Here is a 114,420-nt window from a genome sequence, read left to right on the forward strand (position 1 = left end):
AGCGGCCACCTCCAGGCCGATGAAGCCCCCGCCGACCACCACCAACCTGGCGCCTGGCTTTAATTCATTGCGCAAGGCCAACGCTTCATCATGGGTGCGCAGGTAGAACACGTTGGCCTGCTCCTGGGGCAAGCGTCGCGCCCGGCCTCCGGTGGCCAGCAGCAGGCCGGCATAGGTCAACCATTGGCCGTCAGCCAGTTGCAGCCGATGATGCTGCGGGTCCAAACGGCTGGCGGGGTTGCCGGCGATATGCTCAATGCCAAGCGCAGCCAACCGTGCACTGTCGCACAGGCTGCATTCCGCCAGGTCCGTCGAGCCTTGCAGCACGCCTTTGGACAACGGTGGGCGTTCGTAGGGCAAGTGCACTTCATCGCCGATCAGGATCAGGCGCCCGCTGTAACCTTCTTCACGCAAGGTCAGTGCCGCACGTCCACCGGCATGACCAGCGCCGACGATGATCAGGGTCTGGTTCATCATCCGGCCGTGACAGCGAGCAGTACCCGCCCCGCTTCGACCCGCACCGGGTAGGTCTTGAGGTTGACGCACACCGGCGCGCCCAGGGCTTGGCCGGAACGGTAATCGAAGCGCCCGTTGTGCTTTGGGCACTCGATCACATGGTCCATCACCAGGCCGTCCGCCAGGTGGATTTTCTCGTGGGTGCACAGGCCGGCGGTGGCGAAGAATTCATCCTCGGCCGAGCGGTACACCGCGTAGGTGTGAATACCGTGGTCGAAGCGCAGCACGTCTTCTGCTTCTATTTCGCCCACGGCGCAGACGTCGATCCATTGATCGTTCATGCATTTATCTCCAATGACTGGCTTTTACTGTGGGGCGAGCAAGCTCCCTCGCCACGGGTCGGGCGTTGGACGAAATAGCTGGGGTCGCTGCGCTGGCGCCAAATAGTGGGAATGATTTCCTGGTAGGCCTCCCACAGGTTGGCATACGGCGGTGGGCAGTCGCTGCGGATCTCTTCGTGCAGTTGACCGAGCGCGTGGTAAGGCACCATCGGGTACATGTGGTGTTCGAGGTGGTAGTTCATGTTCATGTAGATAAAGCGCAGCACCCGGTTCATGTAGATGGTGCGGCAGTTGCTGCGGTGGTCGAGCACATCTTCGGCCAGGCCCACATGCTGGCTGAGGCCGAACAGGTAGCCGAGCCAGGCACCATAAAGACTGGGCAAGCCCACCAGCATCAGCGGTAGCCAGCTGTGCAGGTACAACGCGGCGCCGATGATCAGCGCATAAATCCCAATCCATATACGTGCGGCACGGAATACCTTGGGCCATTCGGATTCAGGGATGAAGTCTTGCTCCTGGGCACTCATGCGCCCGAGCGCATGGCGGGCTACGCCGCTGAAGGTCTTCCAGGCCAGGGGCAGGTTGAACAGGCTGAGGGCCATCATCCACAGGCTCGGCGGGCGCGGCTCGACGATCTCCGGGTCGCGGCCGACGACGATGGTGTCGGTGTGATGACGGGCATGGCTCCAGCGCCACACGTGAGGTTCGAACAGGCACATGAAGCTTGCCACCTGGTACAACGCATCGTTCATCCAGCGGGTCTTGAACGCAGTGCCGTGGCCGGTTTCGTGCCAGCGCGGGTTGGACGCCGTTCCGTAGAGCACACCATAGGCGAGAAAAAACGGTACGCAGGCCCAGGAGCCCCAGAACCAATAGCCGCCAAAGCCTGTGGCCAACAGCGTCGCAGCCCAGATGGCCGTGTCGAGCAAGGCCGGGCCATCGCGGCGTTGCATCAGTTCTTTCATGCGTTTGCGCGAGATGGGTGACTGGTACCAGTTGGCCGAGACCAGACCCTTTTCGGCGGCACGGGCCGCTTCGGGCCCGGTGAGGCTGTAGTCGCGTCGGGCGCGGTGAGCGGTGGGTTCAGGCATTGTTATTGTGCTCCGCTAGCGTGGGGTTTCAGGTGCTTTGCGGAACCAACCATAGAGCGCAGCCAAATCACCCTCAAGGCCTTGAATCCATTCCCTATCAAGCTATCATCCAGGCCCAGCGGAGCTTGATAGTTTTCTATCAAGACGCTCAAGGGGCCTGCCAATGCACAACCATAAACGCCCAACCATCGCCACCGTTGCCGCCCATGCGGGGCTCAGCGTAGCCACCGTCGACCGCGTGTTGAACGCCCGCGCTCCGGTCAACCCCGGCACGGCCGAACAGGTGTTCCAGGCTGCCGAAGCGGTGGGCTATTTTGCTGCGCGCCTGATCGGCCAGCGCATCCGCGAACGGCGGCCCACCTACCGTTTCGGCGTGCTGTTGCTGGGCACCGCCCAGGCCTTCTATGCCAACCTCGCCCAGTCAATAAGCGATGCAGCGCAGCATCACGCCACCGCCAACCTGAGCTGCCAGTTCGACTACATCAACGACCGTTCACCGAATGCCATCGTCGCGCAGATCGAGCAACTGGCGGTGCAGTGCGACGCCCTGGCGGTGGTCAGCTTCGCCCATCCGCTGATCAACGCCTGCCTGGCGCAGATTCGTGAAGCCGGCGTACCAGTGGTTGCGCTGCTGTCGGATATCCATGAGCAGGCCCTCGAACCCTATGTGGGCCAGGACAACCACGTGGTCGGGCGCACCATGGGCTGGCTGCTGGCGCACACCTGCGGCGCACGCAAAGGCAGCGTGGGCATCCTGTTGGGCGGCCATCGTTTTCTCGGGCATCAAGCACGGGTCGAAGGCTTGCACAGCTACCTGGCCGAACACGCGCCGGGGCTCAAGCCATTGGAGCCGCTGATCAACCTGGACAACTGCGACATCACCGAGGAAGCCACCCTCGACCTGCTTGCCCGCCACACCGACCTGCGCGGCCTGTGCGTGGTGGGCGGCGGCGGTGACGGCGTGATCAACGCCCTGGCGCAACTGCCCAAGCGCCCGGCGCTGTGTTGCATTCTGCAGGAGTCGACCGAACTGTCACGCCAGGCGTTGAGCCGCGGCTTGATCGATGTGGTAATGGACTCGCAGCCGCGGCAGACGGCGGCGGCGCTGGTGCAACTGCTGGTGCAGTTGCTGAATGACGAAGGCTTCGATCCTGTGCGGCATCGGGTGCATATACCACCGCAGATAGTGACCCCGGAAAACATGGGCACCTGATACACAAAGAACACAATGTGGGAGGGGCGGTGCAACGATTCGACCTCGATGGCAATGAACCCGTCAAAAATTCAGAGGCTGAAACACCGCTATCGCGGCATGGGTATCTACGCAACTTTGTAGCTGCCGACCGTAACCACGATGCGAAGCGAGCCGCTCTTGATCTTGATCTGCTTTTGATCTTGATCTGAGGCGCCCCGTCAAACCACGCTGGCCGGAATTCGACAGGGATTTGGGGGGTAAACCGGCAGGGATGCCGGTTTAGCCGCCCCGCGCCATGGATGGCGCGTGGCGGCGGCCCCCCAAATCCATGGCGGATTACGGGCACACCGAGCCTAAGCGAGGTGCCGAGTGGTGGGGCGAGGACCTTTTGCTTACTTTTGGCTGGGCCGGCATTCCGGTCCTTCCAAAAGTGAGCCGCTGTAAGAGCGGAACCCTAAGTAGCCGTTACCGCAGGAATGGATATGTACTCGGTCTGATCCAACATCCTGGTCGGCTGTCAGGCCGCCATCGGGGGCAAGTCGAATCGTCGCACCGCCCCTCCCACATTTGGATCGCGGGGCATCCCTTAGTTAGCGGTCGACTGTCAGGTCGCCATCGGGAGCAAGCCCCCTCCCACATTTAATCTGCACACGGGCAATCATTCACCGCCCGCGAAAATCCCCTGCACTCAAACCAAACCGCCCCATCTTGTTGTACAGCCCACCCCGCGACACGTTGAGTTGCCGGGCGGCCAGGCGAATATTGCCGCCCGTGTTGTTCAATGCAGCGACGATGGCATGCAGTTCATGGCTGCTCAGATCCTGCGCGGGCTGGGGCTGGTAAAGAGGCGGCATCGCCCGCTGCTGGGTTTCCAGCGGCAAGTCAGCCGGTTGGATCAACTCCCCCATCGCCAGGTTGGTCGCCCGCTCGATGGCGTTTTCCAATTCACGCACATTGCCCGGCCAGCCATGGGCTGACAGCAGCGCCAGCGCCTCCGGCGAGAAACCCTGCACTGGCTTACGCAACGAACGCGCACAGCGCTGCAGGAAATGCCGTGCCAACAGCGGGATATCCTCGCGGCGCATACGCAACGGCGGCACGGTGAGGTTCAACACATTGAGGCGGTAGTAAAGATCCTCACGAAACGCACCTTCGGCCACTGCCTGGCTCAAGTTGCGATGGGTGGCGGCGATGATGCGCACGTCCACTGGCCGCGAATTTTTCGCGCCCACGCGGGTCACTTCCCCCTCCTGCAACACCCGCAACAGGCTGACCTGGGCATCGAAGGACATGTCGCCAATTTCATCCAGGAAGATGGTGCCGCCATCGGCTAATTCAAACTTGCCCGCCGACCCACCTCGCGCCGAGCCGGTGAACGCGCCTTCGACATGCCCAAACAGTTCGCTCTGCACCAGGTCCCGGGGGATGGCGCCGCAGTTGACCGCCACGAACGGGCCGTTGCAACGCTCGCTGGCGTTATGAATGGCCTGGGCAAACAGCTCCTTGCCGGTGCCGCTTTCGCCGAGGACCAAGGTGGTGGCGTCGCCGCGACTGGCGATGCGCCCCAGGTGCAGCGCGTCCTGGATCGCCCGTGAGGTGCCCTGGATGGTGTCGAAGGTATAGCGCGCCTGAGTACCGATAAGGCGCCGGGTGATTTCGCGGATGCGGCGGTTTTCGCGCACCGACACGATCACCCCGCCCTGCTCCAGCGGGCATACCGAGACCAGGCAGGCGAGTTGACTGCGGTCGTGCAACTCGAAGGTGCAGTCGAGGTCGCGCACCGGCTCACCCAGCACGTCGCTCAACTCACTGCGCCCCAGGCGCTGGAACGAACTGCCGATCAGCTCCAGCCCCACCCCGAACAACTGCCGCGCATAACGGTTGAGTGCCTTGATGCAGCCGCGCTCATCCAGCACCACCAAGCCTTCGTTCAGCACTTCGAGCACCGCTTGTTGTTCTTCCAGCAACACCTGCAGCGCCATCTGCCGCGACACCGCTTCGGCTGCCGCCTGGACAGTGCCCAGGGTATGGAAATGAAACCAGCCGGGCTCGGCGGTCAGCGTGAGCATCGCCAGTGTCTGGCCCTGAGCATCCTTGATCGGCGCGGCGGCGCAGTGCATGCGGCGCTGGCGCAGGGCGCCGGCAAAATTCTCCTCGGCCAATACGTACACCAGGCGATCTTCGGCCAGGGCCAGCCCGGTGCAGTTGGTGCCCTGTACCGATTCCAGCAGGCGACTGCCGACGGGGGTGATGTCCAGCCCGCAGAAATACAGGGTGGTGCCCTCGGCATCGGTAACGTTGATATGGCCGCGTGGGTTATAGGCCAGCAAGCCGTGCATGACCTGCGCGGCAGCGGCGATCAGTACGCGGTGATTGGCCAGGGTTGCCGCCAGCGCTTGGGCGGCCACGAAACGGTAGTGGCTGTCATCGGGATCGATACCCGCCTCGATACTGCGCCGCCAGGAATCCCAGATGACCTGGCGCACTCCGGCCGGGCGCTCGACCTGGCCAGACCGACACGCTCGCCAGCCCTGCTCCAATGCAGCGACGGGGCCGTCATTCAACGCAGCAGGCCCCAGAGCCGTGAGGTATTCGAGGTCTTGCATGCTGAACGTCAGGGTCATCGAGGTATCCATGTTCATGTTTTTTACATGTCAGTATAGGCATGTCATTTAAATGAGCACATTTTGTTTAGTCTATTTTATAAACCATTAAAAATCAGTGCGTTATGACTTGGCATAACCCTTGCTCCTGCCCCTATGCCAGCCAGGACTGTCCTGCGGCCAACAATAAAAAGGGGTCACTTCATGAGTACACAAAACATCCGCCTGGGTCTGATCGGTGCCGGTCGCATGGGCAGCTTCCACGGCCTTACGGCGGCCCGCCACATCCCCGGCGCCTGCCTTGCCGCCATCGCCGACCCCACTCCAGGCCAGGCCGCACGCCTGGCAGCAGAGCTGGGGGTGGACAAGGTCTACACCGACCCACAACAGCTGTTGAACGACCCCGATATCGACGCAGTGCTTATCGCTTCCCCCGCCCGTAGCCACGCCGACCTGGTGATCAGCGCCGCCCGTGCCGGCAAGGGCATCTTCTGCGAAAAACCCATGGCGATCACCCTGGATGAAGCCGATCGCGCCATCGCCGCTGCCGCCGACGCCCGCGTGCCGTTGCAGGTCGGTTTCAATCGGCGTTTCGCCAAGAGCTTCCGTACCGCCCACCTCGATGTCGCCGCCGGCCGCATCGGCACGCCGCAGTTACTGCGCTCGTTGACCCGCGACCCGGCGCTGAACAACCCTGGCGCTTCACCACAATGGGTGATCTTCCTGGAGACCCTGATCCACGACTTCGACACGCTGCGCTACCTCAACCCCGGCGCCGAAGCGGTGCAGGTATATGTGATGGCCGACGCGCTGATCGCCCCAGCGTACAAAAGCCAAGGCTTGCTCGATACCGCCGTGGTCACGATCCGCTTCGACAACGGCGCCATCGCCACCGCCGAGGCCAACTTCCAGGCGGTGTATGGCTACGATGTGCGCGGTGAAGTGTTCGGCAGCCAAGGCATGCTGAGCATGGGCAGCCTCAATGACTGCGACCTGGTGCGCTACCTGGCCGAGGGCATCCAGGCCGACACCCAACGAATGGACACTGACCTGCTGCGCGACGCCTACATTGCCGAACTCAACCACTTTGTCGACTGCCTGCGCAGCGGCGCCAAGCCCCTGGCCAGCGGTGAGGATGCGCGCGCAGCCCTGGCAATTGCCCGCGCCTGCATTGAGTCGTACGAGACCGGCAAGGCCGTGGCCGTGCAAGGGGCGCGCCCATGATGCCGTTCACATTGGCCGTCAGCGCCGAGATGGTGTTTCTCGACCTGCCCTTCATCGAACGGGTCAAACGTATCCACGCCCTGGGGTTCAGCGCCGAAATCTGGAGCTGGACCGACAAGGACATCGACGCCCTGGCCGCGACCGGCGCGGACTTCACCTCGATGACCGGCTACATCAGCGGCACCCTCACCGACCCCGAAGGCAGTCGCCAACTGCTCGACAGCGCCCGCGAATCCCTGGGCATCGCCGAGCGCCTCAATTGCCCCAGCCTCAACCTGCACGGCACCGGCCTGGGCGACGGCGGCTTGCCGGTGCAGCCGGTCAGCCAGACCACCGGACGCATGTGGCTGAGCGCCTGCAAGACCCTGGAAAAAATCGCGCGCCTGGGGGAAGACGCCAGCCGTGTGTTCCTGCTGGAAAACCTCAACACCGCCGTCGATCACCCCGGCACGCCGTTCGCCCGCGCCGACGAGACCCTGGCCCTGATCGAAGCCGTGGGCAGCCCGCATCTGAAGATGAACCTGGACCTGTACCACGCGCAGATCGGCGAAGGAAACCTGATCGAATTGATCCAGCGCGCCGGCGGCGCCATCGGTGAAATCCAGGTGGCCGACGTGCCCGGGCGCAAGGAGCCCGGCACTGGCGAAATCCACTACCCGGCGATTGCCCGCGCGTTGCACGCCATGGGCTACACCGGCGTGGTAGGCCTGGAGGGCTGGGCCAGCGGCACCAGCGAATTGGCCCTGGAGCGCTTCCGCCAGGCATTCACCCTATAACAATAAAAGGAACACCCTTATGCATCGTTATTCATTGCTAGTGGCCGCGCTGCTGGTGCTGTTCAGCCAATGGACTTTCGCCGCGTACCGCATTGGCGTGAGCATTGCCCGGGTCGACGATAACTTCATGACCTATGTACGTAGCGGCCTTGAGGCCGCGGCGAAACAGCAGGACGTGCAGATCCAGTTCGAAGACGCCCAGGGCGATGTCGTGCGCCAGCTCAACCAGGTCGAAGGTTTTCTCAACCAGAAAGTCGATGCGGTGATCGTGCTGCCGGTCGACACGGCTGCCACTGCCAACATCACCCGCGCCGCCGTGGCGGCCAAGACGCCACTGGTGTACGTCAACCGCCACCCGGATGAACGCACGCTGCCAAAGGGCGTGGTTACGGTGGCGTCCAACGACATCGAGGCTGGGCAATTGCAGATGCGCTACCTCGCGGAAAAACTCGGCGGCCAGGGCAACGTGGCGATCATCATGGGCGACCTTGCGCAGAACGCCACCCACGACCGCACCGAGGGCGCCAGGCAGGTGCTCAAGGACTTTCCCGGTATCAAGATCGTCGAGCAGCAAAGCGCCGAGTGGCAACGCAACAAAGGCATGGACCTGACCAGCAACTGGCTGCTGGCAGGCACGCAGTTTGATGCGATCGTGGCCAACAACGATGAAATGGCAATCGGTGCGGCCATGGCATTGCAGCAAGCGGGCAAGGCCAAGGGCCAGATTGCGATCGTCGGCATCGACGGTTTGCCCGATGGTTTGGCGGCGATCAAGCGTGGGCTGCTTGCTGCCTCAGTGTTCCAGGACCCCAAGGCCCAGGCGACCCAGGCGGTGCAAGCGGCGATCAAAATGATCAAGGGCGAACCGATTGAAGCCGAAGTGTGGGTGCCGTTTGAACTGATCAAACCTGAGCAGGTGGCGGTATTCGAACAGCGCTACAAGTAAACCGAAGCTAAGGAGATCCAAATGTGGGAGGGCAAGCCCCCTCCCACACTGGATCTGAATCAGTCCAGGTCACTCGCGTCATGCCGTTCGGGCAACTGCTCCTCACCCGACACCCTGTTCACCCGTCGCCCGCGCTGCACCGCCGGCCGGGCGTCAATTGCGTCGGCCCAGCGCAGCACGTGTTTGTATTCATGCACCGAGAGAAACTCCGCCGAGTCGCCGTACAAGCGGCCTTTGACCAGCCCGCCGTACCAGGGCCAGATGGCGATATCGGCAATGGTGTACTCATCGCCGGCGATGTACTCGCTCACCGCCAGGCGCTTGTCCAGCACATCCAGTTGGCGCTTGGCTTCCATGGCAAAACGGTTGATCGGGTACTCCATCTTGCTCGGCGCATAGGCATAGAAATGCCCGAAGCCACCCCCCAGGTAGGGCGCGCTGCCCATCTGCCAGAACAACCATGACAGGCATTCAGCCCGGGCCGCAGGCTCGCTGGGCAAGAACGCGCCGAATTTCTCGGCCAGGTACTGCAGGATCGCGCCGGACTCGAATACCCGAATCGGCGTGGCACCACTGCGGTCCATCAGGGCCGGAATCTTCGAGTTCGGGTTTACCCCCACAAAGCCACTGCCGAACTGGTCGCCGTCACCGATCTTGATCAGCCAGGCGTCGTATTCGGCACCGGTGTGCCCGAGGGCCAACAACTCTTCAAGCAGGATCGTGACCTTTTGGCCATTGGGCGTAGCCAGGGAGTACAGCTGCAATGGGTGCTTGCCTACTGGCAGCGCCTTTTCGTGGGTAGCACCGGCGATGGGCCGGTTGATACTGGCGAAGGTGCCGCCGCTCTCGGTGTCCCAGGTCCAGACCTTTGGGGGTAGATAGTCAGCCATGCCACTGCTCCTCAGGGATTGTGATCAACGAAGCGTTCCAGACTAAACCAAAGACGGGTGGTGCGTCACACCGGCATCCCGGTCTTGTCGAGGCACCTGTACGCGCAGGGCGATAAGCAAGGCCGCGAGCAACATCAATACACCCGCACCCACAAATACCCCACCAATGCCGCTGACGCTGAACATCAACCCGCCACCGGCAGCCCCTGCGGCAATCGCCGACTGCACCGAAGCGACCACCATGCCGCCGGCACTTTCGGCCTGGTCCGGCACGGCACGGGCGACCCAATTGGACCATGCCACCGGTACACCGCCGAACGCCATGCCCCACAGCGCCAGGAGCAACGCCTGGCCCGGCAATGACACCGGCAGCCAGACCAGGGCCAGCGCCGCAATGCCTACCAGCACCGGCATCAACACCAACGTCCCACGCGGGTGGCGCACCAGCAGCCAACCGGCGAGCAAGGTGCCGACGAAATTCGCCACGCCGAAGCCCAGCAGCATCAGGGCCAGCCCTTGGGTATCGACGCCGGTGGTGCTTTCCAGGAACGGGCGAATATAGGTGAACAATGCGAAATGCGCGGTATGTACCAGCACGCAACCGAACATGCCCATGGCGATACCCGGGCGCAGCAGCACTTCCAGCACGGTACGCAGGCGCGCGGTACCATTGGGCACCAGGCGCGGCAGGGTGAACGCCTGGAACGCCAGGGTCACCGCACCCACGGCAGCCGCCGCGATAAACGCACTGCGCCAACCATAGAGCCCACCCAGATAGCTGCCCAGCGGCACGGCGACCACGGTACCCAGCGCAATGCCACTGAAAATGATCGACAGCGCCCGGGGCAACGATGCCGGCGGCACCAGACGCATGGCAACCGCCGCCGCCATGCTCCAGAAACCGCCCAGGGCGATGCCCAGCAGGATGCGCATCAACAACAGCACGGCCAGGCTGGAAGACAACGCCACCAGCAGGTTGGAGGCGATCATCAGCGTGGAGAACCCCAGCAGCACCACGCGCCGGTCGATGCTTCGGGTCAGGCCGGGCACCAGCAAACCGGCAAACAACGCCACCACTGCCGTCACCGTCACGGCCTGGCCGGCGAGCGCCTCCGAGACACCCAGGTCCAAGGCCATGGGGGTCAACAAACTGGCCGGCAGGTACTCCGCCGTCAGCAAGCCGAACACCCCCATTGCCAAAGAAAATACCGCCAGCCAGGCCGGCTCCGTCACTACCCCGGCAGGGGCTTGAGCTGCATATTCACTCATCACAGGTCATCCTCAGATCATTAGCAAGGCGGCCAGTCTAGGTTTGCCTGCCAGGATGATCTATGATGCAAACCCTTGAGTTTTTGACCGAAACCCCGACCATGACTGCCGCGGATGCTTTTACCCTGTCTTCCGACCTGATCAATGAGCTGCTGCGCGGCATGCGCCTGCGGGGCGTGCAGTACCGCCGCATCCAGGCCGGGCCGAGCTTCGGCATGGGCTTTGACGCCAAGCCCGGCCACGCCTATTTCCACTTTCTCGCGGCCGGCCATGCGACCTTGCGCGGCGAGGACGGCAACCTTTTCGAGCTGTCGGCGGGCAATGCGGTATTCATTGCCCATGGTGGCGCGCATGCACTGTTATCCGATGCGAGCGCCGGTGTGCACGATATCGGCGATTTCGACAGTGCCCCGTTGGGGGATGCGGTCTGCGCCGTGGATGCCTCCCCTAATGCGACGCCCAGCACCTTGCTGTTCAGTGCCTGCATGGAGTTCGAACTTGGCAGTATCCAGGGGCTCGGCAACCTGATGCCGGCGCTGATGCTGATCGATGCAGGGGGCCAGCGTTACCCCGGCCTGATGCCGATCCTGGCGGTGATGGAACGGGAAGTCTCCACGGCCCGCATCGGCTTTGCCGGCATCCTGGCGCGCCTGGCCGATGTGGTGGCAGCGATGATCGTACGCGGCTGGGTCGAATGCGCCTGTGGCAACGCCTCGGGCCTGGTGGCGGCGCTACGCGACCCACGCCTGGCCCGCGCCCTCCTCGCCCTACACCAGCAACCGGGCCGCGACTGGAGCGTGGCGGAACTGGCCGCGCAGTGCCATACCTCGCGCTCGGTATTTGCCGATCGCTTCCAGGCCATCCTCGGCATACCGCCGTTGCGCTACGCTACGGAACTGCGCATGCGCCTGGCCACGCAGTGGCTGAGCCTGGAGCGCATGCCCATCGAAACCGTCGCGCAACGCCTCGGCTACACCTCCCAGGCGGCGTTCAGCCGTGCGTTCAAGCGCATCACCGGGCAACCGCCCGGGGCGGCCCGCAGTTCAATGTAGCGACCGCCCCTTCAAGCATTGCGCACCCTGATCATGAAGCCTTAATCTCGTCAGCCAATCACACCGCGAAAGCAATGGAGGCTGCATGAAACTGGTCGGAATGCTGGACTCGCCTTACGTACGCCGCGTGGCGATTTCCCTGGACTTGTATGGGGTGGAGTTTGTGCATGAACCGCTGTCGGTGTTCAGCACCTACGCGCAATTTGCCCAGATCAACCCCGTGGTCAAAGCCCCCTCCCTGGTGTTGGACGACGGGACGGTGCTGATGGATTCGAGCCTGATCCTCGATTACCTGGAAGCACTGGCGCCGGCTGACAAGAAGCTGCTGCCCCAACAACCGGCAGCACGCGCCCACGACCTGCAACTGCTCGGACTGGCTCTTGCCGCCTGTGAAAAGAGTGTGCAGATCGTCTATGAACACAACCTGCGCCCAGCCGAAAAGTTACATGCACCGTGGATCGAACGCGTCAGTGGGCAATTGCTGGCGGCCTATGCCCTGCTGGACAAGCAACTGGCAGACAGTGAAGCACTGACCCAGGCATCCATTACAGCAGCGGTCGCCTGGTCGTTCAGCCAGTTCACCGTGGCGTCGGTGGTGAAGGCGGATGCGTTCCCCAACCTGAAGCGCCATGCTGAACGCCTGGAACAGCACCCGCCGTTCAAACGCTACCCAATCGCCTAAGCATCGCAGTTCATATGTGGGAGGGGGCTTGCCCCCGTGACGGCCTGACAGCCGGCGCATCTCTACCTGACACCCCAGGATCTAAATGTGGGAGCTGGCTTGCCTGCGATGACGTCGGCCCAGCGAACATTGATGTGGGTTGACCCACCGCTATCGGGGGCAAGCCCCCTCCCACTCGCGATCTTCACAATTTTTTGGAACCGCGTTTCTACACCCAGCCGCCGTCAACGATAAAGTTTTGCGCCGAACACATCGCCGAGGCATCCGAGGCCAGAAACAGGGCCATATTGGCGATGTGTTCCGGCATCACACTGCCAGGCAGGCACTGGCTACGGGCGATCAACTCCCGAGCCGCATCATCCACCCACATGGCCAATTGTTTTTCCGTCATCACCCAGCCCGGCACCAGTGTGTTGACGCGGATATGGCTCGGCCCCAGCTCCCGCGCCAGGCCTCGGGTCATGCCGTGGGCGGCAGCCTTGCTGGCGGCGTACACCGGGTAGCCGGCAGACGCCATCATCCAGCCGACCGAGCCCAGGTTGATGATCGAGCCGCCACCCGCCTCTTTCATCATTGGCACCACCGCCTTTGCGGCAAAGAAGGCGTGCTTGAGGTTGACAGCGATCAACCGGTCAAACATTTGCGAGTCGATTTCTTCCAGGCTGTGGCGCACATCATTTGCCGCATTGTTGACCAGCACCGTGATCGGCCCGAGGGAATGCTCGAAGCGCCGGATTGCCGCACCGTAGCCAATCTCATCGGTGATATCGCAGCACTCGAACTCGACGGTGTGGCCCTTAGAGTTCAGCAGCGCCGCCAAGCGTTCACCCTGGCTTTGCGCGCGATCCACAAACGCCACTTTGGCACCCTGGGCGGCAAAGGCCCGCACCATGAATTCGCCAATCCCTGACGCCCCGCCGGAGATCAATACGCTCTTGCCCTTGAGGTCGGGATAAATGGCGTGTTCAGTACTCATAACGTAGTGCCTCGATCAATTAGTCTTATTTTATTTTACGAAATCGGCGTTAAAGGCTATAAATCTGCTGGATAACCGGTGAAATATCTCACATTAGTAGAACTATTCAACCCAAAAACAACAAAAGGAAGTTCGACATGAAGCACCCTCGATACCTGTTGTCCGGTCTGGCGCTGTCCATGCTGATCGCCAGCGGCGGCGCTCACGCCGCCGGCCTTACCAGCGAGCACAAGCCTTTCGGTAAAACCAATGACGGCACCGCCGTCGAACAGTACGTGTTGCGCAACAGCCATGGCATGCAAGCCACGGTAATTACCTACGGCGGTGTATTGCAGTCGCTGAAGGTGCCTGACAAAAACGGCAAGCTCGACGACGTAGTGCTGGGTTTCGATGACGTGCAAGGCTATCAAGGCGGTACTGCATTTTTCGGCGCAACCATCGGCCGCTTCGGCAACCGCCTGGCCGGCGGCGCCTTTGAACTCGACGGCAAACGCTACCAGGTGCCGCTCAACGACGGCCCCAACTCGCTGCATGGCGGCGCCCAGGGCTTCGACAAACAGGTGTGGCACGCCGAGCCCGTCAAGGACAAGGATTCGGTGGGCGTCACCCTCACCTACCTGTCCAAGGACGGTGAAATGGGTTTCCCCGGCAACCTGAAGACCGAAGTCACTTACCGCCTCAACGACAAGAACGAACTGCACATCGACTACAAGGCCACCACCGACAAACCGACGGTACTCAACCTCACCAATCACAGCTACTTCAACCTCGCCGGCGCGGGTAACGGCGACATTCTCAAGCAGGTCGCCACCTTGCACGCCAGCCACTACACGCCGGTGAATGCCACCTTGATCCCCACCGGTGAGCTGGCTCCGGTCAAGGGCACACCGATGGACTTCCTCAAGCCCACGCCTATTGGCCAGCACATCAAGGCGGACCATCCGCAGCTCAAATTTGCCGAGCCGAAACAAGGCGGGTTCGACTTTAACTGGGCCTTGGATACCAAAGGTGATGTGAAGCAGCTTGCTGCCCAGGTGCATGACCCTGAGTCGGGGCGGCGCTTGCAGCTTTACACCAGTGAGCCTGGGGTGCAGTTCTACACCAGCAACTTCCTGGATGGTTCGGTGAAGGGCAAAGGTGGCAAGACGTACCAGCACTGGAGCGGGTTTACCCTGGAGACCCAGCATTTTCCGGATGCGCCTAACCAACCCGGCTTTGCCTCAACTCGCTTGAATCCAGGGCAAACCTATATCCAGAACACCATTTTCAAGTTCACCGCCGATTAAAACTGTGGGAGGGCTACACCCCGATGAGCATAGGTATCTGCACAACTTGATAGCAACCGACGGTAACCACGATGCGAAGCGAGCCGCTCTTGATCTTGATCTGCTTTTGATCTCAGGCGCCCCGTTAAACCACGCTGGCCGGAATTCGACAGGGATTTGGGGGGTAAACCGGCAGGGATGCCGGTTTACCCCCCAAATCCATGGCGGATTACGGGCACACCGAGCCTGGGCGAGGTGCCGAGTGGTGGGGCAAGAGCGCTTTGGTTACTTTCGCCTGGGCCGGCATTCCGGCTTTTCGAAAGTGACCCGCCGTAAGGGCGGAACCAATATCAGCCGTTACCCAAACAACGGATATGTACTCGATCTGATCCAACATCCTGGTCGGCCCTAAGGCCGCCATCGGGAGCAAGCCCCCTCCCACACTTAGACCGCAGGGCGCCAGGTATATCAGTATTGGCTTTCAGGCCGTCACGGGAGCAAGCTCCCTCGCCACAGATCCGGCGTAACGCCAAAGTTGTGTAAATACCCATCCCCCAGTAAAAGCTCGCACATTCCTCCCCACCCACTAAGCTCAATCTCGAACAAAAACAGCGAGCAACCCGCCATGCCCCATCTCACCGAAACGTTCCGCAGCCGCTACCGCGCCAACGTGAGTCGCCATTACAACCCCTGGCTACACGCCGCGTTCGTCCTCGGCTACGGCATCACCTGTATCACCCTGGCCTGGTCCTCCACCGCACAGATCACCGCCCTGCAGTGGCTGACGGTGCCCTTGACGCTGGTGTTCTTCAACCTGTGCATCTACCTCGTGCACCGTCATCTCGGCCATCACAAACACTCATTCGCCCGGCTGTTCTACGCGCGCCACACCGGCGATCACCACAGTTTCTTCACGCCCGGCCACATGACCTACGACAGCCCGCGTGACTGGCGCGTCATCCTGTTCCCCGCCTGGCTGATCGTACTGCACAGCCTGGCCATCACCCTTCCCGGCTGGTGGCTGCTCAAGCAACTGAACCCCAACGTGGCGGGGTTGTTTGCCGGGTGCATGATCCTCGGCTACCTGCTCTACGAGGTGTTCCACGCCTGCGAACACTTGCCCGCTGAACACCCGGTGGCGCGCCTGCCGTGGATTCGCCAAATGCATCGCCTGCACGCCCTGCATCACCGTCGCGAGCTGATGCAGGGGCGCAATTTCAATATCGTGTTGCCGTTGATGGATTACCTGTTTGGCACGCTGCATTGGGAGCCGGCCACAAAAAAAGGGAGCAGCCCAGATGGACTGCCCCCTGCTTCACATTCCTAGATCAATCAGCGCACGATGGTCTGGCTGCAAATGTGGCCCAGGCTGACGTATTGGGTGATATTGCCGCCTACGCCCACACCCGGAAACTCCTTGAGCTCGATGCGCCAGCCACCTTCGTTGAACCAGGTTTCCCAGTTGTAGGTCTGGCCCGACGCGCTGTCCGGGTACCGCACTTTATAGTCGCCGGAGCAAGTGCCCAAGGCGACATTGCCCGAAGCTGCACCCGTGATGCCGGTCTTGGCCTCATAGTTGACCCAGTTGTAAGTTGCACCAAAGTGCTTGTCGACCCGCAGCACTGGGGTGACCCCGCGCAATGGCTCACCGGTGCTGTCCGACCATTGGGTGCTCCAGCTCAGATTGCGGGCTGCCTGGGTGGCCAGCTGGAAGATCGAGCTGGGAATGCGCACTACGTTATCGCCGTTCACGTTGTGCTGGTTCAAGCGAGGCGCCGAACCCAGGGTCAACTTGTACTGGGCCTGAGGGTTCAACGCCACCGCCGGGTTCGCCCGCACACGTACCTTGACCGTGTAGCCCGGCGTCAGGTTCGGATAGGTGGAGGTGGAATCCGGCTGAATCACTACCCAGTTATTACCGTCGAAACGCTCGAAGATCCACTGGTTGCGCGTACCCGCACCATCATCACCCAGGAACATGCCGACACCCTGGCCACGCAGCGACGTGAAGGAGAAGTAATCCACATCATTGACGCTGTCGAGGTTACCGGTCACCTGATTCAGCGCATCCGGCAGGGCAAATGCGGTTTGCTCGGTATCGTTGGGCTCGTAGGCATCAATGTTACTGTCTACCGCCACGCCGAAGCTGAACTGCGAGTTGCTTGCGGCATTGGCCACCATGAACCAGTAGTAGTCACCGGCCGGCAATACACCGTTGAGGTACTCATCGGCATTGCCGGCGTTATCAGACGTGCCCAACGGGGTCAGATTACCCTGCCCGTCATCGTGGAACAGGGTCAGCGACATGTCGGTGCCGACACTCTGGTTCAACAACTGCACCTGAATTCGCGCATTCTTCGGCAGGTTGAAGTGGTAGGCGATCTGCGCGCCGGTCTCCACCCCGGTCAGCGTGTAAAGGGTGTTGATATCCAGAGTTGGAAACAGCGGAGTGAAGGCAGCAACCGCCGCTTCCTTGAGTTTCGCCTGATCGGGCTTTACCAACTCGCCTACCTTGGCATCAACCACCGCATTACTGGCAATTGCCTTGCCGGCTGACACCTTGGGCTTGCCGGCCTTGGCTGCATCGAGCTTTTGCTTGAGTGCGTCCGAGACAATGGCCTTCTCTACTGTGCCACCTTGTTTCAACGCTTTGTCCACGGCCTGCTTGACCGTCTGCGCACTGAGCTTGGGAGGGGTTTGCTCGGCCAGGGCAAAGGCCGAAACAAAGCAGGAGGCCATCATGGCCGCGCCTAGCATAAGGGCTTTTTTCGATTTCATTTTTTATCCATCCATAGTTAAAAAATTGAAGCTCAGGTGACCGGTGACATCCGGTCACCTAGGATGGACTGTAGGACAATACTGTACGCATGAACAGTATTTTTTAAAAAATGTGAACTATGGTATTCAGGTCGTGGAAGCGAGCACCTCTAAAGCCAGGTGCACCAATAGCCCCAACTGATAGCCCAAATCATCGCAAGGCGATAAGGCCATACAGCCCAACGCCTGAGCGCTGACGGAATGGCGGCTGACTCTGCCTCAGTCATAAAGCCTTCTTTCACGGAGCTTTCTGGCGCGCGAAGGATATCAATCATCAGACACATACGATGAAACCTGATAAACCGCTGGTTTCGTCCCCAGCGTTGCCGATGTTTACGGACCTGCGGGTTTTCACTGAAGTAACCTTCCAACTCATCGAGTTTTGTTCGTTCGAAAAAAAGTATCAGTCCCAAAACCACAAACGTCCCGATAATCATCACAGCGGTATAGGCGAGAAAAAAATCCATGCTCAAGCCCCCCCTGGCTGGAATATCAAATCACCGTTGTCCTCTATAATTTTTCCACCCAGGAACGCCCCACCATCCCCGCCCTTCTTACCTCCTAGATACCCTGCCATCGCCCCCCCAATTATTGCGCAGGTCAGAGCACCGGTTCCTCTCGTCGCGACACCTAGAAAAATGTTGCATGCACGGCGTGTTAACTCAGCACCAAGCCCCCCTGCGCCAGCAGCCCCTACCACCCCACCCACCAACCTCCCCGTCTCCACATATTTCGCCCGCCGACACTGCACCTCCCTTCCCACCACACACGCCTCCCTGATTTCCAAACCCGCCACGCCTACATCCATAGCCAGCCCCACATAAGTCCCATTCCCCAGCCATTTCGAAGCCTGCGCAACTGCCCCGATCCGCTGTGCATACCCTGCTATTTCGCCTTTATGCAGGTAGCTCTTGGTTGAAACGCCAAGCACCTTTTTCAATGACTGATTCCCCCTCAGCCCTGTCCCAAACCGCGCTGCACCTTGCAGTTGCCTATCCAGGTTCCCGAACAGCATCTGCCGTTGTCGAACAAACTCAACCCGGTCCAAGCCACCCCCTTTCAACCGCTGATGTAACTGTTCAATCGACTCGAGCGTAAGCACCACCTCATCCAGATGTCGCCCCCACGCAGATGTCGCACCCCCCACGCCTATCGAGCCATACCCCAACAGGCTCTGCAGCAGGTCATAGTCATTGATCACTGCTGGCCCAGCCGACGCATCCAGTGCCAGTCCTCGGTGAATTTCCTCGGCATAGCGCATCAACCAGGCTTCTTCGGCACTGCAAGTTACGCTGTAATTATCAGGAATAATCACCAACTGTCCTGGCGTCACCAGCTTATGGCGCAGGTGCCGATTCAACACATCGAAATGATCAGAGCGCTGCCGATTCAACGCCCCACCCATTAGCCTGGACTTCAAACTGAGGTAGTCCGTGGTGCGGTCGTTGAGGTATGCCTGCGCCATGCCTTACATCTCGAATGCCATGAAGATGGCATCGAAATATAAGCAAGCGCCTACAGCCCGGACACAAGCAGGCGGGGGTCAAACAATACGTTTGGGAAGTTGCCTACACAGCAAAAGATAAGCGCCTACGGAAGACGCCCTAATACCCCGTCATCTCCAAATACCCCACCCCACCCTCGAACTTCACCGGCCCTTCCCAGTAGGGAATCCCCAGGTTCATCCACGCTTTCGGATTGACCGCCTCGGTGGTGATGTCCAGGTGTTTGCCGGGGATCTTCAGCGACCAGCGCGTGGGAATGCTGCGCCCGTCAATCTCGGTTCTGGTCAGCGGCGCCAGTTGAATATCTGCGTTGTGCAGGGTCTCGGTGCGGCCCTGGGCGTCGATCCAGGTTCCGGTGAGGTACCCGCCGCCGTCTTTGTCTCGCACGCGAAAGAGCATCAGTTGCGCGCCCCGGTCCAGGTGCAGGGAGAACCAGTCCCAGCCGGTCTGGCTGGCGGCCAGGGGTTGGCTGCTCCATTCGCGGTCGAGCCAGGCCGGGCCGCTGACTTCGTACGTCTGGCCGTCGATACTGATGCTGCCGGTGGCGGTGAAAAACGGCTGGCTGTAGTAGTACGACGCCTGGCCCTGGTCGGATTTGCGGCTGTAGCCGTTGTCGCCTTGCAGCACCAACGGGCGGCTGGAGGTCAGTTGCAGGTCGTAGGCGAATTGCCCGCCACTGGCCTTGAGTTGCATATCGGCCAGAGCGCTAGTGGCGCCTGGGCGGGTGGCGAAGTTCCAGTCGTCGATCCAGGCGTTGAACGGCAACGCTTGCGCTCCGGCCTGGCCGACACCACCACGGGCGAAGCGTTCGGCGGCGTAGTGGTGGGTGGCGCTGGTGACGGCGGCGTGGCCGAGCCAGATGGTGGAGTCGCGCCAGCCTTGCTGCATCGGCCCGGCATTCACGGCGTTGCGAAACAAGGTCCATTGCACGCCGAACACATTGCCCTGGGCATCCTTGAGGTTGGCGGTGACGTACCACCATTCGATGCGAAAGCCTGGGTGCGGGCCGTGATCTTCGGGGAAGCTGAAGACTTTACCAGGGGCCACTTGGGCAAACTCCGCCGCATCGCTGCCCAGCCCGGCGAAGCTTTCCTCGGGTGCAGGCGGCTTGTCACAGGCACTCAACAGCAGCAGCAACACCCCCCACCCCAACGCTTTAATCATCATTTGCAAAGGTCCTCAACAAATCCGCCGGGCGGCTGCGGTAGAGCTGCCATAGCGGCCAGGCCAAGGCCAGCAATGTCGCAAGCAACGCCAGCCCCATCAACTGTGCAAGCTGCCCGGGGAATACCTGCAACGGCAGGCGCCAGCCGAACGCCTGGACGTTGATCACCGCATCCAGGCACCACGCCAGCAACAGCCCCAACGGCAACGCAAGGACCAGCGTCAGTACCGCCAGCAGCCAGGTCTGGCCAAGGTTGAGCAGCATCAGTTGGCGGCGTGTCACCCCCAGCGCCCACAACGGCGCAAGTTGCCCGAGGCGACTCTGGCTCTGGGTCAGCAGGCTGATGAACAATGCCACGCCCGCCACACCCAGGGTCAGACTGTTCAACGCCGCAGTGGCGGCGAAGGTGCGTTCGAAGACCTGGTTGGACCATCCCTTGAGTTGTTGTTGATCGACAATACGACTGTCTTCCAGGGCGAACTCACGCTGCACTTCACCCACCAGCGGCTGCACATCCTGGGGCGCCACGCGCAGGTTGAATCGCACCGGTGACAGCGTCGGCCAATGAGCCAACAGGTGCTTGGCGTTGACCAGCAGATGGCCCTTGGGGTTGCCATAGTCGGCATAGATTCCGACGATTTCCGGTGCCCATGTGCCCTGCGGGGTGGGGACTTGAACCCTGTCGCCCAGGCGCACGTTCAAGCGCCGCGCCAACTGCTCGCTGAGCATCACGCTATCGTCTTGCAGCAAGCGGTCCCAGGGTGTGCTCGTCGCCTCCAGCAACGGCCAGTGCTGACGATAGGTGGGGTTGTCGACCACACCAAACAGCTCCGCCGGCCAGCCTTGCAACTGCACCGCGACCTGCCAGCTGGGCAGCACCGCCTGCACCAACGGCTGCTGTGCCAACCATGTGTGCAGTTGCTGCGCCTGAGCCGGATTTTGCGGGTTGAGGTAAAGCTCGGCGGTCAGGCGTTGTTCCAGCCAGTGGTTGAAGGTCTGGCGAAAACCCGAGGTCATGGAGCCTGCGCCAATATTGGCCGCCAGGGCCAGCAACAGCGCCATGAGTGCCAGGCTCAAGGCTGGCAGTTGCTGGCGACAGTCGGCGAGGAACCACTGGCCCAGTACCGAACGACTGCGCCCCAGCACGCCGTTCAACAGCGCATTGAGCAACACCGGCAAACCCAGTGCAGCGCCCAGCAGCAAGGCCGCCATCAGCACGAATCCGGCGGCCAGGCTGTTGCCCAACTCCAGGGCCAGCAGTGCAATGAGCAGCGCCGCAACCGCCACCCAACCCTGGCGCCGCAACCAGCGCCCGTGGGCCTCATGCCAGGCTTGTGCATTGGCCAGCGCCAGCAACGGCAAACGCGCCGCACGCCACAGGCTGCTGGCCCCTGCGAGCAAGGCGCCGAGCAGGCTCAAGCCCAGCCCTGCAAGCCACCACCCCGGGCTCAAGCTCAGTTGACCTGCCACTTCGGCCCCGTACAGGCCGCGCAAGCTGGCGGCGACGTCCGGCAGCAACAGGCTGGCCAGCAGGTAACCGCTGGCGACCCCGAGTACACCGCCCAGCAATGCCAGAAATCCCAGTTCGACCCCCAGGCTCAGGATCAGCATTCGCGCACTGACCCCGCAGGCACGCAAAGTGCGCAACAGACCCCGCCGTTGTTCCAGGGCCAGGCCGATGGCTGCGTGCACGATAAACAACCCGACCACGAAGGACAAAAAGCCCAAGGCGTCGAGGTTCAGATGAAAGCTTTCGGTGAGACGTGAGAGGTTGTTGTCCTCGCCCTGCTTGAGTTGCAACCCGGCGGGCGCTTGGGGATGGCGGGCGGCGAAGGCGTTGTCCAGCAGCAAGCGCGACAGCCGCCCCTGCATGTTCAGCACGGGTTGGGCAAAACCGATATCGGTAAGCAGCATACCGGGGGCCATGTCCGGCTGAACCTGCAACGGCGGCAAGCGCTGCCCGCTGGCCGTCAGCGGTTGTTCGCCCGCGTGCAAACCGAGCGCCTCCAAGGTTTGCGCGGCAACCCAGGTACGCCCCGGCGCCTGGAAAAACGCCAGCATCTGTGCCTGGCTCAAGCGCTGCCCGGCCACGCTGCCGCTGCCAGGTAACGATACCGGCTCAATGCCCATCAATTGCAGCCGCTGCTCCTCATGCCCCTTGAGTACCACCCGCCCCTGCACCACCGGTGACACCGGCCACCCGGCGCGGCGCAACTGCGCAAACAGCGCTTGGGGGAAGGCGGCGCCGTCCGGTGCGCTCAAGCTGGCCTGCGGTTCGCCGCCGATCAATTGGCTGGCGCGCGCATAGCCGTCTCGTGCCTGGCTGTTGAGCGCCTGCACGCCCGTCAATAATGCGGTAGCCAGCCACAGGCCGGTCAGTACGCTGAAAAACTGCACCGGATGGCGTCGCCAGTGGCTCAACAACGCACGCAAAGCCCAGCAGAACACCGCCATCTCAGCGCGCGTCCATCGGCACGACACGGCCATGGTGCAGCACCACCTGCTGGTCCAGGCGTGCGGCCAGGCGTGGGCTGTGGGTAACCATCAACAGGCTGGTAGTGCTGTCCTGCAGCAGATCCAACAGCAACTGCAGCACCTCATCGCTGGTGGTTTCGTCGAGGTTGCCGGTGGGCTCATCGGCCAACAGCAAACCCGGACGCGAGGCCAGCGCCCGCCCTACCGCCACCCGCTGCTGCTGACCGCCGGACAGTTGCTCCGGATAACGCTTGAGCAAATCGCCCAGCCCCAGACGTTCCACCAACTGCGCCTGCCAATGCGGATCGAAGCGCCCCGCCAGGCGCGCCTGGAATGCCAGGTTGTCCTCCACACGCAAGCTGCCGATCAGGTTGAACTGCTGGAACACCAGGCCGATTTCGGTACGGCGCCAATGGGCCAGTTGCCCTTCGTTGAGCTGGTCCAAGCGCTGCTCGCCAATGCGGATGCTGCCGCCGTCGACCCGATCCAGGCCGGCCACCAGGTGCAGCAAGGTGCTTTTGCCACTGCCCGACTCGCCCATCAGCGCCAGACTGCTGCGCGCCCCCAGGTACAGGTCGACACCGGCCAGCACGGCCAGCGGACCTTGGGGAGTGGCGTAGTGTTTGATAACCCCTTGTACCTGCAACATAGGAACGCTCATTTGAAGGACTGCCAACGAGAATAACGGCTGAGGGACATGCCCACGCAAATTTTTCACATGGATTTCACCGCCTGCCCATCCTCGACACTTTAAAGTGCGCTCCCAGCGGTGATAACTCGCAACTTGTTAGTTACTAATACTCACACTTTTTACGACGCGGATGTTCAGCAAAAAGACAGCAGCACTGTGACAGGCTGCTGCTCCACAACGGGCGATCGCCCATTAACTTCACTGGTTATAAGCACAACTAAAGGGCCGAGGGTGAATAGCGTGGCAGACATGATCCTGGCCAATCCAAAACCCAAATGGGCAAGGTTGAAGCGCCTGAAAAAATACCGCCTGCCTGTGCTGGGCATCAGCGTAATCGGCCTGCTGCTCACAGGTTTTCTGTTGTGGCCCTCTTCCCCGCTTGACCTGGGTGTCGGCAATCGCCTGGTCACCTCCGGGGTGCTCGCCAGTTGGCGCCAGGGCGACCTGGTGGTTCTGGTGCGTCATGAAGAACGCTGCGACCGCTCGAAAAATCCTTGTTTCGGCCCTGCCAGCGGCCTCACGATCCAGGGCACGCAACGCGCGACCGAACTGGGCAAAGCCTTTGATTCATTGGGCATGGAGGCCACCGACGTGCTGAGCAGCCCGACCACGCGCACTGCCCAAACCTCGCTGTTCATGTTCGGCAAGACCGAGCTGTCCCCGGGCCCGCTCGCCATTTGCGGGGATGCCATGGCGGAGGAAATCCTCAGCCATAAACAGCCGAGTCGCAACCTGATGTTGATCACCCACAGCGCCTGCATGAGCGACTTCCAGACGAGCCTGGGCTTTCCCCATGCCGCAGCGGCCGAATATGGCAGTGCACTGTTCGTCAAGGTATTGCCCAACGGCAAACTTGAGGCAATGGGCACTCTGAGAATCCAGCAATGGGCCGCAGTACTTAAACAACTTTAATTACACTTATTTACATATCCAGCAGCTATTACGTTCAGCAAAACGACAGCCCTGTTCTGGCATGTTCAGTTGCGCCTCTTAGTTAGGTTCCCCCCCTCATTGATTCAGTGAACATCACGATGCTCGGCCCGATTAATTCAATACTCTTCTTGCACCTGTTTGAACGTCATGGAGCGACGTGCTCATGACCCGCCTGAACCCTCTGCTCTGGTTAATCCTGGGCTTTGCCGTTTTTTTCTTGCTGCCCCTGGGCTTTCACGGCCTGTGGATTCCGGATGAAACCCGTTATGCCCAGGTCAGCCAGGAAATGCTGATGAGCGGCAACTGGGTAGCGCCGCACTTTATGGGCGTGCGTTATTTCGAAAAGCCCGCCGCGGGCTATTGGCTGATTGCCCTGGGCCAGGCGGTGTTTGGCGAAAACCTGTTCGGCGTGCGTATTGCCTCGGTCCTGGCCACGGCGTTGAGTGTGCTGCTGGCCTACCTGATCGCGCGGCGCCTGTGGAACGACCCACGTAAAAGCTTCGCCTGCGCCCTGCTCTACATGAGCTTTGGCTTGGTGGCCGGGCAAGCCGGGTATTCCAACCTTGATCCGCAATTTACCTTGTGGGTCAACCTGAGCCTGGTCGCCCTGTGGTTTGCTCTCGACAGCCCCACCTTAGGTGGGCGTCTGGGTTGCTGGGCCTTGTTGGGGCTGGCGTGCGGCATGGGGTTCATGACCAAGGGGTTTCTGGCATGGCTGCTGCCGGTATTGGTCGCGGTGCCTTACCTGATCTGGCAGCGCCGCGTCGGTGAGTTGCTGCGCTACGGGCCGGTGGCGATTATGGTCGCGGTACTGGTTTGCCTGCCGTGGGCATTGGCGATCCATGTGCGGGAACCGGATTACTGGCGCTTTTTCTTCTGGCACGAACACATTCGCCGCTTCGCCTCCGACAATGCGCAACATGCGCGGCCGTTCTGGTTCTTCCTGCCGATCATGGTCGTGGCGTGTCTGCCGTGGGCCGCATTGCTGCCGACAACCCTGTGCAAGGCCTGGAACGAAAAACGCCAGCCGGCGATTGCCTTTCTCGCCCTGTGGTGGCTGCTGCCCCTGGGCTTTTTCAGCCTGAGCAAAGGCAAGTTGCCGACCTACATCATGCCCTGCCTGCTGCCCCTGGCGCTGCTGATGGGCCACGGCTTGATCGACCTGATCAAGCAAGGCAAGGCACGTACGATTGTGATCAACGGCGCGGTCAATTTCGTTCTCGGCATGGCGGCCATGGTCGGGCTGATTTACCTGCAAATCACCGACCCGCTGTACGGCAACAGCCACGCCGAGATGTTCAGCCTGTCCCTGGCTTTTATCGTGCTGCTGGGCTGGATCCTCGCCAACCTGTTGCAAGCGGTGCGCCCGCTGACGTTGTGGGCGATGCCGGCGCTGGGCATTGGCTTGCTGGTAGCCCTGCTGCCGGCGGGAATGCCGCAGTTGATAGCGGATAACGAAATGCCCGACCAGTTCGTGCTTGAGCACCTGGACGAACTGCAACACACCCGTGCTTTGCTGAGCAACGAACTGGGCCTGGCATCGGCATTGTCATGGCGCCTGCGTGAGCCAGAGGTGGCGTTTTACGGCACCGAGGGCGAGCTGCGCTACGGCTTGCATTACGAAGAAGCGGCGCACCGCAAGGTCACGCTCGACAACGTGCAAGCCTGGTTGGCCCAAGCCCGCGAGCGAGGTTCGGTGGGCGTGCTGATGCGGGTCCGCAGCACCAGCGAGCACCGCGAAGAAGGGCAATTGCCGCCCGGCGGCAAGCGCTATCGCAAGGGCAACCTGGTACTGACGATTTACCCCCAACAACCTTGATCGCCTTTGCAGGACCAGCCCATGAGCCTATGGAAAACCGAACGCGGCGCCCTGGTTTTACTGCTGGGCGTCTCGGCCTTGCTTTTGCTGCTGGGCCTGGGCAGCCGCGACCTATGGGGGCCGGAGACGCGCTGGGCCAACATCGCCTTGCAGATGCTGCAAAGCGGTGATTACTTCGACCCGTATCTCAAAGGCACGCCGTATTACGACAAACCCCTGCCCTCCTACTGGCTGATCACCGGCTTCGCCAGCTTGATGGGCGGCCTTGGCCCGTGGTCGTTGCGTCTGTCATCGGTGATTGCAGCGTGGCTGAGTATCTGGCTGGTGTACCTGATCGGCGAACGGCTGTTTCGCAAAGGCACAGGCTTGATCGCCGGCTGGATGCTCGCCACCACCTTCTACTTCCTGTTCTGGGCCAGGGTCGCCACGGCCGACGTGCTGACCGTGTGCGGCGTGCTGGCAGCCGTGTGGTGGTATTGGCGCGGACCGGAAGACACCAGGCTTGGGCGCTACACGGTGTTTTTCCTGTTGCTGGCAGCGACGTCTCTGTTCAAGGGCTTGATCGGTTTTGTGCTGCCTGGGCTGGTGCTGCTGCCGCACCTGCTCAGCCAGCAGCGCTACAAACGCCACCTCAATCTGCGCCTGCTGTTGGCCATGCTGATCGCCGCGGCGTTTTACGCGATTCCTTTCGTACTGTCCCACCGCTACGGCGCGCCTTCTTATGGCGAGAGCGGTCTGGCGTTGGTATTCAGGGAAAACGTGGTGCGTTTCTTCGATCCCTTCGATCACATGGGCCCGATCTACACCTACCTGATCTACCTGCCGGTCTACACCCTGCCCTGGGCCCCCTGCTGGCTACTGGGCCTGTGGCTGGCGGTGCGGCACTGGCGCCACACCCCACCCAACGTGCGCTGGCTGGTGTGGGGCCTGGGCCTGTTGTTTGCATTCTTCACCGCCAGCGGCAGCCGCCGCAGCTACTACGTACTGCCGCTGGTGCCCTTTGCCCAACTGCTCGCCGCCTGGTGGCTGAGCGAACGCCTAAAGAAAAAACCGGCGAGCTGGCCGCGCTGGCAAAAAGGCTTCGGCATCAGCGCAGGTCTGCTCTTGCTGGTGCTGGGGGTGATCTACCCCTGGACTACCGGCAACGGCGGCGTGACCCGCTTCGCCGAGGATGTGCAAGCCCAAGCCGTGAAAAACGCACCATGGGACCAATGGCAAATGGTGCTGGTGGAGGTCGACAACAAGCTGCCCATGTACCTGCAAAACCACGGCAAGCCCTTCTACTACGTCAGCGAAACCCAGGACTACCCCCGCCAGGGCGACAGCGCCGCGTTCATGGCCTGGCTGGAAAAGACCAGCGGCCAAAGGTTCGATCCGCAACACACGATTATCATCGCGCAGTATTCCAGGGAAGACCCGATGCCGCTGGCGTTTCTGGGCGTGGATCATCGAGTGGTCACTACGCAATCGGATAATGGCGAGCGTTTGTTTCAGAAGCGTGAGGGAGGGAGCGTGGCGTTTGTTCCGATGCCACGCTGAGAATCGAAGAGGTGCTGTTTGCAAAGGCTTGGCGTGAGCCCCCTACGGGGTGCATTTAAACTTCGCACACAAACTCGTCAGCCTGCGCCTTGAGCCAATCAAACAACCGAGCGATATCCGGCTCCGACTGACGACCCTCTCGGCAAATGATGTAATAGGCAGCCGGCGACATCATCACAGGAGCTTCCAGCGCAACCAAGGCTCCCTCCTTCAACGCGTCATGTACCAGTGCAGTTCTGCCCAACGCAATTCCCCCGCCTTTTACCGCCAGGCTGATAGCCAAACTGGAATCAGGAAAGCGTGGGCCATGGTGATAGGGCGGTGCTTGCAGCCCCTGGAAGGCAAACCAGCTCTCCCACCCTGGACACACTTGATCATCCACCCGATGAATCAATGGGTACTGGGCGATATCCGCCAGGGCAATATCGCCGTGTATACGCGCAAACGCTGGCGAACATACAGGAAATACCGCATCGCGCATCAAAAGCTCGACATGGTGGTCCGGATAGTCGCCGTACCCCATCACCACGGCGACGTCATACTGATGCGCACTCAAGCTGCTGCTGCTCATGTCCGCGCTGGTCAACACCAAATCCAGATTGAACGACGCGTGAGCATGAGAACCATGCATCCTGGGAATCAGCCAGGTTGAGCACAGAGAGGACGTACAGGCGAGGTAAAGCGGTTGAGGTTTACCGGGACTGAGCGAATGCAGCACAGCATCCAGGTCTTTGAAAAAACCTTCGGCCACCGGCAACAGTGCCTGCGCCGCCGGCGTGAGTTTGACGCCCCGTGAGTGGCGCTCGAACAACTGCACCCCCCACCACTCTTCCAGACCTGCGATTTGATGACTGATAGCGCTGGCGGTGAGGTTCAACTCGGATGCGGCACGCGCAAAACTGCCGGTCCGCGCGGCACTCACGAAGGCTTGAAGCATAGGGGTCGGGGGCGGACGTTGGGCCATCAGTTGCTCACTTTGATCAGGATGATCCCGCCAACAATGACGAATGCCGACAGCATTCGCCGCCAGCCAAACCGTTCATGAAAAAACAGTGCGGCAATAATGGTGCCGATAATAACACTGGTTTCCCGCAACGCGGACACCTTGGCTACCGCATCCAGGGACAACGCAAACAACACCAGGCCGTAGGACGCCAGGTAAAACACCCCTCCCAACATTCCTACCCGCCAGTGGCAGCGGATGGCCTGGGTGAATGCCGGACGCGCCTTGATCAACGCCAATAACGGGATCGGGATGCTCTGGAATACCGTCAGATAAATGATGTATTGCAGGACCGTCTCACTGGCTCGCACGCCTTTGGCGTCCACCACCGTATAGGACGCAATGAACGCTCCAGCGCACACCGCCATCAGGATCGGCTTGAGCATGTGCGCCGTCATCCTGCGCACAAATGTCAGGCTGATGATCCCCACGCAAATCATCAGCACACCTGCCATCGCCTGAAACGACAGCTGCTCATGCAGTAAGAAGTAGGAAAAAAGCGCAACCAGTACCGGCGGCACACCACGCATGACCGGGTAAACCTGACCGAAATCGCCGGTCTCGTAAGCTTTGATCAGAAACAATCGATAGATCGTATTGAGCACTACGGAAACCAGCACATAGCCCCACACCTCAAGGCTTGGCACATGAACCAACGGCAGCGCTGCCAGACAGATCAGCAATGCGGTGCCATCGACCATTGCCAAAGTCATAAAGCGACTGCTTCCGGCGCGTACTACGGCATTCCAAGTGGCGTGCATGAAGGCGGAGATCAAGACCAGGGTGATCGCGATATCGGAGTTGTCCATGGGGCTCGGCTTTTGCTGAAAACAGGGAGGAATCAGTTATGCAGGGCAAGCCAGGCATCATGGCTTGCGTAACCACATCCGTAGCATGTAGCGATTGAGATCGCTCAGCCGCTCATCATCATTGATCTGCGCACAGGGAACATTCCTGTCTATGAAATGCGTGCGGGTATGCAGGAACTTGTTGTCGGCAGAAATCAATACCTGCCCTGGTTCAAGCAGTGTGCGATGTTGGACTGAAGACTGGTCGAGCACAGCATCCAGTATATTCAGCGCCTGAGTTTGTGCGAGGGTCAACGGGACACCAGCCTTCAGATGAGCCGACTCAATGTAGACACGAAAATACCTGATCAAAGGAATGCCTGAGTCTGAAAAACTCAAGATGGGCGCTTTAAACAGCGTCTCATCCTCGGCCATGCCTCGATTCTCAAAAAAGAAATCGCATTTCAGCTGTGTCAGTACATCTGGAAACGTCATCAGCTCTGCGTAGACCGCGCTCGCATCAATCAGAATGCTCTCACCACCCAGCAGTGCTTTCTGACCACACGCCAAGATCAAATAGTCGATAGGTAGCGGGTCACTCACACCATCGTTGTGTACGTAAGCACCCTGCCGGGTTTGGTGGTATCTGGCACCCTCTTCAATACTCTTACCGCCCCGATCGTATACTTCAATAACCTTATGACCGAGATGATTCTGCACCATTGGCTTTCCCAGCAAAGAGCCAAATGTCCAAATGAGTGATTTGAAGACTGCGAGGCTATCGACTTTAAAGCCATCCAAGATCAACACATGAGTTTCATGGTCAATCATGTTTCGAATATTGTTTAATTCCGCATGCAGGATGGGTGAGCGAAGCGGATTGATGCAGGCAGGTGTTGTATCGAAGCGATGATCTTGACCACTGGACTCGACTATATTCTTTGCGCACAACAACTCATCAAATGCGGCTTTTGAAAGTCTGACTTTGGCTGCCTCTTGACGAAAATGACTGACATCCATGTTCATCGCAATCCTTTACGGTGGTGAGTAGGAGCCTCCATTTAACTAAGCTCAACCTTGTCCGAAAAAGCGAAACCTCATCAGGGTAGCCATCAACGCTCGTCATGACAGATTTTTCCTACGCCAAAATATGAGCTGTCACTGCTGGCAGTTTTGTCATGGTTTGTAAAGGGCCAGCAAGCCATCTCTCTTTAAATTGCAGGACGAAGATTCTGGCCGCGTGGCATTTGCTGGAGATAGCCAGAACCACAGTGGATCGCTCCATCGAGTGCATGAAGCCCTTGACGGCAACACCGTAAAATGTGGGAGGGGGCTTGCTCCCGATGGTACCGGTTCAATTGATATATCTGCTGCTCACACCCCACTGTCGGGGGCAAGCCGCAATGTCTGTAGGAGCGAGCTTGCTCGCTCCTACAAGCATATAGCCTGCCGCCCCACACACATTGAAGGCATTCCAATCTTCAGATCCGCCGGCGGCGGTTGAGGGCGGGAATGGCGGTTTGCGGCACTTCAACGCGCTGGACCTGCGCCACGGTCCTGGCGGCGAGTTGCGCCAGGGTTGGCTGGCTAAACAAGGTGCGTGCGTCCACTTCCAGCCCGGCCTTGCGCAGGCGGGCCACCAGGTTGACTGCCAGCAGCGAGTGCCCGCCCAGTTCGAAGAAGTGGTCGTGGCGCCCTACCCGCTCCAGTTTCAGTACGTCGGCCCAGATGCCGGACATCAAGGTTTCCACTTCGCCCTGGGGCGCTTCGTAGGCACGGCTGAGCACCGCGTCCAGGCCCGGCTCCGGCAGGGCCTTGCGGTCGAGTTTGCCGGCAGGGTTCAGGGGCAGTGCGTCGAGTTGTACGAAGGCGGCCGGCACCATGACTTCCGGCAGTTGATCCAGTACATGGGCGCGCAAGTCTTCCAGGCTCGGCGCCTGGCCGCGCAGGGTGAAGTAGGCGACCAGGCGCTCATCGCGAATCAGTACCGCCACTTCACGCAACGCCGGGTGTGCACTCAGGCGTGCTTCGATTTCGCCCAACTCCAGGCGCACGCCGCGCAGTTTGACCTGGAAGTCATTACGCCCAAGGAACTCCAGATTGCCGTCCGGCAGGTAGCGCACCAGGTCGCCCGTGCGATACAGGCGGTCACCGACAACGAAGGGGTTGTCGATAAACCGCTCGGCAGTCATCTGCTCCAACCCCAGGTAGCCACGGGCTACTCCCACACCACCGATATGCAGTTGACCGCTGATGCCGATGGGTACCGGTGCGTCATGGGCATCCAACACGTACAAGCGGGTATTGTTGATCGGCCGGCCAATCGGCAGTTGCACCGCGGGTACTGGCGCGCCGGGTTCGAGGGTCCAGGCGCTGCTGTCGACCGTGGCTTCGGTAGGGCCGTAGACGTTGTGCAAGCGCACCTTGGGCAAGCGCGCCTGCACACCACGGGCCAGGGCTTCGGTCAGTTCGCCGCCGCCGCACAACACATCGGTGAGGCTGGTGCACAGGGCCGACTCGTCCAGCTCAAGAAACTGCTGCAACATCGCCGGCACAAACTTGATCACGCTGATCTGCTGCTCGCGAATCAACTGGGCCAGATACGCAGGTTCACGATGACCATCGGGCCGCGCCAGCACCAGGCGCATACCGTTGCTCAATGGCCAGAACAGTTCCCACACCGAACCGTCAAAGCTGAATGGCGCGCGCTGCAACAAGGCGCCGCCTGCGGCGTCGGGGCACAATTGCGAGCCCCAGTGCAGCAGGTTACCCAGGCCGCGATGTTCGATCATCACGCCCTTGGGGATGCCGGTGGAGCCCGAGGTGTACATCACGTAAGCCAGGTTGGCGACGCTCAAACCCGGTACCGACGGATTGTCGGTCGGCGCCTGGCTCCAGGTGCAGTGGTCGAAGTCGATCACGGGGATTGCAACCTCGCCCGGCACTTCGCGGGTAGCGCCGTGTACCAGCAGCGCCACCGGCTGGCTGTCGGCGAGCATGTAGGCCAGGCGTTCGCGTGGGTAGCCCGGGTCGAGGGGCACATAGGCACCGCCCGCCTTGAGAATGGCCAATAACCCCACCACCAGCTCCAACCCGCGCTCCACACACAGTGCCACCCGCGAGTCGGGCCGTACACCACGCTCGCGCAGATGAAAGGCCAGTTGGTTGGCGCGCTCGTTGAGTTCGCGATAGGTCAGTTGCTGTTCGCCGGCCTGTACCGCGATGGCATCGGGAATGTCCCGCGCATGGGCTTCGAACAACGCCTGGACGGTGAGGGTTTGCGGGTAGTCCGTGGCGGTGGCGTTGAAGCCTGACAACTGGGTGTGCAACTCGCTGGCGGGCAACACCTGTATGTCCCGAAGCGGCATTTTCGGCGCCTGCTCAAGCGCATCCACCAGGCCATTGAGCACCGTGTCAAAGTAGCTCAGGACCCGCTCGGCACCCACGGTGCACGGCGCCTTGGCTTTGAGCCGGAAACCGCTGGCCACGTCATCCACCGTCAACATCAGCGGGTAACTGAGGATATCTTCACTGTTGAGCAAGGCCATGCCCGGTACCAGTTTCAGTTCGGGATCGGCCGAGGTGTGGCGGTAATTGAGCAGGCTGTTGAACAGCGGTGACACGCCGCTGCAACGCTGGGCCAACGCCAGGGAGGCTTGTTCATGAGCGAGCAAGGCGCTCAGTTGTGTGTGGGTGTCGTGCAGTGCATCCACCACGTTTTGCCCGACCAGGCGCAGGCGCAGCGGCAAGGTGTTGATGAACATGCCCAACGCCCGCTCGGCACCCTCGCCGGCTTGCAAGCGGCCAAGCAGTACGGTGCCGAACACCACATCGTCGCGGCTCGCCACCCGGCTGAGCACCTGGGCCCAGGCCAGGTGGAACAGGCTCGCGGCGCTCACGCCAAGAGCGCGGGCCTGGCTGCGCAGGCGCAGGTTGAGCGCGTCATTGAGCAGGCGTTCGGCTTCTTCGGTCTCGGCACGCTTGGCCTGGCGCTCCTGCACGCCAAACGCCAGGGTCGGCTCATCCACCTCTGCCAACTGCTGGCGAAAGAACGCCTCGTGCGCAGCCTGGCGCACGGCTGATCGGGCTTGCGCCACCACATTGCGGTACGGCACCGGCACGGGCAGTTGCGCCTGTTGGCCGAGCAGATGGGCGCGGATCTCGTCCACCAACAGGGTGGTCGAAGTGGCATCGTTGACCAGGTGATGAAAGCGCAGCCTGGCGATCCAGCGCTGATGGTGAGGTTCATCGGCGTAGTCCAGGGCCATCAGCGGCGCCTGGCGCAAGTCCAGCGGTTGAGCCGGCTCGCGCAGCGGTTCGACCCGCAACCGCGCTTTTCGCCACACCACCTGCATCGGTTGTTCAAGGGCATCCCACACCAGGCTGGTGCGCAGGATGTCATGGCGGTCGATCACTTGCTGCAGGGCGTGGGCGAAGGCATCCAGTTGCTCGCGGCGCGCAAAGCTGAACAGAGCCTGTTGCTGATACGGGTCGTGCGCATCGGTGATGTGGTGATAAAGCAAGCCTTCCTGCAACGGCGCCAGCGGGTAGATTTCCTGCACATTCGCTGCGCCACCAGGGATGCTTGCGACGATGCGGTCGAGGCTGGCTTGATCCAGCTCGGCCAAGGCGAGCAGATCGGTACTGATATGCGTACAGCCTGGCGGGATTCGATTGTCTGGCACCGCTATTTCATTACCGCCACACGCTGCCGCCAGCGCCGCCAACGTTGGCTGGCCGAACAGCACCTGCACATCGGCACGCAGGCCGGCCTGGCGCATGCGCTGCACCAGTTGCACCGCCAACAGCGAATGCCCGCCCAACTCGAAGAAATGGTCGTGGCGCCCTACTTGCTGCACGTGCAGCAACTCGGCCCAGATCTGCGCAAGGGTAGCTTCCACACCGGCCTGCGCTGCTTCGAAGCGGCGAGTGACAAAGGCTTCCTGGCTGGGTGCGGGCAAGGCTTTGCGGTCGAGCTTGCCATTGGCGGTCAGGGGCAACGCCTCAAGGCGGACATAGGCCGCCGGCACCATATAGTCAGGTAACGAGGCCTGCAAATGGGCGCGCAGGGTTTGAATCTCGACTGGCTCACGCGGGATAAACCAGGCCAGCAATTGCCCTTGGCGAAACTGCACTACCGCGTCCTTGATCACCGGGTGGGCGGCCAGGGCCGATTCGATTTCCCCCAGTTCGATGCGTACACCGCGGATTTTTACCTGGTCGTCGTTGCGTCCCAGGTACTCAAGATTGCCGTCCGACAGCCAGCGCGCCAGATCGCCGGTGCGGTACATACGCGCGCCGTTGAAAGGGTCGTCCAGGAAGCGTTCGGCATTCAGTTCAGGTCGGTTCAGATACCCCCGCGCCACGCCCTTGCCGCCCACATACAACTCCCCCACTGCGCCAATCGGCACCGGGCGTTGTTGCGCATCCAGCAGATAGACCTGGGCGTTGGCGACCGGCGCGCCGATGTGCAGCGGCTGGCCCACCTCAACGGCTCCAGAGGTGGCAACCACGGTGGCTTCGGTAGGGCCGTAGTTGTTGATCAGTTCAAATGTCTGCGCCTGGGTGAACGTGCGCAGGCGATCGCCGCCAATCAGCAAGGTGCGCAAGGTGGGATGCCCAAGCTGCTGGCTGAAGGCGTATTCGGCCACAGGCGTGGGCAGGAAACACACGTCCAATGGCTGCGCGCGCCACCAGTCGAGCAGCGCATCGATATTTTCCGCACCGTCGTGGGCCGGTGGCAGGTGCAGCGTTGCACCCACGCATAACGCCGGCCAGACTTCCCAGGCCATGGCATCAAAACCAAAGCCGGCGACGCTGGCGGTATGGCTGCCCGCGTGCAGGTCGAACGCCCGGCAGTGCCAGTCCACCAGGTTCGATACGCTGTGGTGCTCCACCATCACACCCTTGGGCAAGCCGGTGGAGCCGGAGGTGTAAATCACATAGGCCAGGTTCGACGGCGAGACCGCAACCTCGGGGTTACTGTCGATGTGCGAGGTGACCTGCTCCAGCGCGATCACTGGCACCGTGGAGACAGGCAAGCGCTGGCGCAAATTCTGTTGGGTCAGGATTGCCACAGGCGCACTGTCTTGCAGCAGGTAGTCCAGGCGTTCAGCCGGATGGGCCGGATCCAGCGGCACGTAGCAGGCGCCGGATTTGAGCACTGCCAACAACCCCGCCAATGTGTCCAGCCCACGTCGGGCCAGCACGGCCACGCGATCATCCGGCTGTACGCCGTGTGCCAATAGTTGATGCGCCAGGGCATTGGCCTGACGGTTGAGGTGGGCGTAGGTCAGCTGATGGCCCTGATACACCGCGGCAATGGCGTCGGGCGTGTGTGCGGCTTGCGCTTCAATCCGCCGGTGCAAGGTTTGCGGCAGTGCGTTGGGCTGCGCGGTGGCGTTCCAGTGCCGCAGCCGAGCCTGAGCTTCAGGCGCCAGCATGGAAAACTCACCGACCGGCAACGAGGGGTCTTCCAGCCCTTGCTCCAATAGCCAGGTGAAGCCGCGCGCCATCGCCTGGACGTCGTCGTGCTGGAAGTACGCCTCGTTGTAGACGCAATGCAGCCACGCACTGTCCTGGTAGCGGTTGCTGCGCAGGTGAATGGCGATCGGCAATGCCTCATGGTGGTTGGACACCTTGATGGCACGCGCCTGCACCTGACCGAAGCGCAGGTCATGGTCGTCCTGCTCGAACGACACCGACAGGTCGAACAACTGCCCGCGATCGGTTCGTCGCAGGCCAAGCTCACGGTTCATCTCGCTTAATGGGAAGCGCTGATGGCGGAAATCCTGCTTGAGCTGATCGCGTATGCCGCGCACCAGCTCACCAAAAGGCAACCCCTCGCTGAACTGAAAACGCACCGCACTGACCTGGGCAAACATGCCGACGGTGGCGCGAAAACGCGCGTTGGAGCGGTTGAGAATCGGCAGCCCCACTACCCATTCCTGGCGTTGACTGGTGCGGCTGAAATACACATACATCGCCGCCAGCAACACATGAAAAGCCGACGCCTGGCAGCGGTTGGCGACCTGCTCCATACGGTTGAGCAGCGCCACCGCAAAGCCTTCCAGGAAGGTGTTGCTCGACGCCTTGGTGGTTTGCTTCGGCGTCAGCAGTGGCTCGGGCAGTACCTGGAACTTGTCCAGCCAATAGTCACGGTCACGGGCGTAACGGGCCGAGTGCAGGTAGTGCTGGTCGGTGTCGATAAAGTCGATATAGGACGGTGCGAACGGCTCCACGTGCCGGCCTTGCTCCAGGGCGGTATACAACTGCGCGAGGGACTGCACCAACTGGCCGAAGCCCCAGCCGTCGAGAATCAGGTGGTGAGCCTGGATACCGAGGTGGTAGTGGTCGTCGTCGAGTTTGACCAGCAGGACGCGCACCAGCGGCGCGCCGCTCATCATGAACGGTCGGGCCATTTGCGCCTGCATCAGGGCCCGGCTCGCGGCGCACGGGTCGGGTAACGCCGCGAAGTCATGCAAGGCCACGTCCACCGGCAGTGCCGAAGCGAAGGTTTGCCGCGCCAGCCCTTCGGCGTCGGTATGCAATTGAATGCGCAACGCATCGTGTCTGGACACCAGCTGCGCTACGGCCTGCTGGATGCGCTCAGGCATCACTGGGCCGGCAACATCCAGATAGCCGCCAATGTTATACAGCGGCGAATCGCCCACGCGCATCTGATCAAGCCAAATGTCCTGTTGGGCGGCAGTGAGGGGGAAGCTGGCCGGCTGGCGGGAGGAATACTGCATAAGATCCTTCTCATGGAGGTCAGGCACTGGCCGCGCAGGGTGGCCCATTACGCCGAATTTGCCGGATTTGAGCATGGGGGGGCCGCAGGCGTCTGTCACCCGAAACCCGGACATTCAAATGGATGGAACGGGCTTGGTGGGTCGTTCACTGCTGAAACGATTAAAGCGCTGTAGGAAATTGGCTATACATGGCCGATGCTGGCACTTTGAACCTCTGCAAGAATTTAGACTTTTACTTTAAATATCATCCAGTTACTTAAACCTAAAAATACCTTGCGAGCGTTCGTTGCCGGTTTTATTGACCAGAAACGTCGGAATAATGACGCAGATTTTATGGCAGCTTGTGTCCCTCGTTTCCGCTACATACGTAGGACAAATCCATATGGCTAAATAAAATCTCGAACGCCGAGTTACGTTCAAGCAGTACGGATCGCCCCGCCGCAGCCCGGAGCCTCCGCAGACGGTTTTCGACATCAAGGATGAAATGGCTATGAGTCTGACCCGCAGTATTGGCGACACACAGGGCCCGCATTTTTATGCCGAAATGGGCGAGTTGATTTCAAATAGCGGCCATGAACGCTTCGCCGCAGACATGTTGCACCTGGTAGACAAATGGGTGCCGATTCACCTGGTGGACCTCAGCGAATGGACGCTCGATGAGCTGCGCGACCGCGTGCTCGACATCAAGCTGCTGGGCAGCGCCGGGCTGAAAAAGGAGTTGTCTGTACCCCAGACACTGCACCCGTTGAACGACCACCCGCTGATGCGCGAAATGCTGCGCATGCAAGACCCGTTGTTGATCCAGATGAAAGCCAAGGCCAACAGCGCGCACCCATTGGGCAGTTCGCACCAGTGCAACCTGGTATCGCGCCAAGGGAACCGACGCTGTGTGATTTCGTTCTACCGGCCGCCAACTCAGCGTGGGTTTTCCCTGGCTGAGTTGTCGTTTCTCAAGTGCTTGTCGGACACCCTGTTGCCGTTGATGGAGCGGCACGCGCAACTGCTGCGCCAGGTGCCGCACGCCGAGATTGAGCCGGCCCACACCCTGCTGGAACAATCGCAATTGCAGCGCGAGTTCTACAAGCGCCTGGCTCTGAGCGATATCACCCTTTCGGCGCGTGAGCAGGAAGTGTGCCTCGGCCTGCTGACCGGCGGCACCGTGCCGCAGATCGCGGAAAAACTCAGTGTGAAAAACAGCTCGATCGAAACCTACCTCAAGCGCGCCGCCGCCAAGCTGGGCGTGAGCGGCCGGCATGGCCTGGCCAAATGGATGGTGGGTGCCTGATGAACAAACGGATGCTTTGCTGCGTCGGGGTGGCGTGGACGCTCAGTGGCTGTTCGCTGATCCCCGAGTATCAGCGGCCAGCAGCGCCGACGCCTGCGCAGTTTCCTCAAGGCGGCGTGTACAGCCTGGCGCAGGCCGGCGACCTGACGCAGAATCCGGATTGGCAGCAGCTGTTCCACGACCCGGCGCTGCAACGGTTGATTGCCGATGCCCTGGTCAACAACCGCGACCTGCGGGTAGCCGCCCTGAATGTAGAGGCGTTCCAGGCGCAGTATCGTATACAGCGCGCCGACCTGTTCCCGGCGATCTCCGCCAGCGGTGCCGGCAAGCGTCAGAAATTGCCGGGTAACGTGACAGGCACCGGCAAATCGGCGATCACCTCCAACTATTCCGCCACCTTGGGCCTGAGCGCTTATGAGCTGGACCTGTTCGGCCGCGTGCGCAGCCTCAGCGAACAGGCGCTGCTGACTTACCTGGGCACCGAAGAAGCCCGACGCAGTGCGCAATTGAGCCTGGTGGCAAACGTGGCCAACGCCTACCTGACCTGGCGCGCCGATCAGGAACTACTGGCCCTGGCCGAGCAAACCCTGGTGGCCAACGACCACAGCTGGCAACTGACCAGCCGCAGCAAAAACGCAGGCAAAGCTTCGGCGCTGGAGGTGGTGCAAGCCCGTACCGCAGTGGAAAGCACCCGCGCCAGCGTCGCACGCTATGAACGCCAGGTCGCCCAGGACCTTAACAACCTCGTGCTGCTGGTGGGCGGCCCGGTGGATGAGCATCTGCCCGCTCGCCCGCTGGCCGATGACCTGGTCGCCCGCGTCCCCGCCGGGTTGCCCTCCGACCTGCTGCAACGCCGCCCGGATATCCTCCAGGCCGAATACCAGTTGCAGGCGGCCAACGCCAATATCGGCGCCGCCCGTGCTGCGTTCTTTCCGTCCGTGACCCTCACGGCCAATGCCGGCAGCACCAGCAAGGAGCTGTCGGGTCTGTTCAAGGGCGGCTCGGGCACCTGGACCTTCCAGCCGCAAATCAACCTGCCGATCTTCAACGCCGGCAGCCTGCGTGCCAGCCTCGATTACGCCAAGTTGCAGAAGGACATCACGGTGGCCCAGTACGAAAAGTCCATCCAGAGCGCCTTCCAGGAAGTGGCCGACGGCCTTGCCGCTCGCCAGACCTTCAACGACCAACTGGATGCGCAACGGGATTTCGTTGCCGCCAACCAGAACTATTACGACCTGGCCCAGCACCGCTACCGCAGCGGCGTGGACAGCAACCTGACGTTCCTCGATGCGCAGCGGGCGTTGTTCAGCTCGCAACAGGCGTTGATCGTGGACAGGCTGGCGCAGCTGGTGGCGGAGGTGAACTTGTATACGGCGTTGGGTGGGGCGTGGCGCGTCAACGCAACGCCGACTGCCGCAACCGATACTCCCCCGGCGTCATCTGCGCATACCGCAGGAAAAACCGGCTGAAATACGCCGGGTCCTTGAACCCCAGCTGGTAACAGATTTCATTTGCGGAGCTGCCGGTAAACAACAGCAGGCGTTTGGCCTCTTGCATCAGGCGTTCAAGAATCAGGCGCTTGGAGGGCAGGTCGGCGATGCGTCGGCACACCTCATTGAGGCGTGCCTGGGTCACGCCGATGGCCTGGGCATAACGCGCCAGCGGCCAATGCTCCAGGTAATGGGCTTCGATCAGTTCGTTGAAGCGGTGAAAAATCCGCAGGTCTTCATGGGCCGTCGGCCGTGCCGGCAGGGCGTGGGCGCACAGGCGCAGCAGGCGGATCATGATCAAGCGCGTCAGGCTGTCGAGGGCGGCTGCGCGGCCTGCCCGTTCGGCGTTGATCTCGCCGCACAGTTCTTCGAAAAGCTGGTCCAGCCCTTCGGCGTCGGCACCCAGCGCGACACACGCAGCCCCGGAGGCGAGGCTGGGGTCGGCGTCGATCAAGCCCCACACCAGCTGCTGGCGCACCGTCAGCACATGCCCGTCGGCATCGGCTTCGGTGACGAAGGCGTGGGCCACCGTGGGCGGCGTGAGGAAAAACATCGGCCCTGCTTCGACGTACTGGCGGTCGTCCAGATACACCCGCACCGCGCCACTCTTGACGTAATGCACCTGGAAAAATCGGTCATGGCGATGCACGGCCATATTGCGCCCGAAAAAACCTGCCAGGTTGCCCAGCTTGTCGTAATGCACCTCGGCATCGCTGTAACGCTGGTCGTAGACCTGCCCGAGGTTGATGTTGGGAATCGGCTGCACGTCGCCCTCCTCTTGTTGTTGTGATGCCATCGGAGTGTGCCACGCTTGACGGTAGTTAACATATTAATTATAAAGTTAACAACTTAACGAACTGCCTATGCAGCCGTCGTCACCGCCAGGAGAAACGCATGAGCCGTACCCTGCATGATGTTGCCAGCGGCACCCTGTTCGGCGTTGCGCTGAACTACCAGGGCCTGCTGGACCAACATCTCGCCGCCTTCGAGCAGGCGCCCTACCAGAAGCCGCCAACCAAGCCAGTGTTGTTCATCAAGACGCCCAACACCCGTAATGCCCATGGCGGCGTGGTGTTGCAGCCTGCAGGCGAGCGCCTGCAACCGGGCCCGGCGCTGGGCGTGGTGATCGGCCAGCGCGCCAGCCGCGTCAGCCTGGACAATGCCATGGCCCATGTGGCCGGGTATGTGGTGGTCAACGAATTCAGCCTGCCGGAAGACAGCTATTACCGCCCTGCCGTCAAAGCCAAATGCCGCGATGGGTTTTGCGCCTTGGGCCCGCAAGTGATTGAGCGGGATCAAGTGGCCAACCCCAACGAGCTGGCCCTCAAGCTCTTCGTCAATGGCGAGCTGCGCCAGCAAAACTCCACCGCCCATTGGGTGCGCGACATCCCACAATTGATCGCCGAGATCAGCGAGTTCATGACCCTGCATCCCGGTGACGTGCTGATCACCGGTACACCGGAGGGCCGCGTGGATGTGCAGCCGGGTGATCGTGTTGAAGTTGAAATCACTGGCGTCGGCCGCCTGCTCAATATCGTTCAGGCGGAGGCACTGGCATGAAGCGCGCACGTATCCGTTTTGAAGGTCAGATCCATGCCGTGCAGGTAGACGACGATCACAGCGTGCGCCTCAGCGATGGCCGGCGGCTTGCCGAAGATCAGGTGCAATGGCTGCCGCCCGCCACCGGCAACATGTTCGCCCTGGGCTTGAACTACGCCGATCACGCCGCCGAACTGGCCTTCACACCGCCGACCGAACCGCTGGCCTTTATCAAGTCGGTCGGCACCTACACCGGTCACCGCCAAGTCACCTGGCGCCCGGACAACGTCGCCTACATGCACTACGAGTGCGAACTGGTGGCGGTGATCGGCAAGACCGCGCGCAACGTCAAGCGCGCCGACGCCCTGGACTACCTGGCCGGTTACACGGTGTGCAACGACTACGCGATCCGCGACTACCTGGAAAACTACTACCGCCCCAACCTGCGGGTTAAAAACCGCGACGCCACCACCCCGGTGGGCCCCTGGATCGTCGACGTGGCCGATGTGCCCGACCCAGGCAACCTGAAGTTGCGCACCTGGATCAACGGCGAGCTGCGCCAGGAAGGCAGCACCCAAGACATGATTTTCGATATCCCCTACCTCATCGAATACCTGTCCAGCTTCATGACCCTGCAACCCGGCGACATGATCGCCACCGGCACGCCCGAGGGCCTGGCCGATGTGGTGCCGGGCGATGAGGTGGTGGTGGAAGTCGAAGGCGTGGGCCGCCTGGTCAACCGTATTGTCAGTGAGACGGAGTTTTTCTCCGTGCGCAAAGAGGCTTGAGCACCATGATCAAACACTGGATCAACGGCCGTGAGGTCGAGAGCAAAGACGTATTCATCAACTACAACCCGGCCACCGGCGAGGCCATCGGCGAAGTCGCCAGCGGTGGTGCCGATGAAGTCGCACAAGCCGTGGCGGCAGCCAAGGAGGCGTTTCCCAAGTGGGCCAACACCCCGGCCAGGGAGCGCGCACGCTTGATGCGCAAGCTCGGCGAATTGATTGAGCAGAACGTGCCACGCCTGGCCGAGCTGGAAACCCTCGACACCGGTTTGCCGATCCACCAGACCAAAAACGTGCTGATCCCACGGGCCTCGCACAACTTCGACTTTTTCGCCGAAGTCTGCACCCGCATGGACGGCCACAGTTATCCGGTGGATGACCAGATGCTCAACTACACCCTGTACCAGCCGGTAGGCGTGTGCGGGTTGGTGTCGCCATGGAACGTGCCGTTCATGACCGCCACCTGGAAGACCGCGCCGTGCCTGGCGCTGGGCAATACCGCCGTATTGAAAATGTCGGAGCTGTCGCCACTGACCGCCAATGAACTGGGACGCCTGGCGGTGGAAGCCGGGATCCCCAACGGCGTGCTCAATGTGATCCAGGGCTACGGCGCGACCGCTGGTGATGCACTGGTACGCCATCCGGATGTACGGGCGATTTCCTTTACCGGCGGCACTGCCACTGGCAAGAAAATCATGCAGACCGCCGGCCTGAAAAAGTACTCCATGGAGCTGGGCGGCAAGTCGCCGGTGCTGATTTTTGAAGACGCCGACCTGGAGCGCGCCCTCGACGCCGCACTGTTCACGATCTTCTCCCTGAACGGCGAGCGGTGCACCGCCGGTAGCCGGATCTTTATTCAGGAAAGCGTCTACCCGCAATTTGTCGCCGAGTTCGCGGCGCGGGCCAAGCGCCTGATCGTAGGCGACCCGCAGGACCCCAAGACCCAGGTCGGTTCGATGATCACCCAGGCCCATTACGACAAGGTCACCGGCTACATCAAGATCGGTCTGGAGGAAGGCGCCACACTGCTGGCCGGCGGCCTGGAGCGCCCGGCCAACTTGCCGGCGCACCTGAGCCGCGGCCAGTTTATCCAGCCGACGGTGTTTGCCGATGTGAACAACCGGATGCGCATCGCCCAGGAAGAAATCTTTGGTCCGGTGGTGTGCCTGATCCCGTTCAAGGACGAAGCCGAAGCGCTGCAACTGGCCAACGACACCGAATACGGGCTGGCGTCCTATATCTGGACCCAGGACATCGGTAAGGCTCATCGGCTGGCGCGCGGTATTGAGGCGGGCATGGTATTTATCAACAGCCAGAACGTGCGCGATTTGCGTCAGCCCTTTGGCGGGGTGAAAGGCTCGGGCACCGGGCGCGAGGGTGGCCAGTACAGCTTTGAAGTGTTTGCCGAGATCAAGAACGTGTGTATTTCCATGGGCAGTCATCACATTCCGCGCTGGGGTGTGTAGCCCAGGATCAAACAAGCCTCCTGTGGGAGCCGGGCTTGCCCGCGATGCAGACACCGCGGTCCTTCAGCCGTACCGAGTCGATGCAATCGCAGGCAAGCCAGCTCCCACAGGGACCTCACAAGCCTTACAAGAATAATTATTCAGGAGAATCATCATGGGCGACGTGGTTCTGGCAGCGAAGATCTGCCACGTACCGTCGATGTACCTGTCGGAACTGCCCGGCAAGCATCACGGCTGTCGCGAAGCGGCGATTGCCGGGCACAAGGAAATCGGCCGGCGCGCCCGCGAACTGGGGGCCGACACCGCCGTGGTGTTCGACGTGCACTGGCTGGTCAACAGCGGTTATCACGTCAACTGTGGCGAGCAGTTCCAGGGCACCTACACCAGCAACGAGCTGCCGCACTTCATCAAGAACATGGATTACGCCTACCCCGGCTGCCCCGAGTTAGGCGAGCTGATCGCCGCCGAAGCCAACCTGGCCGGCGTGCGCAGCATGGCCCATAACATCCCGAGCCTGGAGCTGGAATATGGCACGCTGGTGCCCATGCGCTACATGCACATGGGCGTGCCCGAGGATCAAAAACTCAAGGTGATTTCCATCGCTGCCTGGTGCGCCTGGCATCGCCTGGAAGACAGCTTTGCCTTCGGCGCCGCTGTGCGCCGGGCCATCGAAAAGAGTGACCGCAAAGTGCTGGTGCTGGCGTCCGGCTCGTTGTCCCACCGTTTTTCCGACGACCGCCAGGCCGAAGCGAATATCCACAACTGGACCCGTGAGTTTGACAAGCAGGTAGACCTGCACGTGGTCGAGATGTGGCAGCAAGGCCGCTTCAAAGAGTTCTGCGCGATGCTGCCGGACTACGCCGAACACTGCTTTGGCGAAGGCAAGATGCACGACACCGCCATGCTCCTGGGCCTGCTGGGTGGGCCGGACTATGCCCAGCCGGCCGAGATCATCACGCCGCCGTTCGGCAGTTCGGGCACTGGCCAGATCAACGCGATTTTCCCGCTGTAGCTTTGGGAGAAACCTATGCCGCACTTTATCGCTGAGTACACCGACAACCTTGAACCTCAGGCCGATTTGCCTGGCCTGTTTGAAAAAATCCACCGCGTGCTGGGCGACAGTGGCGTGTTTCCGTTGGGCGGCATCCGTAGCCGTGGTGTGCCCCTGGACACCTGGCGCATGGCCGACGGCAAGCATGACTACGCCTTCGTGCACATGACCCTCAAGGTCGGCCACGGCCGCGACCTGGCCACGCGCCAGGCGGTGGCCGAAGCCGTGTTCGCGGTGATCACCGCGCACTTCGCCCAATTGCAGGCGCAGCGGTTGTTGGCGCTGTCGTTCGAGATGGTCGAGTTGCACCCACAGCTCAACTTCAAGCAGAACAATGTGCATGCGTTTCTGAATAACGCGGCGGGATAAAAACCTGCCCTCCCCTCACGGCCACTCAGACAAAAAGTACAACACCATGAGCACAGCCCACTCCACTGCAAGCCTGCGGCTTGCCGAGCACGACCGCACCCATCGTTTGGTGACCTGGCGCCTGATGCCCTTGTTGCTGGTGTGTTACCTGTTCGCCCACCTGGACCGTATCAACATCGGCTTCGCCAAGATGCAGATGAGCCACGACCTGCAGTTCAGCGACACGGTGTACGGCTTCGGCGCCGGGCTGTTCTTCATTGCCTATGCGCTGTTCGGCGTGCCCAGCAACATGGCCCTGGACCGGGTCGGACCACGGCGCTGGATCGCCTGCCTGATGGTGGTGTGGGGCCTGCTCTCCACCGGCATGTTGTGGGTGGAAAGTGCTAGGGGCTTCTACGTGCTGCGCTTTTTGCTGGGGGTGGCCGAAGCCGGGTTTTTCCCGGGGATCCTGGTGTTTCTGAACCGCTGGTACCCGGCGCGGCGACGTGCCCAGGTCACCGCCTTGTTTGCCATTGCCGTGCCCATGGCCGGGGTGTTGGGCGGGCCGATTTCCGGGGCGATCCTGGAGAACTTCCACGACGTGGGCAGCCTGCGCGGCTGGCAATGGATGTTCCTGATCGAAGGTGCGCCCGTGGTGCTGCTGGGGCTGGTGGTGCTCAAGTGCTTGCCGGACAGTTTCGAAGTGGTGCACTGGTTGAGCAGCGAACAAAAACAGCAACTGCGCACCCAGTTGAGCAACGAAGAACAGCGCAAGACCATCACCTCGTTCAGCGGCATCCTGCGAGATCCGCAAGTGTGGCTGCTGGTGGCCGTTTACTTTGCGGTGATGCTGGCGGTCAACACCCTGGCGTTCTGGATGCCGACCCTGATCCACGGCGCCGGCATCGGCCGCGACAGTCAGGTCGGCTTGCTCAGCGCCGTGCCCTACCTGGCCGGCTGCTTCTTCATGCTCGGCTGCGGGCGCTCCTCCGACCGTCACCGCGAACGCCGCTGGCACCTGTGCGTGCCGCTGCTGATGGCCGCAGCCGGCATCGCCGTGGCGGGCCTGGCGCCCGGCAATGCGCTGCTGGTGATGAGCGGCCTGGTGGTCGCCGGCATGGGCGCCAGCGCGGCGCTGCCGATGTTCTGGCAACTGCCGCCGGCGTTTCTTTCCAATACCACTCAGGCGGCGGGCATCGCCATGATCAGCTCGTTCGGCAGCATCGCCGCGTTCCTCGCGCCCTACCTGATCGGCTGGATGCGCGACGCCACCCAGAGCGCCAGCCTGGCCCTGTACGTACTCGCCCTGTTTATCGCCCTCGGTGGCCTGCTGGTGCTGCGCACTCAGGCCGCCATCGTCAACCCACACTAGAGACCGTTGCCATGCTCGACTCCCAGCAAATCCTCGCGGCCGCCGCCCACCTGGACCGCGCCGAACGCAGCCGCGAACAGGTGCGTCAGTTTTCCCTCGACTACCCCGGCATCACCCTCGAGGATGCGTACGCCATCCAACGCGAATGGGTTGCGCAAAAGATCAAGAACGGGCGCACGCTCAAGGGCCACAAGATAGGCCTCACTTCACGGGCCATGCAGGTTTCTTCGAACATCACCGAGCCCGACTACGGCGCCCTGCTCGATGACATGTTTTTCGACGAAGGCAGTGATATTCCCTTCGAACGCTTCATCGTGCCGCGTGTGGAAGTGGAACTGGCGTTCATCCTTGGCAAGCCGCTCAAGGGCCCCAACTGCACGGTGTTCGATGTGCTCGACGCGACCGAATGGGTGATCCCGGCGCTGGAAATCATCGACGCACGCATCCAACAGGTCGACCCACAGACCAACGCCACCCGCAAGGTGTTCGACACCATCTCCGACAACGCCGCCAATGCCGGCGTGGTACTCGGTGGCCGGGCTGTGCGCCCCACCGAGATCGACCTGCGCAAAGTGCCGGCGGTGCTGTATCGCAATGGCGTGATCGAAGAGTCCGGCGTTTCGGCGGCAGTGCTCAACCACCCGGCCAAGGGCGTGGCGTGGCTGGCCAACAAGCTGGCGGCGCATGACGTCACCTTACTGCCGGGCCAGGTGATTCTCGGCGGCTCGTTTACCCGCCCGGTGGCCGCCCGCCCCGGGGATACCTTCCACGTCGACTACGACCTGCTCGGTTCGATCGCCTGTCGCTTCGTCTGAACACTGGAGGATTGTCATGGACATGCCTGTCAACCGCTTCAAACAACGCCTGCACAACGGCGAGGTGCAGATCGGCCTGTGGCTTGGCCTCGCCAATGCCTATAGCGCCGAGTTGGCCGCCAATGCCGGTTTCGACTGGCTGTTGATCGACGGCGAACATGCGCCCAACCACCTGCCGGGGATGCTTGCGCAATTGCAGGCCATCGCGCCCTACCCCAGCCAGGCGCTGATTCGCCCGGTGGTCGGCGACACGGCATTGATCAAGCAACTGCTGGATATCGGCGCGCAGACGCTGCTGGTGCCCATGGTCGAAAGCGCTGCCCAGGCCCAAGAACTGGTGCGCGCCCTGCACTACCCACCCCAGGGTATTCGCGGCGTCGGCAGTGCCCTGGCCCGTGCTTCGCGCTGGAACAGCATCACCGACTACCTCGACCAGGCCGACGCGCAGATGTGCCTGCTGGTGCAGATTGAAAACCGCGAGGGCCTGGCCAATCTGGACGCTATCACCGCCGTCGAAGGCGTGGACGGTGTGTTCATCGGCCCGGCGGACTTGAGTGCGGCCATGGGGCATCGCGGTAACCCCGGGCATCCTGAAGTGCAGGCGGCGATAGAGGACGCCATCGTGCGCATTGTTCGAGCGGGCAAGGCGGCAGGGATTCTCAGTGCGGATGAACGCCTGGCGCGGCGCTATATCGAACTGGGCGCAACGTTCGTGGCGGTGGGAGTGGATACCACCGTGTTGATGCGCGGGTTGCAAAGCCTGGCCGGGAAGTTCAAAGACGTACCGGTGGCTGCCAATACCGGTGGTGTCTACTGAGATCCAATGTGGGAGCTGGCTTGCCTGCGATAGCGGTGTATCAGCGACAAATAAGCTAGCTGACCCGACGCTATCGCAGGCAAGCCAGCTCCCACAGTTGACCGGCGGTGGTTCAGTCATTAGTTCAGCGCTTGATGTTCTTCAAGTCATCCAGCAACCCCAGCAAGGTCTGGAATTTCTCTTCGCCAAGCTGATCCTGCAAACGCTGGTAGTTGGCCTCCATGCACTGGCTCATGGACTCGAAACTCGCCTTGCCCTTGTCTGCCAGGGTGATAAGCACCCGGCGCTGGTCCTGTTCGGCCTTGCGTCGGTGCACCATGCCGGCGGCGTCCATGCGCACCAGCACGCCGGTCATGCTCGGCTTTAGGATGCACGCCAGTTCCGCCAGTTGGTAAATCTCCAGCTCACCGTGCTGTTCGAGGATGCGGATGATGCGCCATTGCTGTTCGGTCAGGCCGTGTTCATTCAGCGACGGGCGGAAAAAACTCATCGCGGCCTCACGCGCTTGCAGCAAGGCCAGGGTCAGGGATTGTCGAGGTTTGGACATAGGATCAGGGTCACGAAGTATTTAGTTAATAATTTAACGAAACTCTAACATTCCCCGCCAGCGAGCGCGCTATAACTTGTGTGTGCCCTCGCCCGTGGCGCGCTGAATCAAAAAACCGGGCACGCAGGATCAAGACTTCCAGCCCGTCAGGGGCCCTAATGGAGGCATCCGCTTTAGCGCCTTCCTTCACTTTTTCAGGCTGCGCCATGATCAACATCGAAACCCCTACGTATTACACCGCCACCAAGAAATACAACCTCAGCTTCCCCACCCTGGAGCAAGACATCGACGCGGACGTCGTGGTGATCGGTGGCGGCTTTTCCGGGATCAACACCGCGCTGGAACTGGCGGAAAAAGGCATCACCAATATCGTGGTGCTTGAAGCGCGCTACCTGGGCTTTGGCGGCACCGGCCGCAACGGCGGGCAGATCATGGCGGGCATCGGCCATGACTTGGAGAAGATCAAGAAGGACGTGGGCGAAGACGGGCTGCGCCAGGTGTTCGAGATCAGCGACCTGGGCGCCGACATCATCAAGAACCGCATCGCCAAGTACAACATCGATGCCGATTTCTGCCACGGCTACGGCTATATGGGCTTCAACGCCCGCCAGGAAAAAACCCTGCGCGCCTGGGAGAAGGACTTCAAGTCGGTCAACAGCCAGCATGAAATTCGCTTTCTCGGCGGCTCGGATGTGCAGCAGATCATCGGTTCCAACGCCTACACCAGTGCGCTGCTGCACATGGGCGGCGGGCATGTGCATTCGCTGAACCTGCTGCTGGGCGAGGCCACCGCGCTGGCCGGCCATGGGGTAAGGATTTTTGAGAACAGCCCGGCCCTGGAGGTCAGCTACGGCGAACGCATCACCGTGCGCACCGGGCGCGGTTCGGTACGCGCCGGCAAGTTGCTGTGGGCCTGTGACAGCTTTCTCAACAAGCTCGAACCGGAACTGCACCGCTCGACCATCAACACCTACGCTTTCCAGATGATGACCGAGCCGTTGTCCGAAGAATTGATCCAGCGCATCAGCCCGATCCGTGGCGCCTACAGCGATATCCGCCCGGTGATCGACTACTACCGCGTAACCAATGAAAACCGCCTGCTGTTCGGCGCCGCGACGCCTTTGGTCGAGCATATTCCCGGCGACCTGAAAGCCTGGAACCGCCACCTGATGCTGAAGATTTTCCCCTACCTCAAGGACGTGAAAATCGACCTGGCCTGGGGCGGCCCGATGGCGTGCAGCCCGAATCTGTTCCCGCAGATCGGCACCTTGCCGGGGCGCAGCAATGCGTTTTTCGTGCAGGGCTATTCAGGCTTTGGCGTCACGCCCAGCCACATCATCTGCAAGGTCCTGGCCGAAGGCATGAGCGAAGGCTCGGCGCGCTATGACCTGGTCAGCTCGATCCGCCGCCCGACCATTATCGGCAAGGACGCAATTCGCCCTCTGCTGCTGACGGCGGGCAAATCCTGGCACCAATTGTCCGGCTACTGGAACGGGCGTCGTTGATTCGCTTTTTTTCACTCATCAGGAACCACTGCCATGACCCTCACCACCGTCAAACATAACGTCCAGCTGTCGGAACTCGATGCCTGGGGCACCGTGGCCGACCTCGGCTCACAGATCCTTGAAGGCGAGGTGCGCGCCTTCGGCAAGATGACATTCGGCGCACCTACCGATGCGGTCAGCAGCGCTTACTTCGGCACCACACGGGGCAAATTCCGCATGGTCTACCCGTTCGCCGAACAAGCCACGGTGGTCACCGGCGAGGTCATACTCACCGATGAGTCCACCGGCCAGTCCACCCGCTACAAGGCCGGTGACAGCTGGTTTGTGACCAAGGGCACGCCGGTGCTGTGGGAAGTGGTCAGCGAGAGTTTCGTCAAACACTACTTCGCCGTCGTGTAAGGAGCCTTGCCATGAGCACTTCTTCTGACTGGATCACCGTGGGCGCCCTGGCCGACGGTTTTGCACCCGAAGCGTTCATCCTGCCGAACCTCGCCGACCTGGCGGGCCAGACCTTCACTCTGCACTTTGCCAATGGCTGGCAGATCGAGCATCGCTTCGAACAGGAGCGCCTGGCCTGGCACGCCGCCGACGGACACTCCAGCGGCAGTGCAGCCTACCGCGCCAGCTCGATTCGCCCGGGCCTGTACCTGGTGGACTTCATCAAGCACGAAGCCGGGCAAAGCTGGTCGATCAGCCTGGTGCTGGACACGCCAACTGCCTCCTTTACCGCGGTGATTGGCAGTATGCCAGAGCCGGCAGAGACCCACGAAGGTCTTTACCACCGCGCCCTGGCCGGCAAACCGCTGACCTCGGTGCACGCCGAGTTCCTCCACGGCAGCCTCGACCGGCCGTGGCAGGAGGGCCATTGCTTGCACGCCCCCACCGAGGAACTGGTGGGCCTGCGCAACCACTACCGCTACAGCCCCAGCGAGGTCTACGAGCACATCTACCTCAACCCGCAGTTCTATGCCTGGCAATGCCTTGAGGGTGTGGAGAAAGGCTTGTGCGACACCGACCGCTGCCATTACTACAAGATCGCCGAGCAGCTGTACCTGTTCGTCTGGCAGGAGAAGATCGTGCCCACCCTCGGCCTGGTGCTGATCGACCTGCAACAACACCGCAGCGACGGCAAGATCTTCGGCTATGCGGGGGCATCCTTCGACGCGCTGTCGAACTTCCCGATCAGTTCCTATTGCCAGGTGCTCAACCGCACGGAGTACCCCCGTGACTGAGGCGCGCACGGTGGTGATCACCGGGGCCGGCACCGGCATCGGCGCCGCCTGTGCCCGGCTGTACGCGCAGGAAGGCGCACGGCTGGTACTGATCGGCCGGCGCCGCGAGCCACTGGAACAGGCGGCGCAGGCCAGCGGCGGCCTGATCCTGGTGGGCGATGCCGCCTGCCCCGACACCTGGGAGGGCTTTATCCGCGAGATTCACGCCCACTACGGGCGTATCGATGTACTGCTGGCGTGTGCCGGCGGTCATGGCCTGGGCAGCGCGACCCAGACCAGCCCGTCTACGTGGGAAGCGGCGCTGCGCAGCAACCTGGACAGCGCGTTCTACAGTGCCCGCGCCTGCCTGCCGCTGTTGCAGGAAAGCGCCGGCAGTGTCGTGCTGATCGGCTCCATCGCCTCGCTCGCGGCGGGGCCCGAGGTGTGCGGCTACACCACGGCCAAACATGCATTGCTCGGGCTCAATCGCTCGCTGGCACGGGACTACGGCCCCCACGGCGTGCGCGTGAACGCGGTGTGCCCGGGCTGGGTGCACACGCCGATGGCCGATGCCGAGATGCAGCCGTTGATGGAAGCGTACGGCGACACCTTGCAACAGGCGTACGAGCGCGTGTGCGCCGATGTGCCGCTGCGCCGCGCCGCCCGGGCCGAAGAGATCGCCAAGGTATGCCGCTTCCTGGCCAGCGACGACGCATCGATCATTACCGGGGCTACGTTGGTGGCGGACGGTGGGTCCAGTATCGTCGACGTGCCGACGCTGGCGTTTACGCGCCTGGAGCCTGCCCATGCCCAATGACCTGGATTTCAGCGACCAAGTCGTGCTGGTCACCGGCGGCGCCCAAGGGATTGGCCTGGGTATCGTCCAGGCCTTTGCCGAACGCGGTGCGCGGGTGGTGATTGCTGATCGCCTGCTGGAACAAGCTGAAAGGGTGGCCGCTGGGTTGTGCGCGCAGGGCTATCAGGTCGAGGCCGTGGGCGTTGACCTGGCGCAAGCCGAGGCGGTATTCGCCTGCGTTAAAGGGTTGGCGCAGCTGGATATTGTGGTGCACAACGCCGGGTATTTCCCTCTGACAGCCTTTGCCGACATCACCCCGGCGATCTTGCAACGCACCTTGGCGGTAAACCTTTCGGCGCTGTTCTGGCTGACCCAGGCGGCGTTACCGATGTTTCGCGCGCAAGGCCGGGGTTGCGTGCTGGTGACGTCTTCGGTCACCGGCAACCGGGTGGGTTATCCGGGGCTGAGCCACTATGCGGCGTCAAAGGCTGGGGTGAATGGGTTTATCCGCAACGCGGCGTTGGAACTGGCGCCCTTGAATGTGCGGGTCAATGGCGTGGAACCGGGCATGATCGCCACGCCGGCGATGAGCAACCTGGGCGATGCCGCGCTGAATGAGAGCATCGCCAGCCGTGTGCCACTGGGGCGTTTGGGCGCGGCTGCGGATATTGCCGGCGCGATGCTGTTTCTGGCTTCTGACCTGGCTGGCTATATCACCGGGCAGACCTTGGTGGTCGATGGTGGCTCCACCCTGCCCGAATAACGGGGACCCATGTGGGAGGGGGCTTGCTCCCGATAGCGATGGTTCAGTCAAATATCCAATGGCTGACACACTGCTATCGGGAGCAAGTCGAATCGTCGCACCGCCCCTCCCACATTGGATCTCCTGCAGCCTGAAGGACCTGTTTATGCCCCCACCGCCTGCAACCGGCTGGAACGAAAATCCTTGGGCGACACCTCGAACTGTTTCTTGAATGATCGGCTGAAATGCGCCGAGTCGGTAAAGCCCCACTTGTAGGCAATCGAGGTGATCGACTCGCTACGCAGGAAGGGGTTGGTCAAGTCGTCCGCACTGCGCTTGAGCCGCGCCCGCTGGATGTAGCGGCAGACGCTGTCGTCCTGTTCCTCGAACAAACGGTACAGGTGCCGCACCGAGATATTCAGGCGGTTGGCCAGGCCAATCGGGCTCAGGCCAGGCTGGCCCAATGACTCATCAATGACCTTTTGCACATAGCTGCGCAGATTATTGCCCTGCAACGCAGCAACGCCCTCGCGGCACTCATCGCCCTGCTCCAGCGCCGAGCCCAGCAGCGACACAAAGGCCGCCTGCAGCGCGTCCACTTGCGTGGCGTCGTCGTCAGTGTCGTCCTTGCACAGCTGATCCATCAACACATGCAACATACGCCCACAGGCTTTGGTCGAGGAGATCTTGCCGAACGCCAGCGCCTGGCCGCCCAGGTGCTTGCACACCTCGGTGCGCGGCAACGACAGCGAGGCATGTTCGATCAAACCAAAGGGGGTGATTTCGATGGAGCCCACCGAGTCCATCAACAGCATCTCGCCGGGGGCCAGCTGCACGGTCTGCTCGTTTTGGGTGATCTGCGAATAGCCGCTGCGCTGGCTGACCAGGAAGCACTCCTGGTCATTGTCGTGATCGGCGTGGTGCGTCGGGCGTTTGATCAGCCCGGCATTGGTGCGCAGGATGGCCAAGCCACGAGGCAAGTTGTGGATCTCGCCAATAAACAGCGAACGGTTGAAGGCCAGTTCGGTATCGAAGTGGCCGCACGCGGCGCGCAGTTCGCGGTTCCAGCTGTCGAGCCCGTCGGGTGCATGCTGTGGGATGCTCATGGGGGTGTCTCCGCAGTGGCGTTCTTTTTGTTGTTCTGATGCAATAGTTAACATGTTATCTATATGCACGCAACAACAACCTGTTTGCCCTTTGCAGAAGCACTAATGATGCCAATCACAGCGTCGACAGCGCCCGCTTGATACCCGCCAACACCGCCAGTAAATGGTTGCGTTGCTCAGGGCTTACAGCAATGTAACGCCGAAACGCAGGCATCCGGTTGACCACCTCACTCCCGCCCATATGCTCCAGGCGCACACACCATTGCCGGTCCTTGAGATCAATGCGCAGGCGCTTGAAATCCAGCGGCATCAGCGCCTGGAACAACCCGCTGTCGGCCAGCAAACGCGCCTGTAGCTCACACGCCAGAGCCTGGCTGCCGGAGCGCCGGCGCACGCGGATGCCGTTGCGCCGAATAGCGCCGCCATGGTGCACCTCGAAGCTGCCAGCGCCACTCGCTGAAGCAGGTACGCGCAGGACGCACTCGGTCAGCACCAGGTGCATCAACAACTGCGACTCGGTGCGCTCGACAATCTCGAAGTTCACACCGTCCACTTCAAGCGTCGCCAGGCCCAGATCACGCCGCAAGCGCGCCAGGGTCACCCCAGGTCGATAACCGCTCGGTGCACGGTCTGCGCTGAACAGCTCATACAGTTTTTGCCGCAAAGTCGTTATAACCGTCATGGGCAGGCCCCGGTTCGTGGCTGAATTCCTTGGCCAACACCTCCTCAACGCAGGCGGGCTTGAAGGGGTTGACCTTCTGCACCACCAGGGTCCAGAACAACGCATAGGTGGCGGTCACGCCGAGCATCACCCCAAACGGCACATAAATGTCGGCCGGGTTCATACCTGGCGGGGTGATAAACCACATGCCCAGCAGGATGCCGATGCTGGAGACGATCTGCGGCAGCGGGAACCACGGCGAACGGTACGCCCGGGGCAAATCCGGACGGCGAATGCGCAGGATCACCACCGACAACGTCACCAGCAGGTAGGCAAAACTCCACGCGCACACCGCCGCCAGCACCAGGTGCATGATGTTGTCGGTGTTGCCGCCCAGGTACAGCGCATGCAGGCACGGGATCAGCATGGCCACCAGGATGCACAGCAGCGGTGTCTTGAAGCGCGGGTGCAGGTAGGTGAACACCTTCGGCAACGCGCCATCCACCGCCATGCCGTAGAGGATGCGCGGAACACCGGCCATCAAGGTATTGATAGTCGCAGCACCGGCGAAGAGAAAACCGATACCCAGCCACAGCGGCCCGATCTGCCCCATCACCTGCTCGGCGAACCGTGGGATGGCCATGGGTGTATCCAACAGGTGCACGCCGGAGGCGGCGTCGAGCACCACGTTTTCCACCTGGCGTTTCATCGCGGCGCCATAGATGAACATGCATGTCGCCACGCCCATCAGCCCGAGCATCATCGCCCGTGGCATGACCTTGGCCGATTGGCGCAGGTCAGGTGCCAGCGGGGTGACGAACTCGCAGCCGACGAACATGAACATCGCCATGCCCACCAGCGACAGCACGGTGACCAGGTCGGTGCCCACCAGTGATTCCCCGAACCAGCCATCCAACTGCACCGCCGGCGCGGCGATCAGGCCCAGCACGCCGAACACCATCAGGGTGGTCCACATGCCGAACGTAAGGATGATCTCTGCGCGGCCAAAGGCGCTGACCCCGAAGGCGTTCAGCACCCCGAACACCAGCACGAACCCCACGCCCAGCAGCCACGAGCCGCCGGCCGATTCTGCCAGGGTATTGAGGTGTTCGAAGTTCACCAGGGCCATGACCCCGGCGAGGATGGTTTCGGCGGTACCGGCGAACACATGCACGATCAGATACGCCGACAAAGTGCCGGTAATCGCAAAGAACCGGCCCATGCCGCAGTTGATGTAGTCGTACACCGAGCCCGTGGTGGGCAGTATCGAGGCGGCCTCGGCGAAGGTGGTCGCCTGGGCCAGCATCATCACCACGGCGATCAGCATCGCCAGGGCAAAGGCGCTGCCGCCAATGCCAAAACCCATGGTGGCGGTGAGGATCACCGGGCTTGCCATGATCAGCCCGATGGTGCTGGCCAACGCGGTGGGGAAACCTACCGTGCCCCGGTTGAGGTGCGCGGTGAGTCGGTCGTTGATCGACATGGTGGGGTCCTCGAAAGCGGTTTTTTTAGTGTGTCGGCACTCTGCGCCCCACCTGGCTCGATCGTCTTGCCCCTGTCTGCCGAAGGTTTTGTTGCTGCCTGCCACGGCGTATCGCCTGGCGGCCAGGGTCAACTGCCTGGCACGCATATGAAAGACTTGGCCTGCGACCGCTCGCCCTAATGCGCCCTCACTCTTAACCAAGATGGGGACAATAACAATGGAGCACACACTGAAAAACCGCCGCCTGCGCCAGGCGGTCGGCCTCGGCATTGCACTGCTGGTCGGCCAGGCCCAGGCCATCGAGTTGTATGCCGATACCGACACCCAGCTCACCGGCAACTTCCTTGCCGTCTACGGCCTGTTCAACAGCCCGAAGAACTACGATGGCCGCAGCGGCGGCTCCACCTGGCGCGAGGGGTTCATCAAGTACGGCCTGAGCGTCGAGCAGAGCCTGGGCAACCTGGGCGGCGTATACGGCACGGCGAACCTGGTGAGTTCCGGCACCTGGGGCGACGGCGATGCGTCGGGGTTGACCGACGGCACCGAGCGCACCACCAAGTTTGACGAAGCCTTCGCCGGCTGGCGCTCCGGCGAGCTGTTCCCGGCGCTGGGCAAGGATGGGGTAGACCTGTCGTTTGGTCGCCAGATCATCATGTTGGGCGACGGCTTCATCATCAACGACGACGGCCCCAACCTCGGCAATGGCGTAGGCGACGGCGAGTTCAATCGCGGCGGTGCCTACTACATTGCCGCGCGCCATGCCTTCGACAAGACCGCGGTCATTCGCCTGGGCGGCAAGGATGGCGTGCATGGCAGCCTGATGTGGATCAAGTCCGACAACCGCGCCCAAGCCAGAACCGAAATGGCTGCGGGCACCCTGGAATACAGCGCCGCCCCGGGCACCCTGGGGCTCACCTATATACACGGGATCGACGTGGATGAGCGTTTCGCTACCGACCTGCAACGCCAGCGCAAAGGCATGAACCTCTACAGCCTGCGCGGTGCCGGCAGTGCCGGCATCGACAACGCCCATTTCGCCTTCGAACTGGCCCGCCAGGACCGCCGCAACAGCCAGCAGAACGCTGGGTACGCCGAAGCCGGCTACACCTTCGCCGACCTGCCCTGGTCGCCGGACCTGACCTACCGCTACGCCCGTTATTCAAAAAACTGGGACGGCATGTTCGCAGGCTTCAACCGCGGCTATGGCACCTGGGTACAGGGCGAAGTGGCGGGCAACTATTCCGGCCCCTACAACAGCAACACGGCGGTGCAGCACGTAGCGCTCAAGGTCAAGCCGCTGGACAACATCACCCTCGGCGCACTGTTCTTTGACTACAACACCGTCAGCACCCGCGGCCAGTTGAACCTGGATGGCCGCGAACTGGACCTGTACGCCGAATGGGCCGTGAACGAGCACCTGATCATCACGCCGCTGCTGGGCCTGTACAAACCCGATAAAGCGGCCGACACCGGCGGTAACCAGGTCGGCGGCAACGGCACCAATGTCTACAGTCAGCTGGTGGTGGCCGTGCCGTTCTGAACCACCTCGGGCGCGCAGGGAGGCAGCGCCCGGACCTCGGCGTAGGCGCCCTGGTGGTAGAGCAACGGCGCACGGCCGAAGTCATCGAACGCCACCACCTTGCCGATCATGATCCAGTGATCGCCGCCATCGATCTGCTGGTACTTCTCACAGTGAAAGCGCGCCGAGCAATCGGCGAACACCGGCGAGCCGCCCTCACCCGGCTCGTACTCGATCAGGGCGAAGCGATCTTCACGGGGGCGCGCAAAGTTGTTGGACAGGTGCACCTGGTCCGCCGCCAGCACATTCACCGCAAAATGACTGGCCTCCTCGAACACTGCATGGCTGTTGGAGCGCTTGTCGATGCTCCACAGCACCAGCGGTGGGTCTAGGGACACCGAGTTGAAACTGTTGGCAGTCACGCCGACCTTGTGCCCGGAAGCGGTGGCGGCAGTGACCACCGTCACACCGGTGGCGAAGTTGCCGAGGGCGCGGCGAAAGGCCCGTGGGTCGAAAACGTCAGACATGCAAGACTCCCGGGTGGCCGCGAGTGGCCGCCCTTATTGTTATGGGTGATAGGCGCGGCTACACCATGCTCGGGTCGGGTTCCAGACCCATCAGCTCACGGCCGAGGATCTGCGCGCACACGTCGTAGTCGGTATAGGCATGGGCGCCTGTCATATGGGAATCGCGGAACAGGCGCTGCATCTCGTTGTGCTCGAACCAGGCATTCCCGCCCGCAGCGGCGAACAGGCGGTCTACCGCGTCGATGCACATCTTGGTGGCGTAACCCTGATTGGTGCGCCAGAACGCCAGGGTTTCCCGCGTGGGATAACGGTGGGCGGCGCTGTGTTCGGCGTGTTCCTGCCAGGTTTTTTCCAGGAACGCTCGGGCGGCGGCGACCTGGTGGGTGGACTCGGCCAGGCGCATCAACGCCGCGGTGGCTGCGCCGACGGCGGCACCGGTGTAGGCGCGCACCCGCGTCCTGGTTTTTTCGCGAAACACCTCAAGCATACGCTCGGCCACACCGAGGCTGACGGTGGAGAAGCCACTGGCAAAATATGGCCGATACGGCGCGTAGAAAATCTGGCTGTCGGGGTAGAGGCCAAAGCCTGCGGACTTGCCCTCCATCATGTCCTTGGCCTTCTGGATACGGTGTTCGGGCACCCAGGCGTTGTCGATGATCAGGGTCTTGGTGCCGCTGCCTTTCATGCCGGCCGCAAACCAGTCGTCGCGAATCTGATAGTCACTGCGCGGTAACACAGCAAAGCAGTAATCCTGGGTGCCTTCGGCGTTCTGGCGACGGCAGCCGACAATCGCCCACTCGCCATGGTCACAGCCGCTGCTCCAGCCCATCTCACCGCTGAAGTACACCCCGCCCTCGCCCTCGGTCACCCGACCGAACGGCGCAATACTGCTGCTGGCCGTGGCATCCGGGTTGGCACCCCAGATTTCCTGCTGCAACTGGGTCGAGAACAGCGCCAGTTGGTGGCTGTGAGTACACAACAAGCTCATCGCCCAGGCGGTACTGGCGCAACTACCGGCGAGCAAGGCGATGCAGTCGGCGAACTCGGGCAGCGTCAGCTCCAGGCCGCCGAAGGCCTTGGGCTGAAAGGCACGGTGCAGGCCGATGCTTTTGAGCAGGGCGATATTTTCATCCGGTACCTGGCGCAGTTGCTCGGCACGGCTGGCATTCGCGGCAATGGCCGGCAAAAGGGGTTTGAGGTCTTCAAGGAGCGGGTTTGGCTTTTTCATGGACGGCCCTGCTTATTATTGGAAGTCCGACAGGCGTTCCGGATTGCGGAACGGCGCTGGATGCAGGGCCAGTATCGAACGGGCCGTGCTGGCGGGAAATGCACGTTCGGCAGGCAAGCTTGTACTTTTCACAGGCGCGGCAGGCACAGGCATAAAACCTGGCAGGCACAGTCAAGCCGCTTATTGGTGCGTTGGTTACCCTCGGGTTTTCTTTTGTGAATTGCCAGGAACCTGCCATGAGCGATATCCCGTTGCTGCCTCAAGTCGAAGCCTTTTTGCGTCGCCGCCATGGGCTGTTTATCGACGGTGTCAGCGTGCGCAGCCACGCCGATCAAACCCTGAACGTCATCAACCCTGCCACCGGCCAGGTGATCGCCGAAGTGGCCGACGCAGACCTGGCGGATATCGACGCCGCGGTCGCTTGCGCCAACCGTGGTTTCCAGCGATGGTCCCAGGCCGCGCCCGCCATACGCGGCAACGTGCTACTCAAATTGGCCGATCTGCTGGAACAGCACCGTGAAGAACTGGCGCAGATCGAAACGTGCCAGTCGGGCAAGATCATCCAGATCTCCCGCGCTTTCGAGGTCGACCAGGCCGCGCACTTTCTGCGCTACTACGCTGGCTGGGCCACCAAGCTCAGCGGCCAGACCCTGACCCCATCCCTGCCGTCGTTCAATGGCGAGCGCTACACCGCCTTTACCCTGCGCGAGCCGGTGGGCGTGGTGGTTGGCATCGTGCCGTGGAATTTCTCGACCATGATCGCCATTTGGAAACTCGCCTCGGCGCTGGTGACCGGCTGCAGCATCATCATCAAGCCCAGCGAATTCACGCCGCTGACCCTGCTGCGCATCGCTGAACTGGCCATCGACGCCGGGCTGCCGGCGGGTGTGCTGAATGTGCTCACCGGCGGCGGCCATGTCGGCAAGGGGCTGGTTGAACACCCCGGCACGCACAAGGTTTCATTCACCGGCTCAGTGCCCACCGGCATCGCCGTCGGCCGCAGCGCCATGGGCGCCGGCCTCACCCGTGCGACCCTGGAACTGGGCGGCAAGAATGCCGCCGGCTTCCTACCCGATATGGACGTGGACAAGGCAGTGGACGGCATCATCGAAGCGGGCTTTTTGCACTCGGGGCAAATCTGCGCGGCGGCCGAACGCTTTTTCGTGCACCGCTCGCAAATCGACGCCGTGCTGGAAAAACTCAAGACGCGCCTGAGCCGCCTGAATATCGGCTCGCCCCTGGACGAACACACCGAATTCGGCCCGGTCACACACCAGCAGCACCAGCACAAACTGCTTGGCTACTTCAACCAGGCCCGCGCCGAAAACAACACGATCATCCACGGCGGCCACCTTATCGACCGCCCCGGTTGCTACGTCGAACCCACGGTGATCCTCGCCAACCACCTGCACGACACCCTGCTCAACGAAGAAACCTTCGGCCCCATCGCCACCTTCCTGCCCTACGACGACGAAGACGAGCTGCTGGCGCTGATGAACCACGGGCCCTATGGGCTGAGCGCCAGCCTGTGGACCAACGATTTGGGCAAGGCCCTGCGCATGATCCCGGCGATCAAGGCAGGCACCTTGTGGGTGAACATGCACACCTTGCTCGACCCGGCAGTGCCGTTTGGTGGGTGCCGGTCTTCGGGGGTTGGGCGGGAGTTTGGCAGTGCATTTATTGAGGATTACACCGAGCTTAAGTCGGTGATGATTCGGTATTGAGGACTGAGTGCCGGCGACCGGAATCAGGGCTCAGGTTTGGCTGGTGGGCCACGAAACAGATTTCTGGAAATGATGTCGGCCTTCAGCATCTTGAGTTGCAGATGACGGTTTACTGCGCCAACGACTTCCATATAACGGGTGACGTGGCGCTTCCACGTATCGACCAGCAGGAAGGGCACCAAGCCAATCGCAACAAACGGAAGAATAACCACACCGAACAGGATTTTCAGAAGCTCCCAGCACCCTTGCAGCAAATCCACAGGGCCCAAGGTTTTTTCATAATGCAACTTCTTGGTCAGCACGTCGGAAATCAGGTTCGTGCCGATGGCGGCGGTTACAAACGGGAATACAAACAGGAACAGGTTGGAACGGTGTTTCACTTGGTCAAACAGATCACCGCTGATTTTGCCTTTTTCGTGTAGTGAGTGCGCCAGCCCATTGAATGCGTCGATAGAGACCACGGCACATGCGGCAATCGAAATCAGCGCAACGCCGGTCGCCACGACAACTTGCGGCGTGGTGTCTTTGTCAAGAATGAAACCAATCACCGCCATCACCAACACAAAGGCCATCACCAAAAAGCCCAGTTGCACATCCAAGCCAAACAACAACGCGTAATTCATCCGTGAACTCCTCTATTAAGACTAATTAAAACACCCAACTGTCACTGATAAGGAATCAAGCGATCGTGGTCCAGATCCCGCATCAAATCGCTCAACATTTCGCTTTCACTGCGGGGCTCGGTCATGGGGATATACCAGGTCGTGGCCGTCCAGCCACCGCGTTTGTAGGCATAGGTTTTGAGCAGTTGCCCGTCCTTGTACAGCGAGCCGTGCAACTGGCGCTCGTAGGTGTAGGGCACCGGCACGGTCAGCAGCGTCAGCGCGCCGAGTATCGCCGGGAACGCACCGGCACCTTTACCGCCGCGTTGATCGACCAACAAGCTGTAGCCGGTCTTGCTGAAACCGCCATCCATAAAACTGAAGGCACCTGTGTCACGCAACAGCTGGATGACCTCGCGCTGCGTCTGCTGTTCAAATCTCGACGTGGGCGACGGCATTGTGACACTCATCGGCACATAGGCACGCTCTGCCTTGTAGTCCAACGGCTTGAGGGCGGTACCGCAACCGCCAAGCAACAGCACGGCAGCCAGTAGCGTAGTCCTGATCATTGTGCGTGCTCCTCGGGTAGCAAGCCGTCGCGTTGTACATCCTCGGCAAAAGCACGTGCGACACGATGACCGTTCTGTAACTCCATCCCGCCAGGGCCATCCAGCAACCAGGAGTATTTGTGGGTGACGTTGCGGTAGCTGTACTGCTTGAGCTGCTTTCCATTGTGCTGCAGGGAAAACTCGGTTGTGGTGTCGACGGTCACTGAAAGGGGCATTAGAAACAGGGTTGCCGCACTCAGCAATACCAAGGGGAAAGGCGGCATATCACGCTGGATGTTGTAGCGCACCCACACCGAATAATCCCCCGGGTTGCCCCTGCCGGTTTCGACACTGCGAAACACCCCGGTCTCGCGCAACTGATTACGGATGAGTGCGGCATTGAGCGGATCATCGATCATGACGTGGATCGGCTTGAGGTATTCCTTGCCATCCGGCAATGCACGCTCAGGCAGCGTATGGGTGGTTGCACACCCGGTCAGCAGCGCCAGGGCGCCGATAGTCATAAAGCGGTTCATGGACGTGTCTCGTGAAGGGTGTTCTGGCCCGCGCCGGCTGGTAGAGGCGCGATGATGTAAGGGGCGGCGCTGCGATAATCCAGGGGCAGCAAATCCAGGGTCGGCAGGCCCGGGACATAGTGGCGCGCAAGCGGCTCGTCACGAGTTTGCTGATCGCGCCAGCGGAAGGCACACAGGGAGGCGCCAAGGCATAAAGAGCGAAATTCTCCGAGGTAATAGGCGTTGCCGGCCTTCAGACGCAGTGGCAGGTTGAACTTCTCTCGCGCCTGCACCGAGGTGTAGGTGGTCCCCAGAGTCGGTGAGTAACTGCTGGAGAAAAACTGAAAATCATAAAACTCATAATCCCCAGGCTTGAGCGCCAGCACAAATACACTGGCGGCACCGGCCGCATCTTTCACATCCTGAGGGGTTTGGCGCCCTGCACCGACCCATATCGCCGCGGCACCAAACTCCGAACCACGCTTGCGAAACAGCAGACGCTGATTAGGCGCGGGGGACGCACTGAGGCTCTGCGGGCCGATCGACCCGACAACATAAGCGACTGGCTCCAGGGGGCCAGGTTGCAACGGCTGGCTGACCAGCGATGCCGGCTGAGTACCGCAACCCGTCAGGGCTGCAGTGATCAAGAACAAGGCCAAAGGCCGGGAGAAGCGAGACATATCAAATCCTGAACGCTGGCAAAAAGTACACTGCAGCCGTCAGGACAAATATGGGATGAGCCTTCCTGGCGCTGCGCCTCGCGTCACTGCGAGGGGGGCGAATGGTACGGCGGGAATCGGGGTTTGACTACAAATGATGCTCAAAGCAGCGCAGATCAAATGTGGGAGGGGGCTTGCTCCCGATGAGGTAGTGTCAATCAATACATCTGTGACTGACCCACCGCCATCGGGGGCAAGTCGAATCGTCGCACCGCCCATCCCACATTTTGATCGGATTGCATCAGTGAGATAGCTGTCTTTGTCAGCCACTACTTGCCGCTTTCAAAAAAGCGCTCGCCTAACTGAACGGAACCACCGCCTCTGCCTCCACCTCGATCAACCATTCCGGCAACGACAACCCACTGACCATAATCCACGAAGACGGCGGCGGGTTGTGTGCGAAGCGCTGACGCAGAGCTTCAGCAATCGGTTCCTGCTGATCCCGGGCAGACTCGACGATATACAACCGCAGCATGATCACGTGGGACAGATCGCCCCCCACCTCGGCCAGCACCTTCTCGACATTGTCCAACGCCATGGCCGTCTGCTCGGCAATGCCTGGGCCCACGGTGCGCTCTTGGGCATCGACGCCCACCTGCCCGGAAAGCATGATCCGCCGCCCCTGCGGCACTTCCATGGCCTGACTGAAACCGTATTGCAGCGAATTGAATACCGTCGTGGGATTAATGACCTTTCGTTGCATGACGAGTCCTTGTTGGCAGTAGGAAAACAAGGCTAACCCAAAGGAACTGCTCAGTCGGACGGTTCAACATCCAGCAACATGTTCATGGATAAAGCGCTGAACCGGGCACGTCCGGTGGCCTGATGAATAAACGCAATTCAACAAGCAATGACGTCCCACTGTGGGAGGGGCGGTGCGACGATTCGACTTGCTCCCGATGAGGTAGTGTCAATCAATACATCTGTGACTGACCCACCGCCATCGGGGGCAAGCCCCCTCCCACATTTGGGTCGCATTGCGTCAGTGAGATAGCTGTCGTTTTCAGCGCCCAGCGCCTGCGCCTCCATCTCGATCAACCTTGCGGCAACGACCACCCGCTGACGTTGATCCAAAGAGTGAGTTCATCAGACCGCTCTTACACAAACTTCGGGTTGCGTCCGATGAGTGTCGCCGCTAACCTTCGCGGGTCGCTGCAAAATCAGCGAATGGGTGTGGTAGCCCAGTTCTTTCATAGACCCCAAAACGCTCAAGGGCGTTTTTTTGTGCGGGCTGCTTTGTGGCGGCTGTGCATGGGAGGCTTCGGCCTGCCGGGTTTCTATGACCGGTCTACCACCCCGTGTACAGTCGCCTCCTTACTTCGTGTGGTAGCGAAATGGAGGTGCTCATTCATAGGAGCTTCGCCATGAAGAAAGTCATACCCAATCCCCCGCCATCCCCCTCGGATGACAACCCACAACTACCTCCCGATGTCATTTTCACCGTCCGCCCCGGACTCAGCACTGAAGCCGCCTTGAGCAATGCCAGCGAAATGCTGGAGTCAGCGACTGTCTGTGCCTACGACTGTGCCGAACAGCTTGACGGCCAGAGCCGCAAGCATGTGCTGGCGGTGGTGCAGATGATCGAGATTGCGCAGTTACTGGTCGATGAAGCGCTGAACCGGGAATGCCCGGTGGCCTGATTAACAAGCGCAAACTCAACAGGCAATGACGTTCCTATGTGGGAGGGGGCTTGCTCCCGATGGCGGTGGGTCAGTCACAAATGTCTCTACTGACACTACCTCATCGGGGGCAAGTCGAATCGTCGCACCGCCCCTCCCACATTTGATCTCACTGCATCAGTGAGGTAGTTGTGCCAGGGAGAGCGTGCCAGGCTACCAGGTACCCATCGCCAGGCTGTGCGGTGAAAACCCTGCGAACTGCCAGCGCAGTGCCAACGCTGCCGGGCGGCGGACTAGGTGCTCCACCGTCACCGTCCACAAGCGCTGCGCGCCCTCAAACTCGGCCACTGGCGGCCCGCTGAGAATCAACGATGTGCGCCCCGCCACTTGCAGCACGTCGCCGGTTTCAAAATCGACAAACAGCAACCCCGCCACCGGGTTGGCGTGCAGGTTGCCGAGGGTGTTGAAGAACAGGTTGCCGACAAAATCAGGGATGGTCAGCACGTTGCCTTCCACCCGCACAAACCCCGTGTTGCCGCCGCGATGGGAAACGTCCACCGAGCGTTCGCGGTGCTGGTCCACGTAGCTGGCGACGAAGAAGGTGTCAGCGTTGCGGATCAGCGTTTGGGCGGCGGCGTCCAGGCTGGTGCTGCGCTCGGCTGTATCGCCAGGTTTGCGCGCAATCCCAGCGACGGGCCGCAGTTGGATGTACTTGGGACAGTTGCCGAAGGTGTGCACCACGTTCACCGCAAAGCCGTCATGATCCAGCGCTCCGATCCGACCGTTCATGCGGTTGCGACGCCGGGTGCCGAGGTCGATGCCCAGCAGGCCAACGGACGCGCCATGAGTGATGCCAGCCCAGGCCGGGTCGCTTTTGGACGGCAGGCCGTCGATTTGCAGCGCCTGTGGATCCGGTGAATGGGCAAACCCTGGCGCGCCCTCCAGCATGGTCGCCCAGGGGATACCCTGTTCGTCCACCACACCCAGAATGAGGTAAGGCAACAACGGATAAAAATCACGATGCTGCTCGGGCAAATAATCACGAATGACCTTCGGCCCGATCATGGCCATGCGTTCAGCGACGCCGGCACTTTCCTGCAAGTGGCGTTCGCCGGCATGCCAAGGGGATTGTTCGATCGAGTTCATGGCGATCACCTCTGGTTGGATAACCGAATGCTGCGCCTACCCAACCCTGCAGAGAATGCCCACCCCAGGCAATCCACTATTACTCCAACTGAAATGCCGGATGTTCGCGCAACGCGGTGACGCAGTAGTCGACAAAACTGCGCACGCGCATCGGCGCATGACGGCCTTCGCGGTAGATCACATGCACCGGCAGAGGCGGCAGTTCAAAGGCCGGCAAGACACGACGCAGTTGGCCATTTATGAGGTGATCATGAACCGGATAACTGAGGCAACGAATCACCCCTGCGCCCTGCACCGCCGCATTGATCGCGCCTTGCACCGTGGCGCAACTGAGGCGTGCGCGGGCCTTGAGGGTGTAGTAGGGGAATCCCCAGTGCACCGCTTCAGCGCTGGCAATCAGATGATGTTGCTTGAGGTCGGCCGGATGCCGGGGCTCGCCTTTGGCCGCCAAATACGTGGGGCTGGCGCAAAGCAGGGTGCGCACCTGGCCGACCTGCCGTGCAATCAGCGACGAGTTGGGCAGCTCACCCACCCACACCGCCACGTCAAACCCCTCTTCGTGCAGGTTGGGATAATAGTCGTGGTAATGGGCGATGACACGCACCGCCGGGTAGTGATCCATATAGCCAGCCAGCAGTGGCGCCATCACATAGCGGCTGAACAGCAACGGCAGGCATATCCGCAGGTTGCCCTGGGCGTGCACATGGGCGCCGTTGGCCGAGGCTTCGGCCGCGTCCACCGCAGCCAGCAAGCGCACGCAGTCGGTAAGGTAAGCCTGGCCTGCATCGGTGAGGTTGACCCCACGTGTGCTGCGTTGCAGCAACACCACCCGCAAGCGTGCCTCCAGGCGCGCAACCGCTCGTACCAGGGTCGGGCCGGAAACCTCTGCATGGCGTGCCGCCGACGCCAGGCTGGGTTGCCCGGCCAGCGCGGCAAACAGCTGCATATCGCGAAAGCGCTCCATCAGGTGCGCCGCTTCGTCGCCGGGTTCAGGGCCGGGTCCAGTCCGAGGCGCTGGCTTAAGAAATCCACAAAGGTGTTGACCTTGGCCGGTATGCGGCCGTTTTGCTGGAACACCACGTGGATCGGCAGCGGCGCCGGTTCGAAAGCCTCCAGCACCAGCTCCAGCTCACCCGCCGCCACCGCTGCCGCGACTTGATACGACAGCACCCGGGTCATGCCCCAGCCCAGGCGCGCCAGGTTGATTGCGGCATTGTTCGCCGTAACGCTCAGACGCGGCTCAATGGCTATCTTCAGCGGCTGGCCGGCGTCGACGAACGTCCATTCACTGACTAGTTGGCTGGACGATGAGGAGACGATCCTGGCTTCCCGCAATTGCTCAGGTCGCTGCGGGCGCCCATGTTGGTCCAGATAAGCCGGCGATGCGCACACCACCCGGCGCACTTCGCCGACCTTGATCGCCTGCTGCCCGGGTTCGTGCAGATGGCCGATACGCACCGCTACATCGACGCCTTCATCGGCCATATTGACCACACGGTCGACCAGCAAGGCACTGATGTTCACCAGGGGGAACTGGTCAAGGTACTCGCCCAGCACAGGCGCCACATACAGCTCGCCAAACAGCACCGGTGCGGTCACCGTCAACTGGCCGCCGGGGATGGAGTAACTGCCCGCTGCCGCTTCCTCGGCCTCTTCCAATTCGGCGAGGATGCGCCGGCAATCTTCCAGGTAACGCTGGCCGGCATCGGTCAGGTGCAGGCTGCGGGTGGTACGCGCCAGCAGTTGCGTACCGATGCGCTGTTCCATAGCGGCAATGGCGCGGGTGACGCTGGGTGGCGAGGTTTTCAGGCGGCGTGCAGCAGCCGCAAACCCTTCCTCCTCGGCCACCGCCAGGAATACCTGCATCTCATGAAATCGGTCCATCGCCATCCCTTGATCGTTACTGTGATTGCAGCCCCACCGCCGTGCGCGGCATAGCGACAAACCCTGGCAAGGCTTCGATGCTGGCAAGCCAGGCACGCACCTCAGGGTAGTCGGCCAGCGACACGTTGCCTTCCGGCGCATGGGCCACGTAGGTATAGAACGCGATATCGGCAATGCTTGGCTGATCGCTGGCGAGGAAACGGCTTTGGCTCAGTTGCTGTTCCATCACGCTCAGCAAGGCATGGGCACGGTTGATCGCGCTGACAGTGTCCACCTCGGCGCCAAACACCGTGGCCAAGCGCGCCGTGGCGGGCCCCGCATGGAGTTGACCGGCGGCGGCCGAGAGCCAGCGTTGGACCCGCGCTTGGCCGAGGGGATCGCTTGGCAGCCACTGCCCTTTGCCATAGGTACTGGCAAGGTAGACCAGAATCGCATTGGAGTCGGCCAGCACAATACCTCCGTCATCGATCACCGGTACCTGGCCGAAGCAGTTGAGATTAGCAATGAATTCGGGCGTTTTATGCGCACCTTGCTTGAGGTCCACCAGGATAAATTCATTGGGCAAGCCCAGCAGGGACAACATCAGCTCGACCCGATGGGAGTGGCCGGACAATGGAAAACCATAAAGTTTGATCGCAGGCTGGGACATGAAAGGCTCCAAAAGAATGGGTATCGACGCCAGGCATATTCCACTGCCGCCTCAGTCGGCGGAATGACCAGGATTTACAATCCAGCATTTCATTGAGCGAAACAATCGCCTGTCCGAAATTCTCGGCGCCGGCGTCGCAATTTCATGAAAAAAATTCAAACTATCGCCCTTCCCATCGTTCACACCTTCACGTGCAACGTTAAGTAGGAGGCGACATGCAATACCGACAACTGGGTCATTCCGGCCTGCTGGTATCGGAAATCATCCTGGGCACCGTGCCCTTTGGCGGTCGTGCGGAGTTCGAAAAATGCGGCGCAGTGGACGTGCCCTTGGCCAAGCGTATGTTCGATATCGCGTTCGATGCCGGGGTGAATATGGTCGACACCGCCGATCTTTACTCCCACGGCTTGGCCGAAGAGGTCGTCGGCAAAGCCTTGGGCGACAAGCGCAACGATATTCTGCTGGCGACCAAGGGCCGCAGCCCGGTGGACCAGAACCCGAACAATTCCGGCTCATCGCGCTATCACTTGATTCGCGCCTGTGAAGCCAGTTTGAAGCGTTTGGGCACCGACCATATCGACCTGTACCAACTGCATAACTGGGACGGCATGACGCCCATCGAAGAGACCCTCGAAGCCCTGCGTCTGTTAGTCGGCTCGGGAAAGATCCGTTACTTCGGCACCAGCAACTTCACCGCCTGGCAGATGATGAAAACCCTGGGCAAGGCTGAGCTGCACGGCATGCTCAAGCCCATCACCCAGCAGATCTACTACACCCCGGAATCCCGTGAAGCCGAGTACGAATTGCTGCCGTTGGCCTTGGACCAGCACGTCGGTACTTTGGTATGGGGCCCGATGGGCGAAGGCTTGCTGACCGGCTCGACCCGACGCGGGCATAAGCCGCCGGCAAATACGCGCCAGGGCAGCGGCTGGCCGGAACCCTATGTGCATGACCAGGAGCGTGCCCTGGACATTATCGAAACCCTTGCCGCCGTCGGTGATGAGCATGGCGTCTCGGTCGCCCGTACCTGCCTGGCCTGGCTCAAGGATCGGCCGGGGATCACCTCGCTGATCGTCGGAGCGCGTACCGAAGAGCACCTGCGCGATAACCTTGCCGCGACTGAACTGAAGCTGACCGAGGAACAATCGTCACGCATCGAGGCGGTCACCCGGCGTCAGCCGTTGTATCCCTATTGGCATCGCTTTACGGCCGGGATTGATCGTTTTGATCCTGCGGAACAGCCGTTCCTGGCCGAGCACCAAAAGACCATGGATGCGCGCAAGAACAAGTAAACACAGCCCTTAATGTGGGAGCGAGCTTGCTCGCGAAAGACGTCATCGATAACGCGTGGTTCCTGATTAAACGTGGCGCCTGTGCGTTTTTCGCAAGCAAGCTCGCGCCTACAAAGAACCTTAAGCCCGCGCCCACATTTTCGGGTTGCACCGAATAGCAATGCTGCCTATATTTGCCGCCTGGCGCTCTCTACGCCACCTTCCGCGGAAAGGGCTGCGCCCAGGACATCACAGCTCTACCTCATTTCTACGACTCCCAACCTTAAAGCGGAAAAGGTTCGAACAAGGAGCTCGTATGTCGCAACGCCCTTTCGCCTCAAACACCGACGGCCGCCTCAACCTTGAGCAGCAGCGCAAGCGCGCCAAGGAACTGTTGTCGCGTCTGAAAAGCGAAGACCCCAGCGCAACCTTGTCCCAGGCTCAATGGCAGGTCGCCAAACAGCTGGGCTTCGCCAGTTGGCCCAAGCTCAAGGCCCACGTCGACGCCCTTGACTTTGCCGCCCGCCACCCTGGTTTCGAGGCCAGCGATGAATCCCGCACCACCCATTGGCGGTGTGGCAATGATATTGCCCACAGCCTGCAACTGGCCGGGTTCAAGGGCCAGTTCCGGATGCTCACGGACCCGTTGTGCATGGGGCCAGTGCGTGAACTGCCCAGCGAAGCGTTCCGCGCGATGCGCAGTACCTTTATCAGTCAGGCCTTTGCCCTTGACTCCACGGAAGTTGCGCATCGCGTCAACGATGAATACGACCAACTACAAACCTTGGCCAATGCCGATCACAGTGTGCTGTGGTGCGAGGCGGACGCCTACGACCAACTGTTTCTGGTGCGCGCCCTGGCTGGCCTTGAGCAGGCGCCGCGCAAGCTGGAGCTGATTGAGGCAGACCGCATTCCCGGGGTCGAGCGATTGATCGGCATAGGCCAACTGGCCCCCGATGTGCTGGCCTGGCTCTGGCCGCAGCGGCGTTTGATTGACGACAACGCAGTGCAATTAGCCAAACGCACCTGGGCGGCTTATTGCGACAGCTCACCGCTCAAGCTTGCGGAACTGGCCCATGGCAATCACCCTGCCCTGCCTTTTCTGGCACCGGCGTTACGGCGCCAGCTACAGGAGTTGCCGGGTATCGAGGACGGTTTGTCGCTGACTGAACGTTTGTCCCTGAGGTATATCGCCGAGGCCGGGCCTGTGCCTTTCGGCCGGGTGTTTGCCGAGTTGATGGCCAAGCGCGAGCCACTGCCTTTCCTGGGCGACATGATGTTCCATGCGCTGCTGCGCCCATTGATTGATGGGGCGGCGCCGCTGCTGATCGAGTCCGAAACGGACGTGGAGTGGCCGCGCCGCGTATTGGCGTTGACGCCACTGGCGCAGCAGGTGCTGGATGGCAATGCCTGCTGGCTGGACCACGCCAGCCATGAGCGTTGGGTCGGCGGTGTGTGCCTGCGGTCACGGCAACCTTATTGGGCACTGGGCCTTGCTGATCAGCCCGTCTGGCGTGACTGATGCTGCGCGATACGATCAGCGCTTGGGAAACAACCCCACGGCACATGCCACCACAGTCGGGTCGCCCTGGTAGACCGCCCGCGGGCTCATCGAAGGCGGGGGCGACCGGCCGTCCACGGTGCGCAGTATCGGCCGCTCAACGGTCGGGGAACTGTGCGCCGGATCGACAATTTCCATGCAGCGACGCAGGGAGTTGAAGTCGGGCGATTGTGACAACGACAGGTGCAGGGTCTGGCTAACCGAGACCGACACCACAGAGCGCTGCGCACATTGCCCGTCATAGATCAGCGTATGGCGGATCAACGGGTTGTCATGGCAGTACTTGAGCAGGTTGACCTGCCGTGAGTGCACTAGCGCAGTGTTGATGATCAGCAGGTCAAACGCCACAACGCCCGAGCGTGTCAGTGCCTGCAACTCGTCGAACGAACTCAACGGCGCGATGCGGTGATAGCCCAGCTGGTTGAGCATTTTCTCGATCTTGATCCGTTGCAAAAGCTCTGCATCGGCAATCAGAAGGCGTAACGCTTTATTGGACATAGGGTAAACCTGACAGTTGGGCATCCGCGTCGATCATTCAACGCTGAGCAAAGTAACCGTCAGGGGTGAACCCTGACTTTAAGGCGATTCTGAAACGGCAATCCGGGGCACACCGTACTTTTAAGAATCGCCTCAAAGCCTTCGCGCCACTCGCCACCTACCATGAGCTGCGTTCCCTTACCCGACCATGGAATTGCCGTGTTCATGTTTCTACTCAGAATGGTGCTGCTCGCCTGCGGCCTGCTGGTGCTTGCGCCCCCGCCTGCCGATGCGGCGCTGAAGATTGAAGGCACCCGCCTGATCTATTTCGGCCAGGACAAGGCCGCCGGTATCAGCGTGGTCAACCAGGCCTCGCGGGAAGTGGTGGTGCAAACCTGGATCACCGGCGAGGACGAATCAGCCGACCGCACCGTGCCCTTTGCCGCCACCGAGCCATTGGTACAACTGGGCGCCGGGGAGCATCACAAGCTGCGCATCCTGTATGCCGGTGAGGGCTTGCCCAGCGATCGCGAATCGCTGTTCTGGCTCAATATCATGGAGATCCCGCTCAAGCCCGAAGACCCCAACAGCGTGCAGTTCGCGATCCGCCAGCGGCTCAAGCTGTTCTACCGGCCCCCCGCACTCCAGGGCGGCTCGGCCGAGGCGGTGCAGCAATTGGTATGGAGCAGCGACGGGCGCACGGTAACCGTCAACAACCCCAGCGCCTTCCACGTGTCGCTGGTCAACCTGCGAATCGACAGCCAGACGCTCAGCGATTACCTGCTGCTCAAGCCCCATGAACGCAAAACCCTGACCGCGCTCGACGCTGTGCCCAAGGGCGCCACCCTCCACTTCACCGAAATCACCGATATCGGTTTGCAAGCCCGTCATAGCACGGCGCTCAACTGATAAAACACGGGGTATTTGAACCGATGTCACTGACCAAACGCTGTTTACCGCTTATGGTGTTGACCTGCGCGGTCTTGCCCGCCACCAGCTACGCACTGGCCTGCCGCGAGGACGGCACCAACTCGATCATCACCCAGGAAGCGCTGGGCACGGCGCTGGCAGTCGCCGCCGACGCACCCAACGGCACCATCATTTGGGAATCCGGCCCGCGCTCGACCAATGTCATCTGCAAGGACGACTACCTCCACGGCCGTGAGGAAGTGTATTTCTACGTCAACCCGGCCAGCGTGAGTATCGGCACCGGGATTCGCGTGGGCATTCGCTATAACAACCAACCGATTACCCAAAGCACCGGTAAGGTCGGTACCGGTTTCTTCTCCGACCGAGGCTGCAATTTGTCCAACTGCGTGGGCTGGGACAAGGCGCGCTTCACCCTCAATTTCAGCGTGTTCATCGAGAAGTACGACCCCACGCCACCGAGCGGCCAGGCCAGCACGCTGACCTCTTACCGCGTGTTCCAACTGGACGGCGTGCGCGGGCTCAACTCACGACCCAACAGCAACTTCAATTATGTGGTCACCGGCATGAACGATATCCGCTTCGTGCCTTGCACTCCCGAACTGACCATCAGCCCCAGCGTGGTCAACTTCCCCACACCCTCGCGCAAGGCCTCGATCGGTGAAGTCGCCAGCAGCGCGAACTTCAGCCTGAACCTGCGCAAGGGCTGCGACACGCCCTATACCGTCAGCGCACGCTTCGCCACCACGCCGGGCGGCGGCAGTGTGAACAATGGCCTGCTGGTGCCGGACAACAACAGCTCAGTCGGCATCTCGCTGTCTCGCGCCGAGAGCCAGCAGCAACTGCCCTTCAACAACTGGTTCACGCTGCAGGAGCTGATGGGCCTGGGCCAGAGCCACGATGAATTCCGCGCCGACCTCAAGTGGCGCACCCTACCGATTCCCGGAGCGTTCGACGCTGCCGTGGTGGTGGATATGTACTACAAGTAGGTGATTTTTAAGGATCGTCTTATGCCACCGGCAAAGGCCGAGACGTAAAGTCTGCCGATGCGATTGAAAAGTTATCTGCTCCAGATCAACCCCGTCCTCTCCCGACCCGAAGCAGCCAGAAGGCTGCTTCGTATTTTTGCGACTGTGCTGCTGGTAGGCATCCTCAGCGGGGTCTATACCTTTTTGCTGTCGACCTTCAACAACGACATCTCCCAGCGCCGCGGCTACATGAGCAGCGCCATTGCCGAAGCCCATACCTTTTTCACCAACCGCCAAGCCCTGCTCGAAAGCCTGAGCCTGTCGGCAGTGCGCAAGCAGTCCAGGGTCTATCCGTCCTCGGCCGAAGAACAACACCTGGAATTAGGCGACACATCAGGCAACCAGTGGAGCATCTGGCTGACCGCACGCATGCGCGACTACCTCAAGGCCAAACAGCTTAACCTGCTCTATGTCAACGCCGGCCCCAACCCGCAAGTGATGCGCCTTTACGACGCCACCCCGCAGGTATTGCCGATTTCCAAATGCATGCTCAACCGCCTCAAGGCTCTGCAGCACACCGACCCGGCCACGCTTAACGAACTTTGGCTGAGCGACAGGACTGAACAGCACTCGCACCTGTATATCTTCATCCGCCTGGACGAGCGTGATCGCGACTCCGGCTGGCTCGGCCTGGAGATGGATAGCCGTGAAGTCTCCTCGACACTCAGCGACCAGAGCGCCGGAGAGTTCATGATGCTCAATTCCCAGGGCATGCTGGTGTTCACCAACAGCACTGATACACAGTTGAGCCAGCAACACCTGAGGCCCGGCGAAGACAGTTTTTTCGGTTTTGTCGGCAACGGCTGGCTACCCGACCATCTGGTAATTCGCAAACACCTGAAGTCCTCTGAATGGCAGTTGATGTACTCCATCGACCTGCGTGCGGTGGTCACCGGCGTGTGGAAACAGCTGCTCGGTTCGCTGCTGTTCTGCCTGTTCAGCCTGACGCTGATCTGGTTGGTGATGCGCCGCGTCGATCAGCGTTTCATCCTTCCGTCTATCCATCGCATCCAGGCGTTGATTGAAAGCGAAGCCTTCGGCCGCGATGTGATCCAGACCGCCCCCGTGGCCCTCTGCGTGCTGCGCCGCACCGACGGCCAGGTGGTACTGGAAAACACCCTGGCCCAGCAATGGCTGGGTAATGGGCCGGAGCGCGAGGCGCTGCGCGCCGGCTGGATCGAGCAAGCCTTTGCAAACGGCCCTTCCGAGCGCAGTGACTACTTTGAAACCATCGACGGCCGTCACTTATACCTGAGCAGTGCACCGACCCGCTACAAAGGCGAAGACGTGCTGTTTTGCGCCTTCAGTGATATCAGTGCGCGCAAGCAGGTCGAGGCGGCGCTGGAAGAGGCGCGGCAATCGGCGGACGCCGCCAACGCGGCAAAAACTCTGTTCCTGGCGACCATGAGCCATGAAATCCGTACACCGCTGTATGGCGTGCTCGGCACCCTGGAACTGCTGGCGCGCACGCAACTGGATGCACAACAAAAGGACTACCTGCAGGCGATCGAAGGCTCATCGTCGACCTTGCTGCAACTGATCTGCGATGTGCTGGACGTATCGAAGATCGAGGCCGGGCAGCTGGCACTGGAGATGGGCGAGTTCTCACCGCTGGACCTTGTGCATGAAATCATCCAGGGCTACGCCGCAGCGGCCCACGCCAAGGGCCTGCAGCTGTATGCCTGCTTCGATCCCAAGCTGCCGGAACGCCTGATCGGCGACGTAACGCGCATCCGCCAGATTCTCAATAACCTGCTCAATAACGCGGTGAAATTCACCGACTATGGGCGCGTGGTGCTGCGGGTCAAAGTGCTGGGCCGCGACGGGGAACGCTCCAGTCTGTTGTGGCAAGTCTCAGACACCGGCAAAGGTATCGCCCAGGAAGATCAGGCGATGATCTTCGAGCCGTTTTACCAGAGTGAGGGCAATACCAATGTGGTCGCCGGCACCGGCCTGGGCCTGCCGATCTGCCAGCGTCTGACGGAGTTGATGAACGGCAATATCCGCATGGTCAGCGAACTCGGCCTGGGTAGCAGTTTCAGCCTGATCCTGCCGTTGGAGGAAGCATCTGTTGCACCGATGACACCGTTGCTGGCCGAGACCATTTACGTGGCCTCGCCGATCCCGGAACTGGCAAACGCGATCGCCGGCTGGTTGCGCCGTTGGGGCGCAAGGGCCCAGGCCGGCTTGCCGACGCTGGCGGACACGCATCTGCTGTTGCAAGTGCACCCCGGCAGCGTCGACCCGTTGCTGGTGCCCGAGTGGCCCGGGCCGGTGATTCACGTAAGCAGCAACGCCTGCCCCGGCGTAGAAGCCGACGCCGGCGCCTGGCACGTCAACCTCAACCACCTGGGGGCTATTCATCAGGCCGTGAGCCAGGCGCAAGGGCTATGGGTGGCCCGCGCCGATGAGCAAACGCACCGGCGGGACCTGAACAAACTCAACCTGCACCTGCTGGTGGCCGAGGACAACATCATCAACCAGCTGATTTTGCGTGATCAACTCGAAGAACTCGGCTGCACCGTGGAGCTGGCGGCCGACGGTCAGCAAGCGTTACAGCTCTACACCGCCGGCAATTTCGACGTGGTGTTGACGGATGTGAACATGCCCCATATCAACGGCTATGAACTGGCGCGTGAACTGCGTCGACAGGGCTGCACGTTGCCGATTATCGGGGCCACCGCCAACGCCATGCGCGGCGAGGCCGACCTGTGCCTGGCCGCCGGCATGAACCATTGCCTGGTCAAACCCTTTGCGTTGCGGGCTCTATTCAACTCCCTGGCGCCTTATGCACGGATCCCCCATGAAGCCCCTTAGTATTCTGATTGTCGAGGACCATCCCCTGCAGCATATCTACCTGCAGAACCTGCTCAGCGAGTTGGGAGATTTCCTGCTCGAAACCGCCGAGGATGGCAAAGAAGCGCTGGAGCGCCTGCGCCAGCGGGACTTCGACCTGGTACTGACCGACCTGCTGATGCCCGGCATGGACGGCGTGCAGTTTATCCAGTGCCTGGCCAGCCTGCGCTGCAAACCGGCGTTGGCGATCATGAGCGCGGCGTCGAGACGCATGCTGATGGCGGCCAGCCTGGTGGCGAAAAACCTCGATGTGGAAGTGATTGGCCTGATTTCCAAACCCGTGAACGCCGAGGCCTTGCGCACCCTGGTCAACCAACTCAGAAACAGGGTGCGCAAGCCCGCCCCCGAACTACCCGAGCACATGGACATCGACCGTCACACGCTGGTGCAGGCCATGAGCAGCGGCCAGTTCCAGGCCTGGTTCCAGCCGAAAAAATCCCTGGCCAACGGCCGTATCGTCGCCGCCGAAGCCCTGGTGCGCTGGATGCACCCCGAGCAAGGCGTGATGCTGCCTGCCGCGTTCCTGCCGGCGATCAAGGCGTTCGAACTGGAGGAGCGGCTGTTGTGGCTGGTGCTCAAGCAAGCGATCCACGCCCAGGAACACTGGCGCCAGCGCGGCTATGAAATTCCAGTGTCGATCAACCTGCCGACCCACTTGCTCAACAGCCATGACCTGGCAGACCGTTTGCTGGAGTTCGTGCTGCACCACAATGGTATCCCGGGCATGATCTGCTTTGAGTTGATGGAGTGTTCGGTGCCGCAGGACATCAGCAACTTCTACGCCGGCGCCTGCCGATTGCGGATCAAGGGGTTCGGTTTGTCCCAGGATGATTTCGGCAAGGGCTACAGCTCCTACCTCAATCTGGTGTCCACGCCCTTTACCGAACTGAAGATCGACCAGGCACTGGTGCAGGGCAGTCACGACAACGAAGGCATCGCCCAGGCATTGGCGAGCATTATCGCGCTGGGCCGCAAGTTGGGTCTGACGGTGGTCGCCGAGGGCGTGGAAACCCCGCAGCAATTGGCGCTGCTGCGCAAAATCGACTGCAATCAGGTGCAGGGTTTCCTGATCTCTCACGCCGTGTCTTCGGACCAATTTCAGCAACTACTGAACAATGATGGCCCCGCGACATCTCACTAGCTGGCGGCCCCGGATTACTTGCCCTTTAAAGGAGTAAGCAGCATCCAGTGCCGATTTTTCCTGCGCCTGCGGACCCCCTGATGAAGCACAACAACGCGATCCTCGAAGCCTTTACCCGCAGCTCATTGCGCCTGAACAAGGGCTTGATGGTCCTGATGGGAATTGCTTTGCTACTGGTACTGACCAATTACTGGTCTCTGCAAAGGGGCGTCGAAATCCGGTACGGCGCCATGCGCTTTCACTTTGCGCGACTGATGGAAAATCTCTCAGATCAGCAAACCTACCTCAAGAGCCTGACGCATCCCGGCATCCAGGCCGAACTGCTGCACGCCACCCACGTGCAGATCAGCCTCAAGAGCCGCATGGTCGACAACCGCCGCACGTTGTACGAAGGCCAGAAGTATTCGTTTTCGGTACCGTTCAGCATCAAGTTCGATGAACAGCAGATCGACGCCGCCGCCAGACCGCCGATTTTTGCCCTGGGCGCGCACCTGACCAGTTACTACAGCGCCTTCTGGTCCTCGTCGCCGTACGAGGCGCCGCAAACCTTTCTGCTCAATCGTCAGGCGAACTACACCATCACTGTTCCGTCCGTGGGCTATCAGCACCGGGAAAGCCCCGAGGATACCGACAACCCCGTGGCGCGAGTCAACGCTGTGCAGCAAATCCTCGCACAGACACCGCAGCCGCTTGAGCAGAATCGGGTGTATTGGCAGGCCGGACCCGAACCCGAATATTTGCTGGCCTACATCGGCCTGCCACTCGACGCACAGGGCCAGGCAGTGATCGGCACCCTGCTCGACGTGTCGCAGGTCGACGATGTACAGCGCGCATTGAATCACTCGGCGTTTGATCGCTTCACCCTGATTGGCCCTGACGGCAGCCGGTTGATCGGGCCTACCATCCAGGCGCAGCTCAGCGACGGTGTGCATTTCACGGCCAACGGCATTGAATTCAAGATAACCCAGGCCGGCGACCAGCCCTGGAGCGCGGTCTATGGCCTGAACTACTCGCACTTCTTTCACTCCGCATTGTGGCCGTTGAGCACCTTGGCTTTGCTGCTGTTCAGCCTGATCACCCTGGGTTGGGCCGGCAGTCGCTGGTATCGGCGCCAGGTGATTACGCCGGCGCAACTGGCCCACGAACGCATTGCCGAAAGCGTGGCATTCAGCCGCGTGATCATCGACACCGCCCCCACCGGGTTATGCGTGGTGCGACGCAGCGATGGCAAGGTGTTGATCGAAAACCAGCGGGCCCAGCAATGGCCGGGTACCGCACGTTTGGTGGCGGCCATGGCCGGTAAGCACGACATGGCTGAGAGCGGAGAAACGCATCTGGAGATCGAGGGCCGGCACCTGCAGATCGGCTTTGTGTCGACCCGCTATCAGGCTGAAAACGTGCGCCTGTACGCTTTCAACGATATTACCCGGCATATCGAAGATGCCCAGTCCCTGGAGGAAGCGCGTCACGCCGCCGATGCGGCCAGCGAGGCCAAGACATTGTTCCTGGCAACGATGAGCCATGAAATCCGCACGCCGCTGTATGGCGTGCTCGGCACCCTCGAATTACTCGGTCTGACGAACCTTGACCCACACCAGAAGGCCTACCTTCACACCATCCAGCGCTCGTCCGCCACGCTGTTCCAACTGATCAGCGATGTGCTGGATGTCTCGAAGATCGAGTCCGGGCAAATGGCGATAGAAGCTGTGGAGTTCTGCCCGCTGGACATGCTCGAAGACACCCTGCACACCTACGCCGCTTTCGCCCAGCGCAAGGGGCTGCAGCTCTATAGCTGCATTGACCCGCAGTTGCCGGACTGCGTGATGGGCGACCCGATGCGCATCCGCCAGATTCTCAATAACCTGGTCAGCAACGCGATCAAATTCACCGATTTCGGGCGCGTGGTGATTCGTGCCAGGGTGACGGGGCGCGACGCCAATCATGTCGACCTGCAATGGCAAGTCACCGACTCGGGCGTAGGCATCCCCGAGGCGCAGCAGGCCAAGCTCTTCGATGTGTTCTACCAGGCGCCGGACACCGCCAGCGAAGGTGGCGCCGGGCTTGGCCTACCGATCTGCCGGTGGCTGGCGCAGATGATGGACGGCGAGATCCGTGTGGTCAGCGAGCCTGGGCTGGGCAGCAGCTTTACGTTGAAAATGCGCCTGCCGCTGTGTGGCGGCACACTCACCAACCTGCCGCTGATCGAACCCAGCCCGACGCCGGTATACGTACAGGCACCGGTACGCGAACTGGCGCAGGCGATGAGTGACTGGCTCAACCGCCTAGGCATTACCGCCGCCCTGGCGGCGACCACCCAAGACAAAGACAACCACCATGCAGTGCTGGTGGACCTGTTGCCCAGGGAGCCCGCCAGGCCATGGGTCGGCCAGCGCGTGCTGTGCCTGCCGGGTGCGCACAGCCCGCCGCTGCACACGGCGCAAGGCTGGGTGGTGGATCTGCACGACGTACGCGCCCTCGCCGCCACCGTGTCACTGGCGCAGCATGGCAAGCATGAGCAGCCGACGCCGACCCGACCACAAAGCGCGGGGCGGTTGGGGCTGCGCATCCTGGTGGCCGAGGACAACCCGGTCAACCAGGCGATCATCAAGGAGCAGCTGGAGGCACTCGGTTGCTCAGTGAGCCTGGCCGCCAACGGCGAGCAGGCGTTGCAATTGTGGCAACCCCAGGCTTTCGACCTGGTACTGACCGACGTGAATATGCCGTTGATGAATGGGTACGAGCTGGCCAGAATCCTGCGCGAACATGACCCTCAGTTGCCGATTATCGGCGTGACCGCCAATGCGATGCGTGAGGAAGGCGTGCGTTGCCTGGCGGTGGGCATGAACGCCTGGATCGTCAAGCCCTTGAGCCTGCAAACCCTGCGTGGCCAGTTGATCAAGCTGTGCAAGGTCCAGCCCCCGGTTGAGCCTGCCGCGTCGGTATTCGACGACAGTGTGCAACTGTCGGACAAGATGCGCCCGCTGTTCATCAGCAGCGTGCAGCAGGACATACAGCGCATCGGTGTGGCTCTGGCACAGCGTGATACCCGCAACCTCGGCCAATTGCTGCATTCGATCGCCGGCGCCCTGGGTGCTGTTCAGGCCCTCAGCCTGGCCCAGGCGTGCATCGAACTGGAAAGCGCCCTTGACCGCGGCAGCCTCGACACAACGCTTGAGCTCAAGGTGAAGACTGTGATGCGGCGTCTGTCGGCCGTTCTGGAGACTCTCCAGCCCGGGCATTCTTCACTCACTTGAACTGGCACTACGGACGGCCCTTTATGAAAAAATTCAACGTGGTAATCGCCGACGATCACCCGATCGTGTTGCTGGGCGTTCGCGAACTGGTAGAGCGTGACATGCGCTTTCAAGTCGTCGGCGAGGCCGTGTGTTCGGCCGGCCTGATCGAGCTGTTGCAGCATCAAGGCGCTGACATCGTGATTACCGACTACAACATGCCGGGCGACTCGCCTTATGGCGATGGCCTGAAGCTGGTGGAGTACCTGAAACGACACTTCCCGCAGGTACAGATCCTGATCCTGACCATGATCTCCAACCACCTGATCCTCACCCGCCTGCAAGAGCTGGGCGTGGTCGGCATCATCCAGAAAAGCCAGTTGCATACCGAGATTCAACTGGCACTCAAGGCGATCGCCCAGGACAGCGACTATCGCAGCCTGGAGCCGCCAAAGACCTCGGTGATAGAGACCCTCACGGCAATTGACGAGCGCTTTACCAGTTTGTCGCCCAAAGAGTTCGAGATCCTGCGCCTGTTTATTTCCGGCATGAGCGTGAGTGACATTGCGCGCCGCCAGAACCGAAGTTCAAAGACCATCAGCGCACAAAAGATATCGGCCATGCGCAAACTTGAAGTCAGCAGCGACCAGGATCTACTTGCTTATTGCCTGGAACGTAACATCTTCAACTAACGCATAACTTGCAAGCCATTCCTGGACAATGGCTTTGCCCTTTATTCTCAAGCCTTTCACCGCTGCAACAGCACAAATAACCTGCCCACGCCAGCGCTTATAAGAATCGTCTTATTCGCTCCCGCCGCCTCGTCGCCTACTCTTTGCTCGCAGTTCAACAACAGCAAACTTTTCAACTAACACTTACGGACATCATCATGAAGAAGTTTTCCCTGGCTGTGATCGCCTCGGCCATTATCGCCGCTTCCGGCAGTGCATTTGCCGTGGACCCTGCTCCGACGCCAACCCTGGGCGGCAGCGGTAAAATCACCTTCACCGGCGTCATTAATAACGATGCCTGCTCGGTGGACGGCGCCAACTCCGACCGCACCATTTCGGTGGACATGGGCAACGTATCGATCAAGGACATGGGCACCGCGGAAAACCCGACCGCAGGTCGCGTGACCGCCAAAGACTTCAACCTGAACGTCAACTGCAACCAGGGCACCAAGGTCGCCATGATCTTTGACGCCAACAACGGCGGTTCGGGCCTGGTCACCGGCAAAAAGGTACTGGCCCTGAACCCGGGTTCGGCCACTGCACAAAACGTCGGTATTGCCCTGCTCGACAGCAAGGGCGGTCTGATTGACCTCAGCTCGCCAAGCACCGCACGCATTGAAAGCACCATGCACGGTGCCGGTACTGAAGGCGGCGACGCCACCCTGAGCTTCGCGGCCGCCTACGTCACCACCGCAGCGGCGGGCTCGTCGACCGCCGGTCGCGGTGACGCCACCCTGCCGTTCATCCTGCAATACGAATAATTCGGCGCCCCGGGCACCGAACGCGCGAGGCCTTGCGGCCTCGCCATTGTCTTCTGATTACACCGGATAACCCTCATGCCGCCTCGTTCTATCGCCGCATGTCTGGGGCTGCTGGGCTTGCTCATGGCTACCCAGGCCGCCGCCAGCATTTCATTGAATGCCACCCGTATCGTGTTTGACGGTGACCACAAGGAAGCCAACATTACCGTGCGTAACGGTAACCAGGATGTATTGATTCAATCCTGGGTCGACATGAACGATGCCCGCGCCAGCCGCGCGCCGTTTGCCGTCACCCCGCCCCTGGCGCGGGTATTTGCCAAGGAACAACAACTGCTGCGAATCCTGTACGAAGGCACCGGCATGCCCACGGACCGCGAGTCGGTGGTGTGGCTCAACGTGCAGGAAATCCCCAAGGCCAGCGAAGCCGAGAACACTTTGCAGTTGGCTATACGCCAACGGATCAAGATTTTTTACCGCCCTGCAGGCCTCACCGGCAGTGCGCTGCAAGCCCCTGCGCAGCTTGAATGGACGCTGGTCAAACACGGCAGCCAAACCCTGTTGCAGGTGAAAAACCCGACGCTGTACCACGTGTCCATGGCCGACATCAAAGTGCAGGCGGTATTGGCCAGCGACTCCACCATGATTGCGCCAGGCGAACAAAAACAGTTTGCGCTCAGTGCTCCAGTTGCCAGCGGGCCGGTGCAGTTGTCGTTTTCCAGCATCAATGACTACGGCGCGCAGAATCACTACAGCGCGCCGCTGTCCAGCGGCACTGCGCTACCGGCGCATGCGACTGAATCGCGCCTCAACCCCTAAGCACTTTCGCTAACCCACAGGCTCACTTCGCGTGCGTGTTTGCGTGCCCGGCTGTCCGTCAATCAGGGATGTCATAGGTCTTCGCATGTCCTTTCTTTCCAGCAACAGGCCCGCACGTGGCGTACTGAAGTTGAAGACGCTGTCGCTGGCGATTGCTGCCAGCTTGCCCAGCCTGGCCATGGCCGATGACGCTGCGCAAACCTTCAACACCACCTTCCTGCAAGGCTCGCAGTCGCCGGTGGACCTGCAGCAATTGCTCTCGGCCAACAGCGTGCTGCCGGGCAATTACCGCGTCGATTTGTACAGCAACGAAGTGCTGGTGGGCCGGCGCGATATCGATTTCAAGCGCAACCCCAAAAACGGCCGCGTCGAAGCCTGCCTGACCCTCGACCTTCTCAAGCAACTGGGTATCGACCTGCACCGTTTGCAGGCCGAGGGCAAACTTGACCCGCAGCAGCCGCAGGACTGCTACGCCCTTGCCGACATGATCGAAGACGCCAGCGTGCGCTACGACAGCAGCCGTCTGCGCCTGCTCGCAAGTATCCCGCAGGTGGCGATGCAGCGTGGCTTGCGCGGGTATGTCGACCCACAGTTGTGGGACGACGGTGTGCCCGCCGCCTTCATCAACTACCAGCTCAACAGCAGCCGCACCGCCGGCGACTACAAGACCCGCATCGCCAATAACCTGGGCCTGCGCAATGGCATCAACCTGGGCGCCTGGCGGCTGCGCAACGAGTCAAACCTGAGCGGCGGCACCGATCGCTCGAACACCTTCACCAGCAACCGCACTTACTTGCAGCATGACGTCACCGCGATCAAGGGCCAGTTCAGCGCCGGTGAGATTTTCTCCGACACCGACCTGTTCGACAGCGTGCGCTATCGCGGGGTCAAGCTCGCCTCGGATGATGGCATGCGCGCCGACAGCGAGCGCGGCTATGCACCCGTAATCCGTGGGGTGGCGCAGACCAACGCGACGGTTGAGATCCGCCAGAACGACTACATCCTCTACACCGCCAACGTCGCGCCAGGCCCGTTCGAGATCAACGATATCTACCCCAGCGGCTCCAACGGTGACCTGCAAATCACCGTGATCGAAGCCGACGGTACGCGGCGGGTGACGATGCAGGCGTTCTCCAGCCTGCCGATCATGGTGCGCGAAGGCCAGGTGAAATACAGCGTCTCGGCGGGCACGTTCAAAAGCAATGCCGATGGCCTGGCAACCCCGCATTTTTTTAGCGGTACGCTGGCTTACGGCTTGACCAGCAACCTCAGCGGGATTGTCGGTGTGCAAGCCAGTGAGGACTACAGCGCGCTGTCGATCGGCGCCGGCCGGAACACCTCGTTCGGTGCGTTCTCCCTGGATACCACCCATTCGTCCAGCAAGGCCCAGGGGCGAACCTCCCAGGGCAGCAGCGTACGCGCCTTGTACGCCAAGACCTTTGCCGGCACCGATACCAACTTCACCCTGGCCGCCTATCGCTACTCCACCGAGGGCTATCGCACCCTCACCGACCATGTGGAAGACAGCAGCGAAGACCTGCGCGTACGCACCGGCCACTCGAAAACCCGCACCGACCTGACCATCAACCAGAGCATCGGACGCAACAGCGAATTCGGCAGCCTGTATGTGAACGCCAGCGACCAACGCTACTGGAATCGCGGCGGCTCCCAGAGCTTTTCCGCGGGCTACACCGGCAACTGGGGCGACCTGAGCTACAACCTTGGTGTGACGCGCACCAAGCAGATCGTCACCTGGGGCGAGCCGAGCAGCGACACGCAGGTGAACCTGTCGGTGTCTTTCCCGCTGGGCAGCCAGGCCCGCGCGCCACGGGCGTTTGTCACCACCAGCCACCAACGTGGCGACACCACCACCCAGGCAGGCATCAACGGCTACGTGGCCGACACCAGCGACACCTTCTATTCGGTGCAGGCCGGCCACAGTGACACCAGCGGCGACTCAGGCTCGGTGAACATCAACAGCCGCACCGCCGTGGCAGACGTCAGCCTCGGTTACAGCCAGGGCCAGGGCTACAACTCACAGAACTTCAACCTCGCAGGCTCCGTGGTGGCTCATGCGGGTGGCGTCAACCTGGGGCAGACGGTCAGCGAGACCTTCGCCCTGGCCGAAGTACCAGGCGTCGCTGGAGCCAAGATCAGCAGCTACAGTGGGGTGGAAACCGGTTACAACGGCTATGCGGTGGTGCCCACTGCGCAACCTTACCGGGTCAACTGGATCAGCCTGGACACTCGCGATCTGGGTGGCGACGTGGAAATCACTAACGCCACCCAGCAGCTGGTGCCGCGCCGTGGCGCCATCGTGGTGGCGCATTACAGCGGCACCACCGGGCGACGGGTGTTGTTTGAGTTGTTTGATGCACAGCATCAACCGCTGTCGTTTGGTGCCTCACTGGAAGACGCCAATGGCAAGCAGTTGGCGATTGCCGACCCCAATGGTAATGCCCTGGCGCTGGTGGAAGAGGATCAGGGCACACTGATCATCAAGTGGGGGGAACAGCGTTGTAGCGCGAGCTATGCGCTGGCACCACAGAACAAGGCGTTGAACTACGAGCGCCAGGCACTGGTGTGTACGCCTTGATTGTGAGGGGGAATGCGCTACTGTGCCGACCACGCACCCATCCTCTGCGAGATTTGCCCATGCGTAACCTGTTCCTTGCCAGTGCCTGCCTGTTGACCACCGCCCTGGCAGGCTGCCAGCAAACACCCCCGGCCAACGACCAACTCGACGCCGTGCTCTGGACCCAGACGTCCATCGAGCACGAGATGATCTACCGCCAGCTCTTCGCCAACGCCACCCGCCAACTCGATGTAGCGCTGGCCGACCCCAACTGGGACGCACTGCCTTTACCTGCGCGCAAGCTGACCGGTTTGCCGCCGGCGGTGATTGTGGATATCGACGAGACGCTGTTGGACAACGTGCCGCTCAACGCTCGCGACATCATCAACAATCAGGTCTATTCCTACGATCGCTGGAATACCTGGGTCGAGCAGGCCAAGGCCCAGGCGCTACCAGGTTCCGTGGCGTTTCTGCAGGCGGCCAGGCAAAAAGGAGTCAAGGTGTATTACCTCACTAACCGCGAACACAACCAGGTCGCGGCCACCGCCAAAAACCTGCGTTTGCGCGGCTTTCCGATTGAGAGCGACGCACAGATCCTGGCGGCCAGCACGCCTACCGGCCACTGCGAAAGCGCCGGCTACGGCAAGAACTGCCGCCGCCAATGGGTCGCCAGCCGAGCACGCGTGCTGTTGATGGCGGGCGACTCGTTGGGCGATTTCGTGCAGGCCGAACACAACACCCTGGCTGCGCAGCGCAAGGCCGTCGAACCCTATGTGAACTGGCTGGGGCAGCGCTGGTTCCTGCTGCCCAACCCGAGCTACGGCAATTGGTACAGCGCGCCGTATGGGGATGATGAAACCTTACCGTTTGTCCAGAAGCGCAAGCTCAAGCAGCAGGCTTTGTTGTTGCAGCAATAAAGAGTAGCCATGTGGAAGGGGGCTTGCTCCCGATAGCAGTGGTTCAGTCAACACATGCAGTGACTGACAATCCGCTATCGGGAGCAAGCCCCCTCCCACATTGGATCTGCGTATCAGGAGCGATCAACACTTCAGCCCTGAGGCTTGGTGTGCCAACCCGAGGGCCGTTCATCCCACTCATTTGCACCGCTGCCCTCTTGTCATCACACTCGTCATCCACCCGTTGACTCAGGAATCGCAGATGCCTCACTCCTTGCTCAAGCCTGCCTTGCCCGGCGTTGCGCTGCGGCGATGGCGTTTGCTGCACCGCATCAAGCAAAGTCATACAGCGCAGTTGTTCAACGTCACGCAATCGACTATTTCGCGCTGGGAAAGTGGCGTACAAGCGATGGATCCGGCTGCGCACCAACAGCTTGAGCAGTTGTTGGCAGCCCGACTTGATGCAGCCGCCGATCAGGCATTGGCCCGGCTGGTCAGCGAGAGTTCGCAAGCGATGCACTTGGTGTGCGACCTGACGCACCGCCTGCTCGCGTGCTCGCCTTCCCGCGCACGCCAGTTCAGCAGCCCGCTCGCCGAGCTTATGGGCCAGTCGTTGTGGCGCTTCGCAACGCCGCAAATCCAGCTGATCGAAGCCAGCCTGGAGCATACCGGCTGGCGTGAAACCCAGGCACCACCGGCCCTTGAATTCACCACTGGAAGCAACGACTCCAATCTCGTGCCCATACGCCCAAGCCTGTGTCGCTGGACACGCATGACCCTGAGCGATGGCAGCGCAGCACGCCTGGTCGAGACACTCTGAAAGCCCACCGCGCATATTTTATGCGTGGACGATCTACGCTCGCGCACCTAGGCTTACCTGCACAACCGACCTTGCGGGGCAGCATCATGGACATGGAAAAAATCAAAGGCCGTCTCGATTTTCTGCGCGAAGCGGAAAAACTCAAGGATGTGCTCAGAAGTGCCCACACGGCTTCGGGTCGCACCGAAAGCACGGCCGAACACAGTTGGCGCCTGTGTCTGATGGCGATGGTGTTCGCCGATCAATTGCCCGGCCTGGACCTGCTGAAAATCCTCAAGATGTGCGTTATCCATGATTTGGGCGAAGCCATCCACGGCGATATCCCGGCGGTCAGCCAGGCGGCCTTTCCCAACAAGGGTGAACAGGAGCGGCTCGACCTGCTGCTGTTGGCGCAGTCCCTGGACAGCCCCCTGAAAGCCGAGATCCTGACGTTATGGGATGACTACGAGAACGCACGCTCGCCGGAAGCAAAAGCCGTCAAGGCCATGGACAAACTGGAGACCCTGCTGCAGCACACCCAAGGGCTGAACCCGCCCGATTTCGATTACGCCTTCAACCTGGCCTACGGCAAAAAACACACAGATGCAGCCCCTTTGTTCGAAGCGCTGCGGGCATTGATCGATCGGGCGACAGAGCAAAGGCTCCACGCCGCAGAGTGACGGGCGGCATCACACCGCCCGGGCAGCAATCGCCTCCACTTCCACCAACGCCCCCGGCAACGGCAGCGCCACCACTTGCAACGCGGTCCGCGCCGGTTTGTTCGGCTGCTCGGGCGTACCGAAGAACTGCGTATACCCCCGCTGCAACCCGGCAAAATCCAGCTTGCCGTCGGTTTCTTCCGCGCCGACCAGAAATACCCGCAACTGCACGATATCGCCCAGGTCCAGATCCTGCTGCTGGAGGATTTTGCGCAGTTTGTTGAACACTGAAACGGTCTGTACTTCGGTGTCGCCGTAAACCCCAGGCACATTCGGGTCGGCGAGGTCGGGCAGCGTGCCGCTGACGAATATCAGACTGGCCGAGGCCGGCACGGTGACGGTTTGCGAGATGGGAAAATCGCCCACGCTGGTGCGTTGAATGCTGTCGCTCATGGTATTGCTCCTCAAGAGGCGGCCACAGCCGCGATCTGTCGTTGTTGGGTGATGTGCTCGGCCAGTTGCGCCACCACATGGCGCGCGGAGTTGGCCGCCGACTCCTGCCAGATGCCCACGCCACTTTGCACCAGGCCGTCGCCGGCGAAGTACACCCGGCCATGGGGCCGTTCCAGCAAGGCGTGGGCCTGGGCGGGGAAGTGTTCGCGTTGCAGCCACGGGCCTTCGCTGTAGGGGATCTGTTCCCAGGACACCGCCAGTGGATGACGCAAATGTTTGGAATAACCTGGATGCAACAGCTCTACGGCTTGTCGGGAGGCGGCGTGCTGCTGTTCGAGTGGCTGTGCGCCGAACACGTCGGCGCCCTCCCCGGTCACGTAACCGGCCACCAGCACGCCCTCGCGGGTGTTGAGGTCGTTGCTGGGGTACCACAGCAAGCGCGCCGGGTGCTCGACCCATGACAGGCCGCCATAGGTGCGGTAATCGGTTTCCCAGAAACGTGGGGATTGCCACGCCACCTTGGTCGCCTGGTCGCTGCGCGTGCTGAGCAAGGCGGCCTTGACCGGGTCGCTGAAGTCGCTGTCGAGCCTGGCCAGCAGGGGCAGCGGCAAGGTCGAGACCAGGTAATCGGCACGCACCACCTGTTCGCGGCCGCTGTGCTGGTCGTGATAGGTCACCGCCACGCCGTCTTCCAGCTGGCGGATCTGCCGCACCTGGGCGCCCAGTTGCACCTGCTCATGCACGCGTCGGTAGAGGGCGTCGGTGATCCGGTCCATGCCGCCCACCGGCTGGAACATGGTGGCTGAAAATTCCGGGAATTCGGTGTGCAACAAAGCGCCCCAGAGTTCCGGGTGCAGCAAGCGCTCCAACCCCAGCGGCTTGTGGCGGGCGGGCAAGGCGCCAGGGTGGGCGGCGGATTCAAGGTGCCCGGAACGCAGGGTGCCCTCGAAGGCCAGCTCCTGGGACAGGTCGCCGTACACCTGCAAAAAACCCAGCAGGCGCGTGCGCTCTTCACCACTCAACACATCGTCAAGGGCGTCGCGTTGCACCGCCCTGGCCAGCAACCCGGACAGGTGCCCACGGGTATCGTTGAGCGCCTGGCCGACGCTGAACGCCGGCTGGCTCAGGTCCGGCCGCACCTGGGCGCCATGGCTGCTGTTGACCAGCACTTCCAACGGCACGCCCAGCTCACTGCAATAGTCGAGGATCGTGCGGTGCTGGCTGGGAATGCGCGCCGGGCCGGCGTTGAAATACTGGCCCGGATCAAACCCCACGGTTTGCAAGCGACCATCCTTGTAGTCCACGCGGTCGCCGTTGCGCAGGGTCCAGGTGCGACCACCCACGCGCTCACGGGCTTCCAGCACCTGCACGCTGAAGCCAGCGCGGCTCAGCTCCAGGGCCGTGACCAATCCGGCAATCCCGGCGCCCAGCACCAGCACGCGGGTGCCCTGCCCCAGGCCATCCTTGAGTTTCAGCGGTTGCGGTCGGCGGTGTGACGATGGGCCCAGCCCCAACACCGCCAGTGCATCCTTGACCGCCTTCTCACCGCCCACTGCGGCAATGCTCGACAGCGCTTCACGTCGTGTCAGTCCCATGTCGATGCTCCTAGTCCGGCAGGCCCGGTGGATTGATCAGCGACTTGTCGACGCGTTCGACATCCAGGCCCCAACGTTGCAGCACCTGCTCGTATTGCCCTCCGGCAATCGCGCCTTCCAAGGCAGTGTGGATCGGCTGGACCAGGCCGTTGTCCTTGCGCGTGGTCACGGCGATATCGGCCTGCAACGGCCACCCACCGTTGACAGTGCCGACGCGCTTGATGCCGCCGGTGATCGCCGCCGAATAGGCGTACACCGAGTTCGGCCCGAACAGTGCATCGCTGCGCCCTGACTGCACCGCCAGTTGCGCGGCGGCCTGGTCGTCGAAGTATTGCAACAGCGCAGGCTTGAGGCCGGCTTTTTCATTGGCCTCGTTCCAGGCCAGCAGGACCTTTTCCTGGTTGGTGCCGGAGCCGACGATGATCTTCAGCCCGGCAATGTCCGCCGCCTGCTGAATCGCGTTGATCTTGCTGGTGCTCTTGACGTAAAAGCCGAGCACATCCTGGCGGTAGGTGGCGAAGTCAAAACGCTTTTTACGTGCCTCGGTGACGGTGACGTTGCTGATCACCACGTCGTATTTGCCCGAGCTGACGCCCAGGGGCCAATCCTCCCAACTGGTCTGTACCACATTGAGTTGCAGGCCGAGGCTATCGGCGATCAGTTGTGCGGTATCGGCTTCGCTGCCGATGGTGGTCTTGTCGTCACTGGCGAGCAGTGCCAGGGGCGGCCCGGCCACGCCGGACACGGCCACGGTGAACTTGCCCGGCTGGGCGAACTTGAAGCCCGGCGGGATCTGCGCAATGGCCGCTTCATTGCGCGGCACATGGATGCGCGGGCGGTCGGGGCTGAGATCGACCTGTTGCACAGCGAAGGCGTATTGCGCGGTGCTGACGGCAAGCGCCAGCAAGGTCACGCGGGTGGTGTTGATGAACATGGGCACTCACTCCTTGAACTAAAGCACCTTGCCGAGAAAGGCCTGGGTGCGGGGATGGTGGGGTTGGCGCAGGATCTGTTCGGGCGGGCCTTCTTCGATCAGTTGACCGTCGCAAAGAAACACCACGTGGTCGGCCACTTCACGGGCAAAGCCGATCTCGTGGGTGACGATCACCAGAGTCACCCCCAGCCGGGTCAGACCCTTGATCACATCCAGCACCTCGCCCACCAGTTCCGGGTCGAGGGCCGAGGTGGGCTCGTCGAACAGCAGCACCTTGGGATCCAGCGCCAGGGCCCGGGCGATGGCGACGCGTTGTTGCTGACCACCGGAGAGCTGGCGCGGATAGGCGTCGGCCTTGTCCGCCAGGCCGACCTTGGCCAGCAACTCGGCAGCCTTGAAGTGCGCTTGGGCCTTGCTCCAGCGCTTGTGGGCCAACGGCGCTTCGGCGATGTTTTCCCAGGCGGTGAGGTGCGGGAACAGGTTGAAGTTCTGGAATACAAAGCCGACGTCGATGCGACGCTTGAGGATCTCGCGCTCCTTGAGTTCGAATAGCAGGTCGCCCTTGCGTCGATAGCCGACATATTCACCGTCGATGGTGATATGCCCGCTGTCGATTTTCTCCAGGTGGTTGATGGTGCGCAGCAGGGTGGACTTGCCCGAGCCGGACGGGCCGAGGATCACTGTGACCTTGCCGGGGTCGATGGTCAGGTCGATGTTATCGAGCACCTGCTGGTTGCCAAAGCGCTTGCCCACGCCCTGGATCTGGATGCGCCCGGCGCGTGCTTCAGCCATGGGACTTCTCCTTGAGCCACAGGCGCAGGCGCTGCAACGGCGTCGGCGGCAGCACCCGCGCGGTGCCGCGGGCAAAATGACGTTCGACGTAGTACTGGGCGCTGGTGAGCACGGTGGTGATGATCAGGTACCACACAGTGGCCACGATCAGCAGCGGGATCACCGCCTGGGTGCGGTTGTAGATGACTTGCACGGTGTAGAACAGCTCGGGCAAGGCCAGCACGTAGACAATGGAAGTACCCTTGACCAGGCCGATGATTTCGTTGAACCCAGACGGCAAAATCGAGCGCAGCGCTTGGGGCAGGATGATGCGGAAGATGCGCCGCGAGGCCGGCAACCCCAGGGCCGCGGCTGCTTCATGCTGGCCGGCCTCCACACCGATCAGGCCACCGCGGATGATCTCCGCCGCGTAGGCGGCCTGCATCAGGCTCAAGCCCAAAACCGCCACGGTGAATTGACTGAGCACATCCACCGTCGACCATTCGGCGAACACCAGGTCGGTGAACGGCACACCGAGCACGATGTGGTCGTACAGGTAGGCAAAGTTGTAGAGAATGATCAGCACCAGCAGCGCCGGCATCGAGCGGAAAAACCAGATATAGCCCCAGGCCAATGCGGCCAGCAACGGTGAGCCCGACAGCCGCGCCAACGCCAGCGCCGTGCCAAGGATGACGCTGAACACCGTGCTCAGCAGCGTCAGCAACAGCGTCTGCCCCAAGCCGCGCAGCACTGACGGCGAGAAGAACCACTGGCCGAACACCCCCCACTCCCACCGCGGGTTGGTGGCCAGGGAATGCACGATGGCCAGCAGCACCAGCGCGGCGAAGATCGACCCGGCCCAGCGCCAGGGATGCCGGGCGGGCACCACTTGCAGCGCCTTGATCGGCGTGGAGACGCGGTGCTGACGCAGCGGTTGTACGCTGACCTCATCAAGCAGGTCGTAGGGTTTGGCGACAATGGGCATGTGCTATTCCTCGCAGGCCTTAGAAGGCGTAAGTCAGCCGGGTGTAGTAGTACCCACCGGTAAAACCGTAGGGCGAATAAGTGCCGTAGCTGGCAACCATGGTGCTGCTCGGCACCCCTTGTTTCTTGGGGTATTGGTCGAACAGGTTCTTGGCGCCGATGGCGATGTTCAGGTCTTTGGTGAGGTTGTAGCCAAGGTCGAGGTCGGTGATCCATTTGGCGCTGTAGACCCGGTCCAGGTCGCGGTTGGCCGATGAATTGACCTCCTTGTAGGAACCGTAGCGAGTCAGGGCCAGGCTGAGATTGAAGCGTTCGATGCTCCAGTCGCCACCAAGGATCAGCTTGGTATTGGGCTGCACGCCGGTGATCAGGTTGCGGGCCTCGCGATCCATCAGGTCATAAGGCCGGCCAAGGATGCTGGTGGACGCCTTGTAGTTCTGGATTCTGGTCTGGTTCCAGTTGAACGCAGCGGTCCACTTCAGCGCGCCGAACGCGCCCAGGTCCTGGTTGTAGCTGCTGACCAGGTCCAGGCCCTTGGTGCGGGTGTCGGCGCCATTGATAAAGTACTGGCCGCCGGAGGTGGAGTTGATGCCGTTGTTCTGCAGTACCTGGGTGACTTCAGGGCCAAGCAAGGTGCCTGTCAGGGTGATGCGGTCACGTAGATTGATCACGTAGGCATCGGCGGTGAAGCTCAGGCGGTCGGTGGGTGTAAGGGTGAAACCGAGGCTGAAGTTGGTGGAGCGTTCGGGCTTCAACTCTTCGGCGCCCAGCGCCTTGGCCGCCGCCGCCCCCACCGGCAGCACGCCGTAATTGATCGACTGGTACACGCCGTCCACCACGCCATAGGTGGTGGAGCGCGCACTGAACAAACTGTTGGCCAGGGACGGCGCCCGAAAGCCATTGCTCACCGTGGCACGCACCGCGAACTGGGGCGTGAAGTCGTAGCGGGTGGTCAGCTTGCCACTGCGGGTGGCGCCCACGCCTTCGTTGTAATGCTCATAGCGCAAAGCGGTGCCGACGTACCAATCCGGCAAGGGGTTGAAGCCCACGTCCACATAACTGGCCAGGCTGTTGCGAGAAGCGCTGCTTTCTTCCTGCGGGGAAATACCGTTGGTAACCTGGGCTCCGGACGAGGCACAGTTACCCGGCGCCACGCAGTAGCCGCCGTTGGCATAAGACCCGTAGTCACCGGCCTGTACCTCGTAGGTATCGCGCCGATGCTCGAAGCCATAAGACAGGTCCAAGGGTTTTTGCAGGCCGATATCAAAGCCGCGTTTGAAGTCCAGGTTGGTGGTCAACTCGGTGGAAATCCAGGTGCCGGACGTGAAGCTGTTCGGCGTGGCCTCGCCCAGGGACGGGTTCTGGTTGTGGGTGGTGCCCTGCTCCGCTTCGTTGCGCCCATAGGTGGTAGACAAGTCCCAGTCCCACTCGCCCACAGTGCCCTTGCCACCGAACGCCGCCTGGAAGTCGTCCTCGTCGATGTACCAGGTCGGAGTGTACCCGGCCGGGTAACCGTTGGGCCCGGTGGTGATGGTGTTGGTAATGGTCGGCAGGCGGAAGTTCTGCCCCTGCTCGGCCTTGCGTCGCGAGTAGGTGGTAAAGGAGTAGAGGCTGAGGCTGTCGTCGATCGGCAACTCGGCGTTGTAGCCCAGGGACAGCAGGTTGGTCTTGGGCGTGCCGTAGCCGCCATAGGTGGACTTGCCTTCCAGGCCATACGCCTGCTCGTAGGTGTAGCCATTGGCGCTGGCCTTGTTGTCATCGTTCTGGCTACGCGCATCCAGAGCCAACTGCACGATGCCGCCGTTACCGATTTCGAAGCCCTTGTTGAGGCTTTGCTGCACCGTCTGTTTCTTCCCGTCGTAGCCAAGGCCGGTGTTGGTCACCGAAGTGCCGCTGGTGTCGGCCTTGAGGATCACGTTGATCACCCCGGCGATGGCATCGGAACCGTATTGGGCCGCGGCGCCATCGCGCAGGACTTCCACATGGTCGATGGCACTGATGGGGATCAGGTCCAGATCCGCCGGCGCCGCGCCAGTGTTGATGCCGTTGATATTCAAGGTGGCGCTGGTGTGGCGGCGCTTGCCGTTGACCAGCACCAGTACTTCGGCGGCGCTCAAACCCCGCAGGTTCGGCGCCCGGGCAATGCCGCTGGCGTCCCAGCCGGTTTTTTCCGGCAAGGTCAGCGACGGGATCACTGCGCTCAACGCCTCCATCAACCCGGGCTTGCCGGTGCTTTGCAGTTGCTTGGCGCTGACCACATCAATCGGCACCGGGCTGCTGGTGACCGTGCGCTGCTCGGCGCCACGGTTGCCGGTGACCACGACGGTAGACAAGGTGCTGTCGTCCTGGGCTTGCGTCGCTGCAGCCAGCAAGGACAACGTCAGGGCGGCGGTGGGTTGTAGAACGTGCTTCATATCCATTCCCGGCTTTTTCCAAATCGCGAAATCGAGCAGGCACGCGCCTGGCGCGGCGTGACCGGTGTTCAAAAGGCGTTTCGGCTTGGGCTAGGTGTGGGGCAAGCGAGGGGTTTGAAGTGGCAACATACGTTGAGCTCCCGTCCAACGATTCTGCTGCGGGGGATAATTACCCGGTCAGGCGCGCAGAATCTGAATCACGCTGGGTACCATCCGAGGTCAGGGGTAGGCTGTTGAGATCAAACATAACGGAATGAATTTCAAAAATATAATGCTGTTTTGGCATAAGCTAATATTCTCTACTTTCATTATTATTTAATATTTTTATTCATAACGGTAATGTTTAACCCATCAGCAGCAGAGAGATTCTGGGCTAGGGAGGTTGCCCTCGATAGCATAGGTATCTACACAACTTTGCAGCCGCCAACCGTAACCACGATGCGAAGCGAGCCGCTCGTGATCTTGATCTGCTTTTGATCCTAGGCGCCCCGTTAAACCACGCTGGCCGGAATTCGACAGGGATTTGGGGGGTAAACCGGCAGGGATGCCGGTTTAGCCGCCCCGCGCCATGGATGGCGCGTGGCGGCGGCCCCCCAAATCCATGGCGGATTACGGGCACACCGAGCCTAAGCGAGGTGCCGAGTGGTGGGGCAAGAGTCCTTTTGGTTACTTTTGGGGCTCTTTTCCAAAAGTGACCCGCTGTAAAAGCGGAACCAATATCAGCCGTTACCACAGGAATGGATATGTACTCGGTATAACTGTGTTGGCTGTCAGGCCGTCATCGCAGGCAAGCCAGCTCCCACATTTGGATCGCGTCGCATCATTTAGGTAGTCGCTGGCAGTCAAGCCGCCATCAGGAGCAAGCCCCCTCCCACATTGGTACTCCGAGCAACCAGGATTATTGAGCCGGCCGCAACAGTTGCATCTGCTGGCGATAATCATCAGTCACCTGCCGTGCCTGGCTGCTGCTGGTAATGACTCTTGGCGTAATGAGCACTATCAACTCTGTACGGTCCTTGGACTTGCCAGTATTGCCAAACAACCACCGCAACCCCGGTATCTTCCCCAGATAAGGCACGGCACTGACACTCTCGGCGTTGTCCTGTTTGATCAACCCACCAAGCAATACCGTCTGCCCACTCTGCACCGCCACCTGAGTCGACACCGAGCGTGTGGAAATGCGCGGGTTCACCGGCGTCTCACTGCTGCCCGCCGGGTTCTGGGCATCACTGACCTGCTGCTGGATATCCATGTACACCAGCCCGCCCGGATTGATGCGCGGCACCACATCCAGGATCACCCCGGTCTGCACGTATTCGACACTGCTCAAGGTGGTGTCGGCGTCACCGGTGTTGACGGTGGTCTGGCTGATGGGAATGTTATCGCCCACCTGAATCTGAGCCGGCTGATTGTTCATCACCACCAGCGACGGCGCCGACAGCACCTGGGTGCGGCCGTTGGTTTCCAGGGCGTGCAAGGCCACTTGCAGGTTGGAGCTGACAAAAGAGTAGAACAACGAATCCGCCGCCCCCAGCCCCGCCCCGCCACCGCCCAGGGCGCCTTGGCTGCCGGAGGCGTTGGCCACCGTGGTGCTGGTGGAATTGCCCGCCAGGCGGCCCAGATACCACTGCACACCCAGGTCCAGTTCACCGGTGAGTTTGACCTCCAGGATGCGGGTCTCGATCTGCACTTGCAGCGGTGGGTTGTCCAGGCGCTTGATCGCCGCTTCGATCTCTTTCCATTGCGCCGGACGGGTGCGCACCAGCAGCTGGTTGCTGCTCTTTTGCGCGGTGATGCGGGTGCCGGCTTCGAGGTCACTGGTGGGGGGCGCCTGGGTATTTTCGGCAGGTTCGGATTCGGGTTCGTCGGGTGCAGGCGCTGGGACATTGGCCTGCAGCCCAGCGCTGGTGGACGAGGACAAGGTGGTGGTACGCAACCCCGGCGCGACCTTGGCCGGTGCGTCGTCCTTGATCGCGCCATTGCCGTAGATCTGCCGCAGGTATTTGGCCAGGTCGGCGGCCTTCATATTGCGTACGTCGTACACATACATCTGCGGCTCATTGCCGCCGCCCTCGTCGATGGTGCGAATCCAGTCACCCACCTCGCTGAGGTACTCGGGCTGAGACGAAATCGCCACCACCGAGTTGGTGCGCTCGACCGGCAAAAATCGCAACATACCCGCCAGGGGCGTGCCGCTGTCGGCGCCGAACATGGCTTGCAGCTCGGGCATCAGTTCGGCCACCGAGGCGCGTTGCAGGCCGAAGACCGCCACGGACATGCCCTTGAGCCAGTCCACATCGAAAGTGTCGATGGTGTCCTGGTAGTTGGCCAGCTCTTCCGGGGTGCCGGCCAGGCTCAGTACATTGCGCGCCGGGTCGACCAGCAGAAACGCATTCTCTCGGGCGAACGGCTTGAGCAGTTTCTGCATCTCGGTGGCCGAGATATAGCGCAGCGGGAAGAGTCGCGCCGAGAGCCCGCTGGAGGGCTGCGTCACGCGCATCTGCGGCACCAGCTTGCCCGCCACCGCCTGGCTGGCCGGCAGGATCACGTAGCGGCTGCCCTGCTTGATCATGGCGTTGTCGGTCCAGGACAGCAGGGTTTCGAGGATCGACAGAGCCTGCTGCTTGTCCACCGGTTTTGACGTGGAGAAGCTGACATTGCCCTTCACGCCCTCGGCGATGCTGTAGTTCTCGTGCAGCAAGTCGCCCATTACGCTGTTGATCACCGCTTCGATGGGCTGGCCCTGAAAGTTGAAGACGATGTCGCCGCCCTCCTCCTGGGCTTTTACCGGCGCAGTGGGTTTACGCACGAACGTCTGATTGCCACGAATCAGCTGGCGCTGCGGCGGCGACTTCGCCTCGGGCAGAGCGCTTTGCATCGCAGGCGCCGCATTCGGCGGGCGTTGCGAACCGGTGCCTTGCAGCGCCTCGTTCAGCAGCTGTTCGTCCGGATCAAGGCGGTCGGGTAAGGATCCACAACCGCCCAGGGAGACGGCAGTGGCCAGGCAAAACAGCGAAGTGCGCATATCGATCAAGGGAGGGGCTCGCGGGGATGGGAAATCAGGGGTAACCGCTTGCCGTACAGGCTCAGGGTCTGGGTGCGCCCGTTGAGGGCGAATCGGGCGTATTGCGGGGTCAGGTGTTCCAGGCGCCAGCCGTTGGGCAGCGTCTGGCCCAGGCGCACCGTCAGGGGTGGGCCGCCGGCTTGCTTGAGCATGGCCATTTGCAGGTTGCCGGTGATCATGATGCCGCTGAGGGTCAGGTTGGCCAGGCTCGCCACCTGGGTCTTGCCGACCACGCTGTCCGGGCGGCGATCGGGGCTGAACAGCGGCGTCTGCCAGGTGCTCGCGAGCTCTTGCAACGCCGGCGCCGGTGCGGCCTGCACAGTGACGGAGGGCTGCACAGGTGCAGGCGCCTGCGGCAACCATCGCGGTTGATCACCGATGCTGCTGAGGATCACCGCCATCAGTACGCCCAATAGCCCGGCCAAGCCGAGCAAGCCCCACTCCAGGGGGCGCAGTGCACCGATCATGGCGCCACCTGCGCCGGTTGCAGGTAGCCACGCACCAGCAGTTGCACCGCCAGCTTGCCCGCCCCGCCAGTGGCCGGTGCCTGTTTGCTGCGGCGAATGCGCAACTCATCGACAAACAGAAACGGCGGCTGGTATTCCAGCGCGTGCAGGATCGCGGTCAGCGGTTCGATGGCGCAGTTCAGCGTAAGGCTGACCTTGACCTGCCGATAGGGCTCGCTGCTGTCCTGTTCGGTGGTGATGGGTTTGCGCTGGGTGAGGTTGCAGCCGCCGCCAAGGTTGGCGTGGCTGTTGATCAGGTCGGCCAGACGCTGCATCAGGTCGGCGGCGACCACATCGGGGTCATCGCCTGGCAACAGACTGGCGCTGCTGGCCGGGTCTTGCCGCGCCAGCTCAAGCTGTTCGCGCAATGCATCGCCCTGACGCAACACGGCGGCGTAGCGTTGCTGCTGCTCACGCAACTGCTGGGCTTGTTCGCCCATGGTGCGCAGCGGGCCGGCGAACCAGCTGTCGATCAGCAACCAATAGGCCGCACCGAGTACCACGGCCAGGAGCAACAAGGCCCCGCCACGACGTTCACGGGGTGTGAGGGGTCGGCGCATCGGCGGCCTCCGGGCGTAAGTGGGCGCGCAAGGCAAACTGGTCCTTACCGGTGCGCGCATCGGGTTGAATCACCCCTTCGAACTGGGCGTTGTCCAACCGCCGGCAGCCTTTGATGCGGGTGATCAGGCCACTGGCCTTGGCACTTTGCCCGGAGAAGGTCACCTCAGCGTCCTTGACGTCCAATTGGTCGAGCCAAGTGTCGGCGGGCAGGCAAGTGGTCAAGTCATTGAGCAGCGCAGCCAGCGGCGGTTGCGCCAGTTTGCGCTGGGTGAGGTACTGCGCTGCGCCGCGGGTATTGAGCAGTTGCTGGCGCAGGGCGTGCACCTGGGCGACCTGGTCTTTTTGCTGCTGCACGGTGGCGTGCATGGCGTCGAGTACACGCTGGCGGTCGTTGAGCCACAGCAACATGGCGGCGATCAGCAAGGCACCGCACAGCCATGGCAGGCTGCGCTGCAAATCCTTGCCCGTTCGGCGTTGGCGCGAGCGTAACGGTGCCGGCAGCAGGTCGATGCCCAGGCCCGCCACATCGACGCGATGGGGATGCAGACCAAGGGCAGCGCAGTCACTCAGAATCCGATCCAGACGCTCGCGCAGGATCGCCACCAGCGTGACCTCAAGGTGGGTGGGTGTGCGCTGCTCCTGACGCGCCACGAAGTACAACTGCTCGGCGTCGAACGGGGTGTAGCGGTCCAGTTCATAGCCGACCACCGCCGTGAGATTGCGCGCGGCCGCCAGGGGCAATTGCAGGCGTTGCTGCAGCACCACGTCAGGGCCGAGCATCAGCACCTGGCAGGCGCTGCCGGGGATAACCGGCGCCGTCAGCGGCCAGTGATGGATCTGTTCAGGCGGCTCTTGCGGGGCCAGCCAGCTCGGCACACAGCCGCGCAGCTCGGTGAGCCAGAGGCGCCAGCCTTGTTGCAACAGGCTGCCGCGCCACTGGCGGGCGATAGGTTCAAGTCGATTCATTCTTGCCACCGCACCACCCGATAGGGTTGTGCACGGTCCTCCGCGGGGCTCAATAAGACGGTGAGTTGCAGGCGTGCCTGATAGCCGCCGGGGCGCTCGGCACGGCTGTCGATTTCCAGCACCTGGCCGGGGTCGGCGCCCTCGGCGTTTTGCCGTGGCAGGTTCAATGCCTTGCGCATCAAGGGGCTGGCAAATGCCGGATCGGGTCGATCCAGGTCGCTCCACAAAGTAATTTCCGGCACTAATTGGCTGTACAGCTCCTGGGTCATACCGGGCAGTTGCCGCACTTCTTCCAGCACCCGAAACGGCGCCAGGCCCTGATGGCGCCGAGCCTCAAGCGCCTGGACCAGCTGATGGGCCTGGGCCGGGGTAGCGCCGCAAGCCAGGGCCAGGTGCAGCAAGTCATCGGGGTCGGCGTTGACCAGGTACAGCTTGCCGCGCTCACTGCGCAGGCGGACCTGTAGGCGGGCGTCGTCGAAGGTCAGCGCGATGGCACGCCCGTCCGCCACCCAGTGCCGATCAGCCATGACCTGGGCAATACCGGCTTCGGCGGCCAACAGCGCCTGGGTGTGCTGGCGGTACCACAGCGCCTGGCGACTTTGCAGTTGCACCCAGGCAGCCAAACCGCCGAGCAACAGGCTGAGTAAAGCCAGCACCCACAGCACCAGCAGCAACGCCGCTCCGCGTTGGCGCTTCATTGTTCACTGCTCGCGCTGCCGAGGTTCAGGCGCAGGGCAATCACTTGCGTCAGCCACGGCACCGGCCCGTTGACGCTGGCGTCGATGCGTACTGCGACGGGCAAGCGCCGGGGCCAGGGCCACGCGCTCAACCAGCCGGTGGGCTGGCCCAAGGGCGATACGCCGCGATAACTCAATTGCAGCGCCTCGACGTTATGCAGCAGCACTTGCGGTTCAGCGCGCTGGGCGTTGGCAGCGGATTGCAACTGCGAAAACGCCACCTGAAAATCCTGTTCTACCCGTTGCAAGGTAAAGCGCTGGATGCCCCCGCCGAGCACGCCGGGCAAGGTCGCCACAAACTGCAAGCGCTCTGCCGTACCGATAAAAAAACCGTCGGCCTGGCTGTCGTCTTCAATGATATTCAAGGGCAACGCCTCGCTGATCGCGGTGCGTAGAAACTGTTGGGCGGTGCGCATTTCATCCAGGCTCACGGTGTAACTTTGGGCCTTGGCCACCGCCCGATTGGCGCCCAGCAACGCAGCGCCCACCAGCAATAACAATATCGAAAGCAGGCTGAGCACCACGAGGATCTCCAGCAAGGTGAAGCCCTGCTCGCGGCGCTTCACAGGCGGGCCTTCAAGGTGCTGAAGCGGGCCTGATGCGCGCCTTCGCGCAGGTTCAGGTCGAGACGAAACAGATGGGGCTGTTGCCGGGTACTGGTCAAGTGCCAATGGATGCCATCAAGTTCGCCTTGCAAGGTGCCCTCGCTCAGCGGGCCGGCCGCTTCCTGGTCCAGCAGCGTGAGCGCGGCCTGGGTTAGCCGGTCGCTGTGGGCAACCTGGGCCAACGAGCGCGCACTCTGGCCGAAGGCAACCAGCAACACACTGCTGCACACCGCCATCAACGTCAGGGCCGCGAGCATTTCCAGCAGGGTAAAACCGGCCTGATGCTTCATGGCAGCGCCCTGGACTGCACGCTGCCGGTGAGCCAGCCAATGTCGATACGCCAACGCCGGGCGCCGCTGGCCAGCAGCAGGTTGCCGCCGGTGGAACTGCCATCGGGGTAGAACACCACGGCTGCCCCTGCCTGCTCGGCACTGTGCAGCGTCACCTGCAACGGTGCCTGCCACTGTTGCGGGGCACGCCCTGGAGCCCGGAACGTCAGACGTTGCAGGTCGAATTCGGTGCGCGCCGCCCGGCCGCTGACGATCGCCCCCGCCCGCGTGGCGCGCAGTGCCTCGACCATCTGCCCCACCACCCGCCGCTCCTGAGCCACTTGCAGCCCCTGGCGCACACCCAGCCCCAACAACCCGGCGGCGATACCGATCAATACAATGACCACCAGCATCTCCAGCAAGGTAAAGCCGCGCTGGGCCATGGGCGGGTTACTCCCAGTTACCCAAATCGGCACTGTAGCCCTCGCCGCCCGGTTGACCGTCCTGGCCGTAGAAGATCAGGTCGAAGGCGCCATGCTGCCCGGGGAAGCGATAACCGAACCCGTGGCCGAACGGGTCCTTCAACTCCGAAGGCTTGGCATAGGGGCCCGCCCAGCTGGAGGCATTGGCGGGCTTGTCGAGCAGCTGTTGCAGGGTGCTGGGCGGCGCCCCCACATCCAGGGCGTAGCTGTCGATCTTCATGCTCAAGCTCGCCAACTGCGCCTTGCCTGCGCCGTATTTGCCCTTGTCCACATTGCCGCCGACCTGGCGCACGACAATGGTTGCGACGATGCCCAGCAGCACGATCACCGCGAGCATTTCCAGCAGGGTGAAGCCGTTTTGGCGGTGCCGGGTTCTCATTGATTCCACTCCATGAAGGTTCATATATGGCTGGTGAGGCTCATCAGCGGCAGCATGATCGCGAGCATGATTACCGCCACCAGCACCGCCATGATCACGGTCAGCGAGGGCACCAGCGCAGCAAGCAGGCGGTCGATCGCGCGCTTGGCCTCGACGTCGAAGATGTCGGCGACCTTGAGCAACATGCCGGGCAGTTCACCGGCGTGTTCGCCGACCTCGATCATTTGCAGGGCCAACTGCGGCAACAGCGGCTGACTGCCAAACGCTTCGGCCAGGGTGCCGCCGCCTTTTACCTGTTGCGCCGCCAGCGCCACTTGCGCCTGCAATGCACGGTTGCTGCAGACCTGCCGGGCGATCACCAGCGCGGGCAGCAATGCCACGCCATTGCAGAGCAAGGTGCCGAGGGTGCGAGTCAGGCGTGCGGCTTGCACCCGTTGCAGCAGCGGGCCGACCACACGGATGCCCAGCAGATGACGGTCGTAGCGTTCGCGGCGGTTGGGGTCGCGCAGGCGCGTCGCCAGGAGCCCGGCACTGATCGCCAACCCGGCCAACAGCACCAGGCCATAGGCCGACAAAAACTCGCCAAGCCCCAGGATCACTTGGGTGATCAACGGAATCGGCACGCCCAGATCCTGAAAAATCGGCACGAATTGCGGCACCACATAGGCCAGCAACAGCGCCAGGGAACCCAGTACGCCCACCACCAGGAACGCCGGGTAGATCAGCGCGTTGATCACCTCGCCACGCAGTCGCTGGCTGCGCTCCAGGTAGTCGCTGAGCTGGCGCAGGGTGTCTTCCAGCGCACCACCGGCTTCGCCCGCGCGCACCATGCTCAGGTACAGCGCAGAAAACGTATCGCCCTCTTCTTCAAGCGCAGCCGACAGCGGCTTGCCGGCCTTGACCTGGTCACGGATGCGCTCGATCAAGGCCCGCACCTGGGGTTGGCCGGGTTGCTTGAGCAGCAGGTTCAACGAGCGTTCAAGGGGCTGACCGGCGCCGAGCAGCGTCGCCAGTTGCTGGGTGAAACTCACCAGCGCGGCCCCCTTCAACGGCCCGCGTACACGACGTAACGAGGCACTACCCGTCGTTTCAATATGCAGCAGCAACCAGCCACGCTTGTGCAAGATGGCGACGGCGGCGGCCTGGTCGGCAGCTTGCAGCGTGCCTCTCTGGGCGGCGCCCTGGCTGTCCAGGGCACGGAACTTGAACAGGCTCACGCATCCTCTCCACGGGTGACGCGCAACACTTCTTCCAGGGACGTGACGCCCGCCAGCGCCTGACGCAGGCCGTCTTCATACAAGGTGCGCAAACCGCCGCGACGGGCGGCTTGCTCAAGGGTGGCGGCGTCGGCGTGGGCCATCAGCAGGCCACGCAACTCATCGTTCATCACCAGCAATTCGGTGAGGGCGCTGCGGCCGTGGTAGTCGCCGTGATACAGCAAAATCGGGCGCTGCTCGGTGAGGCGATCCAGGCCGTGTTCCTTGATCAACGCCGGCGGCGCCTGGAACGCGACCCGTGTGGCCGGGTCCAGGCGCCGCACCAGGCGTTGGGCGAGAATGCCGCTGACGGTGGAGGCGATCAGGTAGCTTTCCACGCCCATGTCCAGCAAGCGTGTGATGCTGGCGGCGGCGCTGTTGGTGTGCAGGGTTGAGAGCACCAGATGGCCGGTAAGTGAGGATTGGACGGCGATGCGGCACGTTTCCAGGTCGCGGATTTCACCGATCATGATCACGTCCGGGTCCTGGCGCACGATGGCGCGCAGCGCTCCGGCAAAGTCCAGGCCGATGGCGGGCTTGACCTGGATCTGGTTGATGCCTTCAAGCTGGTACTCCACCGGGTCTTCCACGGTGATGATCTTGCGTTCGGCGGTGTTGAGCCGCGCCAAGGCGGTGTACAGCGTGGTGGTTTTACCCGAGCCTGTGGGCCCGGTGACCAGCAGGATGCCGTGGGGCCGCTCAAGCAAATCAAGGAAGGCTGCCAGGCGCTGGCCATCAAAACCCAGGCTTGGAAAGTCGAACTGCACGGTTTGCCGGTCCAACAGGCGCATCACCACCGACTCGCCGAAGCTGGTGGGCACCGTGGACACGCGCAAATCCAACGCCTTGCCCTGGATGCGCAGCATGATGCGCCCATCCTGGGGCAGGCGCCGCTCGGCGATGTCCAGGCGCGCCATGATCTTCACTCGCGAGATCACCGCCGCCGACGAACTGGCGGGCGGTGCTTCGGCGTCGTGCAGCACGCCATCGATGCGGTAGCGCACCTTGAGCTGGTTTTCGAAGGGTTCGATATGGATATCCGACGCCCGTTGTTCCACGGCGCGTTGCAGGATCAGGTTGACCAGGCGAATCACCGGCGCTTCGGAAGCCATGTCCTTGAGGTGCTCGATATCTTCGAGGGCACCACCCTGCTCATTGAGGTTTTCGATCAGCGTGCCCATGGCCGAACGGCCCTGGCCGTAGTAACGCTCGATCAGGCCCTCTACGTCGGTATGCGCGCCGATGGCCAGCCATACAGGAACTTGGCAGGCATACGCCAGGGCCTGGAACGGGTACCGCTGCGTCGGGTTGGCGGCCAGCACGCGCAGGCCGCCCTCGTCCCAGCCCATGGGCACCAGGTGGTAGTGACGCAGGAAACGCTCGGTCACGGCAGGTAATGGGTCGAGCAACGGCGGCGCAGCGTCGGCCGCCAGCAATGGCGCAGCCAGCAGATCGGCCCAGGCGCGGGCCAGTTCGATTTCGGACACCAGGCCCAGGCGCGTGAGTAAACCCAGCAGATCGCGAGGGTCATCGGATAAGCGCCGGGCGCGTTCCAGATCCAGCGTTTTAAGCCCGGCGTGCTGCATCAGCCACGCACACACCTGGTCGGTGTGCGGGATGTGCATCTTGCAAGCATCGATGGGGGCTGAAGACATCATTGAGGAATATCTAACGTTGCGAAAAGTATGGCTATTTGGAACTACCGAACAATGCCATTAGTTCGCCACAGCCGATGCAGGAGTTAGCCGGGTGTATCGACTGGAAGTTATAGCTCTAGTTCCGGCTGGCGGGAAATTAAATACAAAACATTGCCAAATGCACTGATTTAGAGCATTAGCAGCCAATAGCCACTAGTTGCACTTAGCCATACCCCGTAATGACTAGGCACTTTCCCTTTCAATTAACTGACAGTGCAAAAGATTCAAGCGTGCAACTTCACCCTCAATCGGTAATACACCCAGACTTTGCAGAACGCGGGTGGCGGCTAATACACCAATCTGCAGGGCCGGTGGCTGGATCGTGCTGAGGCTGGGCAGCAACATCTGTGCGAAGGGGTCATCGCCAAAGCCTAATACGGCGCAGTCCTGCGGGATGTTCAGCTCCGCTCGTTGACCGGCGAGCAAACCACCGGCAGCCAGGTTGTCGTTGGCAAAGAAAATCGAGTCGGGCCTGGTCACCGCCCCCATCAGCTCCTCCATGGCCTGCTTGCCCGCCTCGAAAGGCGCACGGTCGGCGTCGGGGACGAAGACCCACGGCTGCACACCTAGCTCGCTGAGGGTCGCAGTAAAACCATCACGGCGCTCCGGCACGTAGTCCCAGGTTTCCACCACCGGGATGTCCACCTCGGCGATCATCTTTTCGATGCCTGGGCTATGGAAGCGACTGGTCAGCACCAGCGCGGCCGCCAGCAACTGCGGAGCGAACTGGCCCAGCGCGAACAGCTGACACTGGCGCAACTGGGCCGACGCATTGCCGGCGGACGCGGTCATTACAGCTTGATCGGCACGCCTACGCAGATCGCCGATGAGCTGCAGCGCTGGTTCGAAGAAGGCGCGGCGGATGGCTTCAATATTCTGGTGCCACACCTGCCGGGCGGGCTGGAGGATTTCGCCCGCCTGGTCGTTCCCGAGTTACAGCGGCGTGGCTTGTTTCGGCGCGAATACACCGGCACCACACTGCGTGAAAACCTTGGTTTGGCGCGCCCGGCCAACCGTTACAAGGCGGCTCGATCATGAAGAACACGGTCCGCTCGCCGAGCAAAGGTGGCCTGAGCGACTACTGTTTTGTCGCCAACACGAACCGGTGCACCAGCCCACCAAACACGCCACCGAGTAAAGGCACCACCCAGAACACCCACAACTGAGCCATCGCCCAATCGCCTTGAAACAGTGCTACGCCCGTACTGCGCGCCGGGTTAACCGATGTATTGCTCACTGGAATACTGATCAGGTGAATCAAGACCAGGGCAAAACCGATGGCCAGCGGCGCAAAACCGGCCGGTGCCTTTTTGTCGGTGACGCCCAGGATGATCAACAGGAAAAACGCCGTGAGTACAAACTCGGTGACCACTACCGAAAGCAGCGAGAAGCCCCCGGGTGAATGCTCGCCATAACCATTGGTGGCAAACCCCGCCGTCACATCGAACCCGGCCTTGCCGCTGGCGATCAGGTACAGCACGCCGGCCGCCGCAATCGCGCCCAGAACCTGAGTGAGGATGTAGGGCACCACATCCTTGCCGCCGATACGCCCGGCGGCGAGCAAACCCATGGTGACCGCCGGATTGAAATGCCCGCCGGAAATATGCCCGACCGCGTAGGCCATGGTTAATACCGTCAAGCCAAATGCCAATGCCACACCGGCAAAACCAATGCCCAACTCAGGGAATGCGGCCGCCAACACGGCACTGCCGCAACCGCCCAGTACCAGCCAGAACGTGCCGAAGAACTCGGCGGCGAGACGTTTTGTCATCAGGAAACTCCTTGAAGTCAGGTCAAAGAGTTGGAGCCTAACAACAGGGTACGGGCATTGGATGTGGGAAATTTCCTTAGCGCGTAACTAATGAGCAGGTGTGATTCGCGATGAAGATTGTTCACGCGGGAAGGCATTTATTCCCGGCATGAAAAAGCCATAATCAGCAACAACAGTGGCGCATCAAGACAAAGCCGGCCTCTTGCTGCTCAGCGTGGCGCCCCTCTGGATACTCTCACCGTAGCGCGCCCGCCTTGGCGATCAACTCACGCAATCGGGAATCCTTAGGCTCAAACACGTCGAGGAGCCCGATCGCCTTAAGAGCGGGCAGAGATTGAATAATTTCTCGCTCAGCCAGCAGTTGATCATCCATGCTCGCGCCTGGGTTACTCCAAACTCGTACGTTTGCCAAAAAGGCACCCACCGTCCCTTTACGTACGGTCACTCCCTCAAATGTTGCTTCGTTTGTGTCGTCGGCAAGAACGTCTTCGGCACGCATATCCGTCTCCGCAGTTGGGTTGCTTTAACTTCTCGGCCTTTCGGAAAAGGGCATCACGCCGACAATAACGTAATTATCTTGCGCTGACATTTAAATGAAAACCCGGCGCTTGGCCGGGTCCGTTGATGCTCAGTTGTCAGGATGCTCACTGGCTACTGAATCGGCAGCGTCCACGTCCGACATATCTTCCTCGAGGGGTGCCTCGTCGTCCGGTGGCAGCGGGATATGATCCTCATCGCGCTTTGGATCATGACCGGCCTCATTGTCCGTTCCACGCGTTACTGCCTGCTGTGAAATATTGCCTGGGGCGTTCTCGTTGATTTCCATGCTGTCTCTCCGCTCTAAAGCGCGACAAATACGCACTTAACCATTGGAGCAGGCGTGTAACAGGGAGTGCCGAACTTTGGACGAACGGAAAATCCCGAGACGGTGTTTGGCGTAAAGACGCCAGCACCAGCAGCCATAACGGCGACTGAGGATCCCGCCAAGGGCTCACGCAGTAGCCCTGTATGTCATCCGCCTTGGCCTGATTGAGTAGTTTCAGCCAATCAATGACTTCCTTGTCGAGGCCCCTTATGGCACTTCCTCACACCGCCTGCATCTTCCTGTATTTCCTGTTGCTCAGCACTGTCTGGCCGAGCCATGCCAGAGATCTGGCCGAGGGCCTTACCGAGCAGTCACCGTCTGTGGCCCTTGAAAATAAAAACCACCGTTATCCGCAATGGACCGGCATCGGTTCACTGGAAAACGCCTTAGGCCAGACCTGCAATGCCGTTCTGCTCGACACGCGCAATCGCCAAGGTAAGGCCATCGGGCCGGCTTATGTGCTGACCGCCGGGCATTGTGTGTTCTACAGCTACGGTACAGCGCGCGTCCACCAGGCGCTCACCGCCGACGTGACCTTCAACTACTTTCATGACACACCCGAACGGCGTATCACCTACGCCGTCAAGACGGCGCATTGGAGCAGCATGGCGGGCACTGACCTGGCCGTGCTCGAACTGGATACGTCACTGGCGGTGCTGGTGGCCAAGGCGATCATGCCACTCAAGCTGGCCTCCCAGCGTCAGACATCGGATCGAGAGGTGATCAACGTGGGAGCGCCGACTGGCTTTCTGAAAAAGGGCCTACGCATGAGCGCCTGCGTGGAATCGACCCTCAACAGTTTTGCCGAACATCCCGGCGTGTTCCCCAGCGCCTTGCGCAACCGCTGCAACGGTCTGCGCCCAGGCAGCTCCGGCAGTCCGATGCTGGACCGGAACACCAATGAAATCACCAGCATCATCAGCAAGGTCGCGTCTGCCATTCAGAAAGACATTCTCAATAGCTGCCAGAACAACTCGGCGTGCGAAGCCGCCAAATTCAACTACAGCTACCCCGTCAACGACTTGTACTACTGCTTTGTAGACGGTGTTTTCCGTAACGACACCCCAACCTGTCAGCTCAAGGCGGTTGAAATCACGCTGGATGAGCCGTGGAACCTGAAGCCCTATGTGCATTTAAAACGTGACGCCACCGACCAAATTACCCGTCCGACTTGGAACCTGAGGTTCTCGATCCAGGAACCGTTCTACCGATTCAAAGCCGTGAATCACATCAGCGATTGCGCACGCACACACGGCTACCAAGTCGCTGCCGCTTCTGACGAGGCCTACATCAACCAACCCATCGGCCCAGTGCTGGGGCCGCATGTGTTATGCATACTCGGGGTGCAAACGGCCGAACAGCCGCTGACCGAAGCGCTGCTGCGCAATGCGTTCACCCATTCGGTATTCCTGACCAACCCGGCACCGGCACCGCAGCTCAAGCACCGCTATCACATCGCCTGGGAAAACCAGCAGGACGGCTTTAGCCAGCATTATTACTACAGCGTGAACTCGGCGATCAGCACCATCTGTGGCGATATTGACGACGATCGCTACACCTTGGCCATGGACGGCATATTCCTTGATATAGCAGAGCTGCCGGTCACGTTATGCAGTTATGCACGCAACAACGCCGGGCAACCGTCGGCCATTCGCACAGACATGATCACAGGCGCAACGGTTCGCTCGCAGCGTCAGGCCAGGTGAGGCAGGAAGATGTTTTAAGCAAATGTTGATGAGTCAAGTCAGCGCAATCGACGGCAATGCCCGAAAGGCACGACTTGAGCGGGATCACTGGGGCTCTCCCCCGCCGAACCGCAGCGGGGGCGACCCGATTACCATTGACCAGAGAGCAAACAGGTTGCTGCCTCAATCATGCTGAAGTGGTACCACGGCTGAGAATCCTGGCAACTGGTGGCGAAAGACGCATGCGCACTTGAGGTCGCTAACAGGCAGGCTGCAGCCGTCATATAGACATATTTTTTTATAGTCATCTTCACTCCCCTTCCCATCGTTAATACATTGGCTTGCGCTTCAAACTCTACTGCCGGGTTCGTGCAAGGATCAATTAGGGCAGGTGTGCTAGTGGCTTATCGACATGCACGCGACAACGCCTATCGACGTCACGCCAGTCATTTCAGGGGAGTGTCGTAGCGATTGCATGTTCGCTGTACCCCACCGGCAGATCACAGAGGTGAAACAGGCTCTCGGGCCCATAACAGCCCACGGCGCGGTAGGGGGTAGGGGGTAGGGGGTATTTTTCAGACATGAAAAAGCCCAATCTTTTCAGATTGGGCCAAGTCATTGAAAAATATGGTCGGGACGGAGTGATTCGAACACTCGACCCCTAGCACCCCATGCTAGTGCGCTACCGGACTGCGCTACGCCCCGACTAGGCGTGTTACTGGGTTCGCTTCTTAACGAAGCGAACCGGAATATACCGCAAGCTTTTGAAATGTGGAAGTATTTTTAAAGCTTGAATCATTTCTTCAGCACCACCAGCACATCTTCCAGTTCGGAGATCATCTGGCGGATCAGTTGCTTGTATTGGGTGGTGTCGTCTTTGGCCTCATCACCGGACATACGCTGGCGTGCGCCGCTGATGGTGAACCCCTGGTCGTACAGCAATGCACGGATCTGTCGGATCATCAGCACGTCCTGGCGCTGATAATACCGACGGTTCCCGGTGCGTTTGACGGGGTTGAGTTGAGGAAACTCCTGCTCCCAATAGCGCAGCACGTGTGGTTTTACCGCACACAGCTCGCTGACTTCACCAATGGTGAAGTAGCGTTTGCCTGGGATGACGGGTAGTTCGTCGTTATGACTTGGTTCCAGCATAAGCCTCAACTCGGGCCTTCAACTTCTGCCCTGGACGAAAGGTGACCACACGGCGAGCCGTGATCGGGATTTCTTCTCCCGTTTTTGGATTGCGGCCAGGCCGCTGGCGTTTGTCCCGCAGGTCAAAATTGCCGAAACCGGACAATTTGACCTGTTCGTTGTCTTCCAGAGCGTGGCGGATCTCTTCAAAAAACAGCTCGACCAATTCCTTGGCCTCGCGCTTGTTCAGACCCAACTCTTCGTACAGACGTTCCGCCATCTCAGCTTTCGTCAAAGCCCCCATACGTCACTTCCTTAACGTGGCGTTCAACCTTTGTTCGAGCGAGGTGAGGATATTTTGTGTCGTGGTATTCACCTCATCGTCATTAAGAGTGCGCGATGGATGCTGCCAGGTCAAGCCGACTGCGAGGCTTTTTCTATGCGGATCAATGCCTTTACCCTGATAGACGTCAAATAGCCTGAGGTCTGTCAGCCATTCCCCTGCATTTTCACGGATTACATCCAGAACGGCAGTGGCGGCGACGTCACGGTCGGCCATCAGCGCCAGGTCGCGACGCACTTCAGGAAAGCGCGACAACTCGCTGAATTTAGGCATCTTGCCCGACGCAACTTCAGCCAAGACTAGCTCAAACACGAAGACTGGACGGTCCAGCCCCAACGTTTTCGACAGTTCCGGGTGAATGGCGCCCACAAAACCTACCAGGCGACCTTCGCGCTCGATACGCGCAGTCTGGCCCGGATGCAAGGCTGGGTGGCTGCCTGGCACAAAGGTGAAGGCATCCAGCGCGCCGGCAAAGCCCAGTACCGCTTCCACGTCAGCCTTGACGTCGAAGAAGTCTACGACGTCGCGGCCCTGCGCCCAGCCTTCCGGCAGGCGGCTACCGCAGACCACGCCAGCCAGCATCGGCTCTTGCTTGAGGCCATCGAGCTGACCCACGAAACGCAGGCCGCTTTCGAACAGGCGCACGCGGTCTTGCTGGCGGTTCAGGTTGTGGGAAAGCGCTTTCACCAGACCCGGCCACAGCGACGAACGCATGGCGGCCATGTCGTTGGAGATCGGGTTGGCCAACAACAGCGGCTCAACACCCGGGTTGAACAGCTCAAATTGTTTTGGATCGATGAAGCTATACGTCACGGCTTCCTGGTAACCACGAGCAACCAGCAGGCGGCGCAGCTCAGGCAGGTGCGCACGCGCTTCGGCTTTGGGTTGCGGCGCGAGGCGCGCTTGCGGGTAGCGAACCGGCAGGCGGTTGTAGCCATACAGACGTGCCAGCTCTTCGATCAGGTCGACTTCCAGGCTGATGTCGAAGCGATGGCTAGGAACTGCAACCTGCCACTGCCCTTCCCCATTCGAGGAAATACCCAGGCCGAGGGCGGACAGCAGTTGCTCGATTTCAGCCGGCACAATGACCAGCCCGAGCATTTGCTCAACGCTTTTGGCACGCAGAGTGATCGGCGCAATCGACGGCAGGTGCTGCTCGCTGACGGTTTCGGTGATCGGACCCGCTTCGCCACCGGTGATTTCCAGCAGCAGGCCGGTGGCGCGCTCCATGGCTTCACGGGCGAGATTCCAGTCCACGCCACGCTCATAGCGGTGCGAAGCATCGGTGTGCAGGCCATAGGAACGGGCCTTGCCAGCGATGGCGATCTGGTCGAAGAACGCGCTTTCAAGGAAGACGTCACGCGTCGTCGCGGATACACCGCTGTGCTCGCCACCCATCACGCCGGCAATTGCCAGGGCGCGAGAGTGATCGGCGATAACCAGAGTGTCGGCACGCAGGCTGACTTCCTGACCGTCGAGCAGCACCAGCTTTTCGCCTTCCTCGGCCATGCGCACGCGGATGCCACCGTTGATTTCGGCGAGATCGAAGGCGTGCAGCGGCTGACCCAGCTCCAACATCACATAGTTGGTGATGTCGACGGCGGCGTCGATGCTGCGCACGTCGGCGCGACGCAGGCGCTCGACCATCCACAGCGGGGTCGGCTTGGACAGGTCGACGTTACGGACCACACGCCCCAGGTAACGTGGGCAGGCGTTCGGCGCGAGCACTTCGATGGAGCGAACTTCGTCATGCACCGGCGGCACCACAGCAACCGCCGGACGGGTGACAGGAACGTTGTACAGCGCGCCCACTTCACGGGCCAGACCGGCCAGGGACAGGCAGTCGCCGCGGTTCGGGGTCAGGTCGACCTCGATGCTGGCGTCTTCCAGTTCCAGGTAAACCCGGATGTCCTGACCCACAGGCGCGTCGGCCGGCAGCTCCATCAGGCCATCATTGCCCTCGCCTACCTGCAACTCAGCCTGAGAGCACAACATGCCGTTGGACTCGACACCACGCAGCTTGGCCTTCTTGATCTTGAAGTCGCCAGGCAGTTGGGCACCGATCATGGCAAACGGGATCTTCAGGCCCGGGCGCACATTAGGCGCTCCGCACACGACCTGAAAGGTTTCCGAACCGTTGCTGACCTGGCACACACGCAATTTATCGGCATCAGGGTGTTGCTCGGTGCTCAGCACTTCGCCTACTACCACGCCACTGAAAACACCGGCGGCCGGGGTAACGCTATCGACCTCAAGACCGGCCATCG

At 61.4% G+C, this 114,420-nt stretch carries 100 protein-coding genes, 1 tRNA gene and 3 pseudogenes (1 of these 104 running past the window's edge); 45 read left to right on the plus strand and 59 right to left on the minus strand.

The window, feature by feature from the left end:
• From E3O56_RS16975 to E3O56_RS16985, 3 genes are all read right to left on the minus strand, one after another.
• Positions 1 to 474, minus strand: a 474-nt coding sequence (locus tag E3O56_RS16975) for an FAD-dependent oxidoreductase (RefSeq protein ID WP_248128589.1), incomplete at its 3' end; no start/stop codon positions are given.
• Positions 474 to 797, minus strand: a complete 324-nt coding sequence (locus E3O56_RS16980) for a MocE family 2Fe-2S type ferredoxin (protein ID WP_032880442.1) — start codon at positions 795 to 797, stop codon at positions 474 to 476. The genes E3O56_RS16980 and E3O56_RS16975, both read right to left, overlap by 1 nt.
• Positions 794 to 1,888 carry a fatty acid desaturase family protein gene (locus E3O56_RS16985; RefSeq protein WP_248128590.1) on the minus strand — a complete coding sequence of 365 codons (1,095 nt, stop codon included), beginning with the start codon at positions 1,886 to 1,888 and terminating at the stop codon, positions 794 to 796. Before E3O56_RS16985 ends, E3O56_RS16980 begins: the two co-directional genes overlap by 4 nt.
• A 163-nt stretch (positions 1,889 to 2,051) precedes the next feature.
• Between E3O56_RS16985 and E3O56_RS16990 the strand changes: the two genes are divergently transcribed.
• A complete protein-coding gene (locus E3O56_RS16990) occupies positions 2,052 to 3,101 on the plus strand; it encodes a LacI family DNA-binding transcriptional regulator (RefSeq protein WP_248128591.1) in 1,050 nt (349 codons plus the stop codon).
• Between the two features lie 644 nt (positions 3,102 to 3,745).
• On the opposite strand, the gene E3O56_RS16995 is transcribed toward E3O56_RS16990, so the two are convergent.
• Entirely contained in the window at positions 3,746 to 5,707 is a 1,962-nt protein-coding gene (locus E3O56_RS16995; RefSeq protein WP_248128660.1) for a sigma 54-interacting transcriptional regulator, read from the minus strand.
• Positions 5,708 to 5,890: 183 nt separating this feature from the next.
• Between E3O56_RS16995 and E3O56_RS17000 the strand changes: the two genes are divergently transcribed.
• The 3 genes from E3O56_RS17000 to E3O56_RS17010 are packed head-to-tail and all read left to right on the plus strand — an operon-like array spanning position 5,891 to position 8,632.
• Entirely contained in the window at positions 5,891 to 6,910 is a 1,020-nt protein-coding gene (locus E3O56_RS17000) for a Gfo/Idh/MocA family oxidoreductase (RefSeq protein ID WP_248128592.1), read from the plus strand.
• On the plus strand, positions 6,907 to 7,686 hold the full coding sequence (locus E3O56_RS17005; protein WP_248090183.1) for a TIM barrel protein: 780 nt from the start codon (positions 6,907 to 6,909) through the stop codon (positions 7,684 to 7,686). Before E3O56_RS17000 ends, E3O56_RS17005 begins: the two co-directional genes overlap by 4 nt.
• A 19-nt stretch (positions 7,687 to 7,705) precedes the next feature.
• Positions 7,706 to 8,632, plus strand: coding sequence for a sugar ABC transporter substrate-binding protein (locus tag E3O56_RS17010; RefSeq protein ID WP_248128593.1), 927 nt, complete (start codon positions 7,706 to 7,708; stop codon positions 8,630 to 8,632).
• 59 nt (positions 8,633 to 8,691) lie between these two features.
• On the opposite strand, the gene yghU is transcribed toward E3O56_RS17010, so the two are convergent.
• A complete protein-coding gene (gene yghU / locus E3O56_RS17015) occupies positions 8,692 to 9,522 on the minus strand; it encodes a glutathione-dependent disulfide-bond oxidoreductase (protein WP_248128594.1) in 831 nt (276 codons plus the stop codon).
• A 42-nt stretch (positions 9,523 to 9,564) separates the two neighbouring features.
• Positions 9,565 to 10,791 (minus strand): MFS transporter, encoded by a 1,227-nt coding sequence (locus E3O56_RS17020; protein WP_248128595.1) that lies wholly within the window; start codon positions 10,789 to 10,791, stop codon positions 9,565 to 9,567.
• 65 nt (positions 10,792 to 10,856) lie between these two features.
• On the opposite strand from E3O56_RS17020, the gene E3O56_RS17025 reads away from it, so the two are divergent.
• Together E3O56_RS17025 and E3O56_RS17030 are read left to right on the plus strand one after the other, a co-directional pair.
• Positions 10,857 to 11,843 (plus strand): AraC family transcriptional regulator, encoded by a 987-nt coding sequence (locus E3O56_RS17025; protein ID WP_103735498.1) that lies wholly within the window; start codon positions 10,857 to 10,859, stop codon positions 11,841 to 11,843.
• A gap of 85 nt (positions 11,844 to 11,928) precedes the next feature.
• Positions 11,929 to 12,525 carry a glutathione S-transferase family protein gene (locus E3O56_RS17030; protein ID WP_248128596.1) on the plus strand — a complete coding sequence of 199 codons (597 nt, stop codon included), beginning with the start codon at positions 11,929 to 11,931 and terminating at the stop codon, positions 12,523 to 12,525.
• Between the two features lie 208 nt (positions 12,526 to 12,733).
• Here the strand turns inward: E3O56_RS17030 and E3O56_RS17035 are convergent, their stop codons facing one another.
• Positions 12,734 to 13,501: an SDR family oxidoreductase gene (locus tag E3O56_RS17035; RefSeq protein WP_032880421.1), complete on the minus strand. Its 768-nt coding sequence runs from the start codon at positions 13,499 to 13,501 to the stop codon at positions 12,734 to 12,736.
• Between the two features lie 137 nt (positions 13,502 to 13,638).
• On the opposite strand from E3O56_RS17035, the gene E3O56_RS17040 reads away from it, so the two are divergent.
• Complete coding sequence (locus E3O56_RS17040) at positions 13,639 to 14,787, plus strand: aldose epimerase family protein (RefSeq protein ID WP_032880420.1); 1,149 nt, start codon at positions 13,639 to 13,641, stop codon at positions 14,785 to 14,787.
• Positions 14,788 to 15,391: 604 nt separating this feature from the next.
• The gene (locus E3O56_RS17045) at positions 15,392 to 16,093 is read left to right on the plus strand and encodes a sterol desaturase family protein (protein ID WP_223018448.1); all 702 of its coding nucleotides are present in this window, start codon (positions 15,392 to 15,394) and stop codon (positions 16,091 to 16,093) included.
• A 5-nt stretch (positions 16,094 to 16,098) separates the two neighbouring features.
• Here E3O56_RS17045 and E3O56_RS17050 read toward each other — a convergent pair whose 3' ends face one another.
• The 6 genes from E3O56_RS17050 to E3O56_RS17075 form a co-directional block, all read right to left on the minus strand.
• Entirely contained in the window at positions 16,099 to 17,544 is a 1,446-nt protein-coding gene (locus E3O56_RS17050; protein WP_032880416.1) for a hypothetical protein, read from the minus strand.
• 149 nt (positions 17,545 to 17,693) lie between these two features.
• Positions 17,694 to 18,050, minus strand: coding sequence for a hypothetical protein (locus E3O56_RS17055; RefSeq protein WP_078821772.1), 357 nt, complete (start codon positions 18,048 to 18,050; stop codon positions 17,694 to 17,696).
• Between the two features lie 2 nt (positions 18,051 to 18,052).
• Positions 18,053 to 19,048, minus strand: a complete 996-nt coding sequence (locus tag E3O56_RS17060) for a hypothetical protein (protein ID WP_148853574.1) — start codon at positions 19,046 to 19,048, stop codon at positions 18,053 to 18,055.
• Between the two features lie 139 nt (positions 19,049 to 19,187).
• A complete protein-coding gene (locus E3O56_RS17065) occupies positions 19,188 to 20,255 on the minus strand; it encodes a lipocalin-like domain-containing protein (protein ID WP_248128597.1) in 1,068 nt (355 codons plus the stop codon).
• The gene (locus tag E3O56_RS17070) at positions 20,245 to 22,707 is read right to left on the minus strand and encodes an FtsX-like permease family protein (RefSeq protein ID WP_248128661.1); all 2,463 of its coding nucleotides are present in this window, start codon (positions 22,705 to 22,707) and stop codon (positions 20,245 to 20,247) included. Before E3O56_RS17070 ends, E3O56_RS17065 begins: the two co-directional genes overlap by 11 nt.
• 1 nt (position 22,708) lies before the next feature.
• On the minus strand, positions 22,709 to 23,377 hold the full coding sequence (locus tag E3O56_RS17075) for an ABC transporter ATP-binding protein (protein ID WP_248128598.1): 669 nt from the start codon (positions 23,375 to 23,377) through the stop codon (positions 22,709 to 22,711).
• 273 nt (positions 23,378 to 23,650) lie between these two features.
• Here E3O56_RS17075 and E3O56_RS17080 point away from each other — a divergent pair, with 273 nt between their 5' ends.
• The 3 genes from E3O56_RS17080 to E3O56_RS17090 all read left to right on the plus strand — a co-directional run bounded on the left by E3O56_RS17080 (position 23,651) and on the right by E3O56_RS17090 (position 27,710).
• Positions 23,651 to 24,331, plus strand: a complete 681-nt coding sequence (locus E3O56_RS17080) for a histidine phosphatase family protein (protein ID WP_032880405.1) — start codon at positions 23,651 to 23,653, stop codon at positions 24,329 to 24,331.
• Between the two features lie 184 nt (positions 24,332 to 24,515).
• Positions 24,516 to 26,171 carry a lipid IV(A) 4-amino-4-deoxy-L-arabinosyltransferase gene (gene arnT, locus E3O56_RS17085; RefSeq protein ID WP_248128599.1) on the plus strand — a complete coding sequence of 552 codons (1,656 nt, stop codon included), beginning with the start codon at positions 24,516 to 24,518 and terminating at the stop codon, positions 26,169 to 26,171.
• 21 nt (positions 26,172 to 26,192) lie between these two features.
• Positions 26,193 to 27,710 (plus strand): glycosyltransferase family 39 protein, encoded by a 1,518-nt coding sequence (locus E3O56_RS17090; protein WP_248128600.1) that lies wholly within the window; start codon positions 26,193 to 26,195, stop codon positions 27,708 to 27,710.
• Positions 27,711 to 27,765: 55 nt separating this feature from the next.
• Here E3O56_RS17090 and E3O56_RS17095 read toward each other — a convergent pair whose 3' ends face one another.
• From E3O56_RS17095 to E3O56_RS17110, 4 genes are all read right to left on the minus strand, one after another.
• Entirely contained in the window at positions 27,766 to 28,674 is a 909-nt protein-coding gene (locus E3O56_RS17095) for a LysR substrate-binding domain-containing protein (RefSeq protein ID WP_248128601.1), read from the minus strand.
• Entirely contained in the window at positions 28,674 to 29,522 is an 849-nt protein-coding gene (locus E3O56_RS17100) for an EamA family transporter (protein ID WP_148853579.1), read from the minus strand. The genes E3O56_RS17095 and E3O56_RS17100 overlap by 1 nt, the downstream gene beginning before the upstream one ends.
• Positions 29,523 to 29,579: 57 nt before the next feature.
• Positions 29,580 to 30,527 (minus strand): TauD/TfdA family dioxygenase, encoded by a 948-nt coding sequence (locus E3O56_RS17105; RefSeq protein WP_248128602.1) that lies wholly within the window; start codon positions 30,525 to 30,527, stop codon positions 29,580 to 29,582.
• Positions 30,528 to 30,982: 455 nt separating this feature from the next.
• Positions 30,983 to 37,252, minus strand: coding sequence for a non-ribosomal peptide synthetase (locus E3O56_RS17110; protein ID WP_248128603.1), 6,270 nt, complete (start codon positions 37,250 to 37,252; stop codon positions 30,983 to 30,985).
• 490 nt (positions 37,253 to 37,742) lie between these two features.
• Here E3O56_RS17110 and E3O56_RS17115 point away from each other — a divergent pair, with 490 nt between their 5' ends.
• Together E3O56_RS17115 and E3O56_RS17120 are read left to right on the plus strand one after the other, a co-directional pair.
• Positions 37,743 to 38,537, plus strand: a complete 795-nt coding sequence (locus E3O56_RS17115) for a helix-turn-helix transcriptional regulator (protein ID WP_032880390.1) — start codon at positions 37,743 to 37,745, stop codon at positions 38,535 to 38,537.
• Positions 38,537 to 40,006, plus strand: a complete 1,470-nt coding sequence (locus tag E3O56_RS17120; protein ID WP_143508466.1) for an efflux transporter outer membrane subunit — start codon at positions 38,537 to 38,539, stop codon at positions 40,004 to 40,006. Before E3O56_RS17115 ends, E3O56_RS17120 begins: the two co-directional genes overlap by 1 nt.
• Here E3O56_RS17120 and hpaA read toward each other — a convergent pair.
• The gene (gene hpaA / locus E3O56_RS17125) at positions 39,933 to 40,823 is read right to left on the minus strand and encodes a 4-hydroxyphenylacetate catabolism regulatory protein HpaA (protein ID WP_177464424.1); all 891 of its coding nucleotides are present in this window, start codon (positions 40,821 to 40,823) and stop codon (positions 39,933 to 39,935) included. The genes E3O56_RS17120 and hpaA overlap by 74 nt on opposite strands.
• Before the next feature lie 98 nt (positions 40,824 to 40,921).
• Between hpaA and E3O56_RS17130 the strand changes: the two genes are divergently transcribed.
• From E3O56_RS17130 to hpaI, 8 genes are all read left to right on the plus strand, one after another.
• Entirely contained in the window at positions 40,922 to 41,587 is a 666-nt protein-coding gene (locus tag E3O56_RS17130; protein WP_032880387.1) for a fumarylacetoacetate hydrolase family protein, read from the plus strand.
• Entirely contained in the window at positions 41,584 to 42,354 is a 771-nt protein-coding gene (locus tag E3O56_RS17135; protein ID WP_223019047.1) for a fumarylacetoacetate hydrolase family protein, read from the plus strand. The genes E3O56_RS17130 and E3O56_RS17135 overlap by 4 nt, the downstream gene beginning before the upstream one ends.
• Positions 42,355 to 42,359: 5 nt before the next feature.
• Positions 42,360 to 43,820: a 5-carboxymethyl-2-hydroxymuconate semialdehyde dehydrogenase gene (gene hpaE, locus E3O56_RS17140; RefSeq protein ID WP_032880382.1), complete on the plus strand. Its 1,461-nt coding sequence runs from the start codon at positions 42,360 to 42,362 to the stop codon at positions 43,818 to 43,820.
• Positions 43,821 to 43,974: 154 nt separating this feature from the next.
• Positions 43,975 to 44,832: a 3,4-dihydroxyphenylacetate 2,3-dioxygenase gene (gene hpaD / locus E3O56_RS17145; protein WP_248128604.1), complete on the plus strand. Its 858-nt coding sequence runs from the start codon at positions 43,975 to 43,977 to the stop codon at positions 44,830 to 44,832.
• 15 nt (positions 44,833 to 44,847) lie between these two features.
• Complete coding sequence (locus E3O56_RS17150; RefSeq protein WP_223019048.1) at positions 44,848 to 45,240, plus strand: 5-carboxymethyl-2-hydroxymuconate Delta-isomerase; 393 nt, start codon at positions 44,848 to 44,850, stop codon at positions 45,238 to 45,240.
• 46 nt (positions 45,241 to 45,286) lie between these two features.
• The gene (locus E3O56_RS17155) at positions 45,287 to 46,591 is read left to right on the plus strand and encodes an MFS transporter (protein ID WP_148853586.1); all 1,305 of its coding nucleotides are present in this window, start codon (positions 45,287 to 45,289) and stop codon (positions 46,589 to 46,591) included.
• A gap of 11 nt (positions 46,592 to 46,602) precedes the next feature.
• On the plus strand, positions 46,603 to 47,406 hold the full coding sequence (hpaH, locus tag E3O56_RS17160) for a 2-oxo-hept-4-ene-1,7-dioate hydratase (protein ID WP_032880377.1): 804 nt from the start codon (positions 46,603 to 46,605) through the stop codon (positions 47,404 to 47,406).
• A gap of 16 nt (positions 47,407 to 47,422) precedes the next feature.
• A complete protein-coding gene (gene hpaI, locus E3O56_RS17165) occupies positions 47,423 to 48,223 on the plus strand; it encodes a 4-hydroxy-2-oxoheptanedioate aldolase (RefSeq protein ID WP_032880376.1) in 801 nt (266 codons plus the stop codon).
• Between the two features lie 124 nt (positions 48,224 to 48,347).
• Here the strand turns inward: hpaI and hpaR are convergent, their stop codons facing one another.
• Positions 48,348 to 48,770 (minus strand): homoprotocatechuate degradation operon regulator HpaR, encoded by a 423-nt coding sequence (hpaR, locus tag E3O56_RS17170; protein ID WP_248128605.1) that lies wholly within the window; start codon positions 48,768 to 48,770, stop codon positions 48,348 to 48,350.
• A gap of 206 nt (positions 48,771 to 48,976) precedes the next feature.
• Here hpaR and E3O56_RS17175 point away from each other — a divergent pair, with 206 nt between their 5' ends.
• From E3O56_RS17175 to E3O56_RS17195, 5 genes are read left to right on the plus strand one after another with little or no spacing between them, the layout of a single operon-like run.
• Entirely contained in the window at positions 48,977 to 50,275 is a 1,299-nt protein-coding gene (locus tag E3O56_RS17175; RefSeq protein WP_103733833.1) for an FAD-binding oxidoreductase, read from the plus strand.
• A 33-nt stretch (positions 50,276 to 50,308) separates the two neighbouring features.
• On the plus strand, positions 50,309 to 50,674 hold the full coding sequence (locus E3O56_RS17180) for a cupin domain-containing protein (RefSeq protein ID WP_103733832.1): 366 nt from the start codon (positions 50,309 to 50,311) through the stop codon (positions 50,672 to 50,674).
• 11 nt (positions 50,675 to 50,685) lie between these two features.
• Positions 50,686 to 51,507: a molybdenum cofactor biosynthesis F family protein gene (locus E3O56_RS17185; RefSeq protein WP_248128606.1), complete on the plus strand. Its 822-nt coding sequence runs from the start codon at positions 50,686 to 50,688 to the stop codon at positions 51,505 to 51,507.
• A complete protein-coding gene (locus E3O56_RS17190) occupies positions 51,500 to 52,303 on the plus strand; it encodes an SDR family oxidoreductase (protein WP_248128607.1) in 804 nt (267 codons plus the stop codon). Before E3O56_RS17185 ends, E3O56_RS17190 begins: the two co-directional genes overlap by 8 nt.
• Positions 52,293 to 53,045 carry an SDR family oxidoreductase gene (locus E3O56_RS17195; RefSeq protein ID WP_248128608.1) on the plus strand — a complete coding sequence of 251 codons (753 nt, stop codon included), beginning with the start codon at positions 52,293 to 52,295 and terminating at the stop codon, positions 53,043 to 53,045. The genes E3O56_RS17190 and E3O56_RS17195 overlap by 11 nt, the downstream gene beginning before the upstream one ends.
• 143 nt (positions 53,046 to 53,188) lie before the next feature.
• Here the strand turns inward: E3O56_RS17195 and feaR are convergent, their stop codons facing one another.
• The 3 genes from feaR to E3O56_RS17210 all read right to left on the minus strand — a co-directional run bounded on the left by feaR (position 53,189) and on the right by E3O56_RS17210 (position 56,274).
• Positions 53,189 to 54,130 carry a transcriptional regulator FeaR gene (gene feaR / locus E3O56_RS17200; protein ID WP_005789555.1) on the minus strand — a complete coding sequence of 314 codons (942 nt, stop codon included), beginning with the start codon at positions 54,128 to 54,130 and terminating at the stop codon, positions 53,189 to 53,191.
• A gap of 115 nt (positions 54,131 to 54,245) precedes the next feature.
• Positions 54,246 to 54,812: a DUF3156 family protein gene (locus tag E3O56_RS17205; RefSeq protein ID WP_248128609.1), complete on the minus strand. Its 567-nt coding sequence runs from the start codon at positions 54,810 to 54,812 to the stop codon at positions 54,246 to 54,248.
• The gene (locus E3O56_RS17210; RefSeq protein WP_122733803.1) at positions 54,775 to 56,274 is read right to left on the minus strand and encodes an APC family permease; all 1,500 of its coding nucleotides are present in this window, start codon (positions 56,272 to 56,274) and stop codon (positions 54,775 to 54,777) included. The genes E3O56_RS17205 and E3O56_RS17210 overlap by 38 nt, the downstream gene beginning before the upstream one ends.
• Before the next feature lie 217 nt (positions 56,275 to 56,491).
• Between E3O56_RS17210 and E3O56_RS17215 the strand changes: the two genes are divergently transcribed.
• Positions 56,492 to 57,814 (plus strand): alginate export family protein, encoded by a 1,323-nt coding sequence (locus E3O56_RS17215; RefSeq protein ID WP_248128610.1) that lies wholly within the window; start codon positions 56,492 to 56,494, stop codon positions 57,812 to 57,814.
• 32 nt (positions 57,815 to 57,846) lie between these two features.
• Here the strand turns inward: E3O56_RS17215 and E3O56_RS17220 are convergent.
• Positions 57,847 to 58,320, minus strand: a pseudogene (locus E3O56_RS17220) (flavin reductase family protein); the annotation flags it as partial.
• A gap of 58 nt (positions 58,321 to 58,378) precedes the next feature.
• The gene (locus E3O56_RS17225; RefSeq protein ID WP_248128611.1) at positions 58,379 to 59,548 is read right to left on the minus strand and encodes a p-hydroxyphenylacetate 3-hydroxylase oxygenase component; all 1,170 of its coding nucleotides are present in this window, start codon (positions 59,546 to 59,548) and stop codon (positions 58,379 to 58,381) included.
• Between the two features lie 236 nt (positions 59,549 to 59,784).
• Between E3O56_RS17225 and E3O56_RS17230 the strand changes: the two genes are divergently transcribed.
• The gene (locus E3O56_RS17230; protein ID WP_148853593.1) at positions 59,785 to 61,272 is read left to right on the plus strand and encodes an aldehyde dehydrogenase family protein; all 1,488 of its coding nucleotides are present in this window, start codon (positions 59,785 to 59,787) and stop codon (positions 61,270 to 61,272) included.
• Positions 61,273 to 61,295: 23 nt separating this feature from the next.
• Here the strand turns inward: E3O56_RS17230 and E3O56_RS17235 are convergent, their stop codons facing one another.
• The 5 genes from E3O56_RS17235 to E3O56_RS17255 all read right to left on the minus strand — a co-directional run bounded on the left by E3O56_RS17235 (position 61,296) and on the right by E3O56_RS17255 (position 64,359).
• Positions 61,296 to 61,871 (minus strand): hypothetical protein, encoded by a 576-nt coding sequence (locus E3O56_RS17235; RefSeq protein WP_177327415.1) that lies wholly within the window; start codon positions 61,869 to 61,871, stop codon positions 61,296 to 61,298.
• A gap of 65 nt (positions 61,872 to 61,936) precedes the next feature.
• The gene (locus tag E3O56_RS17240; RefSeq protein ID WP_032880356.1) at positions 61,937 to 62,443 is read right to left on the minus strand and encodes a hypothetical protein; all 507 of its coding nucleotides are present in this window, start codon (positions 62,441 to 62,443) and stop codon (positions 61,937 to 61,939) included.
• Entirely contained in the window at positions 62,440 to 62,958 is a 519-nt protein-coding gene (locus tag E3O56_RS17245; RefSeq protein WP_032880355.1) for a hypothetical protein, read from the minus strand. Before E3O56_RS17245 ends, E3O56_RS17240 begins: the two co-directional genes overlap by 4 nt.
• Positions 62,955 to 63,617, minus strand: coding sequence for a hypothetical protein (locus E3O56_RS17250; RefSeq protein ID WP_032880353.1), 663 nt, complete (start codon positions 63,615 to 63,617; stop codon positions 62,955 to 62,957). Before E3O56_RS17250 ends, E3O56_RS17245 begins: the two co-directional genes overlap by 4 nt.
• Positions 63,618 to 63,954: 337 nt before the next feature.
• Positions 63,955 to 64,359: a Rid family hydrolase gene (locus tag E3O56_RS17255; RefSeq protein ID WP_248128612.1), complete on the minus strand. Its 405-nt coding sequence runs from the start codon at positions 64,357 to 64,359 to the stop codon at positions 63,955 to 63,957.
• Between the two features lie 661 nt (positions 64,360 to 65,020).
• Here E3O56_RS17255 and E3O56_RS17260 point away from each other — a divergent pair.
• A complete protein-coding gene (locus tag E3O56_RS17260) occupies positions 65,021 to 65,296 on the plus strand; it encodes a DUF6124 family protein (protein WP_248128613.1) in 276 nt (91 codons plus the stop codon).
• 192 nt (positions 65,297 to 65,488) lie between these two features.
• Here E3O56_RS17260 and E3O56_RS17265 read toward each other — a convergent pair whose 3' ends face one another.
• The 4 genes from E3O56_RS17265 to E3O56_RS17280 all read right to left on the minus strand — a co-directional run bounded on the left by E3O56_RS17265 (position 65,489) and on the right by E3O56_RS17280 (position 68,954).
• Complete coding sequence (locus E3O56_RS17265; protein WP_248128614.1) at positions 65,489 to 66,421, minus strand: pyridoxamine 5'-phosphate oxidase family protein; 933 nt, start codon at positions 66,419 to 66,421, stop codon at positions 65,489 to 65,491.
• Between the two features lie 79 nt (positions 66,422 to 66,500).
• A complete protein-coding gene (locus E3O56_RS17270; protein ID WP_248128615.1) occupies positions 66,501 to 67,385 on the minus strand; it encodes a LysR family transcriptional regulator in 885 nt (294 codons plus the stop codon).
• A complete protein-coding gene (locus E3O56_RS17275; RefSeq protein ID WP_248128616.1) occupies positions 67,385 to 68,305 on the minus strand; it encodes a LysR family transcriptional regulator in 921 nt (306 codons plus the stop codon). The genes E3O56_RS17270 and E3O56_RS17275 overlap by 1 nt, the downstream gene beginning before the upstream one ends.
• A gap of 16 nt (positions 68,306 to 68,321) precedes the next feature.
• Entirely contained in the window at positions 68,322 to 68,954 is a 633-nt protein-coding gene (locus E3O56_RS17280; protein ID WP_248128617.1) for a glutathione S-transferase, read from the minus strand.
• A gap of 215 nt (positions 68,955 to 69,169) precedes the next feature.
• Between E3O56_RS17280 and E3O56_RS17285 the strand changes: the two genes are divergently transcribed.
• On the plus strand, positions 69,170 to 70,246 hold the full coding sequence (locus E3O56_RS17285; RefSeq protein WP_005789580.1) for an aldo/keto reductase: 1,077 nt from the start codon (positions 69,170 to 69,172) through the stop codon (positions 70,244 to 70,246).
• A 295-nt stretch (positions 70,247 to 70,541) separates the two neighbouring features.
• Entirely contained in the window at positions 70,542 to 71,747 is a 1,206-nt protein-coding gene (locus tag E3O56_RS17290; RefSeq protein ID WP_248128618.1) for a DUF1835 domain-containing protein, read from the plus strand.
• 15 nt (positions 71,748 to 71,762) lie between these two features.
• On the opposite strand, the gene E3O56_RS17295 is transcribed toward E3O56_RS17290, so the two are convergent.
• Positions 71,763 to 72,284, minus strand: a complete 522-nt coding sequence (locus E3O56_RS17295) for a chemotaxis protein CheY (protein WP_248128619.1) — start codon at positions 72,282 to 72,284, stop codon at positions 71,763 to 71,765.
• A gap of 204 nt (positions 72,285 to 72,488) precedes the next feature.
• Between E3O56_RS17295 and E3O56_RS17300 the strand changes: the two genes are divergently transcribed.
• The 12 genes from E3O56_RS17300 to E3O56_RS17355 all read left to right on the plus strand — a co-directional run bounded on the left by E3O56_RS17300 (position 72,489) and on the right by E3O56_RS17355 (position 88,706).
• Positions 72,489 to 73,172: a molecular chaperone gene (locus tag E3O56_RS17300; RefSeq protein ID WP_248090275.1), complete on the plus strand. Its 684-nt coding sequence runs from the start codon at positions 72,489 to 72,491 to the stop codon at positions 73,170 to 73,172.
• 23 nt (positions 73,173 to 73,195) lie between these two features.
• Positions 73,196 to 74,179 (plus strand): fimbrial protein, encoded by a 984-nt coding sequence (locus tag E3O56_RS17305; protein WP_248128620.1) that lies wholly within the window; start codon positions 73,196 to 73,198, stop codon positions 74,177 to 74,179.
• A 57-nt stretch (positions 74,180 to 74,236) separates the two neighbouring features.
• Entirely contained in the window at positions 74,237 to 77,035 is a 2,799-nt protein-coding gene (locus tag E3O56_RS17310) for an ATP-binding protein (protein ID WP_248128621.1), read from the plus strand.
• On the plus strand, positions 77,022 to 78,215 hold the full coding sequence (locus E3O56_RS17315) for an EAL domain-containing protein (RefSeq protein ID WP_223019066.1): 1,194 nt from the start codon (positions 77,022 to 77,024) through the stop codon (positions 78,213 to 78,215). Before E3O56_RS17310 ends, E3O56_RS17315 begins: the two co-directional genes overlap by 14 nt.
• Before the next feature lie 80 nt (positions 78,216 to 78,295).
• Positions 78,296 to 81,469, plus strand: coding sequence for a hybrid sensor histidine kinase/response regulator (locus tag E3O56_RS17320; RefSeq protein ID WP_248128622.1), 3,174 nt, complete (start codon positions 78,296 to 78,298; stop codon positions 81,467 to 81,469).
• 23 nt (positions 81,470 to 81,492) lie between these two features.
• Entirely contained in the window at positions 81,493 to 82,140 is a 648-nt protein-coding gene (locus tag E3O56_RS17325; RefSeq protein ID WP_032880328.1) for a response regulator, read from the plus strand.
• Between the two features lie 197 nt (positions 82,141 to 82,337).
• Positions 82,338 to 82,940: a fimbrial protein gene (locus tag E3O56_RS17330; protein ID WP_003192447.1), complete on the plus strand. Its 603-nt coding sequence runs from the start codon at positions 82,338 to 82,340 to the stop codon at positions 82,938 to 82,940.
• Positions 82,941 to 83,015: 75 nt separating this feature from the next.
• Entirely contained in the window at positions 83,016 to 83,756 is a 741-nt protein-coding gene (locus E3O56_RS17335) for a molecular chaperone (protein ID WP_032880326.1), read from the plus strand.
• 85 nt (positions 83,757 to 83,841) lie between these two features.
• Complete coding sequence (locus E3O56_RS17340) at positions 83,842 to 86,352, plus strand: fimbria/pilus outer membrane usher protein (protein ID WP_248128623.1); 2,511 nt, start codon at positions 83,842 to 83,844, stop codon at positions 86,350 to 86,352.
• 59 nt (positions 86,353 to 86,411) lie between these two features.
• Positions 86,412 to 87,248 carry an HAD family acid phosphatase gene (locus E3O56_RS17345; protein WP_248128624.1) on the plus strand — a complete coding sequence of 279 codons (837 nt, stop codon included), beginning with the start codon at positions 86,412 to 86,414 and terminating at the stop codon, positions 87,246 to 87,248.
• A 241-nt stretch (positions 87,249 to 87,489) separates the two neighbouring features.
• On the plus strand, positions 87,490 to 88,047 hold the full coding sequence (locus E3O56_RS17350) for a helix-turn-helix transcriptional regulator (RefSeq protein ID WP_122733824.1): 558 nt from the start codon (positions 87,490 to 87,492) through the stop codon (positions 88,045 to 88,047).
• An 86-nt stretch (positions 88,048 to 88,133) separates the two neighbouring features.
• Positions 88,134 to 88,706 (plus strand): HD domain-containing protein, encoded by a 573-nt coding sequence (locus E3O56_RS17355; RefSeq protein ID WP_032880322.1) that lies wholly within the window; start codon positions 88,134 to 88,136, stop codon positions 88,704 to 88,706.
• Between the two features lie 9 nt (positions 88,707 to 88,715).
• On the opposite strand, the gene E3O56_RS17360 is transcribed toward E3O56_RS17355, so the two are convergent.
• The 18 genes and pseudogenes from E3O56_RS17360 to E3O56_RS17445 all read right to left on the minus strand — a co-directional run.
• Positions 88,716 to 89,138 carry a RidA family protein gene (locus E3O56_RS17360; RefSeq protein WP_005789607.1) on the minus strand — a complete coding sequence of 141 codons (423 nt, stop codon included), beginning with the start codon at positions 89,136 to 89,138 and terminating at the stop codon, positions 88,716 to 88,718.
• An 11-nt stretch (positions 89,139 to 89,149) separates the two neighbouring features.
• The gene (locus E3O56_RS17365) at positions 89,150 to 90,733 is read right to left on the minus strand and encodes an FAD-dependent oxidoreductase (RefSeq protein WP_248128625.1); all 1,584 of its coding nucleotides are present in this window, start codon (positions 90,731 to 90,733) and stop codon (positions 89,150 to 89,152) included.
• A 10-nt stretch (positions 90,734 to 90,743) separates the two neighbouring features.
• Positions 90,744 to 91,667 carry an ABC transporter substrate-binding protein gene (locus tag E3O56_RS17370; protein ID WP_216091804.1) on the minus strand — a complete coding sequence of 308 codons (924 nt, stop codon included), beginning with the start codon at positions 91,665 to 91,667 and terminating at the stop codon, positions 90,744 to 90,746.
• 18 nt (positions 91,668 to 91,685) lie between these two features.
• Positions 91,686 to 92,459, minus strand: a complete 774-nt coding sequence (locus tag E3O56_RS17375) for an amino acid ABC transporter ATP-binding protein (RefSeq protein WP_216091805.1) — start codon at positions 92,457 to 92,459, stop codon at positions 91,686 to 91,688.
• Positions 92,452 to 93,423, minus strand: coding sequence for an amino acid ABC transporter permease (locus E3O56_RS17380; RefSeq protein WP_228308656.1), 972 nt, complete (start codon positions 93,421 to 93,423; stop codon positions 92,452 to 92,454). The genes E3O56_RS17375 and E3O56_RS17380 overlap by 8 nt, the downstream gene beginning before the upstream one ends.
• 19 nt (positions 93,424 to 93,442) lie before the next feature.
• On the minus strand, positions 93,443 to 95,836 hold the full coding sequence (locus E3O56_RS17385) for a TonB-dependent receptor (RefSeq protein ID WP_248128626.1): 2,394 nt from the start codon (positions 95,834 to 95,836) through the stop codon (positions 93,443 to 93,445).
• Positions 95,837 to 96,734: 898 nt separating this feature from the next.
• A complete protein-coding gene (gene gspD / locus E3O56_RS17390; protein ID WP_078821827.1) occupies positions 96,735 to 98,861 on the minus strand; it encodes a type II secretion system secretin GspD in 2,127 nt (708 codons plus the stop codon).
• A 5-nt stretch (positions 98,862 to 98,866) separates the two neighbouring features.
• Positions 98,867 to 99,367: a general secretion pathway protein GspN gene (locus tag E3O56_RS17395; protein ID WP_078821828.1), complete on the minus strand. Its 501-nt coding sequence runs from the start codon at positions 99,365 to 99,367 to the stop codon at positions 98,867 to 98,869.
• Positions 99,364 to 99,966, minus strand: a complete 603-nt coding sequence (gene gspM / locus E3O56_RS17400; protein WP_005789622.1) for a type II secretion system protein GspM — start codon at positions 99,964 to 99,966, stop codon at positions 99,364 to 99,366. The genes E3O56_RS17395 and gspM overlap by 4 nt, the downstream gene beginning before the upstream one ends.
• Positions 99,941 to 100,933, minus strand: coding sequence for a PilN domain-containing protein (locus E3O56_RS17405; protein WP_248128627.1), 993 nt, complete (start codon positions 100,931 to 100,933; stop codon positions 99,941 to 99,943). Before E3O56_RS17405 ends, gspM begins: the two co-directional genes overlap by 26 nt.
• The gene (locus E3O56_RS17410; protein WP_248128628.1) at positions 100,930 to 101,631 is read right to left on the minus strand and encodes a general secretion pathway protein GspK; all 702 of its coding nucleotides are present in this window, start codon (positions 101,629 to 101,631) and stop codon (positions 100,930 to 100,932) included. The genes E3O56_RS17405 and E3O56_RS17410 overlap by 4 nt, the downstream gene beginning before the upstream one ends.
• Positions 101,628 to 102,236 carry a prepilin-type N-terminal cleavage/methylation domain-containing protein gene (locus tag E3O56_RS17415; protein ID WP_078821832.1) on the minus strand — a complete coding sequence of 203 codons (609 nt, stop codon included), beginning with the start codon at positions 102,234 to 102,236 and terminating at the stop codon, positions 101,628 to 101,630. Before E3O56_RS17415 ends, E3O56_RS17410 begins: the two co-directional genes overlap by 4 nt.
• Positions 102,233 to 102,565 carry a prepilin-type N-terminal cleavage/methylation domain-containing protein gene (locus E3O56_RS17420; RefSeq protein WP_032880303.1) on the minus strand — a complete coding sequence of 111 codons (333 nt, stop codon included), beginning with the start codon at positions 102,563 to 102,565 and terminating at the stop codon, positions 102,233 to 102,235. Before E3O56_RS17420 ends, E3O56_RS17415 begins: the two co-directional genes overlap by 4 nt.
• Positions 102,562 to 102,987, minus strand: coding sequence for a GspH/FimT family pseudopilin (locus E3O56_RS17425; RefSeq protein ID WP_103733805.1), 426 nt, complete (start codon positions 102,985 to 102,987; stop codon positions 102,562 to 102,564). Before E3O56_RS17425 ends, E3O56_RS17420 begins: the two co-directional genes overlap by 4 nt.
• 7 nt (positions 102,988 to 102,994) lie before the next feature.
• Positions 102,995 to 103,405, minus strand: coding sequence for a type II secretion system major pseudopilin GspG (gene gspG / locus E3O56_RS17430; protein ID WP_103733804.1), 411 nt, complete (start codon positions 103,403 to 103,405; stop codon positions 102,995 to 102,997).
• Between the two features lie 20 nt (positions 103,406 to 103,425).
• Positions 103,426 to 104,622 carry a type II secretion system inner membrane protein GspF gene (gene gspF / locus E3O56_RS17435; protein WP_248128629.1) on the minus strand — a complete coding sequence of 399 codons (1,197 nt, stop codon included), beginning with the start codon at positions 104,620 to 104,622 and terminating at the stop codon, positions 103,426 to 103,428.
• Entirely contained in the window at positions 104,619 to 106,316 is a 1,698-nt protein-coding gene (locus E3O56_RS17440; protein ID WP_248128662.1) for an ATPase, T2SS/T4P/T4SS family, read from the minus strand. The genes gspF and E3O56_RS17440 overlap by 4 nt, the downstream gene beginning before the upstream one ends.
• 225 nt (positions 106,317 to 106,541) lie before the next feature.
• Positions 106,542 to 107,105, minus strand: a pseudogene (locus E3O56_RS17445) (substrate-binding domain-containing protein); the annotation flags it as partial.
• Between E3O56_RS17445 and E3O56_RS17450 the strand changes: the two are divergent.
• Positions 107,055 to 107,396, plus strand: a pseudogene (locus E3O56_RS17450) (nitrilotriacetate monooxygenase); the annotation flags it as partial. The pseudogenes E3O56_RS17445 and E3O56_RS17450 sit on opposite strands and share 51 nt — an antisense overlap.
• 40 nt (positions 107,397 to 107,436) lie before the next feature.
• On the opposite strand, the gene aqpZ reads toward E3O56_RS17450, so the two are convergent.
• The 3 genes from aqpZ to E3O56_RS17465 form a co-directional block, all read right to left on the minus strand.
• Positions 107,437 to 108,129 carry an aquaporin Z gene (aqpZ, locus tag E3O56_RS17455; RefSeq protein ID WP_248128630.1) on the minus strand — a complete coding sequence of 231 codons (693 nt, stop codon included), beginning with the start codon at positions 108,127 to 108,129 and terminating at the stop codon, positions 107,437 to 107,439.
• A gap of 235 nt (positions 108,130 to 108,364) precedes the next feature.
• Positions 108,365 to 108,628 (minus strand): hypothetical protein, encoded by a 264-nt coding sequence (locus E3O56_RS17460; RefSeq protein WP_078821836.1) that lies wholly within the window; start codon positions 108,626 to 108,628, stop codon positions 108,365 to 108,367.
• Positions 108,629 to 108,757: 129 nt separating this feature from the next.
• Complete coding sequence (locus tag E3O56_RS17465; RefSeq protein WP_032880294.1) at positions 108,758 to 108,955, minus strand: hypothetical protein; 198 nt, start codon at positions 108,953 to 108,955, stop codon at positions 108,758 to 108,760.
• A gap of 248 nt (positions 108,956 to 109,203) precedes the next feature.
• Here E3O56_RS17465 and E3O56_RS17470 point away from each other — a divergent pair, with 248 nt between their 5' ends.
• Positions 109,204 to 110,700 carry a trypsin-like peptidase domain-containing protein gene (locus tag E3O56_RS17470; RefSeq protein WP_050549407.1) on the plus strand — a complete coding sequence of 499 codons (1,497 nt, stop codon included), beginning with the start codon at positions 109,204 to 109,206 and terminating at the stop codon, positions 110,698 to 110,700.
• Positions 110,701 to 111,307: 607 nt separating this feature from the next.
• Here the strand turns inward: E3O56_RS17470 and E3O56_RS17475 are convergent.
• The 4 genes from E3O56_RS17475 to pheT form a co-directional block, all read right to left on the minus strand.
• Positions 111,308 to 111,384 (minus strand) — tRNA-Pro (locus E3O56_RS17475).
• A gap of 90 nt (positions 111,385 to 111,474) precedes the next feature.
• Complete coding sequence (locus tag E3O56_RS17480; RefSeq protein WP_003174972.1) at positions 111,475 to 111,831, minus strand: MerR family transcriptional regulator; 357 nt, start codon at positions 111,829 to 111,831, stop codon at positions 111,475 to 111,477.
• Positions 111,812 to 112,114, minus strand: a complete 303-nt coding sequence (ihfA, locus tag E3O56_RS17485) for an integration host factor subunit alpha (RefSeq protein ID WP_002553164.1) — start codon at positions 112,112 to 112,114, stop codon at positions 111,812 to 111,814. The genes E3O56_RS17480 and ihfA overlap by 20 nt, the downstream gene beginning before the upstream one ends.
• Before the next feature lie 3 nt (positions 112,115 to 112,117).
• Positions 112,118 to 114,420, minus strand: partial view of a phenylalanine--tRNA ligase subunit beta gene (gene pheT / locus E3O56_RS17490; protein WP_248128631.1) — the 3' portion only. It continues 76 nt past the right edge of the window; 2,303 of the gene's 2,379 nt are visible here — the last part of the coding sequence; its start codon lies beyond the right edge, outside the window — the gene reads right to left on this strand; its stop codon occupies positions 112,118 to 112,120.

Origin of the sequence: Pseudomonas sp. W2Aug9 (assembly GCF_023127755.1) — a bacterium.
Classification (GTDB): domain Bacteria; phylum Pseudomonadota; class Gammaproteobacteria; order Pseudomonadales; family Pseudomonadaceae; genus Aquipseudomonas; species Aquipseudomonas synxantha_A.

Excerpts from the sequence above, each read along its gene's own strand:
- E3O56_RS16980 (WP_032880442.1), bottom strand. The coding sequence starts at position 797 with ATGAACGATCAATGGATCGACGTCTGCGCCGTGGGCGAAATAGAAGCA.
- E3O56_RS16985 (WP_248128590.1), bottom strand. The coding sequence starts at position 1,888 with ATGCCTGAACCCACCGCTCACCGCGCCCGACGCGACTACAGCCTCACC.
- E3O56_RS16990 (WP_248128591.1), top strand. The coding sequence starts at position 2,052 with ATGCACAACCATAAACGCCCAACCATCGCCACCGTTGCCGCCCATGCG.
- E3O56_RS16995 (WP_248128660.1), bottom strand. The coding sequence starts at position 5,707 with ATGACCCTGACGTTCAGCATGCAAGACCTCGAATACCTCACGGCTCTG.
- E3O56_RS17000 (WP_248128592.1), top strand. The coding sequence starts at position 5,891 with ATGAGTACACAAAACATCCGCCTGGGTCTGATCGGTGCCGGTCGCATG.
- E3O56_RS17005 (WP_248090183.1), top strand. The coding sequence starts at position 6,907 with ATGATGCCGTTCACATTGGCCGTCAGCGCCGAGATGGTGTTTCTCGAC.
- E3O56_RS17010 (WP_248128593.1), top strand. The coding sequence starts at position 7,706 with ATGCATCGTTATTCATTGCTAGTGGCCGCGCTGCTGGTGCTGTTCAGC.
- yghU (WP_248128594.1), bottom strand. The coding sequence starts at position 9,522 with ATGGCTGACTATCTACCCCCAAAGGTCTGGACCTGGGACACCGAGAGC.
- E3O56_RS17020 (WP_248128595.1), bottom strand. The coding sequence starts at position 10,791 with ATGAGTGAATATGCAGCTCAAGCCCCTGCCGGGGTAGTGACGGAGCCG.
- E3O56_RS17025 (WP_103735498.1), top strand. The coding sequence starts at position 10,857 with ATGCAAACCCTTGAGTTTTTGACCGAAACCCCGACCATGACTGCCGCG.
- E3O56_RS17030 (WP_248128596.1), top strand. The coding sequence starts at position 11,929 with ATGAAACTGGTCGGAATGCTGGACTCGCCTTACGTACGCCGCGTGGCG.
- E3O56_RS17035 (WP_032880421.1), bottom strand. The coding sequence starts at position 13,501 with ATGAGTACTGAACACGCCATTTATCCCGACCTCAAGGGCAAGAGCGTA.
- E3O56_RS17040 (WP_032880420.1), top strand. The coding sequence starts at position 13,639 with ATGAAGCACCCTCGATACCTGTTGTCCGGTCTGGCGCTGTCCATGCTG.
- E3O56_RS17045 (WP_223018448.1), top strand. The coding sequence starts at position 15,392 with ATGCCCCATCTCACCGAAACGTTCCGCAGCCGCTACCGCGCCAACGTG.
- E3O56_RS17050 (WP_032880416.1), bottom strand. The coding sequence starts at position 17,544 with ATGAAATCGAAAAAAGCCCTTATGCTAGGCGCGGCCATGATGGCCTCC.
- E3O56_RS17055 (WP_078821772.1), bottom strand. The coding sequence starts at position 18,050 with ATGGATTTTTTTCTCGCCTATACCGCTGTGATGATTATCGGGACGTTT.
- E3O56_RS17060 (WP_148853574.1), bottom strand. The coding sequence starts at position 19,048 with ATGGCGCAGGCATACCTCAACGACCGCACCACGGACTACCTCAGTTTG.
- E3O56_RS17065 (WP_248128597.1), bottom strand. The coding sequence starts at position 20,255 with ATGATGATTAAAGCGTTGGGGTGGGGGGTGTTGCTGCTGCTGTTGAGT.
- E3O56_RS17070 (WP_248128661.1), bottom strand. The coding sequence starts at position 22,707 with ATGGCGGTGTTCTGCTGGGCTTTGCGTGCGTTGTTGAGCCACTGGCGA.
- E3O56_RS17075 (WP_248128598.1), bottom strand. The coding sequence starts at position 23,377 with ATGTTGCAGGTACAAGGGGTTATCAAACACTACGCCACTCCCCAAGGT.
- arnT (WP_248128599.1), top strand. The coding sequence starts at position 24,516 with ATGACCCGCCTGAACCCTCTGCTCTGGTTAATCCTGGGCTTTGCCGTT.
- E3O56_RS17090 (WP_248128600.1), top strand. The coding sequence starts at position 26,193 with ATGAGCCTATGGAAAACCGAACGCGGCGCCCTGGTTTTACTGCTGGGC.
- E3O56_RS17095 (WP_248128601.1), bottom strand. The coding sequence starts at position 28,674 with ATGGCCCAACGTCCGCCCCCGACCCCTATGCTTCAAGCCTTCGTGAGT.
- E3O56_RS17100 (WP_148853579.1), bottom strand. The coding sequence starts at position 29,522 with ATGGACAACTCCGATATCGCGATCACCCTGGTCTTGATCTCCGCCTTC.
- E3O56_RS17105 (WP_248128602.1), bottom strand. The coding sequence starts at position 30,527 with ATGAACATGGATGTCAGTCATTTTCGTCAAGAGGCAGCCAAAGTCAGA.
- E3O56_RS17110 (WP_248128603.1), bottom strand. The coding sequence starts at position 37,252 with ATGCAGTATTCCTCCCGCCAGCCGGCCAGCTTCCCCCTCACTGCCGCC.
- E3O56_RS17115 (WP_032880390.1), top strand. The coding sequence starts at position 37,743 with ATGAGTCTGACCCGCAGTATTGGCGACACACAGGGCCCGCATTTTTAT.
- E3O56_RS17120 (WP_143508466.1), top strand. The coding sequence starts at position 38,537 with ATGAACAAACGGATGCTTTGCTGCGTCGGGGTGGCGTGGACGCTCAGT.
- hpaA (WP_177464424.1), bottom strand. The coding sequence starts at position 40,823 with ATGGCATCACAACAACAAGAGGAGGGCGACGTGCAGCCGATTCCCAAC.
- E3O56_RS17130 (WP_032880387.1), top strand. The coding sequence starts at position 40,922 with ATGAGCCGTACCCTGCATGATGTTGCCAGCGGCACCCTGTTCGGCGTT.
- E3O56_RS17135 (WP_223019047.1), top strand. The coding sequence starts at position 41,584 with ATGAAGCGCGCACGTATCCGTTTTGAAGGTCAGATCCATGCCGTGCAG.
- hpaE (WP_032880382.1), top strand. The coding sequence starts at position 42,360 with ATGATCAAACACTGGATCAACGGCCGTGAGGTCGAGAGCAAAGACGTA.
- hpaD (WP_248128604.1), top strand. The coding sequence starts at position 43,975 with ATGGGCGACGTGGTTCTGGCAGCGAAGATCTGCCACGTACCGTCGATG.
- E3O56_RS17150 (WP_223019048.1), top strand. The coding sequence starts at position 44,848 with ATGCCGCACTTTATCGCTGAGTACACCGACAACCTTGAACCTCAGGCC.
- E3O56_RS17155 (WP_148853586.1), top strand. The coding sequence starts at position 45,287 with ATGAGCACAGCCCACTCCACTGCAAGCCTGCGGCTTGCCGAGCACGAC.
- hpaH (WP_032880377.1), top strand. The coding sequence starts at position 46,603 with ATGCTCGACTCCCAGCAAATCCTCGCGGCCGCCGCCCACCTGGACCGC.
- hpaI (WP_032880376.1), top strand. The coding sequence starts at position 47,423 with ATGGACATGCCTGTCAACCGCTTCAAACAACGCCTGCACAACGGCGAG.
- hpaR (WP_248128605.1), bottom strand. The coding sequence starts at position 48,770 with ATGTCCAAACCTCGACAATCCCTGACCCTGGCCTTGCTGCAAGCGCGT.
- E3O56_RS17175 (WP_103733833.1), top strand. The coding sequence starts at position 48,977 with ATGATCAACATCGAAACCCCTACGTATTACACCGCCACCAAGAAATAC.
- E3O56_RS17180 (WP_103733832.1), top strand. The coding sequence starts at position 50,309 with ATGACCCTCACCACCGTCAAACATAACGTCCAGCTGTCGGAACTCGAT.
- E3O56_RS17185 (WP_248128606.1), top strand. The coding sequence starts at position 50,686 with ATGAGCACTTCTTCTGACTGGATCACCGTGGGCGCCCTGGCCGACGGT.
- E3O56_RS17195 (WP_248128608.1), top strand. The coding sequence starts at position 52,293 with ATGCCCAATGACCTGGATTTCAGCGACCAAGTCGTGCTGGTCACCGGC.
- feaR (WP_005789555.1), bottom strand. The coding sequence starts at position 54,130 with ATGAGCATCCCACAGCATGCACCCGACGGGCTCGACAGCTGGAACCGC.
- E3O56_RS17205 (WP_248128609.1), bottom strand. The coding sequence starts at position 54,812 with ATGACGGTTATAACGACTTTGCGGCAAAAACTGTATGAGCTGTTCAGC.
- E3O56_RS17210 (WP_122733803.1), bottom strand. The coding sequence starts at position 56,274 with ATGTCGATCAACGACCGACTCACCGCGCACCTCAACCGGGGCACGGTA.
- E3O56_RS17215 (WP_248128610.1), top strand. The coding sequence starts at position 56,492 with ATGGAGCACACACTGAAAAACCGCCGCCTGCGCCAGGCGGTCGGCCTC.
- E3O56_RS17225 (WP_248128611.1), bottom strand. The coding sequence starts at position 59,548 with ATGAAAAAGCCAAACCCGCTCCTTGAAGACCTCAAACCCCTTTTGCCG.
- E3O56_RS17230 (WP_148853593.1), top strand. The coding sequence starts at position 59,785 with ATGAGCGATATCCCGTTGCTGCCTCAAGTCGAAGCCTTTTTGCGTCGC.
- E3O56_RS17240 (WP_032880356.1), bottom strand. The coding sequence starts at position 62,443 with ATGATCAGGACTACGCTACTGGCTGCCGTGCTGTTGCTTGGCGGTTGC.
- E3O56_RS17245 (WP_032880355.1), bottom strand. The coding sequence starts at position 62,958 with ATGAACCGCTTTATGACTATCGGCGCCCTGGCGCTGCTGACCGGGTGT.
- E3O56_RS17250 (WP_032880353.1), bottom strand. The coding sequence starts at position 63,617 with ATGTCTCGCTTCTCCCGGCCTTTGGCCTTGTTCTTGATCACTGCAGCC.
- E3O56_RS17255 (WP_248128612.1), bottom strand. The coding sequence starts at position 64,359 with ATGCAACGAAAGGTCATTAATCCCACGACGGTATTCAATTCGCTGCAA.
- E3O56_RS17260 (WP_248128613.1), top strand. The coding sequence starts at position 65,021 with ATGAAGAAAGTCATACCCAATCCCCCGCCATCCCCCTCGGATGACAAC.
- E3O56_RS17265 (WP_248128614.1), bottom strand. The coding sequence starts at position 66,421 with ATGAACTCGATCGAACAATCCCCTTGGCATGCCGGCGAACGCCACTTG.
- E3O56_RS17270 (WP_248128615.1), bottom strand. The coding sequence starts at position 67,385 with ATGGAGCGCTTTCGCGATATGCAGCTGTTTGCCGCGCTGGCCGGGCAA.
- E3O56_RS17275 (WP_248128616.1), bottom strand. The coding sequence starts at position 68,305 with ATGGACCGATTTCATGAGATGCAGGTATTCCTGGCGGTGGCCGAGGAG.
- E3O56_RS17280 (WP_248128617.1), bottom strand. The coding sequence starts at position 68,954 with ATGTCCCAGCCTGCGATCAAACTTTATGGTTTTCCATTGTCCGGCCAC.
- E3O56_RS17285 (WP_005789580.1), top strand. The coding sequence starts at position 69,170 with ATGCAATACCGACAACTGGGTCATTCCGGCCTGCTGGTATCGGAAATC.
- E3O56_RS17290 (WP_248128618.1), top strand. The coding sequence starts at position 70,542 with ATGTCGCAACGCCCTTTCGCCTCAAACACCGACGGCCGCCTCAACCTT.
- E3O56_RS17295 (WP_248128619.1), bottom strand. The coding sequence starts at position 72,284 with ATGTCCAATAAAGCGTTACGCCTTCTGATTGCCGATGCAGAGCTTTTG.
- E3O56_RS17300 (WP_248090275.1), top strand. The coding sequence starts at position 72,489 with ATGTTTCTACTCAGAATGGTGCTGCTCGCCTGCGGCCTGCTGGTGCTT.
- E3O56_RS17305 (WP_248128620.1), top strand. The coding sequence starts at position 73,196 with ATGTCACTGACCAAACGCTGTTTACCGCTTATGGTGTTGACCTGCGCG.
- E3O56_RS17310 (WP_248128621.1), top strand. The coding sequence starts at position 74,237 with ATGCGATTGAAAAGTTATCTGCTCCAGATCAACCCCGTCCTCTCCCGA.
- E3O56_RS17315 (WP_223019066.1), top strand. The coding sequence starts at position 77,022 with ATGAAGCCCCTTAGTATTCTGATTGTCGAGGACCATCCCCTGCAGCAT.
- E3O56_RS17320 (WP_248128622.1), top strand. The coding sequence starts at position 78,296 with ATGAAGCACAACAACGCGATCCTCGAAGCCTTTACCCGCAGCTCATTG.
- E3O56_RS17325 (WP_032880328.1), top strand. The coding sequence starts at position 81,493 with ATGAAAAAATTCAACGTGGTAATCGCCGACGATCACCCGATCGTGTTG.
- E3O56_RS17330 (WP_003192447.1), top strand. The coding sequence starts at position 82,338 with ATGAAGAAGTTTTCCCTGGCTGTGATCGCCTCGGCCATTATCGCCGCT.
- E3O56_RS17335 (WP_032880326.1), top strand. The coding sequence starts at position 83,016 with ATGCCGCCTCGTTCTATCGCCGCATGTCTGGGGCTGCTGGGCTTGCTC.
- E3O56_RS17340 (WP_248128623.1), top strand. The coding sequence starts at position 83,842 with ATGTCCTTTCTTTCCAGCAACAGGCCCGCACGTGGCGTACTGAAGTTG.
- E3O56_RS17345 (WP_248128624.1), top strand. The coding sequence starts at position 86,412 with ATGCGTAACCTGTTCCTTGCCAGTGCCTGCCTGTTGACCACCGCCCTG.
- E3O56_RS17350 (WP_122733824.1), top strand. The coding sequence starts at position 87,490 with ATGCCTCACTCCTTGCTCAAGCCTGCCTTGCCCGGCGTTGCGCTGCGG.
- E3O56_RS17355 (WP_032880322.1), top strand. The coding sequence starts at position 88,134 with ATGGACATGGAAAAAATCAAAGGCCGTCTCGATTTTCTGCGCGAAGCG.
- E3O56_RS17360 (WP_005789607.1), bottom strand. The coding sequence starts at position 89,138 with ATGAGCGACAGCATTCAACGCACCAGCGTGGGCGATTTTCCCATCTCG.
- E3O56_RS17365 (WP_248128625.1), bottom strand. The coding sequence starts at position 90,733 with ATGGGACTGACACGACGTGAAGCGCTGTCGAGCATTGCCGCAGTGGGC.
- E3O56_RS17370 (WP_216091804.1), bottom strand. The coding sequence starts at position 91,667 with ATGTTCATCAACACCACCCGCGTGACCTTGCTGGCGCTTGCCGTCAGC.
- E3O56_RS17375 (WP_216091805.1), bottom strand. The coding sequence starts at position 92,459 with ATGGCTGAAGCACGCGCCGGGCGCATCCAGATCCAGGGCGTGGGCAAG.
- E3O56_RS17380 (WP_228308656.1), bottom strand. The coding sequence starts at position 93,423 with ATGCCCATTGTCGCCAAACCCTACGACCTGCTTGATGAGGTCAGCGTA.
- E3O56_RS17385 (WP_248128626.1), bottom strand. The coding sequence starts at position 95,836 with ATGAAGCACGTTCTACAACCCACCGCCGCCCTGACGTTGTCCTTGCTG.
- gspD (WP_078821827.1), bottom strand. The coding sequence starts at position 98,861 with ATGCGCACTTCGCTGTTTTGCCTGGCCACTGCCGTCTCCCTGGGCGGT.
- E3O56_RS17395 (WP_078821828.1), bottom strand. The coding sequence starts at position 99,367 with ATGATCGGTGCACTGCGCCCCCTGGAGTGGGGCTTGCTCGGCTTGGCC.
- gspM (WP_005789622.1), bottom strand. The coding sequence starts at position 99,966 with ATGCGCCGACCCCTCACACCCCGTGAACGTCGTGGCGGGGCCTTGTTG.
- E3O56_RS17405 (WP_248128627.1), bottom strand. The coding sequence starts at position 100,933 with ATGAATCGACTTGAACCTATCGCCCGCCAGTGGCGCGGCAGCCTGTTG.
- E3O56_RS17410 (WP_248128628.1), bottom strand. The coding sequence starts at position 101,631 with ATGAAGCGCCAACGCGGAGCGGCGTTGCTGCTGGTGCTGTGGGTGCTG.
- E3O56_RS17420 (WP_032880303.1), bottom strand. The coding sequence starts at position 102,565 with ATGAAGCATCAGGCCGGTTTTACCCTGCTGGAAATGCTCGCGGCCCTG.
- E3O56_RS17425 (WP_103733805.1), bottom strand. The coding sequence starts at position 102,987 with ATGGCCCAGCGCGGCTTTACCTTGCTGGAGATGCTGGTGGTCATTGTA.
- gspG (WP_103733804.1), bottom strand. The coding sequence starts at position 103,405 with ATGAGAACCCGGCACCGCCAAAACGGCTTCACCCTGCTGGAAATGCTC.
- E3O56_RS17440 (WP_248128662.1), bottom strand. The coding sequence starts at position 106,316 with ATGTCTTCAGCCCCCATCGATGCTTGCAAGATGCACATCCCGCACACC.
- aqpZ (WP_248128630.1), bottom strand. The coding sequence starts at position 108,129 with ATGACAAAACGTCTCGCCGCCGAGTTCTTCGGCACGTTCTGGCTGGTA.
- E3O56_RS17460 (WP_078821836.1), bottom strand. The coding sequence starts at position 108,628 with ATGCGTGCCGAAGACGTTCTTGCCGACGACACAAACGAAGCAACATTT.
- E3O56_RS17465 (WP_032880294.1), bottom strand. The coding sequence starts at position 108,955 with ATGGAAATCAACGAGAACGCCCCAGGCAATATTTCACAGCAGGCAGTA.
- E3O56_RS17470 (WP_050549407.1), top strand. The coding sequence starts at position 109,204 with ATGGCACTTCCTCACACCGCCTGCATCTTCCTGTATTTCCTGTTGCTC.
- E3O56_RS17480 (WP_003174972.1), bottom strand. The coding sequence starts at position 111,831 with ATGCTGGAACCAAGTCATAACGACGAACTACCCGTCATCCCAGGCAAA.
- ihfA (WP_002553164.1), bottom strand. The coding sequence starts at position 112,114 with ATGGGGGCTTTGACGAAAGCTGAGATGGCGGAACGTCTGTACGAAGAG.